The organism is Ruegeria sp. BK1, from assembly GCF_056535645.1.
On record NZ_JBQFIS010000001.1, the window covers coordinates 2155383 to 2267825 of the forward strand.

115 protein-coding genes and 1 pseudogene (2 of these 116 running past the window's edge) are annotated in these 112443 nt (G+C 59.4%); 65 read left to right on the forward strand and 51 right to left on the reverse strand.

Features of this window, described 5'->3' with window-relative positions:
• The 5 genes from ettA to ACR3E7_RS10830 all read left to right on the forward strand — a co-directional run.
• Positions 1–998, forward strand: the 3' portion of a protein-coding gene (ettA, locus tag ACR3E7_RS10810) for an energy-dependent translational throttle protein EttA (protein ID WP_170789775.1). The gene continues 658 nt to the left of window position 1, outside the view; only the last 998 of its 1656 coding nucleotides appear in the window; its start codon lies off the left edge, out of view; its stop codon occupies positions 996–998.
• A gap of 128 nt (positions 999–1126) precedes the next feature.
• Complete coding sequence (locus tag ACR3E7_RS10815; RefSeq protein ID WP_480505785.1) at positions 1127–1723, forward strand: hypothetical protein; 597 nt, start codon at positions 1127–1129, stop codon at positions 1721–1723.
• A gap of 129 nt (positions 1724–1852) precedes the next feature.
• Positions 1853–2482, forward strand: a complete 630-nt coding sequence (locus ACR3E7_RS10820; protein ID WP_480505783.1) for a hypothetical protein — start codon at positions 1853–1855, stop codon at positions 2480–2482.
• 404 nt (positions 2483–2886) lie between these two features.
• Complete coding sequence (locus ACR3E7_RS10825) at positions 2887–3093, forward strand: cold-shock protein (RefSeq protein WP_170378838.1); 207 nt, start codon at positions 2887–2889, stop codon at positions 3091–3093.
• Positions 3094–3253: 160 nt separating this feature from the next.
• Positions 3254–3814 (forward strand): L,D-transpeptidase, encoded by a 561-nt coding sequence (locus ACR3E7_RS10830; protein WP_480505781.1) that lies wholly within the window; start codon positions 3254–3256, stop codon positions 3812–3814.
• Here ACR3E7_RS10830 and ACR3E7_RS10835 read toward each other — a convergent pair whose 3' ends face one another.
• Positions 3815–4450 carry an arylesterase gene (locus ACR3E7_RS10835; RefSeq protein WP_408015517.1) on the reverse strand — a complete coding sequence of 212 codons (636 nt, stop codon included), beginning with the start codon at positions 4448–4450 and terminating at the stop codon, positions 3815–3817.
• A gap of 50 nt (positions 4451–4500) precedes the next feature.
• Here ACR3E7_RS10835 and ACR3E7_RS10840 point away from each other — a divergent pair, with 50 nt between their 5' ends.
• Both ACR3E7_RS10840 and ACR3E7_RS10845 read left to right on the forward strand, forming a co-directional pair.
• On the forward strand, positions 4501–5196 hold the full coding sequence (locus tag ACR3E7_RS10840; RefSeq protein ID WP_170789771.1) for an ABC transporter ATP-binding protein: 696 nt from the start codon (positions 4501–4503) through the stop codon (positions 5194–5196).
• On the forward strand, positions 5193–7721 hold the full coding sequence (locus tag ACR3E7_RS10845; RefSeq protein ID WP_480505779.1) for an ABC transporter permease: 2529 nt from the start codon (positions 5193–5195) through the stop codon (positions 7719–7721). Before ACR3E7_RS10840 ends, ACR3E7_RS10845 begins: the two co-directional genes overlap by 4 nt.
• A gap of 2 nt (positions 7722–7723) precedes the next feature.
• Here the strand turns inward: ACR3E7_RS10845 and ACR3E7_RS10850 are convergent, their stop codons facing one another.
• The gene (locus ACR3E7_RS10850; RefSeq protein ID WP_170772425.1) at positions 7724–8170 is read right to left on the reverse strand and encodes an RrF2 family transcriptional regulator; all 447 of its coding nucleotides are present in this window, start codon (positions 8168–8170) and stop codon (positions 7724–7726) included.
• 94 nt (positions 8171–8264) lie between these two features.
• Between ACR3E7_RS10850 and ACR3E7_RS10855 the strand changes: the two genes are divergently transcribed.
• Positions 8265–8834, forward strand: coding sequence for a gamma-glutamylcyclotransferase family protein (locus ACR3E7_RS10855; RefSeq protein WP_480505777.1), 570 nt, complete (start codon positions 8265–8267; stop codon positions 8832–8834).
• 143 nt (positions 8835–8977) lie between these two features.
• Here ACR3E7_RS10855 and gltX read toward each other — a convergent pair whose 3' ends face one another.
• Complete coding sequence (gene gltX, locus ACR3E7_RS10860) at positions 8978–10303, reverse strand: glutamate--tRNA ligase (protein WP_170789767.1); 1326 nt, start codon at positions 10301–10303, stop codon at positions 8978–8980.
• A 218-nt stretch (positions 10304–10521) separates the two neighbouring features.
• Between gltX and ACR3E7_RS10865 the strand changes: the two genes are divergently transcribed.
• Positions 10522–11454 carry an MBL fold metallo-hydrolase gene (locus tag ACR3E7_RS10865; RefSeq protein ID WP_170784802.1) on the forward strand — a complete coding sequence of 311 codons (933 nt, stop codon included), beginning with the start codon at positions 10522–10524 and terminating at the stop codon, positions 11452–11454.
• A 3-nt stretch (positions 11455–11457) separates the two neighbouring features.
• Here ACR3E7_RS10865 and ACR3E7_RS10870 read toward each other — a convergent pair whose 3' ends face one another.
• The 3 genes from ACR3E7_RS10870 to ACR3E7_RS10880 form a co-directional block, all read right to left on the reverse strand.
• On the reverse strand, positions 11458–12786 hold the full coding sequence (locus ACR3E7_RS10870) for an NAD(P)/FAD-dependent oxidoreductase (RefSeq protein ID WP_170784804.1): 1329 nt from the start codon (positions 12784–12786) through the stop codon (positions 11458–11460).
• Positions 12787–12916: 130 nt separating this feature from the next.
• A complete protein-coding gene (locus tag ACR3E7_RS10875) occupies positions 12917–13150 on the reverse strand; it encodes a hypothetical protein (RefSeq protein WP_480505775.1) in 234 nt (77 codons plus the stop codon).
• A 282-nt stretch (positions 13151–13432) separates the two neighbouring features.
• Positions 13433–15091 (reverse strand): NAD+ synthase, encoded by a 1659-nt coding sequence (locus tag ACR3E7_RS10880; RefSeq protein WP_480505773.1) that lies wholly within the window; start codon positions 15089–15091, stop codon positions 13433–13435.
• Between the two features lie 146 nt (positions 15092–15237).
• Here ACR3E7_RS10880 and ACR3E7_RS10885 point away from each other — a divergent pair, with 146 nt between their 5' ends.
• Positions 15238–16695, forward strand: coding sequence for an MORN repeat-containing protein (locus ACR3E7_RS10885; RefSeq protein WP_480505771.1), 1458 nt, complete (start codon positions 15238–15240; stop codon positions 16693–16695).
• A 2-nt stretch (positions 16696–16697) separates the two neighbouring features.
• Here the strand turns inward: ACR3E7_RS10885 and ACR3E7_RS10890 are convergent, their stop codons facing one another.
• On the reverse strand, positions 16698–17363 hold the full coding sequence (locus tag ACR3E7_RS10890) for an SDR family NAD(P)-dependent oxidoreductase (protein WP_170772440.1): 666 nt from the start codon (positions 17361–17363) through the stop codon (positions 16698–16700).
• A 286-nt stretch (positions 17364–17649) separates the two neighbouring features.
• Here ACR3E7_RS10890 and ACR3E7_RS10895 point away from each other — a divergent pair, with 286 nt between their 5' ends.
• The gene (locus ACR3E7_RS10895; RefSeq protein ID WP_170772442.1) at positions 17650–19218 is read left to right on the forward strand and encodes a 2-isopropylmalate synthase; all 1569 of its coding nucleotides are present in this window, start codon (positions 17650–17652) and stop codon (positions 19216–19218) included.
• Between the two features lie 153 nt (positions 19219–19371).
• On the opposite strand, the gene rlmJ is transcribed toward ACR3E7_RS10895, so the two are convergent.
• Complete coding sequence (gene rlmJ, locus ACR3E7_RS10900; RefSeq protein WP_480504544.1) at positions 19372–20157, reverse strand: 23S rRNA (adenine(2030)-N(6))-methyltransferase RlmJ; 786 nt, start codon at positions 20155–20157, stop codon at positions 19372–19374.
• A 155-nt stretch (positions 20158–20312) separates the two neighbouring features.
• Here rlmJ and ACR3E7_RS10905 point away from each other — a divergent pair, with 155 nt between their 5' ends.
• Genes ACR3E7_RS10905 through ACR3E7_RS10930 form a run of 6 tightly spaced genes read left to right on the forward strand, consistent with a single transcriptional unit; the run spans position 20313 to position 26877 of the window.
• Positions 20313–21359, forward strand: a complete 1047-nt coding sequence (locus tag ACR3E7_RS10905) for a rod shape-determining protein (RefSeq protein ID WP_039523195.1) — start codon at positions 20313–20315, stop codon at positions 21357–21359.
• Between the two features lie 56 nt (positions 21360–21415).
• Positions 21416–22318, forward strand: coding sequence for a rod shape-determining protein MreC (mreC, locus tag ACR3E7_RS10910; RefSeq protein ID WP_170784818.1), 903 nt, complete (start codon positions 21416–21418; stop codon positions 22316–22318).
• Complete coding sequence (locus ACR3E7_RS10915; protein ID WP_170784820.1) at positions 22311–22847, forward strand: rod shape-determining protein MreD; 537 nt, start codon at positions 22311–22313, stop codon at positions 22845–22847. Before mreC ends, ACR3E7_RS10915 begins: the two co-directional genes overlap by 8 nt.
• Positions 22844–24793, forward strand: coding sequence for a penicillin-binding protein 2 (gene mrdA / locus ACR3E7_RS10920; RefSeq protein ID WP_480504541.1), 1950 nt, complete (start codon positions 22844–22846; stop codon positions 24791–24793). Before ACR3E7_RS10915 ends, mrdA begins: the two co-directional genes overlap by 4 nt.
• Complete coding sequence (rodA, locus tag ACR3E7_RS10925) at positions 24790–25929, forward strand: rod shape-determining protein RodA (protein WP_170784822.1); 1140 nt, start codon at positions 24790–24792, stop codon at positions 25927–25929. The genes mrdA and rodA overlap by 4 nt, the downstream gene beginning before the upstream one ends.
• A 15-nt stretch (positions 25930–25944) precedes the next feature.
• Complete coding sequence (locus ACR3E7_RS10930; RefSeq protein WP_170772452.1) at positions 25945–26877, forward strand: 2-hydroxyacid dehydrogenase; 933 nt, start codon at positions 25945–25947, stop codon at positions 26875–26877.
• Here ACR3E7_RS10930 and ACR3E7_RS10935 read toward each other — a convergent pair.
• From ACR3E7_RS10935 to ACR3E7_RS10960, 6 genes are all read right to left on the reverse strand, one after another.
• Positions 26866–28878, reverse strand: a complete 2013-nt coding sequence (locus ACR3E7_RS10935; RefSeq protein ID WP_480504539.1) for a M3 family metallopeptidase — start codon at positions 28876–28878, stop codon at positions 26866–26868. The genes ACR3E7_RS10930 and ACR3E7_RS10935 overlap by 12 nt on opposite strands.
• A 58-nt stretch (positions 28879–28936) precedes the next feature.
• Positions 28937–29974, reverse strand: coding sequence for a HesA/MoeB/ThiF family protein (locus tag ACR3E7_RS10940; RefSeq protein ID WP_480504537.1), 1038 nt, complete (start codon positions 29972–29974; stop codon positions 28937–28939).
• A complete protein-coding gene (gene dut / locus ACR3E7_RS10945; RefSeq protein ID WP_480504535.1) occupies positions 29974–30429 on the reverse strand; it encodes a dUTP diphosphatase in 456 nt (151 codons plus the stop codon). Before dut ends, ACR3E7_RS10940 begins: the two co-directional genes overlap by 1 nt.
• 15 nt (positions 30430–30444) lie before the next feature.
• Complete coding sequence (coaBC, locus tag ACR3E7_RS10950) at positions 30445–31641, reverse strand: bifunctional phosphopantothenoylcysteine decarboxylase/phosphopantothenate--cysteine ligase CoaBC (protein WP_480504533.1); 1197 nt, start codon at positions 31639–31641, stop codon at positions 30445–30447.
• A gap of 63 nt (positions 31642–31704) precedes the next feature.
• The gene (locus ACR3E7_RS10955; RefSeq protein ID WP_480504531.1) at positions 31705–32520 is read right to left on the reverse strand and encodes a ChaN family lipoprotein; all 816 of its coding nucleotides are present in this window, start codon (positions 32518–32520) and stop codon (positions 31705–31707) included.
• Positions 32517–33395 (reverse strand): RNA polymerase factor sigma-32, encoded by an 879-nt coding sequence (locus ACR3E7_RS10960; protein WP_170772462.1) that lies wholly within the window; start codon positions 33393–33395, stop codon positions 32517–32519. Before ACR3E7_RS10960 ends, ACR3E7_RS10955 begins: the two co-directional genes overlap by 4 nt.
• Positions 33396–33495: 100 nt before the next feature.
• Between ACR3E7_RS10960 and cobU the strand changes: the two genes are divergently transcribed.
• From cobU to ACR3E7_RS10980, 4 genes are read left to right on the forward strand one after another with little or no spacing between them, the layout of a single operon-like run.
• Positions 33496–34017 carry a bifunctional adenosylcobinamide kinase/adenosylcobinamide-phosphate guanylyltransferase gene (gene cobU, locus ACR3E7_RS10965; RefSeq protein WP_170789755.1) on the forward strand — a complete coding sequence of 174 codons (522 nt, stop codon included), beginning with the start codon at positions 33496–33498 and terminating at the stop codon, positions 34015–34017.
• The gene (locus ACR3E7_RS10970; protein WP_480504528.1) at positions 34014–34592 is read left to right on the forward strand and encodes a histidine phosphatase family protein; all 579 of its coding nucleotides are present in this window, start codon (positions 34014–34016) and stop codon (positions 34590–34592) included. The genes cobU and ACR3E7_RS10970 overlap by 4 nt, the downstream gene beginning before the upstream one ends.
• A gap of 58 nt (positions 34593–34650) precedes the next feature.
• Positions 34651–35532 carry a glutathione S-transferase gene (locus tag ACR3E7_RS10975; protein ID WP_480504550.1) on the forward strand — a complete coding sequence of 294 codons (882 nt, stop codon included), beginning with the start codon at positions 34651–34653 and terminating at the stop codon, positions 35530–35532.
• Between the two features lie 45 nt (positions 35533–35577).
• Positions 35578–37089: a YifB family Mg chelatase-like AAA ATPase gene (locus ACR3E7_RS10980; RefSeq protein ID WP_480504527.1), complete on the forward strand. Its 1512-nt coding sequence runs from the start codon at positions 35578–35580 to the stop codon at positions 37087–37089.
• On the opposite strand, the gene gshB is transcribed toward ACR3E7_RS10980, so the two are convergent.
• From gshB to rsmI, 3 genes are all read right to left on the reverse strand, one after another.
• Entirely contained in the window at positions 37086–38018 is a 933-nt protein-coding gene (gshB, locus tag ACR3E7_RS10985; RefSeq protein ID WP_480504525.1) for a glutathione synthase, read from the reverse strand. The genes ACR3E7_RS10980 and gshB overlap by 4 nt on opposite strands.
• Positions 38019–38079: 61 nt before the next feature.
• Entirely contained in the window at positions 38080–38451 is a 372-nt protein-coding gene (locus ACR3E7_RS10990) for a YraN family protein (RefSeq protein ID WP_480504524.1), read from the reverse strand.
• A 1-nt stretch (position 38452) separates the two neighbouring features.
• The gene (gene rsmI / locus ACR3E7_RS10995; RefSeq protein WP_480504522.1) at positions 38453–39310 is read right to left on the reverse strand and encodes a 16S rRNA (cytidine(1402)-2'-O)-methyltransferase; all 858 of its coding nucleotides are present in this window, start codon (positions 39308–39310) and stop codon (positions 38453–38455) included.
• Between the two features lie 88 nt (positions 39311–39398).
• Between rsmI and ACR3E7_RS11000 the strand changes: the two genes are divergently transcribed.
• The 3 genes from ACR3E7_RS11000 to murJ are packed head-to-tail and all read left to right on the forward strand — an operon-like array spanning position 39399 to position 44888.
• On the forward strand, positions 39399–40571 hold the full coding sequence (locus tag ACR3E7_RS11000) for a penicillin-binding protein activator (RefSeq protein ID WP_480504520.1): 1173 nt from the start codon (positions 39399–39401) through the stop codon (positions 40569–40571).
• The gene (locus ACR3E7_RS11005) at positions 40531–43350 is read left to right on the forward strand and encodes a [protein-PII] uridylyltransferase (protein WP_480504519.1); all 2820 of its coding nucleotides are present in this window, start codon (positions 40531–40533) and stop codon (positions 43348–43350) included. The genes ACR3E7_RS11000 and ACR3E7_RS11005 overlap by 41 nt, the downstream gene beginning before the upstream one ends.
• Positions 43347–44888 (forward strand): murein biosynthesis integral membrane protein MurJ, encoded by a 1542-nt coding sequence (gene murJ, locus ACR3E7_RS11010; protein ID WP_480504517.1) that lies wholly within the window; start codon positions 43347–43349, stop codon positions 44886–44888. Before ACR3E7_RS11005 ends, murJ begins: the two co-directional genes overlap by 4 nt.
• Here the strand turns inward: murJ and ACR3E7_RS11015 are convergent, their stop codons facing one another.
• Positions 44889–45575, reverse strand: coding sequence for a rhomboid family intramembrane serine protease (locus ACR3E7_RS11015; RefSeq protein WP_480504515.1), 687 nt, complete (start codon positions 45573–45575; stop codon positions 44889–44891). It lies immediately after the preceding gene.
• A gap of 86 nt (positions 45576–45661) precedes the next feature.
• On the opposite strand from ACR3E7_RS11015, the gene trpS reads away from it, so the two are divergent.
• The 13 genes from trpS (at position 45662) to ACR3E7_RS11080 (ending at position 57132) form a co-directional block, all read left to right on the forward strand.
• Positions 45662–46690, forward strand: coding sequence for a tryptophan--tRNA ligase (gene trpS / locus ACR3E7_RS11020; protein ID WP_480504513.1), 1029 nt, complete (start codon positions 45662–45664; stop codon positions 46688–46690).
• Between the two features lie 59 nt (positions 46691–46749).
• Positions 46750–47613 carry a branched-chain amino acid aminotransferase gene (locus ACR3E7_RS11025; protein WP_480504511.1) on the forward strand — a complete coding sequence of 288 codons (864 nt, stop codon included), beginning with the start codon at positions 46750–46752 and terminating at the stop codon, positions 47611–47613.
• 60 nt (positions 47614–47673) lie between these two features.
• Positions 47674–48129 (forward strand): universal stress protein, encoded by a 456-nt coding sequence (locus tag ACR3E7_RS11030; protein ID WP_170772489.1) that lies wholly within the window; start codon positions 47674–47676, stop codon positions 48127–48129.
• 9 nt (positions 48130–48138) lie between these two features.
• Positions 48139–48732: a DsbA family protein gene (locus ACR3E7_RS11035; RefSeq protein WP_480504509.1), complete on the forward strand. Its 594-nt coding sequence runs from the start codon at positions 48139–48141 to the stop codon at positions 48730–48732.
• A 69-nt stretch (positions 48733–48801) separates the two neighbouring features.
• Positions 48802–49365: a NifU family protein gene (locus ACR3E7_RS11040; RefSeq protein ID WP_170772492.1), complete on the forward strand. Its 564-nt coding sequence runs from the start codon at positions 48802–48804 to the stop codon at positions 49363–49365.
• Positions 49355–49942: a tRNA (adenosine(37)-N6)-threonylcarbamoyltransferase complex dimerization subunit type 1 TsaB gene (tsaB, locus tag ACR3E7_RS11045; protein ID WP_480504507.1), complete on the forward strand. Its 588-nt coding sequence runs from the start codon at positions 49355–49357 to the stop codon at positions 49940–49942. Before ACR3E7_RS11040 ends, tsaB begins: the two co-directional genes overlap by 11 nt.
• Positions 49939–50352: a GNAT family N-acetyltransferase gene (locus tag ACR3E7_RS11050; protein WP_170789745.1), complete on the forward strand. Its 414-nt coding sequence runs from the start codon at positions 49939–49941 to the stop codon at positions 50350–50352. Before tsaB ends, ACR3E7_RS11050 begins: the two co-directional genes overlap by 4 nt.
• Positions 50353–50510: 158 nt before the next feature.
• Positions 50511–51509, forward strand: a complete 999-nt coding sequence (locus ACR3E7_RS11055) for a BMP family lipoprotein (protein WP_170772498.1) — start codon at positions 50511–50513, stop codon at positions 51507–51509.
• Between the two features lie 87 nt (positions 51510–51596).
• The gene (locus tag ACR3E7_RS11060; protein WP_170784865.1) at positions 51597–53126 is read left to right on the forward strand and encodes an ABC transporter ATP-binding protein; all 1530 of its coding nucleotides are present in this window, start codon (positions 51597–51599) and stop codon (positions 53124–53126) included.
• A gap of 3 nt (positions 53127–53129) precedes the next feature.
• Positions 53130–54224, forward strand: a complete 1095-nt coding sequence (locus ACR3E7_RS11065) for an ABC transporter permease (RefSeq protein WP_170751759.1) — start codon at positions 53130–53132, stop codon at positions 54222–54224.
• Positions 54224–55192: an ABC transporter permease gene (locus ACR3E7_RS11070; RefSeq protein ID WP_170789742.1), complete on the forward strand. Its 969-nt coding sequence runs from the start codon at positions 54224–54226 to the stop codon at positions 55190–55192. The genes ACR3E7_RS11065 and ACR3E7_RS11070 overlap by 1 nt, the downstream gene beginning before the upstream one ends.
• 249 nt (positions 55193–55441) lie before the next feature.
• The gene (locus ACR3E7_RS11075; protein WP_170772506.1) at positions 55442–56362 is read left to right on the forward strand and encodes a sulfite exporter TauE/SafE family protein; all 921 of its coding nucleotides are present in this window, start codon (positions 55442–55444) and stop codon (positions 56360–56362) included.
• Between the two features lie 2 nt (positions 56363–56364).
• A complete protein-coding gene (locus ACR3E7_RS11080; RefSeq protein ID WP_170772508.1) occupies positions 56365–57132 on the forward strand; it encodes a TIGR02186 family protein in 768 nt (255 codons plus the stop codon).
• 1 nt (position 57133) lies between these two features.
• On the opposite strand, the gene ACR3E7_RS11085 is transcribed toward ACR3E7_RS11080, so the two are convergent.
• From ACR3E7_RS11085 to ACR3E7_RS11115, 7 genes are all read right to left on the reverse strand, one after another.
• Entirely contained in the window at positions 57134–57862 is a 729-nt protein-coding gene (locus ACR3E7_RS11085; protein WP_480504503.1) for an SDR family oxidoreductase, read from the reverse strand.
• Positions 57859–59391: an ATP-dependent DNA helicase gene (locus ACR3E7_RS11090; protein ID WP_170789739.1), complete on the reverse strand. Its 1533-nt coding sequence runs from the start codon at positions 59389–59391 to the stop codon at positions 57859–57861. Before ACR3E7_RS11090 ends, ACR3E7_RS11085 begins: the two co-directional genes overlap by 4 nt.
• A 60-nt stretch (positions 59392–59451) precedes the next feature.
• Complete coding sequence (locus tag ACR3E7_RS11095) at positions 59452–60090, reverse strand: acyl-homoserine-lactone synthase (protein ID WP_480504500.1); 639 nt, start codon at positions 60088–60090, stop codon at positions 59452–59454.
• An 83-nt stretch (positions 60091–60173) separates the two neighbouring features.
• On the reverse strand, positions 60174–60893 hold the full coding sequence (locus ACR3E7_RS11100; RefSeq protein WP_170789737.1) for a helix-turn-helix transcriptional regulator: 720 nt from the start codon (positions 60891–60893) through the stop codon (positions 60174–60176).
• Positions 60832–61050, reverse strand: coding sequence for a hypothetical protein (locus tag ACR3E7_RS11105; protein WP_170784701.1), 219 nt, complete (start codon positions 61048–61050; stop codon positions 60832–60834). The genes ACR3E7_RS11100 and ACR3E7_RS11105 overlap by 62 nt, the downstream gene beginning before the upstream one ends.
• A gap of 207 nt (positions 61051–61257) precedes the next feature.
• Positions 61258–62544: a crotonyl-CoA carboxylase/reductase gene (ccrA, locus tag ACR3E7_RS11110; RefSeq protein WP_170772516.1), complete on the reverse strand. Its 1287-nt coding sequence runs from the start codon at positions 62542–62544 to the stop codon at positions 61258–61260.
• A 112-nt stretch (positions 62545–62656) separates the two neighbouring features.
• Entirely contained in the window at positions 62657–64045 is a 1389-nt protein-coding gene (locus ACR3E7_RS11115) for a 1-acyl-sn-glycerol-3-phosphate acyltransferase (RefSeq protein ID WP_170789736.1), read from the reverse strand.
• A gap of 141 nt (positions 64046–64186) precedes the next feature.
• Here ACR3E7_RS11115 and ACR3E7_RS11120 point away from each other — a divergent pair.
• The 3 genes and pseudogenes from ACR3E7_RS11120 to deoD form a co-directional block, all read left to right on the forward strand.
• Positions 64187–66154: pseudogene (locus ACR3E7_RS11120) on the forward strand (methylmalonyl-CoA mutase family protein); the annotation flags it as partial.
• A gap of 127 nt (positions 66155–66281) precedes the next feature.
• Positions 66282–66599: an H-NS histone family protein gene (locus tag ACR3E7_RS11125; RefSeq protein WP_170784883.1), complete on the forward strand. Its 318-nt coding sequence runs from the start codon at positions 66282–66284 to the stop codon at positions 66597–66599.
• 16 nt (positions 66600–66615) lie between these two features.
• On the forward strand, positions 66616–67326 hold the full coding sequence (deoD, locus tag ACR3E7_RS11130) for a purine-nucleoside phosphorylase (protein WP_480504498.1): 711 nt from the start codon (positions 66616–66618) through the stop codon (positions 67324–67326).
• Between the two features lie 240 nt (positions 67327–67566).
• Here deoD and ACR3E7_RS11135 read toward each other — a convergent pair whose 3' ends face one another.
• Together ACR3E7_RS11135 and ACR3E7_RS11140 are read right to left on the reverse strand one after the other, a co-directional pair.
• Positions 67567–67713 (reverse strand): hypothetical protein, encoded by a 147-nt coding sequence (locus ACR3E7_RS11135; RefSeq protein ID WP_170784887.1) that lies wholly within the window; start codon positions 67711–67713, stop codon positions 67567–67569.
• A 132-nt stretch (positions 67714–67845) separates the two neighbouring features.
• Positions 67846–68625 (reverse strand): succinate dehydrogenase iron-sulfur subunit, encoded by a 780-nt coding sequence (locus ACR3E7_RS11140; protein ID WP_170772528.1) that lies wholly within the window; start codon positions 68623–68625, stop codon positions 67846–67848.
• A 412-nt stretch (positions 68626–69037) separates the two neighbouring features.
• Between ACR3E7_RS11140 and ACR3E7_RS11145 the strand changes: the two genes are divergently transcribed.
• A complete protein-coding gene (locus ACR3E7_RS11145) occupies positions 69038–69853 on the forward strand; it encodes a glycosyltransferase (protein WP_480504497.1) in 816 nt (271 codons plus the stop codon).
• 62 nt (positions 69854–69915) lie between these two features.
• Here the strand turns inward: ACR3E7_RS11145 and sdhA are convergent, their stop codons facing one another.
• The 8 genes from sdhA to ACR3E7_RS11185 form a co-directional block, all read right to left on the reverse strand.
• Positions 69916–71721, reverse strand: coding sequence for a succinate dehydrogenase flavoprotein subunit (sdhA, locus tag ACR3E7_RS11150; RefSeq protein ID WP_170772531.1), 1806 nt, complete (start codon positions 71719–71721; stop codon positions 69916–69918).
• Between the two features lie 18 nt (positions 71722–71739).
• Positions 71740–72111, reverse strand: coding sequence for a succinate dehydrogenase, hydrophobic membrane anchor protein (sdhD, locus tag ACR3E7_RS11155; protein WP_170772533.1), 372 nt, complete (start codon positions 72109–72111; stop codon positions 71740–71742).
• Positions 72112–72123: 12 nt separating this feature from the next.
• A complete protein-coding gene (sdhC, locus tag ACR3E7_RS11160) occupies positions 72124–72510 on the reverse strand; it encodes a succinate dehydrogenase, cytochrome b556 subunit (protein ID WP_170772535.1) in 387 nt (128 codons plus the stop codon).
• A gap of 187 nt (positions 72511–72697) precedes the next feature.
• Entirely contained in the window at positions 72698–73357 is a 660-nt protein-coding gene (locus tag ACR3E7_RS11165) for a DUF1194 domain-containing protein (protein WP_170789731.1), read from the reverse strand.
• 55 nt (positions 73358–73412) lie between these two features.
• On the reverse strand, positions 73413–74441 hold the full coding sequence (locus ACR3E7_RS11170) for a MaoC family dehydratase (RefSeq protein ID WP_480504496.1): 1029 nt from the start codon (positions 74439–74441) through the stop codon (positions 73413–73415).
• The gene (locus ACR3E7_RS11175; protein WP_170751789.1) at positions 74441–74647 is read right to left on the reverse strand and encodes a DUF1737 domain-containing protein; all 207 of its coding nucleotides are present in this window, start codon (positions 74645–74647) and stop codon (positions 74441–74443) included. The genes ACR3E7_RS11170 and ACR3E7_RS11175 overlap by 1 nt, the downstream gene beginning before the upstream one ends.
• A gap of 10 nt (positions 74648–74657) precedes the next feature.
• Positions 74658–75212: an NnrU family protein gene (locus ACR3E7_RS11180; protein ID WP_480504495.1), complete on the reverse strand. Its 555-nt coding sequence runs from the start codon at positions 75210–75212 to the stop codon at positions 74658–74660.
• A gap of 6 nt (positions 75213–75218) precedes the next feature.
• On the reverse strand, positions 75219–76076 hold the full coding sequence (locus ACR3E7_RS11185; RefSeq protein ID WP_480504494.1) for an HpcH/HpaI aldolase/citrate lyase family protein: 858 nt from the start codon (positions 76074–76076) through the stop codon (positions 75219–75221).
• Positions 76077–76247: 171 nt separating this feature from the next.
• Here ACR3E7_RS11185 and ACR3E7_RS11190 point away from each other — a divergent pair, with 171 nt between their 5' ends.
• Entirely contained in the window at positions 76248–76547 is a 300-nt protein-coding gene (locus ACR3E7_RS11190; protein WP_480504493.1) for a hypothetical protein, read from the forward strand.
• Here ACR3E7_RS11190 and ACR3E7_RS11195 read toward each other — a convergent pair.
• Positions 76544–77299 (reverse strand): sulfite exporter TauE/SafE family protein, encoded by a 756-nt coding sequence (locus ACR3E7_RS11195; protein ID WP_480504492.1) that lies wholly within the window; start codon positions 77297–77299, stop codon positions 76544–76546. The genes ACR3E7_RS11190 and ACR3E7_RS11195 overlap by 4 nt on opposite strands.
• A gap of 158 nt (positions 77300–77457) precedes the next feature.
• Here ACR3E7_RS11195 and mdh point away from each other — a divergent pair, with 158 nt between their 5' ends.
• The 12 genes from mdh (at position 77458) to lpdA (ending at position 89677) form a co-directional block, all read left to right on the forward strand.
• Complete coding sequence (gene mdh / locus ACR3E7_RS11200) at positions 77458–78420, forward strand: malate dehydrogenase (RefSeq protein ID WP_170772546.1); 963 nt, start codon at positions 77458–77460, stop codon at positions 78418–78420.
• Positions 78421–78735: 315 nt separating this feature from the next.
• Positions 78736–79929, forward strand: a complete 1194-nt coding sequence (gene sucC / locus ACR3E7_RS11205; RefSeq protein WP_480504491.1) for an ADP-forming succinate--CoA ligase subunit beta — start codon at positions 78736–78738, stop codon at positions 79927–79929.
• Between the two features lie 81 nt (positions 79930–80010).
• Positions 80011–80412: a hypothetical protein gene (locus tag ACR3E7_RS11210; protein ID WP_170784906.1), complete on the forward strand. Its 402-nt coding sequence runs from the start codon at positions 80011–80013 to the stop codon at positions 80410–80412.
• A gap of 12 nt (positions 80413–80424) precedes the next feature.
• Positions 80425–81306 (forward strand): succinate--CoA ligase subunit alpha, encoded by an 882-nt coding sequence (sucD, locus tag ACR3E7_RS11215; RefSeq protein WP_170353524.1) that lies wholly within the window; start codon positions 80425–80427, stop codon positions 81304–81306.
• A 121-nt stretch (positions 81307–81427) separates the two neighbouring features.
• Positions 81428–81958 (forward strand): DUF805 domain-containing protein, encoded by a 531-nt coding sequence (locus ACR3E7_RS11220; RefSeq protein ID WP_480504490.1) that lies wholly within the window; start codon positions 81428–81430, stop codon positions 81956–81958.
• The gene (locus tag ACR3E7_RS11225) at positions 81955–82497 is read left to right on the forward strand and encodes a DUF805 domain-containing protein (protein ID WP_480504489.1); all 543 of its coding nucleotides are present in this window, start codon (positions 81955–81957) and stop codon (positions 82495–82497) included. Before ACR3E7_RS11220 ends, ACR3E7_RS11225 begins: the two co-directional genes overlap by 4 nt.
• Positions 82494–85451 (forward strand): 2-oxoglutarate dehydrogenase E1 component, encoded by a 2958-nt coding sequence (locus ACR3E7_RS11230; RefSeq protein ID WP_480504488.1) that lies wholly within the window; start codon positions 82494–82496, stop codon positions 85449–85451. The genes ACR3E7_RS11225 and ACR3E7_RS11230 overlap by 4 nt, the downstream gene beginning before the upstream one ends.
• 2 nt (positions 85452–85453) lie before the next feature.
• A complete protein-coding gene (gene odhB / locus ACR3E7_RS11235; RefSeq protein WP_480504487.1) occupies positions 85454–86962 on the forward strand; it encodes a 2-oxoglutarate dehydrogenase complex dihydrolipoyllysine-residue succinyltransferase in 1509 nt (502 codons plus the stop codon).
• Positions 86963–86964: 2 nt separating this feature from the next.
• Positions 86965–87234: a hypothetical protein gene (locus tag ACR3E7_RS11240; RefSeq protein ID WP_170784916.1), complete on the forward strand. Its 270-nt coding sequence runs from the start codon at positions 86965–86967 to the stop codon at positions 87232–87234.
• A gap of 128 nt (positions 87235–87362) precedes the next feature.
• Positions 87363–87755 carry an MAPEG family protein gene (locus ACR3E7_RS11245; protein ID WP_480504486.1) on the forward strand — a complete coding sequence of 131 codons (393 nt, stop codon included), beginning with the start codon at positions 87363–87365 and terminating at the stop codon, positions 87753–87755.
• A 64-nt stretch (positions 87756–87819) separates the two neighbouring features.
• Positions 87820–88209: an MAPEG family protein gene (locus tag ACR3E7_RS11250; RefSeq protein WP_480504485.1), complete on the forward strand. Its 390-nt coding sequence runs from the start codon at positions 87820–87822 to the stop codon at positions 88207–88209.
• Between the two features lie 79 nt (positions 88210–88288).
• Complete coding sequence (gene lpdA / locus ACR3E7_RS11255) at positions 88289–89677, forward strand: dihydrolipoyl dehydrogenase (RefSeq protein ID WP_480504484.1); 1389 nt, start codon at positions 88289–88291, stop codon at positions 89675–89677.
• Positions 89678–89733: 56 nt separating this feature from the next.
• On the opposite strand, the gene ACR3E7_RS11260 is transcribed toward lpdA, so the two are convergent.
• From ACR3E7_RS11260 to ACR3E7_RS11280, 5 genes are all read right to left on the reverse strand, one after another.
• Entirely contained in the window at positions 89734–90777 is a 1044-nt protein-coding gene (locus ACR3E7_RS11260) for a sterol desaturase family protein (RefSeq protein WP_170772565.1), read from the reverse strand.
• 83 nt (positions 90778–90860) lie between these two features.
• Positions 90861–91466 carry a pyridoxamine 5'-phosphate oxidase family protein gene (locus ACR3E7_RS11265; protein ID WP_480504548.1) on the reverse strand — a complete coding sequence of 202 codons (606 nt, stop codon included), beginning with the start codon at positions 91464–91466 and terminating at the stop codon, positions 90861–90863.
• On the reverse strand, positions 91453–92193 hold the full coding sequence (locus ACR3E7_RS11270; RefSeq protein WP_170772567.1) for a lysophospholipid acyltransferase family protein: 741 nt from the start codon (positions 92191–92193) through the stop codon (positions 91453–91455). The genes ACR3E7_RS11265 and ACR3E7_RS11270 overlap by 14 nt, the downstream gene beginning before the upstream one ends.
• The gene (locus ACR3E7_RS11275) at positions 92190–93065 is read right to left on the reverse strand and encodes a cell division protein FtsX (protein ID WP_174819436.1); all 876 of its coding nucleotides are present in this window, start codon (positions 93063–93065) and stop codon (positions 92190–92192) included. The genes ACR3E7_RS11270 and ACR3E7_RS11275 overlap by 4 nt, the downstream gene beginning before the upstream one ends.
• A gap of 20 nt (positions 93066–93085) precedes the next feature.
• Positions 93086–93763, reverse strand: coding sequence for a cell division ATP-binding protein FtsE (locus ACR3E7_RS11280; RefSeq protein WP_170773058.1), 678 nt, complete (start codon positions 93761–93763; stop codon positions 93086–93088).
• Positions 93764–93946: 183 nt separating this feature from the next.
• Here ACR3E7_RS11280 and ACR3E7_RS11285 point away from each other — a divergent pair, with 183 nt between their 5' ends.
• Positions 93947–94888 carry a zinc-ribbon domain-containing protein gene (locus tag ACR3E7_RS11285; RefSeq protein WP_480504483.1) on the forward strand — a complete coding sequence of 314 codons (942 nt, stop codon included), beginning with the start codon at positions 93947–93949 and terminating at the stop codon, positions 94886–94888.
• 16 nt (positions 94889–94904) lie between these two features.
• Here ACR3E7_RS11285 and ACR3E7_RS11290 read toward each other — a convergent pair whose 3' ends face one another.
• The 5 genes from ACR3E7_RS11290 to argH form a co-directional block, all read right to left on the reverse strand.
• Positions 94905–97442 (reverse strand): TIGR02302 family protein, encoded by a 2538-nt coding sequence (locus ACR3E7_RS11290; RefSeq protein WP_480504482.1) that lies wholly within the window; start codon positions 97440–97442, stop codon positions 94905–94907.
• A gap of 40 nt (positions 97443–97482) precedes the next feature.
• Complete coding sequence (gene lysA, locus ACR3E7_RS11295) at positions 97483–98748, reverse strand: diaminopimelate decarboxylase (protein ID WP_480504481.1); 1266 nt, start codon at positions 98746–98748, stop codon at positions 97483–97485.
• A gap of 65 nt (positions 98749–98813) precedes the next feature.
• The gene (locus ACR3E7_RS11300; protein WP_480504480.1) at positions 98814–98963 is read right to left on the reverse strand and encodes a hypothetical protein; all 150 of its coding nucleotides are present in this window, start codon (positions 98961–98963) and stop codon (positions 98814–98816) included.
• Between the two features lie 76 nt (positions 98964–99039).
• Positions 99040–99222, reverse strand: coding sequence for an argininosuccinate lyase (locus ACR3E7_RS11305; RefSeq protein ID WP_170772579.1), 183 nt, complete (start codon positions 99220–99222; stop codon positions 99040–99042).
• Positions 99222–100610, reverse strand: a complete 1389-nt coding sequence (gene argH / locus ACR3E7_RS11310; protein ID WP_480504479.1) for an argininosuccinate lyase — start codon at positions 100608–100610, stop codon at positions 99222–99224. Before argH ends, ACR3E7_RS11305 begins: the two co-directional genes overlap by 1 nt.
• Before the next feature lie 21 nt (positions 100611–100631).
• On the opposite strand from argH, the gene ACR3E7_RS11315 reads away from it, so the two are divergent.
• The 9 genes from ACR3E7_RS11315 (at position 100632) to yddG (ending at position 108262) form a co-directional block, all read left to right on the forward strand.
• Positions 100632–101198 carry a TlpA disulfide reductase family protein gene (locus tag ACR3E7_RS11315; RefSeq protein ID WP_170789713.1) on the forward strand — a complete coding sequence of 189 codons (567 nt, stop codon included), beginning with the start codon at positions 100632–100634 and terminating at the stop codon, positions 101196–101198.
• A 132-nt stretch (positions 101199–101330) separates the two neighbouring features.
• On the forward strand, positions 101331–101717 hold the full coding sequence (locus ACR3E7_RS11320; protein WP_480504478.1) for a hypothetical protein: 387 nt from the start codon (positions 101331–101333) through the stop codon (positions 101715–101717).
• Positions 101714–102685 (forward strand): sterol desaturase family protein, encoded by a 972-nt coding sequence (locus ACR3E7_RS11325; RefSeq protein ID WP_480504477.1) that lies wholly within the window; start codon positions 101714–101716, stop codon positions 102683–102685. Before ACR3E7_RS11320 ends, ACR3E7_RS11325 begins: the two co-directional genes overlap by 4 nt.
• Before the next feature lie 91 nt (positions 102686–102776).
• Entirely contained in the window at positions 102777–102965 is a 189-nt protein-coding gene (locus ACR3E7_RS11330) for a hypothetical protein (protein ID WP_170784944.1), read from the forward strand.
• Between the two features lie 87 nt (positions 102966–103052).
• Positions 103053–103886, forward strand: a complete 834-nt coding sequence (locus ACR3E7_RS11335; protein ID WP_480504476.1) for an EAL domain-containing protein — start codon at positions 103053–103055, stop codon at positions 103884–103886.
• Between the two features lie 183 nt (positions 103887–104069).
• A complete protein-coding gene (locus ACR3E7_RS11340) occupies positions 104070–105245 on the forward strand; it encodes an acetyl-CoA C-acetyltransferase (RefSeq protein WP_170772589.1) in 1176 nt (391 codons plus the stop codon).
• A 185-nt stretch (positions 105246–105430) separates the two neighbouring features.
• Positions 105431–106153 carry an acetoacetyl-CoA reductase gene (phbB, locus tag ACR3E7_RS11345; protein WP_480504475.1) on the forward strand — a complete coding sequence of 241 codons (723 nt, stop codon included), beginning with the start codon at positions 105431–105433 and terminating at the stop codon, positions 106151–106153.
• 298 nt (positions 106154–106451) lie between these two features.
• Complete coding sequence (locus tag ACR3E7_RS11350) at positions 106452–107399, forward strand: transcriptional regulator GcvA (RefSeq protein WP_480504474.1); 948 nt, start codon at positions 106452–106454, stop codon at positions 107397–107399.
• Positions 107396–108262, forward strand: coding sequence for an aromatic amino acid exporter YddG (gene yddG, locus ACR3E7_RS11355; protein WP_480504473.1), 867 nt, complete (start codon positions 107396–107398; stop codon positions 108260–108262). Before ACR3E7_RS11350 ends, yddG begins: the two co-directional genes overlap by 4 nt.
• Here yddG and ACR3E7_RS11360 read toward each other — a convergent pair.
• From ACR3E7_RS11360 to ACR3E7_RS11370, 3 genes are all read right to left on the reverse strand, one after another.
• Positions 108259–108423, reverse strand: a complete 165-nt coding sequence (locus ACR3E7_RS11360; protein ID WP_170353553.1) for a YdcH family protein — start codon at positions 108421–108423, stop codon at positions 108259–108261. The two genes, yddG and ACR3E7_RS11360, sit on opposite strands and share 4 nt — an antisense overlap.
• 124 nt (positions 108424–108547) lie before the next feature.
• Positions 108548–109318, reverse strand: coding sequence for a tRNA1(Val) (adenine(37)-N6)-methyltransferase (locus tag ACR3E7_RS11365; RefSeq protein ID WP_480504472.1), 771 nt, complete (start codon positions 109316–109318; stop codon positions 108548–108550).
• The gene (locus tag ACR3E7_RS11370) at positions 109315–109530 is read right to left on the reverse strand and encodes a putative signal transducing protein (protein ID WP_170353555.1); all 216 of its coding nucleotides are present in this window, start codon (positions 109528–109530) and stop codon (positions 109315–109317) included. Before ACR3E7_RS11370 ends, ACR3E7_RS11365 begins: the two co-directional genes overlap by 4 nt.
• 56 nt (positions 109531–109586) lie before the next feature.
• On the opposite strand from ACR3E7_RS11370, the gene ACR3E7_RS11375 reads away from it, so the two are divergent.
• A complete protein-coding gene (locus tag ACR3E7_RS11375) occupies positions 109587–110585 on the forward strand; it encodes a polyprenyl synthetase family protein (RefSeq protein WP_170784952.1) in 999 nt (332 codons plus the stop codon).
• On the opposite strand, the gene ACR3E7_RS11380 is transcribed toward ACR3E7_RS11375, so the two are convergent.
• A complete protein-coding gene (locus tag ACR3E7_RS11380) occupies positions 110578–111399 on the reverse strand; it encodes a 4-(cytidine 5'-diphospho)-2-C-methyl-D-erythritol kinase (protein WP_480504471.1) in 822 nt (273 codons plus the stop codon). The two genes, ACR3E7_RS11375 and ACR3E7_RS11380, sit on opposite strands and share 8 nt — an antisense overlap.
• On the reverse strand, positions 111389–112443 hold the 3' portion of the coding sequence (locus tag ACR3E7_RS11385; RefSeq protein WP_480504470.1) for a tetratricopeptide repeat protein. Its footprint extends 658 nt past the window's final position; only the last 1055 of its 1713 coding nucleotides appear in the window; the start codon falls outside the window, past its right edge; its stop codon occupies positions 111389–111391. Before ACR3E7_RS11385 ends, ACR3E7_RS11380 begins: the two co-directional genes overlap by 11 nt.

Consider the following 112443-nt stretch of genomic DNA (forward strand, 5'->3'; position numbering starts at 1 on the left):
ACATTACGGGATGGATCCTCGAACTCGACCGTGGTCGTGGCATTCCCTACGAGGGCAACTACTCCGCATGGCTGGAACAAAAAGCCAAACGGCTGGAGCAGGAGGCCCGCGAGGACAAATCCAAGCAGAAGACCCTGCAACGCGAGCTGGAATGGATGCGTCAGGGCCAAAAGGCCCGCCAGGCCAAATCCAAAGCCCGGATCAACGCCTATAACGAACTGGCCGAACAGTCCGAGCGCGAAAAACTGACCCGCGCCCAAATCGTCATCCCCAACGGTCAGCGCCTTGGCGGCAAGGTGATCGAGGTCGAGGGTCTGTCGAAACACATGGGCGACAAGCAACTGATCGAAGGGCTGGACTTCGCCCTGCCCCCCGGCGGTATCGTCGGCGTCATCGGCCCCAACGGTGCAGGTAAATCGACGCTCTTCAAGATGCTCACCGGTCAGGAACAGCCCGACAGCGGCACCATCACGCTGGGTGATACGGTCGAGCTGTCCTATGTCGACCAGTCCCGCGACGACCTTGCCGACAACGACACTGTGTGGGAGGCGATCACCGGCGGGGCCGAGATCATCCAGCTGGGCGATGCTCAGGTCAATTCCCGCGCCTATTGCTCGTCCTTCAACTTCAAGGGCGGTGACCAGCAGAAGAAGGTCTCGCTGCTATCCGGTGGTGAGCGCAACCGCGTCCACATGGCGCGTCTGCTGAAAGAGGGCGGCAACGTCCTGCTGCTCGACGAACCGACCAACGATCTGGACGTCGAAACCCTGCGCGCTCTGGAGGATGCTCTGGTCGATTTCGCCGGCTGCGCCGTTGTGATTTCGCACGACCGCTTTTTCCTCGACCGCATCTGCACGCATATTCTGGCCTTCGAAGGCGACGCCCATGTGGAGTGGTTTGAGGGCAACTTCGAGGATTACGAAGAGGACAAAAAGCGCCGTCTGGGACCGGACGCGCTGGAGCCTAAGCGCTTGAAGCATAAGAAGTTTGCCCGGTGAGAACCCGAACTTTCAAACGTGTGTTCCAATCGCTGTTTCAGGCGATTGGACGCATTGCACCGTTTGGAAAGACATCGGACCGCGACCATTGCGTCATAGTCGCAAGCAACGGTCGATCCGGAAGTACCGTGACTTATCTTGCTCTTAGCAAGGCACTTAGAAAAAGAAACCCTTCAGCGGCAGAACGCTCGGCCTTCGTTGCTCGTCTCAGGGACGCCGAATTCAAAGCGCCGTTCGTCTACAAAACCCATGATTTCCCGCAGGCGTTGTTGAAGTGGCCAGCCGATACCAGAGTGATCTTTTGCTTCGGTTCCACCAAAGATTCGGCCTTTTCTGTCTATTCGGCAAAAGAACGGTATGGGGAAGAATGGATCCGGCAGCATTTTTATCACCTTCATGCGACTGGCGAATACTGCGATCTGTTTCAGCGGGATATTCTGCAACAAGCCAAGCAGATAAAAGAATGGGCCGTATTTGAGGACGTCCCCGTTTTATGTGTTCACTATGATGCGATATGGGATCATCAAAGCGACATATCGGAATTTACCGGCCTGAAAATGAAGCTTCCGAAACGTGAACAGCGCGCGCCCAAAGAGATTCCTGCTGAACTCAGGTCAGCGGCAAGCCATGTTTACGATTCGATTGATGAAATTGTCGAAGAACTGCCAAGGTGTTTTATAGCATCACCCAAATACGCTGATATTGTCGCCAAGCTTCCGGTTTAGATGCAAAGCGGAAGGCCAGCGCAAACCCGCTAGCTCGGGCGATCGATGACGCCCCTATTCGCTTGCTTTTGAAAGTTCTGAGTAAGAACCTGCTGAGGTTTAAAGGTATTTGTTGGGAAGGGTAGGCAAGTGACGCGTGAAACAGGAGTCTGGCATAGCCAGGTTATGCTCGACTCAACGTTGATTAAACCGTTCACATCAGATCAGGTATTGAACGAATTGTCGGCAGCTGGAGTAATCGGCAAGAAGAACTTAGAGGGTTTTGTTCAATCTCCCGACGTGTTCCCAGATGCGATTTTTGGGAAGTACCCGAACCAAAAGCTGAAAGCGCAACCCGATATTTTCTTCGGGCCATATGGCTTGGTTGTGTCCCGCGCGGTTGCTGATGTTCTTCGGGAAGCGGACCTTGGGAAGACGCAGCTTTACCCATTGAAACTATGCCAGCACGATCGTGTGACTCCAGTTGAGGGGGAGTATTTCACTCTGGCATTGGGAGAGCAGAAAACAGCACTTGTTCCGAAGCAGTCGAAAGGAATCGAACTCTTAGGGAACACACCTGAAATCTGGATGAACTTGGGAGGTAAACCGGCTGATTTCGATTTCGTTGTGTCGGGTGACGCTTTGGACTGGCCGGATTTGTGGATTGATCCCCTCTTGCACCGAAGCCTTTTCCTCAGCGACCGTCTTGTCAAAGCGCTGAGGGCCGCAAAGCTCACACGCCGCTTCGGCCTGAGCAAATGCAAGGTTCTTTCGGGCTAGGCCATTTTAGCGACAAGACTACCGTCGCGGGCCGAGAATAAGACAACAGCGCCTGCAATGCAGACGCTTTCCGGTGTGCTTCGGGATTTGAAAGTCAAGATTTCCACGCAAACGTCTTATGCTTCAACCGCTTGGGCCCGAACGCACCCGGTCCCAGACGGTGCTTTTTGACCTTTTCGCAATCCTGAAGTTGCCCTCGAACCATTCCCGTCGCGGTTTGTACCGATTGCGGTACACAAGGACGATCACCCTTGCCACATCCCCACACCAATGCCATATCCAAAGGGCTAACGTTTTTCTATTTCGACCTACTGTCTCCTTTTTCGGCGCTCAGTCATTCGATCCAGACTACGACGCCAGGCTGCCGCAAATCCGTGGGCAGCACCAAACAGGAGAATACGGATATGCCCGCAGGCACCGTTAAATGGTTCAACACCACCAAAGGCTACGGCTTCATCGCACCCGAAGATGGCGGCAAAGACATCTTCGTTCATATCTCGGCTGTCGAACGCTCGGGCCTGACCGGTCTGGCAGACAACCAGAAAGTCACCTACGAGCTGCGCTCGGGTCGTGACGGTCGCGAAAGCGCCGACAATATCGAGCTGGCGTAAGCCGGTCCAAGGGCAGGGGTATCCCCTGCCCTTTTGCCAAGCTGCGCTGCGTTTTCAGCGCAACATCACATTTCAGTTACTCTTCGCAGCCGCTTGACCGGATCAGCTATCATCCCGACACTATGGTGATGATTTTCCTGTTGTATTGAAGAGACCCGATATGTTCACACGCCGCACATTCCTGACGGCCGCCGCCGCGACAAGCCTTGTTCCGCAGGTGGCGTCTGCCAAGACGAAAACAGCCGAATACGACGCCACGCCGCAGTTTGTGCGGATCAAGAAAGACTTCCTGCCGGGGCAGTTGCTGGTCGTTCCACGCTCATTCTACCTGTATTTCGTGACCGAGCCGCGCAAGGCCATCCGCTATGGCTGCGGCGTTGGTCGGGCCGGGCTGGAATTCACCGGCACCGCCACGATCGACGTCAAGAAAGAGTGGCCCACCTGGCGTCCCACGAATGAGATGATCGAGCGCGAGCCCGTCACCTATGCACGCTTCAAGGATAACGACTATGTCCAACCGGGCGGAGGCGACAATCCATTGGGCGCCCGCGCGCTGTATTTGTTCCAAAACGGCGTAGACACTTATTTCCGCATTCACGGCACGACGCAGCCCAGCACCATCGGAACCGCCGCCTCGAATGGCTGCATTCGAATGTTGAACGCCCATGTCATCGACCTGTACGCGCGGGTGCCGATAGGAACCGTCGTGACTGTGATCTGATTAGTCCGACGCTGCTTGGACCAGTTCCACCACATAGGGGCCGATTTCGGCGACGATCAAAGCCACGCCCTGGGCGTTGGGGTGGATGCCATCGGGTTGCATATATGTGCGAGCTGCATCGGGATCGCCGTCTCGGGTCAGGCCGGCGAAAAAACTGGGTGCATAGCCGGATTGGTACCCAGCGGCCAGTTCGGGATAGATCGCATCGAAGGCCGCTTTGTAGTCGGGCCCGTAATTTCCCGGTGCCTGCATCCCAACCAACAACACATCCACCTCTGACGCACGCGCGGCTTGCATGATTTGCTCAAGATTGGCCCGCGACACAGCCGGATCGATCCCACGTAACAAGTCGTTCCCGCCCAAAGCCACGATCATGCCATCCACATCCGGCGTCAGCGTCCAGTGAACCCGCGCCGCGCCGCCGGCGGTGGTATCCCCTGAAACTCCGGCATTGATCAGGCGCACATCCACGCCCTGATCCTGTAACCAACGTTCCAGCTGAGGCACAAACCCGTCCTGGGCGGGCAGCCCGTAACCCTGTGTCAGCGAATCCCCCAATGCAGCAATCACGACCTGTTCGGCTGTGGCTGCAAAGCCGCAAACCATAAACAGGCCAGACACCAAAGCCTTGCGCAATATCCGAACCGCTCCATATCCCAAAAGAACGCCTCCGTGTGGATTGACCTATGACGACACCTGTTCTTTCTCTCCAAGATGCGGCTTTGTCGCTGAATGGCAATGCCGGACGGGTGGAAATCCTGCACGGCATAACTCTATCGGTTCAAAAGGGCGAGACTCTGGGCCTTGTTGGCCCGTCTGGGTCCGGCAAATCTTCATTGTTGATGCTGATGGGCGGGTTAGAGCGTGCGACTGGCGGCAAGATCGAAGCGTTGGGGCGGGAACTGACTGATTTGGACGAAGACAACCTCGCCCGGTTTCGACGCGATGCGATGGGCGTCGTGTTCCAGAACTTCCACCTGATCCCCACGATGACAGCGCTTGAGAATGTCGCCACGCCGCTGGAATTGGCTGGGCATCGGGACGCGTTTGACCGGGCTGAAAGTGAACTGGATGCGGTCGGCCTATCGCATCGGCGCGATCACTATCCTGCGCAGCTTTCGGGGGGTGAGCAGCAGCGCGTGGCACTTGCGCGTGCATCGGCCCCGCGCCCGCAGATCCTGCTGGCGGACGAGCCAACGGGGAATTTGGATGAAACCAACGGGGCCGCGATTGTTGATCTGCTGTTCGACCTGCGTGACCGTCACGGCGCAACTTTGGTTCTGGTCACGCACAGTCACAGCCTTGCGCGCAGATGCGACCGGGTTGTCCGCTTGCGCGATGGGCGCATTGCAGAAGATATCCAGCAAGAGGCCGCGGAATGAACCTGCGCCTTGCCGGACGTCTGGCGCGGCGCGAATTGCGCGGAGGGCTGCGTGGCTTCCGCGTATTTCTGGCCTGCCTTGCCCTTGGTGTCGCCGCCATCGCCGCCGTCGGGTCCGTGCGCCAGGCCATCCAGACCGGACTAGCCCAAGAGGGTGCCGCATTGCTGGGTGGCGACGCCCAATTGGAATTTACCTATCGCTTTGCCACGGAAACCGAGCGTAACTGGATGGGCCAAGTGGCCTCTGCCGTCTCAGAAGTCGTCGATTTCCGATCAATGGCCGTCGCGCGGCAAGGCGAAACCCCTGAGCGTGCGTTGACGCAGGTCAAGGCCGTGGACGTGGCCTATCCTCTGGTGGGAACGCCGGTGCTGGACCCCGATATACCCCTGCCCTCCGCACTTGACGGGGCTGACGATCTGCCCGGGGCTGTCATGGACCCTTCACTGATCGACCGGTTGGATCTGTCTGTAGGCGATCGGTTTTCTCTGGGCACGCAAGAGTTTCTGCTGACCGCCGCGCTGATCCATGAACCGGATGGGGCTGCGGATGGATTCGGTCTGGGTCCGCGTACTCTGGTACGCACGCAGGATTTGCAGGCGTCTGGCCTGCTGGCACCGGGCACCCTGTATTCAACTAAATACCGGCTGGATCTACCGCTATCGGCAGACCTTGCAGAACTTGCATTGCAGGCAAACACAACGTTCGACGGAACTGGAATGCGCTGGACGGACGCCCGAAACGGCGCGCCGGGGATCGCCGAATTCGTCTCCCGTCTCAGTGCCTTTCTGGTACTGGTCGGGCTTTCGGGTCTGGCCGTGGGCGGCATCGGCGTATCGGCCGCGGTATCTGCATTCCTCGCCCAAAAGACCGAGACAATCGCAACACTGCGCACACTGGGCGCAGACCGCGCAACGATCTTTCAGACCTATCTGATCCAGATCGGCATTCTCTCGGGTATAGGCGTCCTGCTTGGCATTGCTCTGGGCGGGCTGCTACCGCTGGCGCTCGCCCCGCTGATCGAGGCCCAGCTTCCCATCCCAGCCGTCTTTTCGCTGTATCCAGAACCGCTGGCCGAGGCTGCGCTCTATGGTGTTCTGACCGCCTTTCTGTTTACCCTCTGGCCCTTGGCCCGCACCGAAGAGGTCCGCGCTGCCACCCTATTTCGGGACGCGCTGTCATCGGCCCGCGCCCTGCCTCGCCTGCGCTACATCGTTGCCACCGGGGTGGGGCTGGCGCTGCTGATCGCGTCGGCGGCGTGGTTCAGCGGGTCTGCCCGCCTGACGCTCTGGACGGGCGGTGGGCTGGTTGGCGCGCTGATTCTTCTCTCGGTCGCGGCGATGGCAATTCGTAGACTGGCCCGCTTCGGCGCGCGCCCCGCGCGTGGACACCCGGCGCTACGCTGGGCCTTTTCCGCCATTTCCGACCCGCGCGAGGGTGCGTCTTCGGTTGTGTTGTCGCTGGGTCTGGGCCTGTCCGTTCTGGCCGCCGTTGGGCAAATCGACGGTACCTTGCGCAACGCAATATCCGGCAATCTGCCCGACGTCGCGCCCTCGTATTTCTTCGTCGACATTCAGAAAGACCAGATGCCCGGCTTTTCCGAACGTCTTGAAACCGACCCTGCCGTCACCCGCGTCGAAAGCGCGCCGATGCTGCGTGGCATCCTCACGCAGATCAACGGCCAACCGGCTCGTGACGTCGCCGGGGACCACTGGGTTCTGGACGGCGACCGTGGCGTAACCTATTCCACAGCACCCCCGCAAAACACCCGCGTCACCGCCGGAGAATGGTGGGCAGATGACTATTCCGGCACCCCGCAAGTCAGCTTTGCCGCTGAAGAAGCGCAAGAGATGGGCCTGAAACTGGGCGACACCCTGACGGTCAATATTCTGGGGCGCGACATCACCGCTGAACTGACCTCACTGCGCGAGGTTGATTTCTCGACGGCGGGGATTGGGTTCATCATGTCCATGAACCCATCGGCCCTTGCCGGAGCCCCGCACAGCTTTATTGCCACTGTCTATGCCGAAGAGCCCGCCGAAGCCGCAATCCAACGCGATCTGGCTGAGCAATTTCCCAACATTACTGCTATTCGCGTCCGCGACGCCATCGACCGAATCTCGGGGCTGTTGGCAGGGTTGGCTGCAGCCACATCTTATGGCGCAGGTGTATCGCTGCTGACCGGCTTCCTTGTCCTAATCGGCGCAGCCGCGGCAGGAGAGCCCGCCCGCAGGCATGAAGCAGCGATTCTGAAAACACTGGGCGCAGACCGCGGTCGCATCCTGCTGAGTTTTGCCCTGCGCGCTGCCCTACTCGGCGCCGCTGCGGGCGCGGTGGCCCTGCTCACCGGCATATTGGGCGGATGGGCAGTGGCGACCTATATCTTCGACACCAATTTCAGCATCATCTGGGGTTCGGCGCTGGGAATTATTGTCGCCGGCCTCCTCGTGACCCTCGGTGCAGGCCTGTTCTTTGCACTGCGCCCGCTGGCGGTTCGACCGGCCCGCATCCTGCGGGCCAGCGACTGAACTTACCGAACGCAAGCAACCGGCTGCAAGATTTGCAGCAACTGGTCGTTGTCACAAACCAAAGCATCCAACGTGATGTCATCCAGCGACGCATAGAAAACCTCGGCCGCGTCCTGCAGCGCAAGGCGCAACCGGCAGGCATCGGTCAAGGGGCAGGTATTGTCCGCATCCGCAAAGCACTCGGCCAACGGCAGGTTGCCCTCGACATGACGAAACACCGACCCGATGCGAATCTGCTCGGCAGGGCGCGCCAGGGTCATGCCGCCATTTCGGCCTCGCTGTGTGCTGAGATAGTCCAGCTGACTCAGTTGATTGATCACCTGCGCCAGATGGTTCTCCGAGATATTGCACACTTCGGCAATCTCGGATTTGGTCACAAGCCGGTCCTGATGTGCAGCGCAATACATCAGCAAGCGCACCGCGATATTCGTCCGTTTGGTAATGCGCATGATCGCCTCCCAAATTTCAAGATGCGACCTTATTGCATGTCCGGCTAAAAAGCGGTTTGACATACATCAATCGGCGGAAAAGGACGCGGCACAGATGGCAGACCCCTATTTCTTTGGCTACGGTAGCTTGGTGAACCTTGCTACCCACGATTTCCCCGATCCCCGCCCTGCGAAACTAAAAGGCTGGCGCCGCTCTTGGAGACATACAGACCTGCGCCCGGTGGCCTTTCTGACAGCCATCCCCGACCCCGATTGCGAGATTGAGGGGATGATCGCCCATGTCCCGAAAAACGACTGGGCGGCGCTGGATGAACGCGAATGGGCCTATGATCGCATCCCGGCAACTCAGGCTGTGTCACATACGCTGACCCACGACGTCGACATCGCCGTCTATGCTGTCCCACATGGCCGCCACACCGAGCCCACGAACCACCACCCCTTGGTACTCAGCTATATCGACGTTGTCGTGCAGGGCTATCTGCGCGCCTATGGCGAGGCCGGGGCAGATCGCTTCTTTGCCACCACCGACGGCTGGGAGGCTCCGATCCTGAATGACCGCGCCGAGCCCCGCTATCCGCGACACCAGCAGTTGAAACCGCACGAGGCTGAATTCGTGGACTCCCGCCTGCAACAGTTGGCTGCGAACATCGTCCATACCTCATAGCAAAAGGCCGAGGTCAAACCCCGGCCCTTCTTCTGTTCAAAAATTCCTCCGCTGCAGGGTGAGTGGCGTCCGGGAAACTGTCCGATAGGCAGTTTCAGCTCCAAACGGGTGGAACCCCGGTCTGCGTCAAGAGGCGCGTTCCTTCACCCTCGCGCGCGGATCACCTGAAGCAATGGCAAAAGCGCGGCCATCTCGGGCCCACGCTCCATCCCTGTCAGCGCCTTGCGCAGCGGCATGAACAATCCCTTGCCCTTCCGGCCTGTGGCCTCTTTGACAGCCTTGGTCCAAACACCCCAGGTCTCGCCATCAAACGGCCCTTCGGGCAGCAATGCCACGGCTTCGGTGATGAAGTCACGATCGTCTTCGTCGATCAGCGGCTCTGCCCCATCGCGGCACAATTCCCACCAACCCTGCAGATCAGCCAGAGTGGTGATGTTCTCACGCGCCATGGCCCAGAAGGGCTCGGCCATATCTGCTGGGACACCCGCATCCGTAACCGCATCTGCAACATCCGCCAGAGGCAGAGACTGCAGATGTTTCGCGGTCAGCGGGAATAGGTCCTGCACGTCGAATTTGGTCGGTGCTGCGCCGAAACGCCCGATGTCGAATCCGTCTATCAATTCAGCCATGTCCGAACGTAATTCCACCGGATCGGACGAGCCCAGACGCGCCATCAGGCTTAGCAGAGCCATCGGCTGAACCCCCTGCTCGCGCAGATCGCGCAGCGCCAGCGTGCCCAAACGTTTCGACAGCGCCTCACCTTGCGGGCCGGTCAGAAGCGAGTGGTGCGCAAAGCGCGGGCAAGCGCCGCCCAGCGCTTCAATAATCTGGATCTGGGTCGCCGTGTTGGTCACATGGTCCGAGCCACGCACCACGTCCGTGACACCCATCTCGGTATCATCCACCACGGATGCGATCGTATAGAGAACCTGCCCATCGCCCCGGATCAATACCGGATCAGACACGGAAGAAGCATCAATCGAGATGTCGCCCAGAATGCCGTCATTCCACTCGATCCGCTCGTGATCCAGCTTGAAACGCCACACACCGTTTCCGCGTTCCGCCCGCAGCGCCTCTTTCTCGGCCTCCGACAAGTTCAGCGCAGCGCGGTCATAGACCGGGGGCTTGCCCATGTTCAGCTGCTTCTTGCGCTTCAGGTCCAGTTCGGTCGGCGTCTCGAACGCCTCATAGAAACGACCCATCTCGCGCAGCTTGTCGGCCGCTTCGGCATAGCGATCCAGACGGTCGGACTGACGCTCGACGCGGTCCCATTGCAGCCCAAGCCACTCCAGATCCTGTTTGATCGCATCGACATATTCTTCTTTCGACCGCTCAGGATCAGTGTCGTCGATGCGCAGGATGAACGTACCGCCAGCCTTGCGGGCGATCAAATAGTTCATCAAGGCGGTACGCAGGTTGCCCACATGGATGTAACCGGTGGGCGACGGGGCGAAACGGGTGGTTGTCATAGGTGTCTCCTGTTGGCGCGGCTCTTGTCACAGGATGGGCGTTTTGTCCAGCCGTGGGCAAAGGCCCACCAAGGAACTCAAACATGGCCAACACACAACCTAAACAAAAATTCACACGTATTGTTCAACAACGCACCCCATATCTTGGGTCTATAACCTACCAAGAGACGCGCACCGGCCTAGCTTTGAAGCTGGCGTTCTGACAGGGAGACTTAGATATGACCATCAATTTGACGCGAAGAGCGGCCTTGGGCGCCGCGGCCACACTACCTTTTGCTGCAGCTGCGACCCCGCTTTTGGCCGCGGGAACCGAGACCAAAGCCAACTCGACCATCGCCAAATCGTACCACCTCGGTGATTTCACGGTCACGACCCTGTTGGATGGCAGCCTGCCCCGCGATGGTGCCAAGGAGATCTTCGGCGGTGGCGCATCGGATGAAGAATTTGCCAAAGTATCCGCCGACAACTTCATCCCTGCAGACAAGGCGCAGTTCTTCTTTACCCCGACGCTGGTCAATACCGGGTCCGAACTGGTTCTGTTCGACACCGGGCTGGGTCAGGGCGGTATTCAGGCGGCGCTGGCAGATGCAGGCGTCACCCCCGATCAGATCGACGTTGTTGTGATCACCCACATGCACCCCGACCATATCGGCGGCATGACCACCGACGATGCACCAACCTTTGCCAATGCGCGCTTCGTGACCGCCGCACCGGAATATGACTTCTGGGCGGCACAGGATGCAGGCAACCGCGTCGGTGATCTGGTTGCCGCCAAAGTGACCCCACAGGCCGAAAAGATGACCTTCCTCACCGATGGTGGAGAAGTCACCTCGGGCATCACCGCCGTCGCCGCCTATGGGCACACACCTGGCCACACGGTCTATCACCTGGAAAGCAACGGCCAGCGTCTGGTACTGACCGCCGACCTTGCCAACCACTATGTCTGGTCCTTCGCACACCCCGAGTGGGAGGTCCGCTTTGATATGGATAAAGCGGCCGCGACAGCAGCGCGTCGCAATGTTCTGGGTATGCTCGCCGCCGACAAGGTTCCGATGATCGGCTACCACATGCCCTTCCCCGCCGCTGGCTATGTCGAGACCCGCGGCGACGGGTTCCGCTTTGTCCCCGTCAGCTATCAGATGGCAGGCTAAGCTCTAGTATCCTGGGTCCGGCCGCACTTTTGAGCCATCCGTAAAACGGGACAGGCGGAAGGCGGCCGGATCGACACAGGGCGATCGCCCTGTGACCAGATCGGCCATCAACCGTCCCGCTCCGGGACCGATGCCGAATCCGTGGCCGGAAAAACCGGTTGCGATGAATATGCCCGGAATTTCTTCGACGCCCGAGATTACCGGGATTGCATCCGGCGTAACATCAATCATCCCTGCCCAGCTTTGCACCAACTCGGCGTTCCGCAACGCGGGTATGCCCTTTCGCGCGTTCGCCCACGCCCGCCGCAGCACCTTGCCAGACGGCTCAGGGTCCAGAACGCGACACTGTTCGAACGGAGTGACATCCGTAGGCAACCATTTCCGGTCCTGCTTGGCTTCAATGGCCCACCTTTTCGACCACCGAAATCGCAGCGACCGCCACTCCTGCCGGAATGCGGGCAGGAACCACCATGCCAACCGAAAGCTGTCGGGCACGATATCAACCGTGTTTTCATGGCCGGACGCGATCGTATAGCCACCGTCAGCACGCTTGCGCACGGCGAAGTCATCCGACCACAACGCCGCCTCGGGCCCTTCGACCGGAGAGGTGCGCAGCACCGTGTTCAGCACCTTGAGCTGCGGCAAGTCAATGCCCGCATTCCCAGCAAACAAACGCGACCATGCGCCACCGGCCAACACCACGCGATCACAGGCGACACGACCGCGTTCAGTGAAAACACCCGCAATGCGCCCGCCCTGCACATCAACACTGCGAACAGCGCAATTGGTCATCAACACTGCGCCGTTGTCGCGCGCGGCCTCGGCGATGGCGGGGGCCGCCCATTGCGGCTCGGCACGGCCGTCGCGGGGCATGTGCAGGGCACACTCCAGATCGGTCCGATGACTGGGCAGTAAGTCGTCCAGTTCTGCCCCCGATACCATCCGAGCGCCAATCTGCAACCCATCGACATGTCGCGCCCAACGTTCAAGATTTTGCGCATCCCGCGCGCCGGAGGCGCCAAACAGGATACCTGATCGCGTAAACCCGGTTTTACGCCCGGTCCTCTCGTCCAGCCCGTCCCAAATCTTTTGCGCCACGCACATCAACGGAATTTCGCGCGGGTCACGCAGCCCCAATCGCACCCATCCCCAGTTGCGCGAACTCTGTTCGCCTGCAATCTGGCCTTTTTCGCACAACAGAACCGAGACGCCCCGTTCGGACAGCTCCAATGCAGTTGCCGCGCCGATGATTCCGCCCCCGATCACGACAACGTCTACCACTTTGGGGAGTTTCAGATCAGGTTCAACGGGGGTTGGTTTGGGGCCGGGCATCAACCGCTCATACTGCATTCTATGAAATGCAATGAAGGCGCGGGATTGGGCCCAAGGCAATACGACATTCGGCGCAGATCACAGATTTAAACAACCTGTGTCAATCACGCCATTTTCGGGGATATTCAGACTAAGCCACACCGCATAGTTCGGCCCATTTCTGACGCAGAACCTGGGTGAAGCCGACAACCGGAGTCTCGGCTTCATCCTCCGCAGCTTTGAGCAAGGGCAGGTCAACATCGACCAGTTCTTCGCGCAACTCGGTAGGCGTAACTTTAGGCAGAGGCGGCTCAGCCGCGCTCAAAATACCGGCGATGGCGGCATCCACCTCGGCTTCGTTCAGATCCTGCCCCTTGTCTGCCATTGTATTCCACGGCGGCGGAGCATGAAGAGGTTTGTCATATTCCTCATACATAGCGATACCAAATCGTTAACACAGACACCCAATCTCGGATGTGTCACACCTGCCCCAGCTAGGGCGATAATCAAGCAAAAATGTGTCGAAAAAATGGCGCGCGCTCAAGCAAGCCCTTGAGAAAAGATCAACTTGCAACCCATCGCACGACGAATTGCAGACAATGCCACCCTAGCCGCGGCATTGATTACAGATACGATACGACCTGCAGGCGCCGCAGCGGCAGGCGACTCAGGACGGGTCGCGCCAGCGATTCACGATCGGATACCTGCGATCCAGCCAGAAAGCCCGGCTAGTCAGTCGCGTTCCGGGGGCTGACTGGAACCGCTTGTATTCGCTGATATAGATCAGATGCTCAACCCGGCGCGCGGTAGCAGCATCAAACCCGGCCTCAACGCAATCCGCGACCGAGCCTTCGCCGTCGACCAGAATTTCAAGGATTGCATCCAGCTCGGGATAGTCCGGCAGGCTGTCGCTGTCTTTCTGATCCGCCCGCAATTCCGCGCTGGGGGGCTTGTCGATGACCGAGGACCGAATGACCTCGCCCTCCGGCCCCATCATCCAGTCGTGGTGGTTTTCATTGCGCCAGCGGCAGGTCTGAAAGACACGGGTTTTGTAAAGGTCCTTGATGGGGTTGTACCCGCCATTCATGTCGCCATAGATCGTGGCATATCCCACCGCGACCTCGGATTTGTTCCCGGTGGTCAGCAACATCTCGCTAAACTTGTTCGAAATCGCCATCAACAGCAGCCCACGCAAACGCGACTGGACGTTTTCCTCGGTCAAGTCTGCGTCACGCCCGGCAAACAACGGGGCCAAAGTGTCCGTCACGGCGGCGCGACTGTCCGAGATGGGCACGTAGTCATAGTGCACGCCCAGTGCCTTGGCGACGGCCTCTGCATCGTCCAATGAACCCTGACTGGTATATTCCGACGGCAACATCACACAGCGGACATTCTCGGACCCAATCGCATCCACCGCAATTGCCGCGACCAAAGCGGAATCAACCCCACCTGACAGACCAAGCAGCGCCTTTTTGAACCCGGTCTTCCCCATATAGTCGCGCAAGGACTGCACCATCGCGCGATAGTCCTGCTCCCATTCATCTGGGAGAGGCGCGACCTCGGCCGGAACGATCCGCCACCCCTCATCGCCCCGCTCAAGATCGATATGGGTAACGGCCTCGTCAAACACAGGCATCCGAAAGGCCAGCGCGCCGCCGGGGTTCAGGCCAAACGTGCCGCCGTCAAAGACCTGATCGTCCTGACCGCCAACCATGTTGAGGTAAATCAGCGGCAGGCCGGTCTCGACCACGCGGGCCACCATATGATTAAGCCGCACGTCGTATTTGTTGCGGAAATAAGGTGAGCCATTCGGAATCAGCAGAAACTCGGCCCCGGTCTCTTCCAGAGTTTCCGCGACATCCGGATGCCAACCATCCTCGCAAATCGGGCTGCCGATCCGCGTATTGCCCACCGAATACGGTCCGCCCAACGGGCCGGAATCATACAGGCGAACCTCGTCAAAGACCGTTTCGTTCGGCAAATGATGCTTCAGCACCTTGCTGCCGACTTTGCCGCCCTTGAGGATCAGGTAGGCGTTATACAGGTTGTCATCCTCGACCCATGGCCCGCCGATCGCCAGCGCAGGACCGTCGGCGCATTGGGCGGCCAATGCCTCGACCGCAGCCATGGCGGCGCGGTGAAAGCTGGGCTTCATCACCAGATCCTGCGTATTGTAGCCGGTGATGAACATCTCGGGGAAGGCAATCATGTCCGCGCCTGCGTCGCGCGCCTGTTCCCATGCCGCGACGGCCTTGGCCGCGTTGCCCTCGATATCCCCTACAACAGGGTTGAGTTGCGCCAGAGTGATGCGGAAACGGTCGGCCATGGTGCCCTCTTGCCCTCGTCAGTTCCTATGCCATTTACCAGATCGCACCGCGAGGAAAAGGCAAATGCGGCAAAACCCGTTGCCCTGCCCCCGGCGGTATCTTAGTTTTGCGCTGTAGAACAACCACCCGCAGGCAGGAAAACCCTATGAACGTCATCCGCACCTCAATCGCCGCTACCGCGATGGCCCTGTTGGTCTTGCCCGCCAGTGCGCAGGACGGGCAGGTCATCATTGCGGATGATGAGGTTGGCGGCGTCTATGAAGGCACTTTCCTGAACGGGCTACGGCACGGCACCGGCACTTATCGCCTGCCCGACGGCTTCGAATATGAGGGCGAGTGGTCCGAAGGTGAAATTCAAGGCCGGGGTATTGCCCGCTATGCGAACGGGTCAATCTATGACGGCGCGTTTGCAAAGGGTCAGCCGGAAGGGCGCGGCCGGATCATCTATCCCGATGGTGGCAGCTATGAGGGCGAATGGTCTGATGGCACGATCAACGGGCAAGGCATTGCCACCTATGCCAATGGCGCGCGTTATGAAGGCGGGTTCAAGCAGGCGCAGTACCACGGCAAAGGAACTCTGACCGACCCCAGCGGATATATCTATGAGGGCGACTGGGTTGAGGGCGCGAAACAGGGCAAGGCCAAGATCACCTCGACCCAAGGCAGCGTTTATGAGGGCGACATCGACAATGGTGTGCGCCATGGACAGGGTACGCTGACTGTGCCCGACGGCATGACCTATACCGGGAACTGGGTGCAGGATCGCATGACCGGCAAGGGGCGCATGGTACAGGCCAACGGTGACGTCTACGAAGGCGATCTGGTCGACGGGCGGCGTCAGGGCAAGGGCAAGGCCACATACGCCAATGGCGCGACCTATGAGGGCGACTACACCGACGACCGCCGCCACGGCAAAGGCCGGTTCGTGGGCACAGACGGTTTTGAATATACCGGCGAATGGCAGGACGGGCAGATCGAAGGCTTTGGCGAGATGACCTATCCCGACGGTTCCACCTATGTGGGTGACTTCAGCGCCGACCTGCCCCATGGCAAAGGGCTGCACACCTACCCGGACGGCATCATCTACGAGGGCGACTGGATCGCAGGCATCTTCGAAGGCACCGGCAAGGCAACCTACCCCAACGGCGTAGTGTATTCGGGTCAGTTCAAAAACGGCCTCAGCCATGGCACCGGCGTTCTGACCTTTGCCAACGGCTATACGTACGAGGGCGATTGGATCGAGGGCGCCCGCCACGGCAAAGGGCGCGCCAGCTTCCCGGATGGAACCGTGTACGAAGGCGAATTCGTAGATGGCGTCCGCGAAGGGCTCGGAACGATCACCACTCCCCGTGGGTTTACCTATACCGGCGATTGGGCGGGTGGCAAAATCAGCGGCACTGGGATCGCCACCTATGCCACGGGCGACGTCTATGAGGGTGGCTTTCTGGACAACAAACGCCACGGCGACGGAACCATGCGCTATGCCAACGGCCAAGAAGAATCAGGCGTGTGGGAAAACGGTGTCCTACCGGGCAAAACCGCCGCCGAGCCCGAGGCTGCACCGGCCGAAAACACCACATCCGACGCGCCTTCGGACGGCTAGGTTCACCAAGGCACCGGCTGCCCGGCCCAATCGAAAAAACCACCTGTATCGTCCGGGGCCAGCGCCTCGATCACTGACAGCAAATTCTGCGCGGCTTCGTCTGGTTCAACGGTCGCGTGGCGTCCTGCGTATTTTCGAGTGAACTCAGTGCGCACCGTGCCGGGATGCAGGGAAACGCATACCGCCTGCTTGTGTGTCCGCGCCAGTTCGATCGCCGAGGTGTGAACGATCTGATTCACAGCAGCTTTGGCCGCGCGGTAGCTGATCCACCCGCCCAGACGGTTGTCGCCAATCGACCCGACCCGCGCCGACAGCACCGCCACGACGGCCCGCCGGTCCCGCGGCAACAACCGCGCAGCTTGTGCCAAAACCAAAGCTGGCCCCACCGCGTTCAAAGCAAACTGATCCATCATCGCCTTGGCTGACAAAGCGCGGATCGTCTTTTCCGGCTCAGCCCCGTTGATTTCAAGCGCACCAGACGCAACGAAGATCAGGTCATAGGGTCCTCCAAGCGCTGCCAGAGCAGTACTGACGGTGTCTGGCTTGGTCAGGTCAAACCCAACCGAAGACCGGGACAAACCTGTTACCGCGACCGATTGTTTCTCCAACCGCCTACAAAGCGCCGATCCGATCCCGCCCGACGCGCCAATGATGAGTGCTTTTTTCATAGCCGATCACCTAGCAGCCCAAGCGCTTACTTCAACGCATCGCAAAAAACGTCCCTGCGCGTGTAAGACCTGTAAATTCCGTCTTTTCATTCGCGTTCCGCTCTGTATAACCTCAATCCCATGATCAACCACGCAGATATCCTTGTTGCCGACACCGCCCTTCGCGGTACGTGGCTGCGTGGCCTACTGATCCTAATCCGCCTCTGAGCGTGCCATCCGGCGCGCCCGCTCAGAGGAGGACGCCCGCGCGCCATAGGCTTTAGGACAGAAGAAGAAAGAGATTCCCATGACCAACGTGACCGACCAAGACCGCGTCTTGATCTTTGACACCACTTTGCGCGACGGCGAACAAAGCCCCGGCGCAACCATGACCCATAACGAAAAGCTCGAAATTGCCGAGCTGCTGGACGAAATGGGCGTCGACATCATCGAAGCAGGCTTCCCCATCGCCTCCGAAGGTGATTTCAAGGCCGTCAGCGAGATTGCCGAGCGGTCGAAAAACAGCCGCATCTGCGGTCTGGCCCGCGCCAATTTCGCAGACATTGACCGCTGCTGGGACGCCGTGAAACACGCACGGCAAAACCGCATTCACACCTTCATCGGCACCTCTCCGCTGCACCGCGCCATTCCGAACCTGACGATGGACGAGATGGCCGATAAAATCCACGAAACGGTTAGCCACGCGCGCAATCTGTGCGACAACGTGCAGTGGTCACCGATGGACGCCACGCGGACCGAGTGGGATTACCTGTGCCGCGTGATCGAGATTGCGATCAAGGCGGGCGCGACCACGATCAACATCCCCGACACGGTGGGTTATACCGCGCCAGTGGAAAGCGCCGACCTGATCAAGCGCCTGATCGAGACCGTACCGGGCGCGGATGAGGTGATCTTCGCCACCCACTGCCACAACGACCTCGGCATGGCGACTGCAAACTCGCTGGCCGCCGTCGCGGGCGGAGCGCGACAGATCGAATGTACCATCAACGGTCTGGGGGAACGCGCGGGCAACACCGCGCTGGAAGAGGTCGTCATGGCACTGCGCACCCGCAATGACATCATGCCGTGGCACACGGGTATCGACACCACCAAGATCATGCATATCTCGCGCCGTGTGGCGACGGTGTCGGGCTTCAACGTGCAGTTCAACAAGGCGATTGTCGGCAAGAACGCCTTTGCGCATGAAAGCGGCATCCATCAGGACGGGATGCTGAAGAACCGCGAAAACTTCGAGATCATGCGCCCTGAAGATATCGGTTTGTCCGGCACGTCTTTGCCCCTGGGCAAACACTCAGGCCGCGCGGCCTTGCGCGACAAGCTGGAAACCTTAGGCTTTGATGTTGGCGACAATCAGCTGAAGGACATCTTTGTTCGGTTCAAGGATCTGGCCGACCGCAAGAAAGAAGTCTTTGACGACGATCTCATCGCGCTGATGACCATGGATGAGCATGACGACTATCTGCAACTGGTGTCGATGAAAGTGACTTGCGGCACAGGCGGTCAGGCGGAATCGACGGTCGAACTTGAGATGGACGGCAAGGACATCATCGCCACAGAACACGGCGATGGGCCGGTTGATGCGACCTTCAAGGCAATCCGTGCGATCTATCCCAACAAGGCGCATCTGCAATTGTACCAAGTGCACGCGGTGACCGAAGGCACAGACGCCCAGGCCACAGTCTCGGTGCGGCTGGAAGAGGATGGCATGATTGCAACCGGTCAATCGGCCAACACCGATACCGTCGTTGCCTCGGCTAAAGCCTATATCCACGCGCTGAACCGCCTGATCATGCGACGCGAAAAGGCCGGTCCGGGCGCGGATGCACGTGAGATCAGCTATAAGGACCTGACCTGATCGTCTGAGAGCGCAGAGGCTCCCGCACCCGCGGCGGCCCGGCTTCGCCGACCCTTCTTGGGTTTTGGGCCCGGCAGCGCGCCTGCGGCGCGCTGCCGGGCCCAACTCAATTGACGGCATCTTTGATGCTGGCAATCGGGGCGGGAGGGCTTTCTACAACCGCTCAAACAAGGTGGATAGGCGCATAAACTCGTCCCGAATGCCAAACGGTGCGTTCAGAATGAACATTCCCGACCCGATCATACGGTGCCCCTCGCGCGCGGCTGGAAAGCGCACCTCGTGGCATGCTGCTTTGGGCAGGGTTTGCGCCCGCAGCGCCGCAATCATCGGCTTGTGTCGCCCATCGGTCAAGATAGGATACCACAACGCGATGACCCCAACATTCCACTTTCGGTGCACCTTGGAAATGAACCCCGGCAGGCGGTCATATTCCGATTTCACCTCATAGCTTGGATCGATCAGCAGCAAACCCCGCCGAGGGGTAGGCGGCAGCAATGAATGCGCCAGCGCATAGCCATCCTGCTTGTAGACCTTCGCTCCGAACCGCGAAACGGCCAGTGAGAGCGCCTCATATTCCTGCGGATGCATTTCAGCCAGATGCAAACTGTCGTGATCACGCAGCAAATTGCCCGCAATCAGGGGCGATCCCGCATATGCCTGCGCCCCGTGCGTTGCCTGAACGCTGGACAACGCCTTCGACAAAGGATGATCAGCACCAAACCACCCGTCACGCCGCGCGCGCTCAATTCCTGCCGCGGCCTCGCCGGTGCGGACCGCTTCAGCAGCGTCCAGCTTGTACAAACCCCGCCCCGAATGAGTCTCGACATAGGTCAGGGGTTTGTCCTTGCGCGCCAGATAATCCAGCATCCACGCCAGCAAAGCGTGCTTTTGCACGTCAGCCAGATTTCCAGCATGGTAAATATGTTGATATGAGAGCATGTTGCCTTCTAAAGTCCCTATCAATAAGGCGGAAAGGTGCTGATTGACGCGGAATCAGCCCTTTTACCGGGCGAGATGGCACCCTATAAGACATCCGTCCCGGAACCGTCGAGTCGCGGGCAGTGGTAATTTTGACGAACGGGATCATTAAAAGCATGGGAATCTTTGGCAATCTGGGCGGCTTGTTCACAGCGGACATGGCCATCGACCTTGGGACAGCGAACACGCTGGTTTATGTCAAAGGGCGCGGTGTGATCCTGTCGGAGCCTTCGGTTGTCGCCTATCACGTCAAGGACGGTGTCAAAAAGGTACTGGCCGTCGGTGAAGACGCCAAGCTGATGCTGGGCCGAACCCCCGGCTCGATCGAGGCGATCCGTCCGATGCGTGAAGGCGTGATTGCTGATTTCGACACTGCCGAGGAAATGATCAAGCACTTCATCCGCAAGGTGCATAAACGGTCTACCTTCTCGAAGCCCAAGATCATCGTCTGCGTCCCACACGGTGCGACCCCCGTAGAAAAGCGTGCGATCCGTCAGTCGGTTCTGTCGGCAGGTGCGCGCCGCGCGGGCCTGATTGCCGAACCGATTGCAGCCGCCATTGGTGCAGGCATGCCGATCACCGACCCGACCGGCAACATGGTCGTTGATATCGGCGGCGGCACCACCGAGGTTGCGGTTCTGTCGCTGGGCGACATCGTCTATGCGCGCTCGGTCCGCGTGGGCGGAGACCGAATGGATGAGGCGATCATCTCGTATCTGCGCCGTCAGCAGAACCTTCTCGTGGGCGAATCCACCGCTGAACGCATTAAGACCACCATCGGCACTGCCCGGATGCCTGACGACGGTCGTGGCCAGTCGATGCATATCCGGGGCCGTGACCTGCTTAACGGCGTACCCAAAGAGATTGAGATCAGCCAGGCTCAGGTCGCCGAGGCTCTGTCGGAACCCGTCCAACAGATTTGCGAGGCGGTAATGACAGCATTGGAAACCACACCGCCCGATCTGGCCGCCGACATCGTGGACCGGGGCGTGATGCTGACCGGCGGCGGCGCGCTGCTGGGCGATCTGGACCTTGCCCTGCGCGAACAGACTGGTCTGGCTGTGTCGATTGCCGATGAAAGCCTGAATTGTGTGGCTTTGGGCACCGGCAAAGCGCTGGAATATGAAAAACAACTGCGCCACGCGATTGACTACGAAAGCTAAGGCGCGCACCCTTTCGGGGTGAAAACTCGGGCAAGAGCAGCACGGGAAGGTAACCTGTGGCAAACGACCGATCACAGCGCGATGAATACACGGCCCCTCTGCGCCGCTTGCTGTTGGGGATCGTGGTGCTGTGCTTGCTGGGCATCTTTCTGGTCTGGCGCATAGACAGCCCTCGGGTCGAGCGGTTTCGGGCGCAGGTGGTGGACCGCGTGGTGCCGTCGATGGAATGGGCGATGGTGCCAGTGACGGCAGTCGTAAACCTTGTCCGCGATTTCCAAAGCTATCAGCGGCTAAGCGCACAAAACCAGGAGCTGCGCAGCGAGTTGCGCCTGATGCGGGCCTGGAAAGAGGCCGCGCTACAGCTTGAACAGGAAAACGCGCGCCTGCTGGACCTCAACAACGTGCGGCTGGATCCGCGCCTGACCTATATCACCGGGGTTGTGATGGCCGATAGCGGCTCGCCCTTCCGGCAATCGGTGTTGCTGAATGTGGGCGAACGGGACGGCATCATGGATGGCTGGGCCACGATGGACGGGATCGGCGTCGTCGGGCGCATTTCCGGCGTCGGCCCCGATACAGCACGGGTCATTCTGCTGACCGATGCGTCCAGCGCCATTCCGGCAACGATCCAGCCTTCGGGTCAAACCGCGCTGATCACCGGCGACAATACGCCTTCGCCCGCTGTGGAATTCCTGGAAAACCGCGAGCTTGTACGACCGGGTGATCGGGTCGTGACCTCGGGCGATGGCGGGGTGTTTCCTGGCGGCCTGCTGATCGGACAGATCGCCGCCGACCCCGGTGGGCGCCTACGTGTGCGCCTGTCCGCCGATTTCGAACGACTGGAATTTTTACGCGTGCTGCGCTTCCATTCGGCTCCACGTATCGAAGATTCCGGCGATGTCGTCGGCCCCAGACGCCCCGAAGCCGCCCTGACCCCATCGGAGGTCGGCGATGGATAGTCAGACTTCGCAGCTTTGGGCCAAACGCGGCTTGTATCTGTTTCTAGCCCTTCTGATCCTGTTTTTTCATCTGCTGCCACTGAACGCGCGGCCAGATCGCTGGCCCTTTCCTGATCTGATCATTGCGCTGACATTTGCCTGGGTGTTGCGGCGTCCCGAGTTTGTGCCCATCCCTCTAATCGCGGTGGTGATGTTGCTGGCCGATCTGCTGCTGCAACGTCCTCCGGGTCTGCTGGCCGCGCTGGTTGTGATGGGCGCGTCCTACTTGCGCAACGCAGCACCCGGCTTACGTGACGCCGGGTTCATGGGCGAATGGACCAGCGCCGCCGTCGTCATCACGGCTGTTTTTGCCCTCAACCGCGTCATTCTTGCTATTCTGTCCGTACAACAGGCAGCATTGGGTCCGGTCGTGATACAAGTGGTTCTGACGATTGCGGTTTATCCGCTGATTGTTTTGCTCAGCCAGAGCGGATTCGGCGTGCGGCGGGTTTCGACCTCGGAGTCCGGCGCAGTAGGAGCCCGCCCATGAAGCCACGCAAACAGAAATCGCAGGGTTTGGCCTATAAAAGACTGCCCCGTCGCGCATTTGTTCTTGGCGGGTTGCAGGCCGTGTTTATTGGCGGTCTTGCCGCACGGATGCGGTATATGCAGGTGGATCAAGCGGATGAATACCGCCTGCTGGCCGAAGAAAACCGCATCAACATCCGCCTGATCCCACCGACACGCGGTCGGATTTACGACCGCAACGGGCAGATCATCGGACAGAACTCGCCCTCTTACCGGATCGTGATGGTGCGCGAGGATGCGGGCGACGTAGACGCCGTTATCGCCAGACTGTCTGACCTAATCCCGCTGACCGATGATGAGATCGAGCGCGCCAAGACCGAGATGCGCCGCTCGGCCCCGTTCCTGCCGGTCACGCTGGCCGATCAGGTCACGTGGGAAGATATCTCGAAAGTCGCCGTCAACGCCCCCGCCCTGCCCGGTGTCACGCCCGAGGTCGGCATGACACGACAATATCCCAGATACGAGGACTTCGCCCATGTCGTTGGCTATGTCGGCCCGGTCAGCGACTATGACCTCAGCCAGATCGAAGACCCCGAACCCGTGCTGCGCATACCTCGGTTCCAGATCGGCAAGGTCGGGCTAGAAGCCAAACAGGAAATCAGCCTGCGGGGTAAGGCCGGGGCCAAACGAGTCGAGGTCAACGCCACTGGCCGCGTCATGCGCGAGCTTGACCGGCAGGAAGGTACCGCCGGGGCCGATCTGCAACTGTCTGTCGATGCCGATCTGCAGCAATACGCGCAGGCACGTCTGGCGGGCGAAAGCGCCGCTGCGGTCGTGATCGACTGCGAAACCGGCGATATCCGGGCGATAAGTTCAGCCCCCAGTTTTGATCCCAACCTGTTCGTGCGCGGCATCTCGGTCGCGGATTACCGGACCCTGACGCAGGACAATTACCGCCCGCTGGCCAACAAGACCGTGCAGGGCACCTACCCGCCGGGATCGACCTTCAAGATGATCACCGCCATGGCCGCGTTGGAGGCCGGAGTGATCGGACCATCGAACACCGTCTATTGCCCTGGCCACCTGAAGGTTGGCAGCCGCCGGTTCCATTGCTGGAAACGCGGCGGGCATGGCACAGTCGATCTGGAAACCTCGCTCAAACGCAGTTGCGATGTCTATTACTATGACGTGGCCCTGCGCACGGGGATCGACAAAATCTCGGACATGGCACGGACTTTTGGGCTGGGCATCAAGCATGACATACCGATGTCCGCCGTGGCCGCCGGGCTGGCGCCCAATCAAGACTGGAAGCGGCGTGTGCATGGGCAGGAATGGCTGGTGGGTGACACGGCCAATGCCTCGATCGGTCAAGGGTTCATGCTGGCCTCGCCGCTGCAACTGGCCGTGATGACCGCACGGATTGCGACCGGGCGATCTGTCTCGCCGCGTCTAGTTCGGTCGATGAACGGGGTCGAGCAACCCTCGGGCGCAGGTGAGCCGCTGAACGTCAACCCGCGTAATCTGGAACAAGTTCGGCAGGCGATGTGGACGGTATCGAATGACCGGCGCGGTACAGCTTATCGCAGCCGCATCATAGCCGATGATTTCCGAATGGCGGGCAAAACCGGCACCAGCCAGGTGCGCAACATCACTAAGGCCGAACGTGCCGCCGGCGTCATCCGAAACGAAGACCTGCCGTGGGAGCGTCGAGACCATGCTCTGTTTGTCAGCTTCGCGCCCTATGACAAGCCGAAATACGCGATTGCCGTGGTGGTGGAACATGGCGGCGGCGGGTCGAAAGCCGCAGCCCCTGTGGCGAGGGATATCATGTTACAGGCGCTCTATAATGGAACGCCGCCGTTGGACGCCTATCCGGTGGCAGACCGCGACCGGATCAAGGAACTGCAAAAGAAGCTTGAAGGCGATCGCCGTCCCAAAGCGCGCCCGTCCGAAAAGGACCGCGCATGAGCTATCTTGAATATACGGTCAAATCCACGCCCTCGGGGTTCCGCAAGTTCTTGTATATGAACTGGCCCCTGACCCTGCTGCTGATCAGCGTGGCCAGTGCTGGGTTCTTGATGCTATTCTCGGTCGCAGGCGGGTCATGGACCCCATGGGCCGAACCGCAGATGGAACGGTTCGGGCTGGGCCTGACGGTGATGTTCATCATCGCGCTTGTCCCCATCTGGTTCTGGCGCAACATGTCGGTTCTGGCCTATCTGGGCTCAATTGGCCTGCTGATCGTGGTCGAGCTGTTCGGGACGATTGGCATGGGCGCACAGCGCTGGATCGACCTTGGTTTCATGCGCCTGCAACCGTCCGAGGTGATGAAGGTCGCCCTTGTGATGGTGCTGGCCGCCTATTACGACTGGCTGCCCTCGCACAAAACCTCGCGCCCGCTGTGGGTGATCCTTCCGGTGATCCTGATCCTGATCCCCGTGTTCTTCGTGCTGAAACAACCCGACCTTGGCACCTCGATCCTGTTGCTGGCGGCTGGAGGCGGGATGATGTTTCTGGCAGGGGTCCACTGGGCCTATTTCGCCGCTGTCATCGCCGCCGTGGTCGGGCTGATCGCAACCGTTTTCAACAGCCGCGGAACCGAGTGGCAGTTGCTTAAGGACTACCAATTCCGCCGGATTGATACCTTTCTAGACCCCTCCACCGACCCGCTGGGCGCGGGCTATCACATTACTCAGTCCAAAATCGCGCTTGGATCAGGTGGTTGGAACGGGCGCGGCTTCATGCAGGGCACGCAATCGCGGCTGAACTTCCTGCCGGAAAAACATACCGATTTCATCTTCACCACATTGGCCGAGGAGTTCGGCTTTGTCGGTGGCATTACCCTGTTGATCCTTTATGGCCTGATCATCGTGTTCTGTCTGGTGACGGCGTTGTCGACCAAGGACCGGTTTTCGTCGCTGGTGACGCTGGGCATCGCGCTGAACTTCTTCCTGTTCTTCGCGGTGAACATGTCGATGGTGATGGGACTGGCCCCGGTCGTGGGTGTGCCCCTGCCAATGGTCAGCTATGGCGGCTCGGCCATGCTTGTCCTGATGGCGGCCTTCGGTATTGTGCAAAGCGCGCATATCCATCGTCCTCGCTGATTTGAAAGGCCTCCGATGCCCGTGAACGTCCTGTTTTCCGCGCGCCCTGAATTGTGGCCCGTGTATGAACCCCTCTTGTCAGACGGCTTGACCAATGCGGGGGTGGATGCGGCAATCGGAACGCAGATGGACCCGGATCAGGTCGATTACGTGGTCTATGCGCCAAACGGTGGGCTATTGGACTTCACGCCGTATTCGCGGCTGAAGGCCGTGCTCAGCCTGTGGGCCGGGGTCGAAAGCATCGCAGATAACGCGACCCTAACCGTTCCCCTCGCTAGAATGGTGGATTTCGGCCTGACGCAAGGCATGACCGAATGGGTGGTCGGCCACGTGCTGCGATACCATCTTGGAATGGACCGCCATATCACTGTTCAGGACGGCACATGGACACCCGAGGCCCCACCGCTGGCCCCTGAACGCACCGTCTGCATACTGGGCCTTGGCATGTTGGGCGAGGCATCCGCGCGGGCACTTGCTGTATTGGGTTTCAACGTCACGGGCTGGAGTCGGTCGCCCAAGGACATCCCCGGTGTCACCTGCCTGCACGGCGAAGACGGGCTACGCGCGGCTCTGACCACAGCTGAAATCGTCGTTCTGCTGCTGCCCGACACACCGGCGACCGAGAACCTGTTGAACGCGGAAACTCTCGCCCTGCTGCCTAAGGGCGCATGTCTGATCAATCCGGGCCGAGGCCCTCTCATCGACGACAGCGCCCTGCTGGATGCGCTGAACGCCGGACAAATCGGCCACGCCACGTTGGACGTGTTCCGGGTTGAACCCTTGCCAATCGACCACCCTTATTGGGCGCATCCGAACGTGACGGTCACGCCGCATATCGCCTCGGAAACGCGGCCAGTGACAGCCGCGCAGGTGATCGTTGAAAACATTCGACGCGGTGAGGCGGGTGAACCCTACCTGCACCTCGTCGACCGCGCTTTAGGCTACTAGCCCGCGCCCTTTCAGCAACGCCTCGACCCCCGGCAACCGGCCCCGGAAGGCCAGATACAGGTCTTCGGCCTCGCGGGAGCCTCCGGTGGACAGGATGTTCTCCTCCAGCGCCTTGGCGCGGTCGGGATCGAATGCGCCACCGGCCTCTTCAAAGGCGGCGAAGGCGTCGGCGTCCATGACCTCGGACCACATATAGCTGTAATAGCCCGCGCTATAGCCGTCACCCGCAAAGACATGCGCGAAATGCGGGGTGGCGTGGCGCATCCCGATGGCCGGAGGCATCCCAAGACCGTCCAGCACCTGCGCTTGTTTTGCCATCGGGTCCACCGGGGCCGCGCCGTCATGGAACTCCAGATCGACCAGCGCCGAGGCGACATATTCGACCGTCTGAAACCCCTGATCGAAATTGGCGGCCTTCAGCACCTTGTCCAGCATGTCTTGCGGCATCGGCGCGCCGGTTTCGGCATGGGTGGCGAACTCGGCCAGAACTTCGGGCACTTCCAACCAGTGTTCGTAAAGCTGGCTGGGCAGTTCTACGAAATCGCGCGCGACAGACGTACCCGATATGCTTTCATAAGTCACATCCGACAGCATCTGATGCAGCGCATGGCCGAATTCATGAAATAGCGTCCGGGCGTCATCATAAGACAGCAGCGCCGGATCGCCCTTTGCAAAATTGCAGACATTGATCACGACCGGAGCCTGCACTTTTGGAAAATTGGCCTGCGACCGCATCGCGCTGCACCACGCGCCGGATCGCTTGGAGCCCCGCGCGAAGTAATCCCCGATGAACACCGCGATATGCTGACCATTGCGCGTGACCTCCCAAGCGCGGCAATCGGGGTGGTAGAGCGGCACGTCCAGCGGCCCGAACTCCAACCCGAACAAGCGGTTGGCACAGGCAAAGGCGGCCTCGATCATCCGGTCCAGCTGCAGGTAGGGTTTCAGCGCCGCCTCATCCAGATCATGCTCGGCCTTGCGGCGTTTCTCGGCGTAGTAGCGCCAATCCCACGCGGCCAGTGGGCCATTGACCCCATCCGCCTGCATCATCTGCGTCAGAATCTCGGCGTCCGCATCGGCGCGGGCCTTGGCGGGTTCCCAGACCTGCATCAGCAGGTCACGCACCTTGTCCGGCGTGCGGGCCATCTCGGTTTCCAGCTTGTAGGCCGCGAAATTGTCATAGCCCAGAAGCTTGGCGCGCTCTTGGCGAAGGCTGAGGATTTCGGCGGCATTTTCGCGGTTATCCGTCTTGCCCCCATTCGCGCCACGCGCAGTCCAGGCCTTATAGGCCACCTCGCGCAGATCGCGGCGGGGCGAGAATTGCAGGAATGGGACGATGATCGAGCGGGACAGGGTGACAACGGGACCATCTACACCCTTTTCCTGCCCGGCAGCGCGGGCCGCATCCACGACGAAATCTGGTAGACCTTCCAGATCATCCTCGGACAGGTCCATGAACCACTCACGCTCATCCGCCAGCAGGTTCTGGGTAAAGGATGTACCCAGCGAGGCCAGCCGCGCCTTGATTTCCTGCATCCGCGCGTCTGCATCCCCGGTCAGCGCCGCGCCTGCGCGAACGAAGCCACGATGGGTCAACATCAACACCCGCGCCTGTTCGTCCGTCAGGCCCAGATCATCCTTGCGCGCCCACAGATCGGCCACCCGCTGAAACAACGCCTTGTTCGACGAAATGCCTGAGAAATGCGCCGCTAGTTTGGGCGAGAAGTCACGCTGCAGCTCTTCTCGCGCCGGGTTGCTGTCAGCCCCGGCCACAGTGAAGAAGACGGACAGGACCTTGTCCAATTGCTCACCCGCAGCCTCAAGCGCCTCAACCGTATTGGCAAAGCTGGGCGCGTCGGGGTTGTCCGCGATGGCGGCGATCTGCGCGTTATGCGCCTGCAAGGCCGCATCCAGCGCGGGCGCGAAATCGGTGTCGGCAATCGTGTCGAAGGGCGCGATTTCAAACGGTGTGGTCCAGTCGGACAGGATCGGGTTGGTCATGAAACTCTCCTTTGAGCACAACCTAGGAACGCAGGGCGGGATGATCCAGTGCGCGCGCTCAATTACCGCAAATCGGACAATCGGCGCGGCGCGACAGGGTGATCTTGCGGCTTTCCCCATAAAGCGCGTCATAGATCAGCATCTCACCGCGCAGAGCCTGCCCAGCCCCGGTGATCACCTTTATCGCCTCCACCGCCATCATCGAGCCCACAACGCCGGGCAGAGGGCCAATCACGCCAGCCTCGGCGCAGGAAGGCGCCAGCCCTGGGGCCGGAGCCTCTGGGAATATACACTGATAGCAAGGGGCATCATGGGCGGGATCAAAGACGCTCAGCTGCCCTTCCCATTGCGACAGAGCACCCGAGATCAGCGGCTTGCCCAGCGCAACCGCCGTGCGGTTGGCCAGATAGCGAGTGTCGAAATTGTCAGTGCCATCGAGGATCAGATCGAAATCGGCAAACAAATCCTGCGCGATCTCATCAGTCAGACGGCGGTGGTAAGGCAGCACGATCACATTAGGGTTTTGCGCCTGCATGGCCTGCTGCGCCGAGAAAACCTTGGGCATCCCGATATCCGCGTCGCGGTGTATGACCTGACGTTGCAGATTGGCATTTTCGACCTCGTCATCGTCGATAACACCGATGGTCCCAACCCCGGCGGCAGCCAGATATTGCAGCGCTGGCGCGCCCAGCCCCCCGGCACCGATAACCAGCACACGGGCCTGTTTCATCTTTTTCTGACCCGGCCCACCCAGTTCCCGCAACACGATATGGCGGGCATAACGTTCCAGCTCGGTTTCAGAGAATTGGTCGGATGGCATGGCGGACTCCTTCGTGGCAGGCGTCGCGCGGTTGCGTAACGCTTTCAGCACCCTTCCATAAACCAGAACCAGAACCGCGAAACCAGCCAGGATCAGCCACATCGCCGCAGAGCCGCCAGTCGCCTGACGCAAGGGGTGCCCGTCCGGTAGAACCAGCTGCGCCGTGATCACGCCCAACAGCAACACCCCGACGGATGTCATCCGCGCGGTGCGCGACACGCCAGCCAGATAGCCAACGCCCCACAGCCCGGCAGCCAGAATGAAAACCAACAGCATCAGCCGCGCCCGGTCGAGCCGAACCCACCCGCGCCGCGTTCGGTGTCGCTGAGCGTATCGGTAGACTCAAACGTGGCCTGAACGACCGGGGCCACGACAAGCTGCGCAATGCGTTCGCCGTGGGTGATCTCGAACACCTCCTGCCCGGCATTCAGCACGATCACACCCAGCGGGCCGCGATAATCGCTGTCGATCGTACCCGGCGTGTTGGGTAGCGTGATCCCATGTTTCAACGCCAGCCCGGACCTTGGACGCACCTGCACCTCATAGCCATTCGGGATTTCGATCCGCAGGCCGGTGGGAACCAAGGCGCGCTGTCCGGGTTTCAGCGTTATCGACGCTCCATCCGGTAGGTTGGCTCGAACATCCGCGCCCGCCGCACCAGTGGTTTCGTAGGACGGCAACGGTACTGAGGGGTCAGAGCCGTCCTCGCGGATCACGCGAATTGCAACCATCTTGTTTCCTTTCCCTCACGCGGTCAGCGCGTCGGCGATCTTGCGCGCCAACTGCTCGGCCACAGCGTCCTTGCTCATACGTGGCCATTCTTCGGCCCCTGCGTCCGAAATCAACGTGACCGCATTCTCGGACCCGCCCATGATGCCGGTGGCGGGACTGACATCATTGGCCACAATCCAGTCGCACCCCTTACGCGCGCGCTTCGCGGTGGCGTGTTCGATCACACTATCGGTCTCGGCGGCGAAGCCCACGACCAGCGCGGGGCGACCCGTTTCCAGATGCGAGATGCGTTTCAGAATGTCGGGGTTTTCCGCAAATTCCAGCGCGGGCAGGCCGTCGCGGGTTTTCTTTAGCTTCCGGTCCGAGGCGCTGGCCACCCGCCAATCCGCCACAGCCGCCGCAAACACGCCCGCATCCACGGGCAAGGCGGCGTCCACCGCATCCGACATCTGTTGCGCGGTCTCGACCGCAACCACCTGTACGCCTTGGGGCGGAGCCACATCCGCCGGGCCGGTGACAAACACCACCTCGGCCCCCAGCGCGGCGAGCGCCCTCGCCACCGCCGTTCCTTGCGCGCCCGAGGACCTGTTGGCGATATAGCGCACTGGATCGATGGGTTCATGGGTGGGGCCCGAAGTGACCAGAATACGCTTGCCCTGCAAGGGGCCGCCACCCAGCTGCGCCTCGACCGCCGCGACGATCTCCAGCGGTTCGGACATGCGGCCGGGGCCGTATTCGCCACAGGCCATGTCGCCCTCGTTCGGGCCAACAAAGCGGACACCATCCGCCTGCAGTTGCGTCAGATTGCGCTGCGTCGCGGGGTGATCCCACATCCGTACATTCATCGCAGGCGCGCAAAGAACCGGCGTGTCCGTCGCCATCAACAGGGTCGAAGCCATGTCGTTGGCCAGCCCGCTGGACATTTTGCCCATCAGATCGGCAGTGCCCGGGGCAACCACTACAAGATCGGCAGAGCGGGAGAGTTGGATATGGCCCATCTCGGCCTCATCGGTCAGATCGAAAAGATCGCGATAGACCTTCTCTCCGGCCAAGGCAGACACGGACAAAGGGGTCACGAATTCCTCAGCCGCGCGGGTCAGAACCGGGGTTACGGCCGCGCCGCGTTCGCGCAGGCGGCGGATGAGATCCAGCGATTTATAGGCTGCGATGCCTCCGCCGATGATCAGCAGAATTCGTTTCGATGCCAGCATGTTCAGCCCTTCCCGTCCCGGTCGGCCCTGACATTAGGCAAGCAGACCAGACAGTTCCAGCGGTTAATTCTGCGTCTGGAATGCCAGACAGGGGTCTTCGCGTTCGACCGAAGGGCTGTCGATCACCGCGTCAAACTCGCCTGAGATCGCGCCATCCTCGGACTGCCCCAACACAAAGACTTTCAGGCCGGGGCGCAGCCGGGACGTGAATGTCGGAATCCCGCGATCCTTGCGGGCATGCCCATTACCAGTGATCACAGCAATCGGCCCGCCTGTTTCGTCATCGGCACGCAAGATCGAACGCGTCAGAACCGCGTCGCGCAAACGTTGGATGGCCACCAACTGAGGCAGCGCCTCTTGCGGGAGCGCATCGCAATGCGCCGCCAGTTGATCTGCCTCGCGTTCAGCCTGATCCGCAGCCGAAAGAGGCACGGTCAGCCCATAGCGCGCCGCATCCGCGCCCAGCGCCGTGGCAGCACCCCGTTCCATTGCAGCGCGCGCCGCCGCACGGGGAACCATCGCCCCATAGACCGGCGCATCGGTAGCCTGAAAGACCGGGTAATACATGCTGAGAGACGGCCACCCCATCTCGGCCCATTTCAGGATACGGTCCAATTCCTCGGGGTTGGTCGCAGCTTTCTGAGCCAGCCGTTGCGCGCCCTCTTCGGTGACCATTTCCCAGACCACGGCCGAGGGGTTGATGATCTCCAACGCCTCTTTTTGGACGATGTGATGCTGTGGGTTGTCGTGGATTTCACCCAAAATCACTACATCCGCCGCGCGCATTGCGTCGGCAACATCATCAGGAATCAGTCCGTCGGCCCGGCCTACACCGGCTGTAACTACAAGCGCGCACAGCAGAATCGCAAACTGTCTCATGCGATGAAGTGTTGCACCTCGCGCGATTGCGCTTCAAGGTTCTTGCGCATTTTGACGAAAGCGGCGGCTTCTAGCTGACGCACACGCTCTTTCGACAGACCCAATTCCTGACCCAGACTTTCCAATGTCCGCGCCGGTTCGCGCAATTTGCGTTCGCGCACGATGAACTGCTCACGATCGTTCAGGGATCGCATGGCAGTTACCAGCCATTCACGCAACTGCGCGGTGTCATGGCTGTTCTCGACGGTTTCGGCGGCCTGCTCGCGCTCATCCTCCAGCGCGTCAATCCACTCGCGCCCATCCTCATCCGCAGATTGCACCGCATTCAGCGAAAAATCTGATCCAGACAAACGACCTTCCATCATTTCGACATCACGAAGAGGAACACCGATTTCGGTAGCGATCATCTGATGAAGCTGGTGCCTGTCCAATTCCATTCCTTCAGTCGCGGCTTCACGTTCCAGACGAGCCTGAACTCGGCGCATATTGAAAAACAGCGACTTCTGCGACGATGTCGACCCGGTGCGCACCATCGACCAGTTGCGCATCACATAGTCCTGAATGCTGGCTTTGATCCACCAGACCGCATAGGTCGAGAACCGCACCCCCCGGTCCGGGTCGAACTTGTCGGCGGCTTTCATCAGGCCCAAACCGGCCTCTTGAATCAAGTCATTCATCGGCGCGCCATAGCGTTTGAACTTGGCCGCCATAGAGATCGCCAGCCGCATATATGCGGTGATCAACCGATGCAGCGCCTTTTCATCGCGGTGGTCACGCCACGCATAGGCCAATTTCAATTCGGTCTCCGCGTCCAGCAATTCGGCCTTCATTGCCTGCCGTGACATCGAAAAATCGTTTGCGTTATCCAGTGCCATGGAAACCTCCCCTTTTCGCAGGCGCACCCCGGCCTTGCCTTGCCGACCTATGGTCGATACGCAGAACGAAACCGGGTGGATCACATGGAAGGTAAGAATAGTGTATCCGGATTTAACCTTTGTGATAGGCGGAGCTGCCTCGGGCAAGTCTGCATTTGCAGAACAACTTACTGTTTCAACAGAAAAAAGCCGAATTTATCTGGCGACATCACAAGTGTTTGATGACGAGATGCACAAAAAGGTGAAGCGGCATGTCGCCCAGCGCGGCGATGGCTGGACCACCATTGAGGCCCCGCTGGACCTGCGCCCGTCGCTGGCCACGCTGGACAAAAGCCAAGTTTGCCTGATCGACTGCGCCAGCATGTGGCTGACCAATCACCTACTGGCTGACAACGATCTGGATCAGGCGCAGGCGGACCTTTTGGATGCTCTGGCCGGATGTCGGGCCCCGGTCATCGTCGTCTCGAACGAGGTGGGCCAGGGCATTGTCCCCGACAACGCCCTTTCCCGCAGGTTCCGCGAGGCGCAGGGAAGGCTGAACATCGCGCTGGCGGCGCAGGCCGATCTGGTGGTGCAGGTCACGGTGGGCCTGCCCTTGGTTTTGAAAGGGCAGCTTCCATGACCCGGCTGCACCTTGTCCGCCATGGGCCGACCCATGCGAAAACCATGGTCGGCTGGTCCGACCTGCCCGCTGACCTCAGCGACACAGCGGCGCTCCAGCGCTTGCATGACCATCTGCCGTCTGATGCGGTTGTGATCTCGTCCGACCTGTCCCGCGCCGCCGATACGGCTTCGGCCATTCAGGGGATACGCACCCGCCTGCCCCACCACCCCGACCTGCGCGAGATCAATTTCGGCACTTGGGAGCTGCGTGGGTTCCGAGAGATTGAGGCCGAAGACCCTGACCTCGCCTTTGCTTATTGGGACAATCCCGGCGACGTGCGCCCCCCGGATGGCGAAAGCTGGAACGAGGTGCGCGCACGAGTGGATGCCGTGATCGACCGGCTGATGGCCGATCATACAGGGCACGATCTGGTCGTGGTGGTGCATTTCGGCGTGATCTTGACGCAGGTGCAGCGAGCGCTGGACGTGACCGCGCAAGAGGCGTTCAGCCACAAGATCGACAACCTCTCGGTCACGGAACTGACTCATCACGGGGATCGCTGGTCGGTCGGGCGGATCAATCACCTGGCGTGATGCACCTGCGCACAAATCACTGATTTACCGCCGCGTCATGCCGCGCCATTCTGTCCACATGACTTATGATCTGTTTATCGGGGACCGCCTGTTTTCCAGCTGGTCCATGCGCGGCTGGCTGATGCTTGAACGGTTCGGCCTGCCTTACAAAGCCCATATGATCGGCCTCTATTCCGGCACCATGGCCGAGGATATGAAGCCACTCGCCCCCGCCCGTTTGGTGCCCGCCTTACGCCTGCCCGACGGAACGGTGGTGGGCGAAAGCCTCGCCATGGCCGAAACGCTGGCCGAACGCCACCCCGAGGCCCGATTGTGGCCTGCAGATCCAGCCGCCCGCGCCACCGCCCGCTGGTTATGCGCCGAGATGGTGGCCGGGTTCACCGCCTTGCGCGGCGAATGCCCGATGCAGTTGCACCATTGCTGGACCGGGTTTGAACCCTCGGCAGATACCCTGCGCGACCTTGACCGGATCGAGACCCTATGGGCCCATTCTCGCAGCGTATCCGGGGCCACCACCGGTCCGCTGTTTGGCGCCTATTCCCTGGCGGATGTCTTCTATACGCCGGTGGCCGCGCGGATTATCGGCTATGGATTGCCGGTCTCGGACGCAACCCGAGCCTATTGCCTAGCTCTGCTGTCGGACCTGTCCGCACGCCAATGGCGCGCGATGGGATTGACTGTGACCTATGACCCTTTCCCCTACGCACTGGGATTGGCAACACAACCCTGGCCAGTCGGGTCGCTCCCAGCCCGCGCCGTTGATGCAGGCCCCTCGGTCAACGCCACCTGCCCCTATTCCGGCGACCCTGTGACGGATTTCCTTGAACTGGACGGGCGCATCTGGGGCTTCTGCAACCCGTTCTGCCGTGACAAAACCGCCGCAGACCCTGGCGCTTGGCCGAAATTCTCTGACATGGTCGCAGGCGTTAACGATTCCTAAACCGCCTGCGTGCCAGCAACGACCTGTTAACCCAAAAGGTCGTTCATGGTCGCCCGCTCTCATACCGTCGCTTTCCAAGGGGTCGAGGCCCGCCCGGTCGAGGTGCAATGCGCCGTCTCGCCGGGCCTGCCCGCCTTTTCCATCGTCGGCCTGCCCGACAAGGCCGTGTCCGAGGCCCGCGACCGGGTGCGCAGCGCGCTCAGTTCCATGGCCATCGCGCTGCCGTCCAAACGCATCACCATCAACCTTTCGCCCGCCGACCTGCCGAAAGAGGGCAGCCATTTCGACCTGCCCATCGCCGTCGCGCTGCTGTCTGCATTGGAAATAATCCCTCCCGATGCTGCCGAAGGCGCGGTTTCGCTGGGTGAGCTGTCATTGGTCGGATCGCTCGTACCCGTCGTCGGCGCCCTGCCCGCCGCCATGACCGCCGCCGCCGAAGATCGCGCGCTGCTGTGCCCCAAAGCCTCCAGCGCCGAGGCGGCTTGGGTCGATGCTACACAGGTTATTGGGGCCACATCAATGGGCGATGTGGTGCGGCATTTCTCAGGTCAGGCCCCTTTATCCGCCGCCCAACCCGGCGAGGTCTGCCTTGCGCCCAGCGTCCGCGACCTGCGCGACGTGAAAGGGCAAGAGCGAGCCAAACGCGCGTTAGAGATCGCCGCTGCCGGGCGGCATCACCTGATCATGATCGGCACACCGGGGTCGGGCAAATCGATGCTGGCCGCGCGTCTGCCGGGAATTCTGCCGCCTCTGACCCCATCCGAGGCACTGGAAACCTCTATGATCCAGTCGCTCTGCGGATTGCTTGACGAAGGCGGGATCAGCCACACCCGCCCATTCCGAGAACCGCATCACACCGCCTCGATGGCTGCGATTGTCGGCGGTGGTCGAGGCGCGAAACCCGGTGAGATTTCCTTGGCTCATAACGGGGTTCTGTTCATGGACGAATTCCCTGAATTTCCACGCACCGTTCTAGAAACCCTGCGCCAACCGATTGAAACGGGCGAGGTCATGGTGGCCCGCGCAAATGCCCATGTGAAATACCCCTGCCGCTTCATGCTGGTGGCCGCCGCCAACCCCTGCAAATGCGGCTACCTGACCGACCCTGCCCGCGCCTGTTCCCGCGCGCCGGTCTGTGGCGAGGATTATCTGGGCCGCATCTCTGGCCCGCTGATGGATCGGTTCGACTTGCGGATCGAGGTGCCTCCGGTCGGGTTCACCGATTTGGACCTGCCGCCTTCTGGTGACAGCTCCGCCACCGTTGCCGCACGGGTCGAAGCCGCACGCGCCGTGCAGGCTGAGCGGTTCGAGGGCATGGAGCCCCGCCAGAATGCGGATATGGAGGGCAAGCTGCTGGAAGAGATCGCCGCACCCGACGCCGAAGGCAAAGAGCTGTTGCTGAAAGCCGCCGAACGGTTCGGCCTGTCGGCGCGCGCCTATCATCGCATCCTGCGGGTCGCGCGCACCATTGCCGATCTTGAGGGCGCGCGGGATATCCGCCGCCCCCATGTGGCCGAGGCGCTGAGCTTTCGTATCAGCGCCCGGGCGGCGTCTTAAACCTTGGCTTCAATCGCCTGCCAGATTTTTTTAGCGATGTTGACACCGTCGAACCGTTCCAGCTCCTGAATGCCGGTGGGCGAGGTCACGTTGATCTCGGTCAGGTAATCTCCGATCACGTCGATGCCGACGAAAATCTGGCCTTTTTCCTTCAGCAAAGGACCAATGGCGGCGCAAATCTCCAAATCCCGGTCGGACAGGCCAATCTTTTCAGGGCGACCGCCCACATGCATGTTCGACCGCGTCTCGCCCTTGGCTGGCACGCGATTGATTGCGCCAACCGGCTCACCATCCACAAGGATCACACGTTTGTCGCCGTTGCTTACATCGGGCAGGAACTTCTGAACAATCAGCGGCTCGCGCGAGAAACCGGTGAACAACTCATGCAACGAAGTCAGGTTGCGGTCGTTGGCATCCAGCCGGAACACGCCCGCACCACCATTGCCATAAAGCGGCTTGAGGATGATATCGCCATGCTTTTCCTTGAAAGCTTTGATTGTCTGCAGATCGCGCGCAATCGTTGTCGGTGGCGTCAGATCGGGGAAATCCAGCACCAGCAGCTTTTCGGGGTAATTGCGCACCCAAAACGGATCATTGACCACCAGCGCCTTGCCCTTCAAACGGTCTAACAAATGCGTCGAGGTGATGTAGTGCATATCGAACGGTGGATCCTGCCGCAGCCAGACCACATCGAAATCGGCCAGATCAACCTCACGCTCAGGCCCCAGTTCAGCCGGGTTTCCTGCCACACGCTGCACCGTCATGTCATGGCCGCGTGCTTTTATGCGCCCTTCCTGATACGCCAACTGATCCGGTCCGTAGAAAAACAGCGAATGCCCACGTGCCTGCGCCTCTTCGGCCAGTCGGAATGAGCTGTCTGCATTGATATCCACGGCCCCGATTGGGTCCATCTGAAAGGCGATTTTCATGGCGTGTCCCTCAGTTTCACGCCAGATACATGGCCCAGCGAGCCCGAGGGTTCAATGGGGGTCAGGCTTGCCCAAAGGCGTTTTCAACGATTTTGACTGCGCCAGTTGCATCCACCAGCGCTGCGTCAAAGCGCACATTCGTCAGTTGTCCTGCGGGTTCATTTTCCAAAAACTGTGAAGCAGAGGCGCAGATCCGTTTCATCTGACGCTGGTTGATCCGTGCCGCAGCTCGGTCAAAACTGCTGCTTTTCTTAACTTCAATGAACACAAGGCAGTCACCATCCCGCGCGATCAGGTCAATCTCCCCTCCGGCCCCGCGCCAGCGGCGATGTGCGATGGAATAGCCGCGACGTTCATAGTCCGTAGCCACCTGCATTTCAGCGGATTGGCCTGCCTGATAAGAAACTGAACTTCGAACAGCGCGTGCGGACATGTCATCTCTTTCCCAGCTTCAGAGCCTTTTGATAGATCGGGCGACGGGGCAGTTTGAACATATCCGACACCAGATCTGCCGCATCCCGAACCGAATGGGTTTCCAAGGCTTCCTTCAAAGCCTGTTCTACGTCCAATTCGTTAACAGTTTCCGAATGCCCGCGATCCACAAGCAGGACAATTTCGCCTTTGACAGTCTGTCCGCTTAAATCAGCGGCCAACTCGGCCAGAGTTCCGCGTTTCACTTCCTCGAATTTCTTGGTCAGTTCCCGGCACATTGCCGCTTGTCTTGTGTCACCCAACATTGCGGCCAAGTCCGACAGGCAGGCCGCAACGCGCTTGGGTGATTCGTAGAAGATCAGTGTGCCCGGCACATCGCGCAGCGCCTCGATCCTTGACTTTCGCGCGTTCGATGAGTTGGGCAGGAATCCAGCGAAAAAGAAGGCATCCGTGGGCAGGCCAGCAAGCGTCAGCGCCATCAAAGCCGCCGAGGGACCTGGGGCGCAGGTGACGGTGTGCCCCGCTTCGGCCGCCTGGCGGCCAAGGTCATAGCCCGGATCGGCAATCAAAGGCATCCCGGCTTCGGACGCGTAGGCCACCGAGCTGCCATCCGCCAGAGCTTGCAGAATTTTCTGTCGCGCGCCAGCGCCGCTGTGATCGTGATAGGCCAGAATACGACGGCCTTCCAGCGGAACACCGTGTATCTCCATCAACCGGCGCAGGCTGCGGGTGTCTTCCGCCGCGATCACATCTGCCGAGGCCAACACGTCCAGTGCCCTGAGCGTAATGTCGCGCGCCGTGCCGATCGGAGTGGCAACAAAATACAGGCCCGAGCCCAATCTGACTTTTTGGTGATTCAAAGCTGGACCCTCACAGCGTGACGTTTATTATCGCGGCCTAACAGAATGGCGGAGCATCAAGCCGCTGGGACAGGGAGTTTTCTTTTAGATGTTTAGCGTTTGCAAGCCCGTTCGCAAACTGGCGAAATCCGCCATCGCATTGGCAACCGCGGCGCTTTTGACCGCCTGCGTCCCCGGCGGAACCGGTGGTGGCCCCTCGATCAACACGTCCAAACCCGTTCCCGTGGCCCTGCTGGTTCCAGCAGGTTCAGCGAATTCGGGTGACGCAGCGCTGGCCCGTAGCCTGGAAAACGCGGCCCGCCTGGCCATGGCGGACTTGCAGAATGTGCAAATTGATCTGAGGGTCTATGACACGCAAGGCAACTCGGGCACAGCCTCGGCTGCGGCGCAACGTGCGGTTGCCGAGGGGGCCAAAATCATCCTGGGGCCGGTTTATGCGCAGGCCGCAAACTCGGCCGGTCTGGCGGTTTTGAACAACAACGTCAATGTCCTCTCCTTCTCAAACAACACAAGCATTGCAGGTGGCAATGTTTTTGTTCTGGGTCCGACTTTTGACAACACGGCCAACAGGCTGGTCAATTTCGCTGGATCGCAAGGCAAGAACGGAATGGTCATCGTACATTCCAACGATGCCGCGGGCCAGTTGGGCCAATCCGCAATTGCCCGCGCGCTGAGCACCAGCCGGGTGAATAATGCGGGCACGGTCGGCTATGACCGGTCACAACAGGGCGTGATCAACTCGGTGCCGACGATCAAAGCAACCGTCGATGCCGCAGGCGCGGATTCGATCATCCTGACAGCGACTACGGCGGGGGCTCTGCCGCTGCTGTCGCAGCTTTTGCCCGAAGCAGGCGTGTCACCGACCACAACGCAATATATTGGCCTGACCCGCTGGGACATCCCGGCACAAACACTAGAGCTGCCGGGTGTGCAGGGGGGCTGGTTCGCATTGCCCGACCCTGCCAAGGCGCAAGCCTACCGCCAGCGTTATAACAACACCTATGGCGAAGCGCCTCATCCGATCAGCGGGTTGGCCTATGACGGTATTGCCGCGATCGGCGCTCTGGTCAGTCAGGGGAAAGCAGACGCGCTGACGGCTTCTGCCCTGACCCAGAATGCCGGTTTCCAAGGTGTCGGCGGCATCTTCCGCCTGCGCCCCGATGGCACCAATGAACGCGGTCTGGCAGTCGCCACGATCCAGAATAAACAGGTAGTAGTGATTGACCCTGCCCCACAAAGCTTCTCTGGCGCCGGTTTCTGATCGACCGGCCCTGACGCTGACCCCCAAGGGTGAGCTGATTTGCTCGGCCGAAGATATTTTCGACAGTGCCGCCGTCATGGCCGATCTTTCGGAGGCCTTTGAAAACACCGCAGACAACAGCGCACGGCGATCCGAGACTGTGCGCGTCCTGCGTGCTGCGCAAAAGGCTGGGCGTCAGGCCATTGCCGACGCCTTTGCCCAGCGTCCGTTCGACGCGCGCCCTTTAACCCATTCCTACACCTATCTGACCGATGGGCTGGTCTGTACGGCGATGCAGGTGGCCAGCCAAGATCTGCACCCTCTGGCGACGCCAACGCAGGGCGAAAGGATCGCGGTTCTGGCAGTGGGCGGCTATGGCCGGGGTGAAATGGCCCCGTCATCGGATGTCGATCTGCTGTTTCTGACCCCCTACAAGATCACCGCCTGGGCCGAGAGTGTTATCGAATCCATGCTGTATATCCTGTGGGATCTGCGGCTGAAGGTCGGGCATTCCTCGCGCACGATCAAGGATTGCCTGCGGCTGGGGGCCGAGGATTTCACCATCCGAACGGCGATGCTGGAACAGCGCTATCTGGCTGGTGAAACAACATTGTCAGATGAACTGAACACCCGCTTGCGGGATGAGCTGTTCAAAGGCAGCGAACGGGCCTTTATCGAAGCCAAACTGCAAGAGCGTGACGAACGCCACCAGAAGCAAGGCCAGCGCTATATGGTCGAGCCCAATGTCAAAGAGGGCAAAGGCGGGCTGCGTGATCTGCAATCGCTCTATTGGATCGCCAAGTACATTTATGGCGTGCAGGACGTGGCCGAACTGGTGCCACTTGGCCTGTTCACACCTGATGAGTTCAACACATTCGTTCAGGCCGAAGATTTCCTGTGGGCCGTGCGCTCGCACCTGCATCTGGTCACTGGGCGCGCAACCGAACAACTGACCTTTGACATGCAGGTCGAGGTGGCCGAGCGCATGGGATACGAGGATCGCGCGGGACGACGCGCGGTCGAGGTGTTCATGCAGCGCTATTTCCGCGAAGCGACGAAGGTGGGTGAGCTGACCCGCATCTTCCTGACTAAGTTGGAAGCCACCCATATGAAGGGTGCGCCTCTGCTTGAGCGGATATTCCGTCGCCGTCCAAAGGCCAAACCGGGTTACAAGGTGGTGCATGGACGTCTGGATGTGGCCGACGCCGAGAAGTTTCTGGCCGATAAGCTGAACCTGCTGCGCCTGTTCGAAGAAGGGTTGCGCACGGGGATGCTGATTCACCCGGATGCTATGCGCTTGGTAACAGCCAATCTGAACCTGATCGACGACGACATGCGCGAGGACAAGGAAGCCCAGCGCATCTTCCTTGATCTGATGCTGAAACATGGCAATCCAGAACGCGCCCTGCGCCGGATGAACGAGTTGGGGGTCCTGTCGGCCTTTATCCCGGAATTCGAGCACATCGTCGCGATGATGCAGTTCAACATGTATCACAGCTACACGGTGGACGAGCACACCATCCAGTGCATCGTGAACCTCGCCCAGATCGAACGGGGCGAGTTGATCGAGTCACTACCGCTGGCCTCTTCGATTCTGAAAAAGGGGGTGAACCGCAAGGTTCTGTATGTCGCCCTGCTGATCCACGATATTGCCAAGGGGCGGCCTGAAGATCACTCGATCCTCGGCGCACAGTTGGCCCGCAAAATTGCACCTCGGCTTGGGTTGAACAAGGCTGACGCGGAAACGGTCGAATGGCTGGTGCGCTATCATTTGCTGATGTCCGACATGGCGCAGAAGCGCGATATTTCCGACCCGCGCACAGTGCGCGACTTTGCTAAGGCGGTGAAAACGGTCAAGCGGCTGGACCTGCTGACTGTCCTGACGGTCTGTGACATTCGCGGCGTCGGTCCGGATACCTGGAACAACTGGAAGGCCACCCTGTTGCGCGCACTGCACGCGGAAACCAAACGCGCGCTTGAGACCGGGATGGAAGACCTCAACCGTGCCAATCGCGGGGCTGAGGCGAAAAAGACCCTACGCGCCGAATTGGCCGATTGGTCCAAGGCCGACCTCAAGACCGAGACCGGGCGGCATTACGACCCGTATTGGCAGGGGCTCAACCTCTCGACCCATGTGGAATTCGCCGAGATGCTGCAGGCACTTGACCGCAGTGGCGACGCGGGCGCGATGGAGATTCGCCTGCAACCGGACGAGGACCGCGACGCCACCCGCGCCTGTTTCGCCATGGGCGACCATCCGGGCATCTTTGCACGGATTGCGGGGGCCTTGGCGCTGGTTGGGGCAAACGTGGTCGATGCGCGTAGCTATACGACCAAGGATGGTTATGTCACGGATGCGTTCTGGATACAGGACGCAGATGGCCGCCCATTCGAAGCCAGCCGCCTGCCACGCCTGACGCAGATGATACACAAAACGCTAAAGGGCGAAGTTGTGGCGCGCGACGCGCTGAAATCGCGCGACAAGATCAAGAAACGCGAACGCGCCTTTAACGTGCCGACACATATCATCTTCGACAATGACGGGTCTGAAATCTATACGATTATCGAGGTCGATACCCGCGACCGCCCCGGTCTGCTCTATGATCTGGCTCGCACGCTGGCCGCAGCGAATGTCTATGTCGCCAACGCGGTGATCGCGACCTATGGCGAGCAGGTGGTGGACACGTTCTATGTCAAGGATATGTTCGGGCTGAAATACCACTCCGAAAGCAAGCAGCGTGGGCTTGAGGCCAAGCTGCGCAAAGCCATCACCGAGGGCGCCGAGCGCGCGGAATCATGAAGCAGATCCGGCTGTTCTCGGGCCTGTTCACGGTCGGGTTCTGGACCCTGGCCAGTCGGATATTGGGGTTCCTGCGGGAAATCCTGCTGACGGCTTTTATCGGGCCGGGCCCGGTGATGGACGCCTTTGTGGCCGCCTTCCGCCTGCCCAACATGTTCCGCCGCTTCTTTGCCGAAGGTGCGTTCAACGCGGCCTTCGTCCCGATGTTTTCCAAACGGCTGGAAGGGGACGAGAACGCCGTAGGTTTCGCACAGGACGCCTTCAACCTGCTGGCTGTGGCCGTTTTGGCGCTGGTTGGGCTGGCGATGGTGTTCATGCCCGCACTGGTCTGGATCACCGCCGAAGGGTTTTACGGCGACGACCGGTTCGATCTGGCCGTGGATTATGGTTACGTGGTTTTCCCTTACATCTTGTTCATGTCACTGGCAGCACTGTTTTCGGGCGTTCTGAACGCCACGGGCCGCTTTGCGGCCGCTGCCGCAGCGCCCGTTCTGCTGAACATTTTCGCCTGCACCGCCATGATCGCCGGAGCACTGTCGGGTGGCGAAGTCATCCGCTGGCTGATCGCCATCATCCCCTTGGCCGGTGTGGCGCAGCTTGCACTGGTCTGGGTCGCGACCGAGCGCGCGGGTATCCGTATCCGCCCCGGCCTGCCGAAACTCAGCCCCGAGATGAAGCGTATGGTCCGTATAGCCGTTCCCGCCGCGCTGGCGATGGGGGTGACACAGGTCAATCTGGTGGTGGGGCAGCTTGTGGCCTCAAAAACCGAAAACGCGGTCAGTTGGTTGTTTGCCGCGGACCGGCTGTATCAACTGCCTTTGGGTGTGGTGGGCATCGCCGTGGGAATCGTGTTGCTGCCTGACCTGTCTCGCCGCCTGCGTGCGGGTGACAAAAACGGCGCCCGCAACGCCTTTTCCCGCGCCGGAGAGTTCACGCTGCTGCTGACCCTTCCATCAACCGTGGCCTTTGTGATCATGCCGATCCCTCTGGTCTCGGTCCTGTTCGAGCGTGGCCAATTTACCGCCGAGGATACCGCCGCCACCGCGCTGGCCGTGGCGATCTATGGTATCGGCCTGCCTGCTTTCATGCTGCAAAAGCTGCTGCAACCGCTGTTCTTCGCGCGCGAGGACACAAAATCTCCGTTCCGCTATGCGGTGGTGGCGATGGTGGTGAACGCGGGGCTGGCCTTTGGGCTTTATCCGCTGGTGGGCTGGATTGCGCCTGCGATTGCGGCCTCGGTCGCCGGGTGGGCCATGGTCGGACTGCTGGCGCTGGGCGCTCGTCGCATGGGCGAGGAGGCGCGCTTTGATGACCGGTTCAAACGCCGGGCATGGCGGATCGTGGCCGCATCGCTTGGGATGGGCGTTGGCCTTTTTGCCGCGCTTTCCCTGTTCGGGTGGGCATTTCACCTGCCAGGCTGGCGTTATGTGGCACTGTTGGCCCTCATCATCGGTGCGGCAGCGTTGTATTTTGTGCTGGGCCACCTTCTGCGCGCCTTTGAAATCACCGAGTTCAAAAAGGCACTGCGGCGGTCCTGATCAATCGCGGCGGATACCCCCAGTGATCCTTGTCCAACCGCCGGGACCAACCACAAATGACAGAGCAAAGCCTGTAGCGAACCCGCCCAGGTCCGCCACCCAATCCAGCGTTCCGCCAAAAAGCAGGCCAAACACAAGTTGGATGCCCATCAGAACCGCGATCAGACTGAACGCGCGCGACTGGTTCTCACCGACGAGCGACAGCTTGCGCCACAAGATCCACGTGAACGCGCCGATCAGGCCGTAGACCGGAGGGAACCCTCCCACCAAGGGATAGCGCGGGTCCAAGAGCAGTGCATAGACCAGCGCACCGCCAATGCCCGAGACAACAAAGATCACAAGCATCGCAACACTGCCAAAAACCTCGGCCACCATCTTGCCCATGGCCAGAACAAAAACACAGACTAAGACCGCCTGCGTGAAATTGGCCGAGACAAACGGGTAAGTCACAAAGCGGATCAGGTGTTCAAACGGCCAGCGCCCGTTTTTCATCATCCAATCGAAAATGTCCGGCGAAAACGCGTAGTGCTGCAAGGCATCCAGCCGCCAACCAATCGCTCCTGGCCCGCCGACCAGACCACGCGCGCCCAGCATGAAGATCACCTCGATCCCGAAAATGAACAAGACCAGCGCCACCACCACGGGCGGCAAAGGGTTCACGGCGGGTGTATAATGCTCACTGCTCATTGGGCTGGCCTTTCGCGGCTGTTGACGTCCCTTTGCCTCATGGGTAAGCGACGGGGGCTGATTTTTCCAGACGGGAGTTCCCTTCGATGACCGACACCCAGTTCACACCGCGCGTGTTTTCCGGCATCCAGCCGTCGGGGAACCTGCACCTTGGCAACTACCTGGGTGCGCTCAAGCGGTTCGTGGATATGCAGGGCGACGATTTTGAGACCATCTATTGCATGGTCGATCTGCACGCGATCACCGTCTGGCAGGACCCCGCCCGCCTGCGCGAAAAGACCCGCGAGGTCTGCGCCGGTTTCATCGCCGCTGGTCTGGACCCGGAAAAATCCATCCTGTTCAATCAAAGCCAAGTGCCCGAGCACACGCAACTGGCCTGGATTTTCAACTGTATCGCCCGGATGGGCTGGATGCAGCGGATGACGCAGTTCAAGGATAAGGCCGGCAAGAATGCTCAGAATGCCTCACTGGGTCTGTTTGCTTATCCGGCGCTGATGGCCGCGGACATCCTGACCTACCACGCGACGCATGTGCCGGTGGGTGAGGATCAGAAACAGCATCTGGAACTGACCCGCGACATCGCCATCAAGTTCAACCATGACTATGGCGTCGAGTTCTTCCCGGTGACCGAACCCGTCATCGGCGGCCCCGCCCCGCGCGTGATGAACCTGCGGGACGGGTCGCGCAAGATGTCGTCCTCGGACCCGTCGGATATGACGCGGATCAACATGAGCGATGACGCCGACACGATTGCCAAGAAAATCCGCAAGGCCAAGACCGACCCCGATGCTCTGCCTTCGGATGTGGATGGCCTGTCCGAACGCCCTGAGGCGCGTAATCTGGTCAATATCTACGCGGCGCTCAGCGATCAGACCGCCGAGCAGGTTCTGACCGAGGTTGGCGGCAAGCAGTTTGGCGAGTTCAAACCGATGCTGGCCGAACTGGCCGTGTCGAAACTGGCTCCGATTTCGGGCGAGATGGCCCGCCTGATGGGCGAAGAGGACGAGATTGACCGGATTCTGGCTAATGGGGCAGAAAAGGCGCGCGCTGTTGCCGCCCCGATCCTGCAACAAACTTACGAAATCGTGGGCATGGTTGGCGCAAAACAGGGCTGATTGCTCTGGACGTTACCGCGGCGTCTTCCTAGGTTTGCCGCAAAGCTTGGGAGGGCGTGATGGCAGTCGGCAAGAATATTCGCACGTATTTCGAAGGTCAATGGCATGACGGGGATGCGCCCATCATGCGGGCAGCCGATCACGGCGCTTGGCTGGGGTCGTCCGTCTTCGATGGAGCCCGCTATTTCGACGGTCTAGTCCCCGATCTTGAGGCGCACTGTGCCCGCGTGAATCGCTCGGCCGAGGCTTTGATGCTGACGCCGTTTGTGACCACCGAGCAGATGGTCGAGATCATCCGCGAAGGGCTGGAAAGTTATGCGCCGGACGCGGCGGTGTATATTCGCCCGATGTATTGGGGCATCGACGGCGACCGCACGGCAATCGTACCGCTGGAGAACAGTACGGGCTTCGCGATTTGCCTCGAAGAAATCCCAATGGCGCCCGAATCTGCGTCGGTGACACTGGGCTACACGCGCTTCCGTCGCCCGGTTCTGGAATCGGCGGTTGTAAACGCCAAGGCGGGCTGCCTTTACCCCAACAATGCGCGAATGTTGCAAGAGGTTCGGTCCAACGGTTTCTCAAACGCCCTGGTCGCGGATGCGCTGGGACATGTGGCCGAAACCGCGACTGCGAACATTTTTATGGTCCGGGATGGCGAGGTGTTCACTCCCACCCCCAATGGTACGTTTCTGGCCGGAATCACCCGCGCACGCCACATCGAAAACCTGCGTGTAGACGGTGTGACCGTGCACGAAGCGATCCTGAGTTTCGAGGATTTCCACAAAGCTGATGAGGTCTTCATGACCGGCAACATGAGCAAGATCACCCCGGTCACGGCGTTGCAGGATACGCAATATCAGGTCGGCCCCGTCGCCCGTCGCGCGCGCGAGTTGTATTGGGACTGGGCTGCCAGCACGCGATAGGCTTCGGTTGCCAGCGCGCATTTGGTCGGGCATGATCGCCCGAAATGAATGAGGACACCCATGCGTAAGTTCCTGGTGGTATTGGATGACAGCCGCGAATGCCTGAACGCAATGCGTTTTGCAGCTATGCGCGCGGCGCATACCGGCGGTGGCGTGACGATCCTGTCGGTCATTCCCCCCGATGAGTTCAACCACTGGATCGGCGTGGCAGAAGTGATGCGCGAAGAAGCCCGTGAACGTATCCACGCCCATTATGAGGTTTTCGCAAAGTGGATGCGTGACAAGCAGGGCGTCGACCCCGAATTGGCCATTCGCGAAGGCGACCCCGTGCCGCAGATCATCGAACACGTGCAATCCGACCCCGAGATTGGCGTACTCGTTCTGGGTGCAGGTGTCGAAAAGAAAGGGCCCGGCCCGCTGGTCACGCAACTGACCAAGAACTCGGGCAGCCTGCCAATTCCGATCACTATCGTTCCGGGTGACCTGAGCAAGGAAAAGCTGGAAGCGATTACCTAAGGGTCAACCATGACGCTCAGCATTCAGTTCTGGTTCGAGTTCGCCTCAACCTATTCCTACCTCAGCGCGATGCGGATCGAAGACGCCGCAGGTCGCCATGGCGTTAAGGTCGATTGGCAACCCTTTCTGCTGGGGCCGATCTTTGCTGCGCAAGGTTGGAACGACTCGCCTTTCAACCTCTATCCCGCCAAAGGTGACTACATGTGGCGTGATATGGAACGGCTGACAACGCAACGCGGGCTGCCGTTCCAGCGTCCCGGCATGTTTCCTCAGAACGGTTTGAAAGCAGCGCGGTTGACACTGGCGATCAAGGATGCGGCCCCAAAGGCCAAGTTTGTGCGGGCGGTCTATTCCGCAGAGTTTGCGGACGGTCAGAATATCGCCGACGATGACGTACTTGCCGGTTGCTTGAGCGCGGTTGGGTTGTCTGCGGGTTTCATAGACCAAGCACAGGACCCGGCGATCAAGGCGGCCCTGATCGAACAGTCCAAAACCGCGCAGGCCAAGGGGCTATTTGGCGCGCCCAGCTTTCTGGTTGGGGATGAGTTGTTCTGGGGCGATGACCGTCTGGACGATGCGATAAAGTTGGCTGCTGAAATTTAGAACCGTTCCAAATCTTGACTTCCCGCGCATGGACCCGCATATCAGGAACAACTGAAACGGAGCCGCGCCATGTTCATCCAGACCGAATCCACGCCGAACCCCGCCACCCTGAAATTCCTGCCCGGCCAGACCGTGCTGGAGGCAGGAACTGCAGACTTTCCATCGGCAGACGCGGCAGAGAAATCACCTCTGGCCAACCGGATTTTCACCGTCAGCGGTGTAACTGGCGTGTTCTTTGGCAATGATTTCGTAACCGTCACCAAATCGGAAGACGTGCAGTGGGACCATATCAAACCCGCTATCCTTGGCGCGGTGATGGAGCACTACCAATCCGGCCAGCCGGTCATGGCGGCAGATGCCACGACAGAGTCGGGCCACGCAGAACATACCGGCGAAGACGCCGAGGTGGTCAACCAGATCAAGGACCTGCTGGACAGTCGTGTGCGCCCTGCGGTCGCTCAGGATGGTGGTGACATCACCTTCCACGGATTTGACCGCGGCGTTGTCTATCTGCACATGCAGGGGGCTTGCGCGAACTGCCCGTCCTCGACCCTGACACTGAAAATGGGGATCGAGAACCTGCTGCGTCACTACATCCCCGAAGTGACCGAGGTACGCCCTGTTGCCGTCTGATCCGATCATTCTGGCGTTTGACACATCGGCCGCGCATTGCGCGGCCGCTTTGTTAGACGGGGACCAGATCGTCGCAACCCGCGTTGAACAGATGACACGTGGCCAGGCCGAACGTCTGATGCCCCTGCTTGAGGAATTGCTAGCTGAGGCAGACTGCACATGGCAGGATCTGTCGGCCATCGGCGTCGGCATCGGCCCGGGCAATTTCACTGGCATCCGCATATCGGTGTCCGCCGCACGTGGCCTTGTATTGGGTTTGGGCATCCCTGCGGTCGGAGTCTCGGGGTTCGATGCGCTTGCCGATGGCGCAGAAGACGCCTTTCCCGCCATCCGCGCGCCCCGCGATCAAGTCTATGTTGCGCCTGCTGGTCACTCGCCCGCTCTGATCCCGCTTGATCAGGCAGAATCACTCGGCCCGTTGATCTTCAATGACGACGCTGAATTGCAGGTCCGCGGCATCGCGCATGTGACCCGACAGAGATGGCAGAGCAATGACGGCCCTCCGGCCCCGCTTTATGCGCGGGCTGCGGACGCCGCTCCGTCCAAGGACCTGCCTCCGGTCCTGCTGGACGAATGACCCCCCGCGCGTTGGCCGGCACCCACGCGGCGGCCTTCACGCAGTCGCGACCGTGGACCGAGGCCGAATTCAACGACCTTCTACAGAATCACTTTACCCATGTGGTTGGAAACGAACACTCTTTCGCACTGATTCAGGTCATCGCAGACGAGGCCGAACTGCTGACAATAGCGACCTGCCCCCAGATGCAGCGTCAGGGGTTGGCGCGGGCGCGGATGGAAGAATGGCACGCTTTGGCTAAAACTTTGGGCGCGAGGCGAGCTTTTCTGGAAGTGGCGCAAGACAATGCTGCGGCAATTTCCCTGTATGAAACCTGCGGCTATCGCCCCTGCGGATTGCGACGGGGCTACTATGTGCGCGAAAACAATCAGAAAATTGACGCCGTTGTGATGGAATGTGACTTGACCTGAACGACGTATCAAATTTTTTTCGACCAGTTGGTCAAAAATCAGTTGACCCCGGCTGTTGCAAACGGCCTTAATTCCCGCCATCACAACAGATATGCTCGCTCTTAGTGGGTGAACGGGGCTATCTTGGCCCCGACCGACAATAACAACGGGAGTAACAAATGACCCTGATGAAATCCTTGATGGGCGCCGCCGCGGCCGTCGCACTGACCGCAGGTGCGGCCCTCGCTGAACCGGCCCTGATCTTCGACCTGGGTGGTAAGTTTGACAAATCGTTCAACGAGGCCGCCCATAATGGCGCGCAGCGTTGGGCCGATGAAACCGGTGGCAGCTATCGCGAGATCGAACTGCAATCCGAAGCCCAGCGCGAACAAGCTCTGCGCCGCTTTGCCGAGGCCGGTCTGAACCCGATCATCACCATGGGCTTTGCCATGGCCGATCCGCTGTCGGCTGTTGCGGGCGACTATCCCGACACCAAATTCGTCGCAGTTGACGTGAACTGGCTGGACGCGCCCAACGTGCGTCAGATCGGCTTTGCCGAGCATGAGGGCTCGTATTTGGTTGGCATGATGGCAGCGATGGCGTCTGAATCTGGCACCGTTGGTTTCATTGGTGGCATGGACATCCCGCTGATCCGTCACTTTGGCTGTGGCTATGCCCAGGGTGCCAAAGCTGTGAACCCTGACATCGAAGTTGTTGCCAACATGACCGGCACCACTCCTGCCGCATGGAACGACCCGGTGAAGGGATCGGAGCTGACCAAGGCGCAGATCAGCCAGGGTGCTGACGTGATCTATGCAGCCGCAGGCGGCACCGGCGTGGGTGTTCTGCAAACCGCTGCCGACGAAGGCATTCTGTCGATCGGCGTGGACAGCAACCAGAACCACCTGCATCCGGGTAAGGTACTGACTTCGATGCTGAAACGCGTGGACGTCGCCGTTTATGACGCGATGAAAGCGGGTGAGAACCTTGAAACCGGCGTCTTCGCCATGGGTCTGGCCGAAGAAGGCGTAGGCGTTGCCATGGACGACAACAACGCGTCGCTGGTCTCGGACGAGATGAAAGGCGCGGTCGACAAGGCGCGTCAGGACATCATTGACGGCAATGTCACGGTGACCAGCTATTACGAGAACGACAGCTGCCCCGCACTGCAGTTCTGATATCGCGCGGGCGGGGGTTTTAGCCTCCGCCCGGCCTCCTACCCTGCCGCGCGCCATGCGGCCTTTTCGGCAATCTGAGGACAAGACATGAGCGTCCCCGCCATTGAGCTTAAGGGCATTTCCAAAGCCTTTGGGCCGGTTCAGGCCAACAAAGACATCTCGATCAGCGTCACTCCCGGTACGATCCATGGGATCATCGGTGAAAACGGCGCGGGCAAGTCCACGCTGATGAGCATCCTCTACGGCTTTTACAAGGCCGATAAGGGCGAGATCTGGATTAACGGTACCAAGACCGACATCCCGGACAGCCAAGCCGCGATTGCAGCGGGCATCGGGATGGTGTTCCAGCATTTCAAGCTAGTGGAAAACTTCACCGTTCTGGAAAACATCGTTCTGGGCGCCGAGGACGGAGGGCTGCTGGCCCCCTCGCTGTCCAAAGCGCGTAAAGAACTGAAAGCGCTGGAAGAAGAATACGAGCTGTTTGTCGACCCCGACAAGCGTATCGACGAGATCGGCGTGGGCATGCAGCAGCGTGTCGAAATTCTCAAAGCACTGTATCGCAAGGCCGAAATTCTGATTCTGGACGAACCCACCGGGGTTCTGACCCCGGCCGAGGCCGATCAGCTGTTCCGCATCCTCGACCGGCTGCGGTCCGAGGGCAAGACGATCATCGTGATCACCCACAAGCTGCGCGAGATCATGGAAAACACCGACACCGTCTCGGTCATGCGGCGTGGTGAGATGACGGCCACAGTCAAAACCGCCGATACCAACCCGCAGGAACTAGCCGAGCTTATGGTTGGGCGCAAAGTGCTGTTGCAGGTTGATAAACTGCCCGCAAAACCCGGCCAGCCCGTGCTTGAGATTGAAAATCTGAGTGTCACCGATGGTGCGGGTGTCGAGCGGGTCAAAGGCATCGACCTGACCGTCCGCGCGGGTGAAATCGTGGGGATAGCTGGGGTTGCCGGAAATGGTCAGTCTGAACTGCTTGAGGTTCTGGGCGGGATGCGTCCGGGTCAAGGCACGATCCGCCTGAACGGCGCGCCCTTGGTGCTAAGCGGGGCGGGCTCGGATGGTCAAACCCGCCGTGCGCAAGGCATTGCGCATGTACCCGAGGACCGCCAGCGCGAAGGTCTGATCATGGACTTTCACGCGTGGGAGAACGTGGCCTTCGGCTATCACCGCGACCCGGCCTACAAGCGGGGGCTGTTCATGGACAACTCCGCCCTGCGCGCTGATACAGAGGCCAAGATGGAAAAGTTCGACGTCCGCCCGCCCGATGGCTGGCTTGCGGCCAAGAACTTCTCGGGCGGGAACCAGCAAAAGATCGTCGTCGCGCGCGAGATCGAGCGGAACCCCGATCTGTTGCTCGTCGGTCAACCCACCCGCGGCGTGGATATTGGCGCGATCGAGTTCATTCACAAACAGATCGTCGCTCTGCGCGATCAGGGCAAGGCGATCTTGCTGGTCTCGGTCGAGCTGGAAGAGATCTTCTCGCTGTCCGACCGGATTGCGGTGATGTTTGACGGACATATCATGGGCGAACGCCTGCCCCATGAGACGGATGAAAAAGAGCTGGGCCTGCTGATGGCCGGTGTTGCGGGAAAGGCCGCGTGAAGCATGGATAAAATGCCCAAATGGGCCGATGTCGTTCTGATCCCGCTGATCAGTCTGGTACTGGCCGCAATCCTCTCGGCGCTGGTGATCCTCGCCATAGGTGAAAACCCTATCGAGGCCGTGAACCTGATGGTCACCGGCGCGCTGGGGTCGACCTATGGCTGGGGCTATACGCTGTATTACGCGACCAACTTCATGTTCACCGGTTTGGCCGTAGCCGTGGCATTTCACGCGCGTCTGTTCAACATCGGCGGTGAAGGTCAGGCCATGCTGGGCGGTCTGGGCGTCGCCATGGTGTGCCTCTATATTGACTGGCCACACTGGAGTATTGCCCTGCTGGCCGCCTGTGTCGGATCGGCCCTGTTCGGTGCCATGTGGGCGGCAATTCCCGCCTACCTGCAAGCCAAGCGCGGCAGCCACATCGTAATCACCACGATCATGTTCAACTTCATCGCGGCAGCTTTCCTGAACTATATGCTGGTCAACGTGATGCGCCCGCAGGGCTCGCAAGACCCGGCAACCGCGCGTTTCCCCGAAACGGTGCATTTGCCAACCTTCCAATCCATGTTCTCGACCGCCGAGAATGCTCTGTTCCGCGGCGCGCCCGCGAATATCTCGTTCTTTGTGGCCTTGCTGGCCTGTGTCGCGGTCTGGGCGCTGATCTGGCGCACGCGGCTGGGCTATGAAATCCGCGCCTACGGCCATTCGGAAACCGGGGCCGTCTATGCCGGGATTTCCCCGGTGCGCATAACCATTATCGCCATGCTGATCTCGGGCGGATTGGCCGGAATGATGGCCATCAACAACGTCATGGGCGAGGCGGAACGTCTGGTCCTGAACTCGACCGAGGGCGCAGGGTTCATCGGAATCGCCGTGGCGCTGATGGGGCGGTCGCACCCGTTCGGGGTGTTCCTTGCCGCGATCTTGTTCGGGTTCCTTTATCAGGGTGGCGCAGAACTTGCGCTGTGGACCTCGATCCCGCGTGAGCTGATCGTGGTGATTCAGGCGCTTGTTATCCTGTTCACCGGAGCATTGGACAACATGGTACGGATGCCGCTTGAAAAGCTGTTCCTGAGCCTGCGGAAAGGAGCGCAGTGATGGAGGCCTTCGTAACTCTTATCCAAGTCCTCGATTCGACAATTCGACTGGCAACGCCGCTGCTGCTGGCCTGTCTGGCGGGGCTCTATTCGGAACGCGCGGGCATCTTTGACATCGGGCTTGAGGGCAAGATGCTCATGTCCGCCTTCTTCTCGGCCGCCGTGGCCGCTGTGACCGGCTCGGTCTGGCTGGGCCTTCTGGCTGGGATCGGGGCTTCACTGATCCTGTCGGCCCTGCATGGCGTTGCTTCGATCACGTTCCGGGGCAATCAGCTGATCTCGGGCGTGGCGATCAACTTCCTAGCCTCGGGGATGACAGTTCTGGTTGCACAAAGTTGGTTCCAGCAGGGCGGGCGAACCCCGTCCCTTTTCGGCGGGGGCCGGTTCGAGCCGATCAACTTCCCCTTTGCCGACGCGTTGAGCAGTGTGCCTATCATTGGGCCAATATATTCCGAGTTACTTTCAGGGCACTCGATCCTCGTCTACGTCGCTTTCCTGATGGTGCCGCTGACGTGGTGGATTCTGTACCGCACCCGTTTTGGCCTGCGTTTGCGGGCCGTGGGCGAAAACCCGGCCGCCGTTGATACGGCCGGGGTCTCGGTCGTGGGACTGCGCTTTGCTGCCGTGGCAATTTGCGGTGTTCTGTGCGGGATCGCGGGCGCCTATCTGGCGACCGCCCTGCAAGCCGGCTTCGTCAAAGAAATGACCGCCGGTCGCGGGTTCATCGCACTAGCCGCGCTGATCTTTGCCAAGTGGCGGCCCTGGCACGCGATGGGTGCCTGTCTGCTATTCGGCCTGCTTCAGGCAATTGCGCTGCGGTTCCAGAATATCGACCTTGGCGGTGTCATCATCCCTGTACAGGTCATGGACGCGCTGCCTTATATCCTGACCGTGGTCATTCTGGCCGGGTTCGTCGGCAAGGCTGTACCGCCCCGCGCGGGTGGCGAACCCTACGTGAAAGAGCGCTGATAGGTCCAGTTTCAGGATTCCTTTCAGTCCTTTTTGCTGCAGAGCGGCATGTAGAGTTGATTTTACATGCCGCACCCGCTCTAAAGAGGTATGCGAGTGTTTCCTGTGATAGCTGTCCTTGGAAAAAAGCCCACTGTGGCCGGGTTTCTGCGGATTGCCTTAGCGGGTCACAACCGGCTTCCGTCATTTTCTGTTGAAACGAGCTTTGCGGCGTTGAACGGCGCATCTGGCCTCAAGTACTAGTTTATCATGCAGATTTACCTTCCCATTGCCGAAGTTTCCGTCAACGCCTTTCTGCTGCTGGGACTCGGGGGCATGGTCGGGATTCTATCCGGCATGTTCGGTGTCGGTGGCGGGTTTCTGATGACGCCGCTGCTGTTCTTCATAGGCATCCCCCCAGCTGTCGCAGTGGCGACCGAAGCAAACCAGATCGTCGCCTCGTCCTTTTCCGGGGTGTTGGCTCATTTCAGGCGAAAGACCGTCGACCTCAAAATGGGGACTGTTTTGCTGACGGGGGGCTTAATGGGCGCGGCCCTTGGGGTGGTGGTATTCAACTACCTCAAAAGCCTCGGGCAGGTCGATCTGCTGGTCACACTGTGCTACGTCGTATTTCTGGGCGTAGTCGGCAGCCTGATGTTTATCGAAAGCCTGAATGCGCTGCGCAAGTCTAAAAAAGGCGGGGCCGCGCCCGCAGCGCGCCGTCAGCGCGGCTGGGTCCACGCGATGCCGTTCAAGATGCGCTTTCGCACGTCCGGCCTTTATATCTCGGTTATTCCGCCGGTTCTGGTCGGCCTGTGCGTGGGCGTTTTGTCCGCCATCATGGGCGTGGGCGGCGGGTTCATCATGGTGCCCGCGATGATCTATCTGCTGGGAATGCCGACAAAGGTGGTTGTTGGGACCTCGCTGTTTCAAATCATCTTCGTCACGGCCTTCACCACGATGTTGCACGCAACCACGAACTACACGGTCGATATCGTGCTGGCTGTCCTACTGCTAGTGGGCGGTGTTGTCGGGGCGCAGATCGGGACCGTGATTGGCGCGCGTATGCCGGCTGAGCAGCTTCGGGTTCTGCTGGCCGCGCTGGTTTTGGTGGTGTGCGGTAAACTGGCGCTGGACCTGCTACTGGAACCGTCCGAGCTGTATTCGCTTGGCGCGGAAGGGGGGCATTGATCATGCTGAAACGGCTGATCCTGTTACTTGCCCTCTGCACCACTCCAGCTTTGGCCGAAGAAGAATCCGTAGTGCTTGGCCTCAGCCAGGACCGCGTTGCAATCACTGCAACCTTCGACGGGTCCGAGATACTGATTTTTGGTGCCGTCAAACGCGAAACACCGATCCCGGACGGCCCTCCGCTTGAGGTGATCGTCGCCGTGGCCGGGCCGTCCAGCCCCGTAACTGTCCGGCGGAAAGAGCGTAAGCTGGGCATCTGGGTCAACACCGACAGCGTTCTGGTCGACCTCGCCCCCAGCTTTTACGCCGTGGCCACAAGCGGGCCACTGAAGGAAATCCTATCGGATACCGAGGATCTGAGATACCGCGTCTCGATCGAACGAGCCATCCGCTCGGTCGGAGCCGCTATGCACATCAAGGGCGCGCAGGATTTTGCGGATGCCGTAGTGCGTATTCGCGAGGATGAAGGCCTCTATTCGATCCGCGAAAACACCGTGGCGGTGGATGAGCAAACCTTGTTCAGAACCTCGATCGCCATGCCCGCTGACCTGACTGAGGGCGACTATGCCGCGCGAATCTTCCTGACCCGAGGTCGCGAAGTGATCTCTGAGTTCGAAACAACGATTGACGTGCGCAAGGTTGGGTTAGAGCGGTTCCTCTACAACATGTCCCGCCAACAACCGGTGTGGTACGGGCTTATGTCGCTGGTCATCGCTATTGCCGCTGGTTGGGGCGCCTCCACGGCCTTCCGCCTGCTGCGCGAAAACTGATCTAGCCGCGCCCGATATAGGGCATCGTCGTGGCCATTACCGTCATGAACTGCACATTCGCTTCGGGCGGCAAAGACGCCATGTGCAGCACGGACCGGGCTGCATCCTCAACATCCATCGTGGGATCCGGCTGCTGCCCCGCAGCAACGGCGCTGTCGACCAGTCCCTGCACCATCTGCGTTCGCGCGTTGCCGATGTCGATTTGACCGCAGGCAATGCCAAAGTCGCGCCCATCCAGCGACAGGCTGCGTGTCAGCCCCGTGATCGCGTGTTTGGTCGCCGAATAATGCACCGAATTCGCCCTGGGGACATAAGCGGCAATCGACCCGTTGTTGATGATCCGGCCGCCTTGCGGCGACTGGTGTCGCATGATCCGAAAGGCTTCGCGCGCGCACAGGAACATGCCGTTCAAGTTCACGTTGACGCTTTGGTACCAGTCGTCCAACGCGATCTCATCAATTGTACCACCGGGGGCAAAGATGCCCGCGTTGTTGAACAAGACATCCAGCCTGTCTGCCCGGTTCGAAAACGTCCGAAAAGCCCGCGCGACCGCGACCGGATCCGTCACATCTGCCGCCAGCGCGATCGCCTTGGAATGTTGTTGCGCTATTTCATTCAGCTTTTCGGCGCTACGGGCCAACAGGCCGACGGTCCAGCCGTTGTTCAGAAACAGCTCGGCTGTGGCGCGCCCTATGCCCGAGCTTGCGCCGGTTACGATGATCGTCTTCATGTCTCTTCCGCCTCCAATGTCAGCGAGGCCGCCGGAACCGCCCGCAAGTCATCAATGCGTAACGGATAGGTCGGCTTTGCCAGACGATTGCGCACGACCCAGATCAACCGCTCCTGCGCGCGCGTGATCGCCACATAAGCCAGACGTTTCCACAAAGGCTGCCCGGCCTCGGTCCGGCCCATCCGAGCGGCGGCATAGATATCCGGTGCAAAGACCTGCACTGTGTCCCATTGCGACCCCTGCGCCTTGTGGATAGTCACGGCCGCCCCATGCAGAAAAGTCGCGCCCATGCGGGCGGCATAGGGGATGAACGGCTCTTCCTCATCCGGCATTTCGATTTTGACGATCGAGGCCGCGCTGACCTGCGGGTCTTCGGCCCCCATGACATGCAGGCGCGAAAAACCCGGCTTGCGACCCGGCCCCAGATAAACAACCTGCGCCCCTTTGATCAGCCCGCGCGCCTCAAGGTCCAGACGCTTCTTGCGATGCTTCAAGGGCAGTTCGATCCCATCACAGATCAGCGGCTCGCCTTCCAGCAATTCAGTATCCGGGGCACCATGCACCTGCCGAAACGCCTGAATCAAACGAATGCGGGTCGCATTGCGCCACACCAGAACCGGGCTGCGGGCCATCAGATCAACCTCGACCCGCTGCCCCCACAGAACGCGGTCATCCTGCCGGGCCGTTTGTTCAACCAGACGCTCGAAATCTTCAAACCCCATGGCAGGGTCCGCCAGCGCATGGGCCAGATCCAGAATGGGGTTGTCTGCCGTCTGACGATGCACGCGATGCAGGATTTGTTTTCGCGGCTCGGGCAGACCGTCAAACACCATGCTGCCCGATTGATTGACCGGAGCCAACTGCGCCGGATCGCCAAACAGCAACAGTGTCGGGAAAATCTCCTGCAGGTCCTCGAACTGCCGGTCGTCCAACATCGAGGCTTCGTCTACGAACCCGATATCCAAAGGTTCTTCCCGACGTTTCCAGCCAGTAATGAAATCCGACCCGCGCAGCCCAGCAGCAGCCAAAGCACCCGGAATGGATTTGTTGTTTTCATAAAACGCGGCGGCACGGTCCAATGCCTCGTCCGTCAACCCTTCGATTTCGGGGCGTTCGTCGTTTCCGGCCAGCCACTCGGCAATCCGCTCATATTCGGGGTCATAGACCGGCGTGTAGAGAATACGGTGGATCGTGGTCGCAGGAACGCCGCGCAACCGCAACACACTGGCCGCCTTGTTGGTGGGCGCTAGAATAGCAAGGCTGCGTTTGTCCCGCGCCTTGCGGCTTTCAAAATCGCCCGAGACGATCTGAACGCCAGTTTCAGCCAGCGCCTTGTAAAGCTCGGCCAACAGCAGCGTCTTGCCCGACCCAGCCTTTCCGATCACCGCCATCACACCGGATTTGCCATTGCCCGGCAGTTTCAGAAGGGCATCGTCATCCAGATCAACGCCTGCCGACCTCAACATCTCGGCGATGTTGTCATAAGCAGCGGCTTGGTCGTCCGAGAAGGTCACTAAGGGCGTAGACATGGCGCGACCCTACAAGGCCGCGCCCGCCATCACCAGATGCGGTTTCCGGTTTTCAACAGCTTATGCCGACAGAGCAAACCGTTGCTGCCGACCGGTGCCAAACGCGGTCTTGAACCAAAGGCGCGACAGTTCACGCGGGATACCGGCACGCTCGGCCACACGGTTGCAATCGTCGGAAGAATAAGGCCACAACCCGACGGAAATCTGATCACGCCCATTCCCTTCCGAGCCAAGAACGACCGGAGACGACCCTATCAGCCGGTAAATCCGAATCATGCGCGCATCAAACACACCCGCGATATGAGTCAGGCCGAACCCTTCCATGATTTCACCCCCGCTTAGCATAATGGCACCGGCGGTATGTGGGCTGGCCGTTCGGGACAGGCAAAAGCGTGTCACCTCCCAGATCAGGGGGCTGTTGATCGGTTCACCCCCGGTCAGATGCCCGAATACTTCGTTCACCATAACGCGCCCAGTGGTAGGCAACACACGCATGGACCCGCCGTGACTACCATCCTCTTCTTCCCAGATAACGTAGAGCGGGTTCAGATCGTCATACTGATCCCTCTCTTCCCCCTTTTCGTTTATACGCACGTCCCAACCCAGCCGGGTTTTGAATTGATCGGCCCGGTCGCGGAACATTCCGTCGGCGAGATCCGGAAACTTGTGAAGTTCGTCGGCAAACAAATAGCGCAGCATGACTTTTTCCCCTTGTCGTCCTGTGCAAGAACGAAGGGGGTACAAAGTCGTGGTTAATTTCCGGTTCGAGGGGCGCGCGGTCGTTAAACGACTATTAATCCCCGACTGAGCGCCGTTGCGATCGCGTGGGTGGTATTCTGTGCCCCAAGCTTGGCGCGGGCGCTTTCGATATAAACACGCAGCGTGTGTTCAGAGATTGACAAGGAATGCGCCACTTGCGCTCGGCTATAGCCCAGCGCCAGAAGGGTCATGGCATCCACCTCGCGTGGGGACAGCCCGCGCGGCGCATCCGGTTGACGGTCGCGTTCAAACTCCAGCGCCTTTCGATTGAAATAATGCGCAATCAGGATCAGCTCACGCCCATGGGTATCGATGAAAGCTTTCCAACTGGCATCGTCGCAGGTGTGGTTTACGGTGAACAGCGCAAACTGGCCGTTCGGGCCCCGGATCGGGATCGAATAGCCCTGGTTGCCTACCCCGTGCTCCAACGCGTCCTGTAGGAAATTCTTCGCCACCTTGCCGGACCAGTCCAGAGATTTCCAATCCACAGGATGAAAGCGCTGAAAGCATCCCAGGATGACGGGGTCAATACGGTGGTAATTCCGCTCGAGATATCTTTCGGCCCAGGCGTCGGGATAGGTCGTATACCCGTACTGGTCCCCGGCCCCGTCGACCCAATGATAGATCAGATGCTCGATGTGCAATCGGTCGCGTAATCCAAGGGCGACCGCACCCAATTCATCAAGCGTGCTGGTGTTTTCCAAGTCCTCCAGGACCTGAGCCATATCCAGATCTGTTCCCATTCGCGGGCGTCCGAGCCTCATCCTTCAAGGACGCAATCTCGGCCGCTGCGATCAGCTTGGTGTCATCCAACTGCTCGGCAAGGGCGGTCAAACCGTTCTCAACCGCAAAGGCGTTGAGATCCGACAAAACGTCCAGTATCCACTCATTTTTCGCCATCTAGAGTCGCTCCGAAACGGTTAACGAAGGGTTAACACAACCATAACATGTGCAGTGTTTTTTAGGCTATTCACTGGTTTCTACTCCCCAAAAATAGCGGGGCCGGGTTCTGCAAGTCGTTGAAAAGGATCACCTGCGCATAAAACGCAGCGCGCCCGCGAACCTGACTAACGATTCGCGGGCGCGATTTCTGATAGAGCAGGTCGGTTATCCGCGTGCGTCCAGAACCTCTTCCAGAGTCCGCATGCCAGTGCGCGGTGCCTGAACCAGAACCGACATGTTGCCCGGTTTATGTTCGTTGCGCATCATTTTCATGTGGGCTTCGGGCAGCTCGTTCCACGCAAAGACTTCAGACATGCAAGGGTCCAGACGACGTTCGACCATCAACTGGTTCGCAGCGGACGCCTGTTTCAGGTGCGCGAAGTGCGAACCTTGCAGGCGCTTCTGGTGCATCCACATGTAACGCACGTCGAAGGTCAGGTTATAGCCGGTTGTTCCGGCGCAGATCACGACCATACCGCCCTTTTTCACAACGAAGGTCGAGACAGGGAAGGTGCTTTCGCCGGGGTGTTCGAACACCATGTCGACATTCACACCCTTACCGGTGATGTCCCAAATGGCCTTGCCGAATTTGCGGGCCTCTTTGAACCACTCGGCATATTCCGGCGTGTTGACGGTAGGCAGCTGACCCCAGCAGTTGAAATCTTTGCGATTCAGAACGCCCTTTGCGCCCAGACCCATCACGAAATCACGCTTGCTTTCATCCGAGATCACACCGATCGCATTTGCGCCCGCCGTATTGATCAACTGGATCGCATAAGATCCCAGACCACCCGAAGCGCCCCAAACCAGAACGTTCTGACCGGGTTTCAGATCATGCGGCTCGTGACCGAAAAGCATCCGGTAGGCGGTGGCCAGTGTCAGCGTATAGCAGGCGCTTTCTTCCCAGGTCAAGTGCTTCGGGCGCGGCATCAACTGCTGCGCTTGGACATTGGTGAACTGGGCAAAAGACCCGTCCGGTGTCTCATAGCCCCAGATACGCTGGCTGTCGGAGTACATCGGATCGCCGCCATTGCAGGCTTCGTCGTCGCCGTCGTCCTGATTGCAATGGATCACGACCTCATCACCCACTTTCCAGCGGCGCACTTTGTCTCCCACGGCCCAGACGATGCCCGAAGCATCCGAACCCGCGATATGGAACGGTTGACCGTGACCGTCAAACGGGCTGATCGGTTTGCCCAAAGATGCCCAGACGCCGTTATAATTCACACCTGCCGCCATCACCAGAACCAGCACCTCGTGGCTGTCCAGCTTGGGCACATCGACCACTTCCAGCTGCATGGCCGTGTCCGGCTCGCCATGGCGCTCCTTGCGGATTGCCCACGCGTACATCTTCTTGGGTACAAACCCCATCGGAGGGATCTCACCCATTTCATAGAGGTCTTTTTCCGGCGCGTCGTAGGTCGCGATACCGCTTTCGGTGTCCAAAGCCATGTTGGCCTCCTTCCATCTCAATGTTTGCCGCGATGCAGAATCGCAGTCCTTACCAGATGAAATATTGGGCCTTGAGAAATATTGCAACCAATTTTGTATCTATTTTGTAATTTTATGACCCAGCGGATGCAGAAACTCTCTTTGCGAGCGCAGCATCTCCGAACTCCACATCACCCGGAGCCGAGGCCGCATAATACTCCAGCAGGTCAACCCTTTGACCAGATTGAGATATTTTCCCGTCCACTTGTTTCAGAATCCGCCTTTGGACAAGTTGATCCAAAGCTTGGGTGATTGCAGCCTCACTCGGGTCGGTCAAAGTTCCGTCACGTCGCATGGCCTGCGCGACAAGGCTGCGCACATCATCCTCCAGCAACTCAGTTCGGTCTTGGATCAGCTTGCAGATCGCAGGCAGCGGCACCAACGGGATTGCATCCTTGATACGTCCCATCAAAGCACGAGCGAGGTCAGTCATGACGTCTTGTTCATGTTCGGCCCGGAAGTCCTGCAACGAAATGGGCCGGCCATAGCGCACCGACGCCAGACCAAAGCGCGTATAGCGCCCGATCAGTCGGCGGCCGATCTGCTTCAGAATCCACCCGGTGATCACTCCGATCCGAGCCCGAAACCGCCTCTCACTCCCAAGTGCAGCCTTGGTCAAGATTGTGTCCTCAAGCACCCGGTCATAATTCAGCGCAACAGGAACAAACACCACGTCCTTGCCGCCCGGCTTGGTTCCGTCCAGTATGTATTTCAACAGACCAAGCTTGGGGCGCCCTAAGGCACCGGTCAGACTAAGCCCCCCTTCAGGGAACATGGCCTGCGTCACCCCCGCTTCGGTCGCGTGTCGCACGTAACAAGCCAGTACCTGCCGGTACAGCTCACTGCCCGATCTGCGCCGGATAAAGTAGGCCCCCATGGCCCGGATCAAGCGGCTGAGTGGCCAAACTCGTGCCCATTCCCCCACCGCGTAAGACAGCGCTGAATGTTGCGCGGCCAGATATGTGACCAGCACGTAATCCATGTTGCTGCGGTGGTTCATCACGAACACAACGGTCGCATCCGGGTCGATAGTCTTGATTGCCTCTTCATCCTGATAGCTGAGCCGCACGTCATAAAACGCATTACTCAGCATCCGCGCCAACCTTATGGCGATGCTGAAATAGGCGACGGCTGAAAAGGAGGGCACGATTTCACGCGCATAGCGGCGGGCCATTTCGAAGGCCACCGCCTCGGGCACCCCGGTTTCGCGGGCATGGTCTTGCACAGCCTGCCCCACCTGCGGGTCATAGATCAGACGTTGGATCATGTCGTGCCGCTCGGCCAACTTGAACGGTTGGATCGGGCGTTGCAGGCGGGTGTTCAGGCGTTTGACTGCGCGTTCAAGACGACGGCGAAAGAACCACCGCACCGAAGGGAACAGGAAATGCGAAGCAAATGTGACCGCGGCAAATACCAGGATCAGCAAAAACAGCCAAAGCGGAAGCTCCACGGTCTCAGTCATGCGCGCACCCTGACAGCAAACGTTGCGTCCTACAATCACAAGAACCACATATGCCGCAACGCAGCGAATTGACATATCCCAAAAATTGCGCTTTAGAGGCTTCGTGAGTAATTTTATTGCCCAGGAAAGACACGAGGCCCAGCTATGACGCAGATGCAGAAAGATCGCCCCTGGCTCATCCGAACCTATGCCGGTCATTCCACCGCCAAGGCGTCAAACGCGCTGTATCGCGGCAACCTGGCCAAAGGTCAGACTGGCCTTTCGGTCGCTTTCGATCTGCCGACTCAGACGGGGTATGACAGCGACCACACTTTGGCGCGCGGCGAAGTCGGCAAGGTCGGCGTACCGATCAGTCACTTGGGCGACATGCGGGTACTGTTCGAACAGATTCCGTTGGAACAGATGAACACCTCGATGACCATCAACGCGACCGCGCCGTGGTTGCTGGCGCTGTATATCGCCGTGGCCGAGGAACAGGGCGCGGATGTGTCCAAGTTGCAGGGCACGGTTCAGAACGATCTGATCAAGGAATACCTGAGCCGCGGCACCTATGTGTGCCCGCCGAAACCGTCGCTAAAGATGATCGCGGATGTGGCCGAGTACTGCTATACCAACGTGCCGAAATGGAACCCCATGAACGTGTGTTCCTACCACCTGCAAGAGGCTGGCGCGACACCCGAACAGGAACTGGCCTATGCGTTGGCAACAGCAATCGCTGTTCTGGACGAGCTGCGCCCGCGCGTACCGGCCGAAGACTTCCCCGCGCTCTGCGGTCGGATATCGTTCTTTGTGAACGCGGGCATCCGTTTTGTCACCGAGATGTGCAAGATGCGGGCCTTTGTGGATCTTTGGGATGAGATTCTGAAAGACCGTTACGGTGTAGAAGACCCCAAATTCCGCCGCTTCCGCTATGGCGTGCAGGTGAACTCGCTTGGCCTGACCGAACAACAGCCGGAAAACAACGTCTATCGCATCCTGATCGAGATGCTGGCCGTGACCCTGTCGAAGAAAGCCCGCGCACGCGCAGTTCAGCTGCCTGCGTGGAACGAGGCGTTGGGCCTGCCGCGCCCCTGGGATCAGCAATGGTCCATGCGGATGCAACAGATTCTGGCCTATGAGACCGACCTGCTGGAATATGGCGACTTGTTCGACGGCAACCCTGCTGTCGATGCCAAGGTTGAAGACCTAAAGGAAGGTGCACGCGCAGAACTGGCCAACCTGGATTCGATGGGCGGTGCGGTCGCCTCGATCGAATACATGAAATCCCGCTTGGTGGATTCAAATGCCGAACGCTTGAACCGGATCGAACGAAATGAGACCGTCGTGGTCGGCGTGAACAAATGGACCGAGGGCGAGCCCTCGCCGCTGCAAACCGAAGATGGCGGCATCATGGTAGTTGATCCGGCTGTCGAGCAGGAACAGATCAACCGCCTGAACGAGTGGCGGTCCGAGCGTGACGACGCCGCAGTCTCCGCAGCGCTCGCGGCTTTGCGCGAAGCGGCGCAGACCGGTGCCAATGTCATGGAGCCTTCGATCGCAGCCGCCAAGGCGGGCGTCACCACTGGTGAATGGGCCGAAGAGATGCGCAAGGTCTACGGCACCTACCGCGGACCCACTGGTGTGTCAGGGTCGGTCTCGAACAAAACCGAAGGGCTGGACGAATTGCGCGCCGCTGTGGATGCGGTCAGCGACAAGCTGGGGCGTCGTCTGAAATTCCTGGTCGGCAAGCCGGGGCTGGACGGCCATTCCAACGGCGCAGAACAGATCGCCTTCCGCGCGCGCGATTGCGGCATGGACATCAGCTATGAAGGCATCCGCCTGACGCCCGAGGAAATCGTCAACGCCGCTATCGAAGACAAGGCACATGTGATCGGTCTATCAATCCTGTCGGGCAGCCATATTCCGCTGGTCGAGGACGTCATGACGCGCCTGAACGCGGCCGGATTGGACGTGCCTGTGATCGTAGGCGGCATCATCCCGGATGACGACGCCGAGAAATTAAAAGCGATGGGTGTTTCCGAAATCTACACACCCAAAAATTTCGAACTGAATGCGATTATGGGTGACATCGTGACTCTGGTCGATCCGCAAAATCTGGCGGCGCAATAACAGTTCTGTTTCTTTCTGGATTCTCAATTTCTATTCCTTGAGAAAAGGGATAGATAATGCCTGTCATTGGAATTCCGGTTTGGCTTTGACACCATCCGGAATTCGATTCGAATACAAGGGAAATCAGATGGGAACCAATCTGGAAAACATGTCGCGCAAAGAGCTGATCGCTCTGCGTGAAAATGTTGATAAGGCGTTGAAAAAGGCAGAGAAAAGAGAGCGGCAAGAAGCTCTGAAAGCTGCTGAAAAAGCAGCGGCGGAATACGGGTTTTCGCTGGCTGAATTGTCAGATGGCGGTTCTGTGACTGGAAAACAAGCCAAATCCAAAGCGAAATATCGCAATCCTTCTTCGCCCGATCAAACCTGGTCCGGGCGCGGCCGAAAACCGCAATGGGTGCATGATGCGCTGAATTCCGGCGCCAATATGGCTGATTTGGAAATCTGATTGGAATTGACCTGACATGACAATTCATATTGGCGCTGAAAAAGGCGAAATTGCAGAAACGGTATTGTTGCCCGGCGATCCCTATCGGGCAAAATGGGCCGCCGAGACCTTTTTAGACGACGCAAAACAGGTCAACAACGTGCGCGGCATGTTGGGTTTCACCGGCACGTGGAAAGGTAACCCGGTTACGATTCAGGGCAGCGGCATGGGCATGCCATCACTGTCGATCTACGTGAACGAATTGATCCATGACTACGACGCAAAAACTCTGATCCGCATCGGTTCGTGCGGCGGAATGCAGGACAGCGTCAATATCCGCGACGTGATTTTGGCGATGACGTCGACCACACTCAGCACGCCTTCGCGGGGCATCATGAAAGAGCTGAATTTTGCCCCCTGTGCCGATTGGGGCCTGTTGCAAGCAGCGGCGCAGGCTGCGGCTGCCAAAGGCACGCCGACCCATGTGGGCGGCATCTATTCGTCGGACGTGTTCTATGACGAACGGCCCGATCTGAACGAACAGATGGTGCGCCACGGCATTCTGGGCGTCGAGATGGAAGCCGCCGAGCTTTATATTCTGGCCGCGCGCCATAAATGCCGCGCGCTGGCGGTGCTGACGGTTTCTGATCACTTGTTGACCGGTGAGGCGCTCCCCTCGTCCGAGCGGGAAAGCAGCTTTGGCGACATGGTCGAAATTGCCTTGCAGGCCGCGTTTCCTGAGACCTGAATCCAGACGGACCTACCGTCACTCTCGTCCTTTGAAGCATGCGGTAGGAGAGGTCTCGCCCTCCTGCCGCGCGCCGCAAAAAGCGCAAGTCCAAATCCCTTCTTTGCGGTGCTGACGCCAACGGCAATCACGCGTCAGAGTCGTTGTGCGGGATCGCCAGAACAGATAGGCGAAGACTCCGGCAGCAAGCAAAAGCAACAGAATGGGCATGGCCTTCCATCGCCCATTCCGATCGGCGGATCAAGCCGCGTTTGCGTATTCAAATAACTCTGGTTCATGCTGCTCTTGGGTCGAGTTCGGCTCGGGCATGTAGTAGGCCCACGCCTGATCCAGCAACTCCAGTGCTTTTGCCGCAGCGGCTTGTTTTTCTGAGGGTTTTTTTTCCATCGGAGCGATCCCTAATTGGTTCAATCACTCCTCCCTGACCAGACTATAAGCCCGATCAGCACCCTTCGCAGTGCATGATTTTGCAATCTTGCCATGCGCTTACCGCAAGGCGGCAAAGCATGGCAGCGCGGGTCAAACCGCGCGTTCGACCATCATCTTTTTGATTTCGGCAATCGCTTTGGCCGGGTTCAGACCCTTGGGGCAGGTCTTGGCACAGTTCATGATCGTGTGGCAACGATACAGCTTGAACGGATCTTCCAACTCATCCAAGCGCTCACCCGTTGCCTCATCGCGGCTGTCGATGATCCAGCGATATGCGTGCAGCAACGCGGCGGGTCCAAGATAACGGTCACCATTCCACCAGTAGCTGGGGCACGAGGTCGAGCAGCTTGCGCACATCACGCATTCATACAGGCCATCCAGTTTTTTGCGATCTTCGATGGACTGCTTCCATTCCTTCGCCGGGCGGTTGGTCTTGGTTTCCAGCCACGGCATAATGCTGGCATGCTGAGCATAGAAATGCGTCAGATCAGGGATCAGGTCCTTGACCACGGGCATATGGGGCAGCGGGTAAATCTTCACGTCGCCCTTGATCTCATCCATGCCATAGATACAGGCCAGCGTGTTGATCCCGTCGATATTCATCGCGCAGGATCCGCAAATACCTTCGCGGCAGGACCGGCGGAAGGTCAGCGTCGGATCAATCTCATTCTTGATCTTGATCAGCGCGTCCAAAACCATCGGGCCGCAGCTGTCCATATCGACGAAATAGGTATCCACCCGAGGGTTCTGACCATCATCCGGGTTCCAGCGATAGATCTGAAACTTGCGCACATTGGTCGCGCCATCCGGCTTGGGCCAGGTTTTACCGGTGGTGATCCGGGAATTCTTTGGCAGGGTGAGTTGTACCATTTCCGACCTCGCTAAATTCCTGCCTGTTGATACACTTTGAGAGGCGGAAAGCCAACCTTTTCGCCTTGAAAACAGTCAATAAAATTAGGCATTTTCGCCTTTACAAACTGATTTTGCGCGGGAAACGTGCAAGAAGTGAAAAGGCTTGGAATTCCAGCAGGTGCAAACCCGAAAAATGCCGACAAACGTCGCAAATATTCCTTTCGGGACAAAGAACCCGTATCAGAAAATGATGTATTCCGCCTGCGGGCCGGAATTCAATCTGACCACATCTAAGAACGTGGAGTTTTCAGAATTTGCACACCCTGATTTTCAGGAAGAAAACAGGATTCTCCACCTACATTGGGATGACAGGCTGTTTCGAGAATCAGGCGAGGATGATGCGCTAAAATTCCAGCAGGCGCGCGCGCACTTGGACCGGTTCAAGCAAAACGGTGGCCGCTTGATCTGGACCATCCACAACCAACAGGCCCACAGCCATGGTGACGCCAACGACCTATTTTCCGAAAACCGCCGTGCCCTGACGAAAATGGCGGATTTGATCCACGTTCACACGCCTCATGCATGGGCCTATATGATATCCGAATACGGGGCCGAGTCTGAAAAACTGCGCCTGATCCCGCATCCCAGCTATCTGGGAGTTTATGAAGATGCCGAAGTCTCAATGGCCCGTCCCCTCGCACCCCGCCAGATCACGCGATTTCTGACCTTCGGCGCCATGCGCGGCAATCGTGAGTTGGACCGGCTTCACCTCGCGGCCCGTAAACTCACCAATCGAGGGCACGCGTTTCACGTCTCGATCGCCGGGCGTGTATTTCGAAAGGGCCGCCGATTGGCGCGTCGGCTGGATGGCATCGCCAATGTTTCGGTCATTGCCGATCGCATACCCGACAGCGAAATACCTCAGCTATTTTCGCAGGCCCATGTCTATGTGCTGCCATCGACGACCACCTTCACCTCGGGCACGGCGATGTTGGCGCAAACCTTCGGCTTGCCGATAATCGGACCAGATATAGAAGCGCATAAACAAACCACACCCGAAGCCTGCCACGATCTGCTTTACCCTGCGCAAAACCCCCGCGGGTTGATCCGTATGATAATGCGTATGATGGAGATGTCTGACGCGGAACTGAATGAGAAACGGATTGCCTGTTTCGAATTCGCCGTCCAACGCGATCCGATGCGTGTCTCGGGATTGTTAAAGAATGCGTTGTCAGAACTTGTTTGATCCGCACACGCGCCAACCAAAAAAGCCACCCCAATCCGGGATGGCTTTGACAGATCAACCGATCAGAAGGTCCGCGCCTTCGGAGCGATTTTCTTAAGGCTGATGCCGCCTTCGGCTTCGGTCGTCAGCGGGTCCGCAATCACAGGGCGATAGCTGAGCTCGACCTTGTTGCCCTCGACCCGGCTAACGGTGTGAACGCGCCAGTTCTCATCATCGCGCTCGGCAAAGTCCTCATGGGCGTGGGCACCACGAGATTCCTTACGCGCTTCGGCTCCGACGATCGTCGCCAATGCGCTCGGCATCAGGTTGCCCAGTTCCAGCGTCTCCATCAGGTCGCTGTTCCAGACCAGCGAGCGGTCGGTGACTTTCAGATCGTCCATCTTGGCTGCAATGGCCGTCATCTTTTCGACGCCTTCAGCCATGGTCTTGGCGGTACGGAATACTGCCGCGTCAGCCTGCATGGTTTTCTGCATCTCAAGTCGCAAGTCAGCGGTCGGGATCGAACCATTGGCGTTGCGTGCCGCATCGAACCGGTCAAACGCCTTATCGACCGACGCCTGATTCAGTACCGGATTCGCAGCCTCGGCATCTACAACCTTACCGGCCCGGATCGCGGCCGCGCGGCCAAAGACCACAAGGTCGATCAAAGAGTTCGAGCCCAAGCGGTTTGCCCCATGAACCGAGGCACATCCGGCCTCGCCGACAGCCATCAGACCGGGAACCACGGCGGTTGGGTTATCGGCAGTGGGGTTCAGAACCTCACCCCAGTAGTTCGTTGGAATGCCACCCATGTTGTAGTGAACCGTTGGCAGAACCGGAATCGGTTCCTTGGTCACGTCGACACCGGCGAAAATCTTGGCCGACTCTGAGATGCCCGGCAGGCGTTCTGCCAGTGCCTCGGCAGGCAGGTGCGACAGGTTCAGGTGGATGTGATCCCCTTCTCCACCCACTCCGCGCCCTTCGCGGATTTCCATGGTCATCGACCGGCTGACATAGTCACGGGGCGCAAGGTCTTTATACTGGGGCGCGTAACGCTCCATGAACCGCTCACCTTCCGAGTTGGTCAGGTATCCGCCCTCGCCCCGAGCACCTTCGGTGATCAGGCAGCCCGAGCCGTAGATACCGGTCGGGTGGAACTGCACGAATTCCATATCCTGCAGGGCCAGGCCCGCGCGGGCGACCATGCCACCGCCGTCACCGGTGCAGGTATGGGCCGATGTGGCGCTGAAATAGGCGCGCCCATAGCCGCCGGTCGCCAGTACAACCATCTTGGCGTTGAAGACATGCATCGTACCGTCGTCCAGCTTCCAGCAGACGACGCCCTGACACTGCCCGTCCTCGGACATGATCAAGTCGATGGCGAAATATTCGATGTAGAACTCGGCGTTGTTCTTCAGCGATTGCCCGTACAGTGTATGCAGGATCGCGTGGCCGGTCCGGTCAGCAGCCGCACAGGTACGCTGTACTGCGGGTCCTTCGCCGAATTCAGTGGTGTGGCCGCCGAAGGGACGCTGATAGATCTTGCCTTCTTCGGTCCGGCTGAACGGCACACCATAATGTTCCAGCTCGTATACTGCCTTGGGGGCCTCACGCGCCAAGTATTCCATCGCGTCGGTATCGCCCAACCAGTCAGAGCCTTTGACGGTGTCATACATGTGCCACTGCCAATGGTCCGGCCCCATGTTCGACAGTGATGCTGCGATGCCACCCTGCGCCGCAACCGTGTGCGAGCGGGTCGGGAAAACCTTGGTCACGCAGGCGGTGCGCAGCCCTTGTTCGGCCATGCCCAGGGTGGCCCGCAGACCCGCCCCACCGGCGCCGACAACGACCACGTCATATTCATGCGTTTCGTATTCGTATGCAGCCATTTCTTTCAGCTCCGGGAATTAGAGGGCAATGCGGGCGATGGCGAACAGGCCCGCCGCAGCCGCGCCATAGGACAGGCAGGTTGTCAGGATGATCAGGACCTTCTCGGTCGTGCCGTGGGCATAATCCTCAAGCATCACCTGTGCGCCTTCGGCGAAGTGTTTCATACCGATCACCAATGTCAGCGCCGCAACAATCGCCGGGAACGGGCGCGAATAATAGTCTAGGACCACATCGTAGGGCTGCCCCAACACGGGACCAAAGGTGAAGATGAACAGCGGAACAAGGATCAGCAAAGCCACCGAGCTGACCTTCATCCGCCAGAAATGGGCTGTGCCCGCTTTGGCCGATCCCAGACCAGTTGCGCGTTTGCGGTCTGTCAAATAACGCATGGTTGGCCTCCTTTAAGCAACGATAATCAGGGTCAGAAGGGTCAGGACAACCGATCCGCCAACTACAGCCCAACCCAATTTAGTAGCAGTGGGAATATCCAGGCCCATCGCGTTGTCCCAAATCAGATGCCGAATACCGGCCAGCGTGTGATACCACAGCCCCCACAAAGACAGCGCCATGACCAGATCGCCCAAAACCGACGTCAGCCACCAGTTCGCGCGCTCGAATGCCTCGGGCGAGGTCGCAGCGGCCAGAAACCACCAGACGATCAGCAAAGCAGCCACGATCATGGCGTTCCCGGTGATGCGTGTCAGGATGGATGTGACCGAGGTCAATTGCGGACGATAGATCGACAGATGCGGAGAAAGCGGGCGATTGCCCCGATTAACATCGGCCATGGCGGCTCCTTTTCGGTTGGCTACCGAACGTTTTACTGGTTTTTGCGACACTGTCACGTGCTGCACATGCAAAAAAGCCGCAAATTGACGCAATATGGCAGATATCGGCAAGTTGTGATCACGCAAAATAATGACGTGATCACAAAATTAATCACGCGCTCGGAATGTTAGCGCCCGAGCCTCGAATCTATTCCAATCCAGCGGTTTGCTGCGTCACCTCGCGCAGCAGTTTTTTGCGGATGCGCTCGGGGTAATCTTCGAACCCGGCGGCCGACACCACAAAGGCACCTTCACCCACGATGACGTTTTCGAAGAAATATGCCGTAAGGTCGGGTTCGCTTTCTTCGATGGCAATGGCATTCACAGTGACGCCGCGGCGGCGCAGGGTCTCGTGAATTTCGGTCGGCTCAACCCCTTCATTGGAAATTCCATCACCCGAGATGTCGATCAAATGCCGCTTGCAGGTGGCAACCTCGTCAAAATTCACCAGAGTCATCTCAAGTGCTTCTCCGATAGCTGTCGAGAAGTTGCGCCAGACCCGAGGATCAGCACCCACCTGATCAGCAAACCGGTCGAGGGTTTCGAAACTGTCGATTTTGGTCCAGGGGATGGTTATTCTTTGCCGCGACGCGCCGGTCCACTGAACCAGCATCAGGCGCGCGTTTCCGCGCACCAAAGCTTCTGAGACGATGGGATCCCGCAATCCTTCCGCCAGCCCGTCCATCTGGATACGGTATTCCGACGAATCGACCGAACCCGAGACATCCACCGCAAGCGCCAATGCCAAATCACACGCCCAGGCGGGCGGCGAAAGCAGAATGCAGGCAGCTAAGGATCGAAGCAACATGCGCGCAGCCTAGCACGATTGTGCCGAGCTGCGATCACATGAATGTGCGCACAGATCAGATTGGCATCAGCGCCCAATAATCGAGGTCTAAAAGCACGCCCGGCATGTATCGGCCGTCCTCATTTTTCAATTCAAATGGTTCGCCGCCTTTCGTAGCAACCAAACGCAGGCGGATGGCACCTACACCCGGCACACCGGTTTCGGCCTTGTCCAGAACCTCGGACCAGGCCTTGATCGTGTCACCCGCGAAACACGGGTTGGCGTGCGCACCGCCGTTCAGACCCACGATCATCTGCGCGTTGGCCAGGCCATTGAACGACAACGCCCGCGCCATCGAGATCACGTGCCCGCCATAGATCAGTCGCCCCTCGGGGCGGAAGGTCAGGTCGAAATGCACTTTGGCGGTGTTCTGCCAAAGGCGGGTGGCGAGCATATGCTCGGCCTCTTCTATGGTGACACCGTCCACGTGGTTGATCTTTTCGCCGATCTCATAATCGCCCCAGCGATGCGCCTCACCGGCTTGGGCAAAATCGTAGTTCGAGAAATTCAAACCCTGCGGAATGACCAGATCACTTGGCTCCAACGCCTTTTTCAACTGCGGCACAACCGCTTGGGGCGCGGGGGCGGACAGGTCTGATTTGCGCACCATCACCCAGCGGACATACTCCATGACTGCCTCGTCGCGCTGGTTCAGGCCACGGGTGCGTACGTAAACCACCCCGGTCTTCCCGTTCGAATTCTGCTTGATCCCAATCACTTCGGATTCCGACCGCAACGTGTCACCGGCATAGACCGGCTTCAGCCAGCGCCCCTCGGCATAGCCCAGATTGGCCACCGCATTCAGCGATACATCCGGCACTGTCTTGCCGAACACCACGTGGAAGGCCGCCAGATCATCCAGCGGGCTTTGCGGCAAGCCAGAGGCTCGGGCAAACTCATCCGAAGAATACAGCGCATGACGCGCTGGATAGAGCGCGTGATACATCGCGCGCTCACCATCGGTTACGGTGCGCGGCACCGCATGCTGCAGCACCTGCCCGACGGAATAGTCCTCGAAAAAGCGGCCCGAGTTGGTTTTTGCCATTATTGTTGTCCCAGTTTCATATCGGGTGAATAGTCGGCCGCGACCTCTTTGGTTACAGCCTGCGCACAGCGCATCACGTTATTGGCGGCGTCAAAGGCATAAGACGGGTCGCCATACAGCTCCCACCCTTTGGCCAGCGCGTCGGACACTTTGTGGCAAAAGGCCGAGGTGTCCTCTTCGGTCAGCAGACGATAGAGTTTTGCCATCTTATTCCCCTCACGATCCGAACGGCGATGGGCCGACCAGCCCATGGATATAACCGATGAAACCCAGCAGAACGATCGAGGCCACAAAGAACATCGCGTCTTTGCCGTAAGTCCCGGGTTCGCCGGAGGTCCAGTCAGGTTCGGACTTGTTGATCACGATCACTTCGACCACGGCCCAGGCCAGCAATCCGCCGAACAGGATGATCGAGGCCAGATCGCCATTCACCAGCAGATGCGCAAAGGCCCACAGCTTGAACCCGCCTAGCATCGGATGGCGCAGCTTGTTCAGCAGGCGGCCTTTCCTTGGCGCGGGGCTCATCAGGAAGATGGCGATCAGCACCAGCAGGTTGTTGACGTGGATCAGGAACGTGGGCGGCGCCCAGACATAGATGAAATCGGTCATGCGATAGCCGAAGATCATCAGCAAAATCGCCGCCACCAGCGCCAGTGCTACCGCACCTTTACCACCATTGCCCATGACCGCGCGCCGCGCGGGCGCGACGCGTTTGAACAGATGTGCGGCCCACCAAAGCGCCACACCAAGGATCAGAAGAACAAAGCCCATGCTGGCTTACCCCGCTTGCAAAGCTGAAATCGCCTCTACTTTTGCCAGAATTTCGCGGGCGGTTGCAACGTGCAGGTTTTCAACAATTTTGCCATCCACTACAGCAACTCCCTGACCTTGCGCTTCAACCTCTTCAAAAGCCGAAATCTGGCGTTGGGCAAGGTCGATTTCCGCCTCCGAGGGCGCATAGGCCGCGTTGGTGATCTCGACCTGAGCGGGGTGGATCAGGGTTTTACCGTCAAAGCCCATATCGCGGCCCTGCGTGCATTCTGCGGCCAGACCTTCATCATCCTTGAAGGCGTTATAGACACCGTCCACAATGATCAGGCCCTCAGCCTTGGCAGCCAGCAGGCACAGACCCAGCGAGGTCATCAGCGGCAGGCGATCGGGGCGGAACCGGGTCTGCAACTCCTTGGCCAAGTCGTTGGTGCCCATCACGAAACCCGCCATCAGTGGATGTGCGGCGATCTCGGCGGCGTTCAGCATACCGCGCGGTGTCTCCATCATCGCCCAGATCGGGATATCTCCGGTGATCGCCGCCAGAGCGTCTACATCAGCGGCCGAGTTCACCTTAGGCAGCAAAACCACGTCGGCATCCATGTCCCGCACGGCCTCGGCATCGGCGCGACCCCATTCGGTGTCCAGCCCGTTTATGCGCACGATCTTGACCCGCGCGCCGTACCCGCCTGCGGCCAGAGCAGCCTTGAGCGTTTCACGCGCGTTCTCTTTTTCATCCGCTGCAACTGCATCCTCCAGATCAAAGATGATCGCGTCGACCGGCAAGGTGCGTGCCTTGTCCAGCGCCCGATCACGCGAGCCGGGGATATACAGTACAGAGCGATAGGGGCGCTGACGGGGGTCCATTGGCCTCTCCAAAAAGAAATAAAGTTGCGCAGAATGGGGCATTTTTTTTCGGAAAGTTCAAGAGCAAAATCGCCGCATCGCAGCATTCGCGACGCAACGTGCGTTGGTTTAACCGGATTTCGGTGCCTGGCCCGCACCCTTTAAGACAGATGGAATCGAAAGGGTGCAAGGATGAAGAAGACGCTGTTCACGATGACAATTGGGCTGGGAATCATGGTTCTGGCCGCCCAGCAGGTACAGGCTCGAACCTGCGCCCCGCGCGAAGACGTGGTCAAACGGCTAACCGAAACCTATGGCGAGACCCGGCAGGTTATCGGCATCGCGCGTCAGGGTGCGGTGATGGAGGTCTACGCCTCTGCCGCAAGCGGCAGTTGGACGATCACTGTCACACTGCCAGACGGGGTAACCTGCCTGATCGCGTCCGGTCAGTCCTATGAGGATATGGCCGAGGCGCTGCCGCCCAACATCTAGGTCAGCGCATCCCAAATTAGCTTACTGCCTGTCAGGGTCAGAAGCACATAGGCAATGCCAAAGAACAGGCGCTCGGACATCATGAAATGTGCCCGGACGCCCAACCACGCGCCAAGAATGGCGAAAGGGGTCAGTAGTAAATCCGCCAGCGCGGTGTGCCAGGTGAACAGGCCCAGATAGGCGAAGGGCACAAATTTCGCTGCGTTGATCACCCAGAAGACCAGCACGGTGCTGGCCTGAAACTCGGTCTTCGACAGGCGCTGCGACAGCAGGTAGACGGCGGCGGGTGGGCCGCCAGCATGGCTGACAAAGCTGGTGAACCCGGCCACCAGCCCCGCAAACAGCCCGGCCGAGGGCGGCAACCGGTTGGCAAATCCGCGAATCCAGCCCTTGCTTTGCGCCATATGCCAGATCACGAACCCAACCGAGATCCCTCCGATCAGCAGGCGCAACAAATCGTCATCTGTCACGCGGTACAGCCACGCGCCCAGCGCGATGCCGGGCACAGCGCCAAGGATTAACAGGCGCGAATCCGGCCAGCTCCAGCGCTTCCAATAAGGCTTCAACGTGGCAACATCGATCACCATCAGGATGGGCAACATCAGCGCCAGCGCCTGTCCCGGCGTCAAGATCAGCGCCAGAATCGACGAGGAAGCAAAGGCGACGCCCGACCCAAAACCGCCCTTGGAAATGCCCGCAAAGATCACCGCAGGGATCGCCACCGCAAAAAACAAAAAATTTAACTCAAACATGCGGCGGTTCCGAAAAAGCGTATCTCAAAGGCCGTTTAGCGCAACCAAAGCGACCCAGCAACGGTATGCGGTTGTATGCCACGTCGTGAAACCCTTGCGTATTGCCGCTTTAGCGACTAGCACAACCGCGATTTCAAAATCCATCGGAGATATTCCACATGGCCAGACCCAAGATCGCGCTAATCGGCGCAGGTCAGATCGGCGGCACGCTCGCCCACCTCGCTGCAATGAAAGAACTGGGTGACGTCGTCCTGTTCGACATCGCCGAAGGCACCCCCGAAGGCAAGGCGCTGGACATCGCAGAATCCGGCCCCTCCGAAGGGTTCGACGCCAAGCTGAAGGGCACCCAGTCCTACGAAGACATCGCAGGCGCGGACGTCTGCATCGTCACCGCCGGTGTGCCCCGCAAACCGGGCATGAGCCGCGACGACCTGCTGGGCATCAACCTGAAGGTCATGAAATCCGTGGGTGAAGGCATCGCCGCCAACGCGCCCGATGCCTTCGTCATCTGCATCACCAACCCGCTGGACGCAATGGTCTGGGCGCTGCGCGAATTCTCGGGCCTGCCGCACAACAAAGTCTGCGGTATGGCAGGCGTTCTGGACTCGGGCCGTTTTGCTCACTTCCTGTCGGAAGAGTTCAACGTCTCCATGCGCGATGTGACCGCATTTGTGCTGGGCGGCCACGGCGACACGATGGTGCCGTCGGTGCGCTATTCAACCGTCGCCGGTATTCCTTTGCCGGATCTGGTCGAGATGGGCTGGACCACGCAGGAGAAACTGGACGCCATCGTTCAGCGTACCCGTGACGGAGGCGCCGAAATCGTTGGCCTGCTGAAAACCGGTTCGGCCTTCTACGCTCCGGCCACCTCGGCTATCGAAATGGCCGAAGCTTATCTGAAAGACCAGAAGCGCGTTCTGCCTTGCGCCGCCTTTTGCAATGGCGAGCTGGGTGTTGACGGCATGTATGTGGGCGTTCCCACCGTGATCGGTGCCGGCGGCATTGAACGGATCGTCAACATCAAGCTCAACGAAGAAGAGCAAGCTGGCTTTGACAACTCGGTCAACGCCGTGAAAGGCCTGATCGAAGCATGTAAGGGCATCGACAACTCTCTGGCGTAAGCTGCGGACCCAATCCAAATTGAAACCGGTCCAATTCTGGGCCGGTTTTCTTTTGGTCGCGTGTCGTCGCATATCGGTCGCACATGTTGGCGCAAACAGAGTAAATACCGGTTTCTGAATGCGTTACCTATCGCGAAGATGGCGTGCTCGAATCACTTTCCACATCAGTTTATTTTTGTGATCACACCTGAAAATACTGTGATCACAAATAGTGAAAATCTTCGTGAAATACCGCTTTGCTATCAAAAAAGCCTTTAAACTTGTCCCCTACACACCCCTATAAAAGGTCAATCGTAGTCAGACGGGACAATTTCGATGAACATTCACGAATACCAAGCCAAGGCGCTTCTTCGCAGCTATGGCGCCCCGGTCTCCGACGGTCGCGCGGTTCTGCGCGCCGAGGAAGCCAAAACCGCAGCCGGTGAACTGGATGGCCCCCTTTGGGTCGTAAAGGCACAAATCCACGCGGGCGGCCGCGGCAAGGGCAGCTTCAAAGAGGCTGATGCCGGTGAAAAGGGCGGTGTCCGTCTGACCAAATCGGTCGAAGAAGCCGCCGAAGAGGCCAAAAAAATGTTGGGCCGCACGCTGGTCACGCATCAGACCGGCCCTGCGGGCAAACAAGTCAACCGCATCTATATCGAAGCCGGTTCCAGCATCGAGACCGAGATGTATCTTGCCCTACTGGTGGATCGCCAAACCAGCCGTATTTCCTTCGTCTGCTCGACCGAAGGCGGCATGGATATCGAAGAAGTGGCTGCAGCCACGCCCGAGAAAATCCTGTCCTTCTCGGTTGATCCGGCCACCGGCTATCAACCTTATCACGGCCGCCGCATCGCATTTTCGCTGGGTCTGCAAGGCGCACAGGTCAAACAATGCGTCAAACTGATGAGCCAGCTTTACTCCGCCTTCGTCGAGAAGGACATGGAGATGCTGGAGATCAACCCGCTGATTGTCTCGGACAAGGGTGATCTGAAAGTGTTGGACGCCAAGGTTGGTTTCGACGGCAACGCGGTCTACCGCCACCCCGATATCGCTGAACTGCGCGACGAGACCGAAGAAGACCCCAAGGAACTCGAAGCCTCGAAATACGACCTGAACTACATCGCGCTGGATGGTGAGATCGGGTGCATGGTGAACGGTGCCGGTCTGGCGATGGCCACGATGGACATCATCAAACTGTACGGGGCCGAGCCTGCCAACTTCCTCGACGTGGGTGGCGGTGCCACTAAAGAGAAAGTGACCGAGGCGTTCAAGATCATCACCTCGGACCCGAACGTCAAAGGCATTCTGGTCAACATCTTCGGCGGCATCATGCGCTGTGATGTGATCGCCGAGGGCGTTGTGGCGGCCGTGAAAGAGGTCGGCCTGCAGGTTCCGCTGGTCGTGCGTCTGGAAGGCACCAATGTCGAGAAAGGCAAAGAGATCATCAATACCTCTGGCTTGGACGTGATCGCGGCAGACAACCTGAAAGACGGGGCCGAGAAGATCGTGAAGGCGGTTAAGGGGTAAGGGCCGCTCCGGGGCCTTTGCTCCGGCAAACGCTCCGGCGGAGCGTTTGAGGCACGAACGGGCGGAGCCCCGGAGAATGCGATGCAATATGTAGAAGCCTTCAATTCCCTCGGTTACGACGTGCCCAATCCTCGTCAAGATTGGAGTGCCGAGAAAAATGACGGTATTTGCATCACGCTCTGGAAATCCGAAGTTCAATGGACGCCTGTACCTCCGCGCCTTGATCTTTGGAAACGGGCAACACCAGGCACGACCGATTGGGAATTCCTACCCGGTCACAAAAAACGCACCGCCCACTTGGAGCGAGCTGTGTCGGAGTTTGATGGTTGGGTCGACGTAGTCGTCGTGAATGGCACCCCTGGACAAGGATATGGCGCCGCCGACCCTTGGCTGCCGAAACAACGCGCTGAATATGGTTGGCGCGTTCAAGAATTCGATAAGGCGACGGGCTTCTTTTCTGTCGCCGCAGAGAAACTGAAATAGGAGACTCCTAAAATGGCAGTCCTCATCGACGAAAATACCAAAGTGATCTGTCAGGGCTTTACCGGCTCCCAGGGCACATTCCACTCTGAACAGGCCATCGCTTATGGCACTAAGATGGTCGGCGGTGTGACGCCGGGCAAAGGCGGGATGACCCATCTTGACCTGCCCGTGTTCAACTCGGTCCACGAGGCAAAGCATGTGACCGAGGCGAACGCCTCGGTGATCTATGTTCCGCCGCCCTTCGCAGCTGACTCGATCCTCGAAGCGATTGATGCCGAGATGGAAGTGATCGTCTGCATCACCGAAGGCATCCCGGTTCTGGACATGATGAAGGTGAAACGCGCGTTGGAAGGCTCGAAATCGCGCCTGATCGGCCCGAACTGCCCCGGTGTCATCACGCCCGATGCCTGCAAAATCGGCATCATGCCCGGCCACATTCACAAGCGCGGCTCGGTCGGTGTTGTGTCGCGTTCGGGCACTCTGACCTATGAGGCCGTCAAACAGACCACCGATGTGGGTCTGGGCCAGTCCACCTGCGTCGGCATCGGCGGCGACCCGATCAAAGGAACCGAGCATATCGACGTGCTGGAATGGTTCCTGGCGGATGACGAGACCCACTCGATCATCATGATCGGTGAGATCGGTGGCTCGGCCGAGGAAGAAGCCGCACAGTTCCTGGCGGATGAGGCCAAGAAGGGCCGCAAAAAGCCCGTCGCAGGCTTCATCGCAGGCCGCACCGCCCCTCCGGGCCGCCGCATGGGCCACGCGGGCGCGATCGTCGCCGGCGGCAAAGGCGGTGCCGAGGACAAGATCGAAGCCATGCGCTCGGCCGGTATCGTTGTGGCAGAAAGCCCCGCGACGCTGGGTGAGGCCGTGCTGGAAGCGATTGGCTGATGACAAACCGACTCTCCACAGGCGCTGAGGGTAGCGCCCGACCCTGGGTGGGTGCTGCAAGCGCCCTCCCGGGGGGAGGGTCGGGCACTGCCCGGCGTTGCCGCCGGGCGGGTGGGTGCTGATGGGACCAAAATGCGCTATATCGTTGGGTTTTCGAAAGGTCTTTGATTTTTCGGGACGCGCCTCTCGATCCGAATTCTGGTGGATGTTTCTCGCGAGTTTGGTCGTCACTCTGTTCTTCCAGATTTTCTCGGCAAGCCTCATAGTCGCGTCACTGGGGTCAAGCGCTTTGGCATCCGGTCCGCTAACGGCGGAAAACCTTCCGCTTGGCTTGATGGTCTCAGCTTTCGTTTTTCTCTTTTGTTTTCTAATGCTCCCGACGGTATCCCGAAGGTTCAAAGACCATGGCTGGCGAGGTGGCTGGTTCTACATTGCTGCATGGATAAACGGCGTTTCAGGTGCTGCCCTCACGATTTGCGCGATGCTTTTCCTGGCTGGGCGTGCAGAAACTGCCGTGCAAATCCTTGTTCCCGCCATGCTATTGGGCTTCATCCCCTACGGAAGCGTATTGTGGTGTTTCTGGATTGGGTTTGTAAAACCTGAGAACAGCTCGAATCTATATGGTTTGAACCCTGTTGGAGCGATCCCATGACCTTCTCTGACGCCATCCGCACCTGTTTCTCCAAGTTCTTCACCTTCTCGGGTCGCGCCTCGCGGCCTGAATACTGGTTCTTTTTCATGTTCATCGTGATCTGGAGCCTCATCGCAGGTTTCATTGACCTTCAGTTTTTCACGCAAGTCGCCACGACCGAGACCGAAACGACGAAATCCGTCGCTGCCACTTCGAGTCAACCGGTGCAGAGCATTGTCAGCCTAATCGTCTTCTTCCCGCATCTCGCGGTCGCATGGCGGCGGATGCATGATACCGGACGCAGCGGGCTTTATGCCCTGTTTCCGCTGCTGCTGATGGCCGGGGCCGTTGCGGTGCTGGTGTTCGGCATTGGAATGGCGTCCAGCTTCCAGCATGGCGGCAATCTGGATATCTTGTTCACCCGCGCGACTTTACTGATTGTTATACCCACACTTCTAGTCCTGATGATCTCGCCCCTCCTGGTGCTGTGGTGGCTGACCCGCCCCAGCCAGCCAGGCACCAACCAATACGGTCCCAACCCATATGAGGTAACCCAATGACCGAGCACTCGCCCAACTCCGCCTTTCATGCCTCAAGCTTCATGCAGGGGCACAATGCCGAATATCTGGAACAGCTATACGCTCAATACACGCGGGACCCGAATGCAGTAGATGCGGCCTGGGTCGAGTTCTTTCGCGCCATGGGCGATGCTTCGCCGGATGTGCAGCGCGAGGCCGAGGGCCCGTCCTGGGCGCGCACTGACTGGCCGCCGATGCCTGCGGATGACCTGACGGGCGCGCTTACCGGTGAGTGGGCCGAGATCGACGCCAAGGCGGCGGGCAAAAAGATCAAGGACAAAGCAGCGGACAAGGGCGTTGCGGTCAGCGAAGATCAGATCAAGCGCGCGGTTCTGGACAGCCTGCGCGCACTGATGCTGATCCGGGCCTATCGTATCCGGGGTCATCTGGCCGCCAATCTGGACCCGTTGGGGATGCGTGCTGCGACCAACCACCCCGAATTGGACCCCAAGACCTATGGCTTTACCGAGGCCGACATGGACCGGCCGATCTTTATCGACAACGTGCTGGGCCTGCAGATGGCCTCGATGCGGCAGATCGTCGATATCGTGAAGCGGACCTATTGCGGCACCTTCGCGCTGCAATACATGCATATTTCCGATCCCGAACAGGCCGCGTGGCTGAAAGAGCGGATCGAAGGCTATGGCAAGGAAATCGCGTTCACCAAGGAAGGCCGCAAGGCGATCCTGAACAAGATGGTCGAGGCCGAGGGTTTCGAGAAATTCCTGCACGTCAAATACATGGGCACCAAGCGGTTCGGTCTGGACGGCGGTGAGGCTCTGATCCCCGCGATGGAACAGATCATCAAGCGCGGCGGCGCGCTGGGTGTGCGTGACATTGTTATCGGGATGCCGCACCGAGGCCGTCTTAACATTCTGGCCAACGTGATGCGCAAACCCTATCGCGCGATCTTCAACGAATTCCAGGGCGGCAGCTTCAAGCCCGAGGATGTGGATGGCTCAGGCGATGTAAAATACCACCTGGGTGCGTCCAGCGACCGGGAATTTGACGGCAACAATGTCCACCTGTCGCTGACCGCCAACCCCAGCCACCTTGAGGCCGTGAACCCGGTAGTTCTGGGCAAGGTCCGCGCCAAGCAGGACCAGCTGAAGGATGACGAGCGTACGGCGGTGATGGGCATTCTGCTGCACGGCGACGCGGCCTTTGCAGGTCAGGGCGTTGTGGCCGAAGGGTTCGGTCTGTCCGGCCTGCGGGGGCATAAGACCGGTGGCACCATGCATATCGTGGTGAACAACCAGATCGGTTTCACCACGGCGCCTCATTTCAGCCGCTCCAGCCCCTATCCCACCGATATCGCGCTGATGGTTGAAGCGCCGATTTTCCACGTGAACGGTGACGATCCCGAGGCGGTGGTTCACGCCGCAAAAGTGGCGACCGAATTCCGCCAGAAGTTCCACAAGGACGTGGTTATCGACATCTTCTGCTATCGCCGGTTTGGTCACAACGAGGGCGATGAGCCCATGTTCACCAACCCGATCATGTACAAGAAGATCAAGACGCATAAGACCACGCTGTCGCTTTATACGGAACGCTTGGTCAAGGATGGCCTGATCCCCGAAGGCGAAATCGAGGATATGAAAGCCGCTTTCCAGGCCCACCTGAATGACGAGTTCGAGGCCGGGAAAGATTACAAACCCAACAAGGCCGACTGGCTGGACGGGCGCTGGTCACATCTGGACAAAAACAAAGAAGAGTATGTCCGGGGCGACACGGCGATCTCGCCGGAAACCATGGCCGAGGTCGGCAACGCTCTGACCCATGTGCCCGAAGATATCGCGCTGCACAAAACCGTCGGCCGACTTTTGGACCACAAGAAAAAGATGTTCGAAAGCGGCAAGGGGTTCGACTGGGCAACCGGCGAAGCGCTGGCGTTTGGCTCGCTTCTAACCGAGGGCTATCCGGTCCGCTTGTCCGGTCAGGATGCAACGCGAGGGACATTCAGCCAACGCCACTCGGGCTTTGTGCATCAGGAGACCGAGGCACGATACTATCCGCTCAACAACATCCGGGCCGGACAGTCGCACTATGAAGTGATCGACTCGATGCTGTCGGAATATGCGGTGCTGGGTTTTGAATACGGCTATTCGCTGGCCGAACCCAATGCCCTGACCTTATGGGAGGCGCAGTTCGGCGACTTTGCCAACGGCGCGCAGATCATGTTTGACCAGTTCATCAGCTCGGGTGAAAGCAAATGGCTGCGTATGTCCGGTTTGGTCTGTCTGTTGCCGCACGGGTTTGAAGGTCAGGGGCCTGAACACTCGTCCGCGCGTCTGGAACGCTTCCTGCAGATGTGCGGGCAGGACAACTGGATCGTGGCGAACTGCACGACGCCGGCGAACTATTTCCACATCCTGCGCCGCCAGCTGCACAGGACTTTCCGAAAACCGCTGATCATGGTGACGCCAAAATCACTGCTGCGTCACAAATTGGCCGTCAGCACCGCGGATCAATTCACCACCGGATCCAGCTTCCACCGGGTGCTGTGGGATGACGCGCAGCATGGCAACTCGGACACCAAGCTGGTCGCAGATGACAAGGTCAAGCGGGTCGTTCTGTGTTCAGGCAAGGTCTACTATGACTTGCTCGAAGAACGCGACGCGCGCGGGATCGACGACGTCTACCTGATGCGGATCGAGCAATATTATCCGTTCCCGGCGCATTCGCTGATCAATGAGCTTGAGCGCTTCAAAGGGGCCGAGATCGTCTGGTGTCAGGAAGAGCCCAAGAACCAGGGTGCCTGGTCCTTTATCGAACCCAACATCGAATGGGTTCTGACCCGGATTAAAGCAAAACATACACGGCCCCGCTATGTCGGCCGCGCTACTTCGGCCTCGCCCGCGACGGGTCTGGCCAGCCAACACAAAGCCCAACAAGAAGCGCTGGTTAACGAAGCGCTGAGCATTGAAGGAAAATAATGATGTCCATTGAAATTCGTGTTCCCACGCTGGGCGAGTCGGTCACCGAGGCCACAGTTGCAACCTGGTTCAAGAAGCCGGGTGACGCAGTGGCCGTGGATGAAATGCTGTGCGAGTTGGAGACTGACAAAGTTACAGTCGAAGTGCCCGCCCCCGCAGCCGGCGTGATGGGCGAGATCGTCGCCGCCGAGGGTGAAACCGTTGGCGTTGATGCCTTGTTGGCCACTATCACCGCAGGAGAGGGCGCAGCCGCTGCTCCGGCACCGGCGGCGGCGGCCCCGGCAGCTGAGGCTCCGGCCGCATCGGGTGGCAGCGTTGACGTAATGGTTCCCACGCTGGGTGAATCCGTGACCGAGGCGACCGTGTCCACATGGTTCAAACAGGTCGGCGACGCCGTCGCGCAGGATGAAATGCTGTGTGAGCTGGAAACCGACAAGGTTTCAGTCGAAGTTCCAGCCCCCGCCGCAGGTGTTCTTGCGGAAATCACCGCGCCGGAGGGCACGACCGTTGACGCATCGGCGAAACTGGCCGTGATCTCGGGCGCAGGTGCTGTTGCGGTTCCGGCGGCTGCTCCGGCAGCGGCGGCCCCTGCAGCTGCGGCCACGGGCAAGGACGTGTCCAACGCACCTTCGGCTGAGAAAGCGATGGCACAAGCCGGTCTGTCGGCTGATCAGGTCACCGGCACCGGCCGCGACGGCCGCATCATGAAAGAAGACGTGGCCCGCGCCGTGGCAACGGCTGCCGCACCCGCGCCTGCTGCCTCTCCGGCACCTGCCCCTGCGCCGCGCGCGCCTGTGGCCGCCGATGACGCTGCGCGCGAGGAACGGGTCAAAATGACTCGCCTGCGCCAGACCATCGCCAAGCGTCTGAAAGACAGCCAGAACACCGCCGCCATGCTGACCACCTACAACGAGGTGGACATGACTGAAGTGATGGCACTGCGCAGCCAGTATAAGGACCAGTTCGAGAAGAAGCACGGCGTGCGTCTGGGCTTTATGTCCTTCTTCACCAAGGCCTGCTGCCACGCGCTGAAAGAAGTGCCCGAGGTGAACGCCGAGATCGACGGCACCGACATTGTCTACAAGAACTTCGTTCATATGGGCGTGGCCGCCGGCACGCCGACCGGTCTGGTGGTTCCGGTCATCCGCGATGCTGACAGCATGTCTTTTGCTGCGATCGAGAAAGCCATTGCCGAAAAAGGTAAGCGCGCCCGTGACGGCAAGCTGTCCATGGCTGAGATGCAGGGCGGCACCTTCACCATCTCGAACGGTGGTGTTTACGGCTCGCTGATGTCCTCGCCGATCCTCAACCCCCCGCAGTCGGGTATTCTGGGCATGCACAAGATTCAGGACCGCCCGATGGCGATCAATGGTCAGGTGGTGATCCGCCCGATGATGTATCTGGCGCTGTCCTATGACCACCGGATCGTTGACGGCAAAGGTGCGGTGACCTTCCTGGTTCGCGTCAAAGAGGCGTTGGAAGATCCGCGCCGCCTGCTGATGGATCTGTAATCATGGCAACCCATGTTCTCTGGCAGGCCGATGTGGCTGATTTCAACGCCTGGCTGACCGTGTTCCGCGAAGATCAGCCAATGCGCAAGGCGGCAGGTATCCATGACCTGCACGTCTGGCGCGATCCTGATCAGCGCGATCACGCCATCGCCATGTTTGAGGTGCGCGATCTGGACAAGGCCCGTGCTTTTCTGGATTCGCAGGAACTGGCGATGCACCACGAACGCGGCGGCGTGGCCCATATTCAAGTGAAACTGCTGAAACCAGTCTGATCTGAAAAAAACCGTGTGCGGGGTCAACTCGCACACGGGCACGCAAATACCCGTGAACCCAGCCTGCCTTCGCGCCCGGTGAATGGTAGTCGCAAGACCGGACTGAGATTGACAAAAGGATACCTATCATGTCTTCCGAGCTTTCGATTCTTGCCCTCTATGGCCTGGTGGTCATTATTGTGGTTTTGCTGAATATCCTGACTGCAATGTCTCAGGTCGGGTTGATGACGCTGGGCGGCGCACGCGATGACATGCCGTCGCTGACCGGCGTCGCAGGTCGGGTGGAGCGCGCTTTGGCCAATTCAGTCGTCGCTATGGCACTGTTTGCACCTGCCATTCTGATCCTGTCCGCCAAGGACGCTTTTACCGGCGGTACGTTGTTTGCCGCGCAGATATTCCTGATCGCGCGGATCGTTTTTGTTCCGATCTACGCGTTTGCCATTCCCGTACCGTTCCTGCGCACAACCGTCTGGCTGGCCGGATTTTTCGCAACGGCCTATCTATACCTCCAGGCGCTTTGAGGCGTTTGCGGCCGCGGCTTTGGCGACGCGGCCACTCTCAGGCCCTGCAAAATCGGATAACCAAATGACCCCCGAAATCACAGTTCTGACCCTGGCCGCCTTGCTTTGGGCCGTTCAGTTCATTGCCTATCTGGCCGTCAGCCACGGCAAAATGGATGTGAACAAGGCGATCGGGCCCCGCGACACGGAAATTGACCGGCCCGGAGCCTCGGGGCGGATGCATCGTGCGCTCAGCAACCTGACCGAAGGGCTGACCCTGTTTGCCATCGCCGCCCTCGTGATTACCGTGACAGGACAATCGACCTCATTCACCGCCACTGCTGCCTGGATTTTTCTGGTTGCACGCGTCATCTATGTCCCCGCTTATGCGCTGGGTTGGACACCATGGCGTACAATCGTCTGGCTTGTCAGCTTTTTCGCAACTGTCGCAATGCTGCTTGCGGCGCTGTTTTAATCTTGCATCTCACGCTGGTATAAGAAGCCTACGGACCCGGGCGCATGCCCTCCCCCGAGAACAACAAAGGACCATTTGAATGGCAAACTATGACGTCATCGTAATCGGAGCCGGCCCCGGCGGCTATGTCTGCGCCATCCGTTGCGCCCAGCTGGGCCTGAAAACCGCCGTTGTCGAAGGGCGTGAAACGCTGGGCGGCACTTGCCTGAATGTGGGCTGCATCCCGTCCAAGGCGCTGCTGCATGCCAGTCACCAGCTACACGAGGCAGAACATAACTTTGCCAAGATGGGCCTCAAGGGTAAAAGCCCCTCGGTCGACTGGAAACAGATGCAGGCCTACAAGGACGAGGTGATCGACGGCAACACCAAGGGCATCGAGTTCCTGTTCAAGAAGAACAAAATCGACTGGCTGAAAGGCTGGGGCTCGATCCCAGCTGCCGGCCAGGTGAAGGTGGGTGACGAGGTTCACACCGCCAAAAACATCATAATCGCATCAGGGTCCGAGCCGTCCTCGCTGCCCGGTGTCGAGGTGGACGAAAAGGTCGTCGTGACATCGACCGGCGCGCTGTCGCTGGGCAAGATTCCAAAAAAGATGGTTGTAATCGGCGCGGGCGTGATCGGGCTGGAACTGGGCTCGGTCTACAGCCGTTTAGGGGCCCAGGTGACAGTGATCGAATTCCTCAAGGAGATCACGCCGGGCATGGACCCCGAGGTTCAGAAAACCTTCCAGCGTATCCTTAAGAAACAGGGCCTGAATTTTGTCATGGGGGCTGCGGTTCAAAAGACCGAAGCCACCAAGACCAAGGCCAAAGTCACCTATAAGCTGTTGAAAGATGACAGCGAGCATATGATCGAGGCCGACACCGTGCTGGTCGCCACCGGGCGCAAACCCTTCTCGGACGGGCTGGGGCTGGACGCGTTGGGGGTTGAGATGACACCGCGCGGTCAGATCAAGGTCGGCAGTGACTGGCAAACCAACGTGCCTGGCGTCTACGCCATCGGTGACGTGACCGAAGGCCCGATGCTGGCCCATAAGGCCGAGGATGAAGGCATGGCCGCAGCCGAGCAGGTCGCAGGCAAGCACGGCCATGTGAACTATGGTGTCATTCCGGGCGTGATTTATACTTGGCCCGAAGTCGCGAATGTGGGCGAAACCGAAGCCACGCTGAAGGAAGCAGGGCGTGCCTACAAAGTTGGCAAGTTTATGTTCATGGGCAATGGCCGCGCCAAGGCAAACTTTGCCGCCGACGGGTTTGTAAAAATCCTCGCCGACAAGGACACTGACCGCATTCTGGGCGCCCACATCATCGGCCCAGCAGCTGGTGACCTGATCCACGAGGTCTGCGTTGCAATGGAATTCGGCGCCTCGGCCGAAGATCTGGCCCTGACCTGCCACGCGCACCCGACCTATTCCGAAGCAGTGCGCGAAGCGGCTCTGGCCTGCGGCGACGGGCCAATCCACAGCTGATACGGAAAAGCGGCGCGATGCTCCGGGTACATCGCGCCGCACCTTAACTTGGCGAATTACTCGGCAGGTTCACTGCTGTGAGGTTGCTGCGCATTAGGTTTGGCGCGAAGTTTGCGCCGCATAAGGGTCCATGCGTCCTTGAAGGGCACGAAATACAGTCTCATACAAGTATTCAGTTCCTGGCCTTTGTCTTTCTCGGTCACACCAAATTTCACATCTCGATTGTCGTCCGGCATAACATATGTGCCAAACAACACGTCCCAGACCGGAAACATGAAGGCAAAGTTCTTGTCCAGATGATCCGGGTGACAACTGTGATGCACATGATGATGAGCCGGAGATGGGAAGACCTTGGACCAAACACCAGGCCAACGCAGCCAAATATGGGAATGCCGCAGATTGTAGCCCACGGCATTGAACAAGAACATCAACAGCGGCACACCTAGAATAACGGGAATATTTGGATGATATCCCAGTATGCGAAAGGTAAAACCCGTTACCGCGCCGCTGCCTAGGCCAATCGCCAGGTGATAGAACAGGTTGTCAACGGGATGTTCGCGGAAGTTCGAGATCGGATGCATGACCTCAGCACTGTGATGAACTTTATGAAACTGCCACAACAGTGGAATTTTGTGCTGTAGATAGTGGCAGTAAAAGCCAATGAAATCCAACACCAGAAAGAGCACAAACATATAGACTATGGTGATAGTGGCCCCCACCCAACCTGTGAGGTGTTTGCCATCCTCAACGGTGGAAGGGTCAAACCCACCACTGGCCCAATAATAGGATACCGCCGCAGAGCCAGCCAGAAGACCTAGCAACAGGAAATGCCCAATCAGCATGTGGAAGAAGAAATATCTTACGTCCAGCCACGCTGACGGATGTCGCCAGACTTTCTTTGGAAACAGAAACCCGAAGAACGTCGTTTCTCCGTCAACCTCTGAAGACACACGCCTTTTCCGGGCATAGATCCAGAACGCGATGAGGAAAGAAGTTGCCAGATACAGGACATAAACTCGGTTATCTGGGTTAAGCGGATACAACAACACGCTTTTTGCGTGGATCAGGAACTCTTGCCAATATGTTTGCAACTGCTGCATCTAAGCCTCCGGTTTCGCTCATCCTATTTTTGCGTCCGTATTTGTCCACCCGTGTGGCGATACCGTGAAATATTGTGGGCTGATCACCACATCGTTTTCTCGGCGCGCGCGCGCCATTCGGCGTCATAGCGCGCGCCGCCTTCGTCTCCGTTCGAAGCTTCGGCCAGGATCTCCCCCATCGTCGGAAGGGTGGCGCTTTCGTCACCACTGCGCCAAGTACGGGCCCGCATCAACGCACGGGCGCATTGGGTGTAGACCTCAGCGATGTCGATAACGATCACCGTGGCGGGGTGCTTGCCCTTTTTGTCAAACCGGGCGGTCAAGCAGGGATCCGCAGTCACGCGGGCCGTTCCGTTCACGCGCACCACGTTGTTGGAACCGGGCACTATGAACATCAGCGCCACGCGCGGGTCACGGACGATGTTACGCAGGCTGTCCAACCGGTTGTTTCCACGCCAATCCGGCAGGGCAAGTGTCCTGTCGTCCAGCTCCAGAACCACCGGACCATCGTCGCCACGCGGGCTGCCATCCACACCTTCCGGCCCAACCGTGCTAAGGATGCACAGCCGCGAAGCCATGATCCATTGCCGGTAAAGCGGAGTCAGACGAGGCGCAACTTTACGCAAAGACGGTGCCGCTGGCGTGCCATAGAGTGCCTCGAGCGTTTCGATATCGTCAATGTACTGCATCCAGGTCAAACCCCACTTCCTGCATCAACGCGTTCGAGCGCGTTTCGATCACCTCTTCTAGGCGGGCCAGAAACGGATCGCGGTCAACGCCGGGCTCGATCTGGTCAAGGAAATCGACGATCGCAAGGCCCGGCTTGCGCATAATGCCCGTGCGGGGCCAGAAAACACCCGCATTGGTCGCCACAGGAATGCACGGAAAGTTAAGCCCCTCATACAGCACGGCGGTTCCAACCTTATAGGGTTTGCGCGCGCCGGGCGCGACGCGCGTTCCTTGCGGGTAGATCACCAACTGGCCGGGTTCGGAAAACTCTTTGGCCACATCCTTGACCATCTTGGCCACCGCCGCGCCACGCTTGCCGCGATCCACCGGGATACAGCCCAGCCGACGCGCATATATCCCGATGATCGGTGTCCACATAAGCTCGCGTTTCATGATGAACTTGGCCTGCGGCATGGCATTGAAGATCATCATAATATCAAGAAACGACTGGTGTTTTGCCCCAACAACCACTTCATCAACCGGTGGCGTGCCACGCACTTCACAGCGGATACCGACCATCCAGCTAGCCAGCCACATGGTGCTGCGCGCATAGGTCTTGCACGCCCGTCGCGCACCTTGTTTGGCAAAGATTGCATAGGGGGCGAACACGATCCCAAGAATCAGCATCCACACATAGATCACGATCATGAAGATCAGTGACCGAACCCATTGAACTGCCGCCATCACGAAAGCTCCTTCAATTTGCGCGTTGCCGCCGTCCAGGTCGCCAGAAAAGCCACGGCTGCACCGAGGATCGGGATCAGCGCCGGCAACAACCAGCCCAAACCGCGAAATCCCAGACCGGTCAGAAACCCTCCCTCATCCGAGGCTTCGGGCAATAGCAACACCCCGATCATACCGAACAGAACACCGACCACAGCCCCAAAGAAAGCGCGATAGGTGAAACGGCGCACAAAAGCATGAGCGATGAACCGGTCGCGGGCACCGACAAGCCGCAGAACCTCGATAATCTGGGCATTGGCCGCAAGCGACGCATTAGCCGCCAGAGTAATCATTGCCGCCGTTGCACCTCCGATCAGCAGGATCGAGATCCAACCCAAACGCCGCAGTGACATGGCCGCATCGACCAGCGGTGCGCGCCAGCGGGTGTGGTCGTCCAGAACGGCGCCCGGTGCCTCGGCCCCCAGACGCAGGCGCAGACCGGCCACATCCATGCCGGGCTCGCCCTCGATAATCTCGATCAATTGCGGTACGGGCAGCGTGTCCAGTGGCAGGTCGGACCCGAACCAGGGGGACAACAACGCGATCTGTTCCTCGGCAGTCAACGCGCGCGCCGAAGCCACACCCGGTGTTTGTGACAACACATCCAACGCGGCCTTAGTCTGGGCCGCCATCTGATCAGCCGGGGCATTGATACGCAGGGTGGCCGCACCAGCCAGTTCCGTGGCCCATCGTTCGGCCAATCGGTCAGAGGCAAGCGACAGTGCCAGTGCAAACACCGCCAGAAAGGCCATCGCGCCGGACACGAACAGGGTCAGATGCGCCGTATACCCGGTCGGGGGCACCACCCGGTCGGCCCTGCTATCGGGCAACAGCATGTTGCGAAGACTGTCTTGCGTCACAGATCAGCCCCCGCCAGTTGCACGTTGCGTTGCGAAATCCGCAGAACCCGTGCCTGCACCTGGCTTTTGGCCGCCCGGATCAGGCTAAGATCATGGGTCGCGATCAACACAGTTTTGCCCATCTTGTTCAACTCGACCAGCAGCCGCAAAAGGCGCTGCGACATGTCCCAATCGACATTTCCGGTGGGTTCGTCGGCCAGAACCACATCTGGCGACAGGATAACCGCCCGTGCCAGGGCGGCGCGTTGCCGTTCGCCGCCGGACAGCTCGGGGGGCAAAGCATCCTGCCGTGCGCCCAGCCCGACCCAGTTCAGCAACTCGTCCATATCCTCTTTCTGCGCGTTTTCACCTTTGCCGGACACCATCAGTGGCAGAGCAATGTTTTCCGCCAATGTCAGGTGATCCAGAAACCGGCAATCTTGGTGGACGACCCCAATCCGCCTCCGTAACAGAGCCATCTGATCCCGATCCAATTCCGCAACATTCTGATCGCAGGCAGTCAACCGTCCCGAAGTTGGCAACAATGCGCCATAGCAGAGCTTCAGTAACGTGGTTTTGCCCGCGCCAGACGGGCCGGTCAGAAAGTGGAAGGACCCCGGTTGCAGATGCAGGGACACATCGCTCAGCAATGCGTCACCACCATAGGTATAGCTGACATTTTCCAGCTCGATCACAGGGGCCCCCAGGTTGTTCACCGCCCTTCTTGCCCGAGCGCGGTTTATGTTTCAATCTCTGCACCGGGTCGAATTGGCGACACTTGTCGTGTGAAACCGAAAACACCCTTTGCGGTCAGGTCTTAACGGAATATCATTCCTGAAAAAACTATTATCGGGCCAATATTGTGGCCAGGAGGCAGTATGCGTCTTAAATGTCCGAATTGCAGTGCCCAGTATGAGGTTCCGGACGAGGTGATCCCGGCAGAAGGCCGCGATGTGCAATGTTCGAACTGCGAAAAGACCTGGTTTCAGGCCAAGACCACCGTACCCGAACCTGACCCGGTTGTACCCGAGGTAGAGGCAAGCGAACAAGCGCCCGAGCCTCAACCGGCTTCGCGACCCGCGCCGCAGCCAGAACCCGAGCCGCAGTCTGCACAACAACCTGCGCCGCAACCAGAACCCGAGCCGCAGCCTGCACAACAACCTGCGCCGCAGCCGGAGCCCGAGGCAGCGCCACCACAGCCAGAACCAAAGCCCGCGCCGCCGCCTCAGCCGGAACAGGAACCCCAACCCACACCTCAGGCGGCGCCCGTACCTGCGGATACCCCCACAGGCAGCCATGTCGACCCATCGGTCTCCAGCATCCTCAAGGAAGAGGCCGCGCGCGAGGCCGATCTGCGGGCGCAAGAGGCAGAAAGCCTTGAAACGCAGACCGATTTGGCCCTGACCCCGCCAGAACCCAAACCTACGCCGGAGCCTGAACCTGAACCCGATCCGGAGCAGGCGATCCGCGAACTGACCGCCACCGAGGCCGCCAAAGACTCTGCGAAAAAAGAAGATTTGCCGGACGTGGAGGCCATAAATTCGAGTCTGCGCAGCGACGAACCTGTTGAGAAAAAGAAGCCCAAGAAAAAGAAGAAAGAACAGGTTCAGCCATTGCCCCGCAAGGCCCCCAGCGGCGGGTTCCGCCGCGGATTCCTGCTGATGGTCGTCATTGGCGTGATCCTGTTTCTGATCTACGGCAACGCGCAACAGATTTCCGAAGCTGTCCCTCAAGCCGATCCGGTGCTGGACAGCTATGTCTCGTTAGTTGATCAGGCGCGGCTGTGGCTACAAGCGCAGACCAGTTCAGGCGCGCAGTAAATCAGACCTTGAGAAATCAGAACCGTTCGAGCAGACGTTTGAGGTATTCAAGCTCAAGCTGCGGCCGGTCTGATTCACCGGTCCGGCGGCGGATTTCATCCAGAAGCTCGCGCGCGCGGCGATAGACGTCCTCGCCTTGAAGCATGCCTTCATCGGTCGAGATTGACCCAGACGACCCCGGACTGCGCCCCAGCGGATCGCGGTTATTGGCCTGCATATCACCGTCCTGCGTGCCTTGACCCGGTTGGTTCTGCTGGTTTTGCGCCAATGCCTCGCCCAATGAGCGCATCCCTTCGCGCAGCGCCTCCATCGCCTCGGATTGACGGTCAATCGCCTCGGCCAGATCATCGCCGCGCAGGGCCTTTTCTGCATCATCCATGGCACGACCCGCGCGGTCCAATGCGTCACGTGCGGCATCCCCTTCGGGCGTTCCGCCACCCGGCAGGTTCTGCTGTTGGCGGCCTAATTCATCGCGCAGAGCCTGTTGACGGTCCGCCAGCGATCCCTGACCCTGCTGGCCCTCGCCCGCCTGATCCGAGCCCTGACCCTGGCCGCCTTGCCCTTCATGGCTTTCGCCGCGCCCCTGACCACCGTTGCGGCCTTCATTGCCTTGGTTTTCACCAGCCTGCGCGCCCGGATTGAACTGTTCCTGCAAATCCCGGAACGCCTGATCGCTTAGTCCCTGCTGTTCGCGCAGCGTCTCGGCCAGCCCTTCCATGGCCTGTTGGCCTTCGGATTGTTGGCCCTGACCCTGTCCTTGGGTGACGCGCATGTTTTCCATCATCTGCTGGAATTCCTCCAGCGCCTGTTGGGCTTCGGCCATCCGGCCCTGTTCCATCAGCTCCTGAATACGGTCCATCATGCGTTGCAGGTCGTCCTGCGTCATTTGCATGCTTTCGCCATTCTGGCCGGACTGACGCTCTTCGCTGTCCCCTTCCTGTGCAAGGCGCTGAAGCTGACGCATGTACTCGTCCGTGGCCTCGCGCAGCTCTTGCATCAACTCCGCGATTTCCTCATCTGTCGCACCATTCTGCATCGCTTCGGTCAGGCGTTCTTGCGCGCGCCGCATCCGTTCCAGCGCATCGGCCAGCGTTCCATCTTCGATCTGCACTGCCAGATCCCAAAGGGCCTGCGCAATCTCGGCCTGCTGCTGAGGTTTCAGACCGTATTCATTGAAGGTCTCAAGCCGCCGCAATGTCACGCGCAGCCGCAAGTATGCGGTATCCGAGCGGAAGAAGCCTTCAGGAAGGTGCGAAACCGCGCGCAACAGCTGGGAGACTCGCGTTGCGTTGTCCCGCGTCCAAAGCAGATCGCGACGTTGTTCGATGATTGCCGCCGCCAGCGGGTCAAAGAACCTGCGCGCCGGCAAAGCGGTCATGTAGGGCTCAGACTGCGTTTCCTGATCAGCCGCATCGCGCGCGGTCAGGGTAATCTTGACCGGCAGATGCGCCCAAGGGTGCTCCGAGAAGTCCTCGATCAGGTCTTCGATGAAATCAGACCGGTCGCCGGTGATCGGCATCGGTAGCTCCACCGCAATCGCCTCGCGCGGTTCGGGTTCAAGCGTCAGGCCATAGCGGCGATCGACCGAGGCCAGATCAAGTTCAATCAGGGCCGAGCCGGATTCGACCCCATAATCATCCCCCGCTGCGAAAGGCAGCTTCATCCGCCCACCCGCCTCGGACTCGGCGATATCTGCCACCGCGATATGGGGCGGTGCGTCTGCGATGATATCCAGCGCCCAATCCCGGCCCGAGGGGCCGTCGATTTTCAGAACACCCGATTTATCGACAACGATTTCTTGTTCCGGATCGGTCGCGCCTTCGGTGCCCAGAGGCGTGGTGGTTTCAGTCAGGCTATGCGCGCCGACTTCTCCATAAAACCGCAAAGTAATTCGGCTTCCCTGAGGAATCGACAAGGTCGGGTCGGACTGATCGGCAAGATACAATGTCGGCAGACCGGTATAACGCGGAGGCTCGACCCAGCCTTCCCAACTCGGCCCCTGTCCTGCGACAGCGGCGCCGGGGGTCATCTCGGCCACCGTACCAATACGCCAAAACGACCCGAAGAGCGTTGCGATCACCAGCGCCAACAGGGCCGAATAGCGCAGGGCATAGGGATCACGATCCGCAAGCCGCAGGTTGGGCTTCACCGGCTCAGCCTGCGCGGCACGTGCGGCCATGCGGGATTGGTGCGCCTGCCACAACGCCACAGAATCTGCATCCATCGCACCAATGGCCTGATCGTCCATCAGAGCCTGAATCGGTCGCCCTGGCAGCGTCTCATCCAACCGCATCAGCGCCTCGGCCCGGCTGGGGATATGGAATCGCCTTGCGCCAATGACCAGCGCGCCCAACAGACTCAGTAAAGCCAGTGCGCCGACGATCCAGACGGTTTCAACCCGTACGAAATCCTGCAATCCCAGCATCAAAGCCGCCAGAATCGCCATCAGGATCGAGAAAAACGGCCAGAAAGCCCGCCAGACCTGCTCGGCCAACATCCCTGCGTGGGTCAGCCACAGGGACAGTCTAGGGATCGGCAGGGTCTGTTTAGCCATTAAGGCGGGCCTCCGTCAGCAGGCCCGCGCGCCTATCGCGTCAGAGCCATTCGGGTATGGTATCGCGGTTTATGATTTCGTCAAAGCTCGGGCGTTCACGAATTACGGCGAATTGATCTTCGTGCACCAGAACCTCGGGGATCAATGGGCGCGTGTTGTACTCACTGGCCATCACCGCACCATAGGCCCCGGCGCTGCGGAAAGCGACCAGATCACCGGCTGCAAGCGGCGGCATGTTGCGCTGTTTGGCAAAGGTGTCGCCGGTTTCGCACACGGGGCCCACAATGTCATAGGGCTGCTGTTCCACGCCCGGCGCGGGCACGGTCACGGCGACGATATCATGATGCGCCTCGTACATCGCAGGGCGGATCAGGTCGTTCATGGCCCCATCCAGGATCAGGAAATCGCGTCCCTCGCCCGATTTCACATAGATCACCTTACTGACCATCAAACCCGCATTGCCCGCGATCAGACGGCCCGGTTCGATTTCAATCTCGCAGCCCAGATGGCCCAGCGTTTTCTGGATCAAAGCTCCATATTCCACAGGTAGCGGCGGCGCGTCATTGGCACGTGTATAGGGAATGCCGAGACCGCCCCCCAGATCAAGGCGGCGGATATTATGGCCTTCGCTGCGAAGCTGCTCGGTCAGCTCGGCAACCTTGGTATAGGCCAGCTCGAACGGCTCAAGATTGGTCAGTTGTGAGCCGATATGAACGTCGATGCCAATCACATCCAGTCCCGGCAGGGTGGCGGCATGGGCATACACCTCGGACGCGCGCGCGATTGGGATGCCGAATTTGTTTTCCGACTTGCCGGTAGCGATCTTGGCGTGGGTTTTCGCGTCTACATCCGGGTTCACCCGCACGGTGATCGGCGCAATCACGCCCAAGTCCAGTGCGACCGCGTTGATCACTTCCATCTCAGGCTCGGATTCCACGTTGAACTGGCGGATGCCACCGGTCAGCGCGGTGCGAATCTCATCCGCTGTCTTGCCAACGCCCGAGAATACGATCTTGTCGCCAGGCACGCCTGCGGCCTTGGCCCGCAGATATTCCCCCCCCGACACCACATCCATCCCCGCGCCCACCTGCGCCAACGTCTTCAGAATCGCCTGATTGCTGGCCGCCTTCATCGCGTAGCAGACAAGGTGATCCATCCCGTTCAGCGCGTCATCGAACAGCTTGAAATGTCGCAGCAAGGTCGCCGTCGAATAGACATAGAACGGGGTTCCGACCGCGGCTGCGATTTCGGAGATTGGGACATCCTCGGCGAAAAGCGCGCCGTCGCGGTAGAGAAAGTGATCCATACAAGCGCGCTTAGACCAAAAGAGGTCTGCGGATCAATGGATTCCGTACACGGCTGCGCGGGCCGTTACTTGCGAACGCCGACGCCGACCCTACCATAGCCCGAAAGCGAGATACCGGACCCGCTGGATTGCGCTTCAGGCTCGGGGCGCGGTGTGTAGGACGGATCACAGGCGGCCAGGAAAAGAACGGGCAGTAACAGTGCGATGAATTTCATATTTGTCTCATGTATCTCGATCCGATCCTGCTGATCGGGTCAGGTTTGAAAGTGCCGAATAGAGATTGACGATTAATTACAGCCCCAGGAACACGCCCAGACCGCCTTTACGCAACCCGACACCAACGCCGCCATAGGTGCCGCTGCTGCCGACGCCGATATTGGCGCTCATGGTGGGTTGGATCGGCTCGCCATCCGCACCGCACCCGGCCAGCACCGCACCAGCCGAGACCAAAAGCACCACACGTAAAATCCGCATCACACCAGCGCCTTCCACCGCTTGATCTGGGCCCGCACCTGATCGGGTGCCGTGCCGCCAAAGGATTGACGCGAGTTTACCGAATTTTCGACCGTAAGGACAGAATAGACATCGTCGGTGATATCAGCGTGAACCGATTGCATGTCCTCAAGGGTCAGATCAGGCAGGTCGCAGCCCTGGGCTTCGGCCATGGCAACAAGCGATCCGGTGACGTGATGCGCATCGCGGAACGGCAGGCCCAGCACCCTTACCAGCCAGTCAGCCAGATCGGTCGCCGTCGAGAAACCTGACCCTGCCGCAGCCGCCAAACTGTCACGGTTGGCAGACATATCCTTGACCATGCCCTCCATCGCCGCCAGCGCCAGCATCCAGTTGTCGGCAGCGTCAAAGACCTGTTCCTTGTCTTCCTGCATGTCCTTGGAATAGGCCAGCGGCAAGCCCTTCATCACCATCATCAGCGCGGTGTTCGCGCCGTAGATACGGCCAACTTTGGCGCGGATCAGCTCGGCCGCATCGGGGTTTTTCTTTTGCGGCATGATCGACGAACCGGTCGAGAAGCGATCCGACAGCGTCACAAACCGGAACTGGGCCGAGGACCAGATCACCAGTTCCTCGGCAAAACGCGACAGGTGAACTGCGCAGATCGAGGCGGTGGACAGGAATTCCAAAGCAAAATCTCGGTCGCTGACCGCATCAAGAGAGTTCGCGGCTGGGCGGTCAAAGCCCAGCGCCTGGGCGGTCATGTCCCGATCGATAGGGAAAGACGTGCCCGCAAGCGCAGCAGCGCCCAAGGGAGATTCGTTCATCCGCGCGCGGGCGTCACGGACACGGGAGAGGTCGCGGCCAAACATCTCGACATAAGCCATCATGTGATGACCCCATGTGACGGGCTGCGCCGTTTGCAAGTGGGTAAATCCGGGCATGACCCAATCGGCCCCAGCCTCGGCCTGTGTCAACAACGCCCGGATCAGCGCCAGCAGGCCGGTTTCGGCCGCATCGAACTGATCACGCACCCACAGTTTAAAATCAGTCGCGACCTGATCGTTTCGCGAACGCCCTGTGTGCAAACGACCCGCGGGCTCTCCGATCACCGCTTTCAGGCGCGCCTCGACATTCATATGGATGTCTTCCAGCGCCGTCGAAAACTGAAACGAACCGGACTGGATTTCTGACAAGACTGTGAGCAGCCCTTCCCGAATAGCCTGCGCATCACTATCACTTATGACGCCTGTGGCCGCTAACATGGCGGCATGGGCGCGCGAGCCTGCGATGTCCTGGGCTGCCATCCGCTGATCGAACCCGATCGAGGCATTGATTGCCTCCATGATCGCGTCTGGACCGGCGGCAAAGCGGCCGCCCCACATCTGGTTCGAGGATTGATCGGTCATGTAAGAAAACCCGGAGTTGATATGCGCCTATTTCGTCTGATCCCCCTTTATATGGCCCTTGCGCTGGGTGCAAATGCGGCTTTGGCCGCAGATATAGAAACTCTTAAGCCATTGCGCGAAGGCACGTTGAAACGGCTGATCCTGCACAAAGAGCCCAAGCCCAAGGCCACTGTTGAGTTTCAGTTGGAAGATGACGGCGGTACAGCGACACTGGCCGATTACAAAGGCAAATATGTTCTGGTGAACTTTTGGGCCACGTGGTGTGCGCCTTGCCGAAAGGAAATGCCCCAGATCGCTGAGCTTCAGGAAGAGTTCGGCGGCGACAAGTTCGAGGTTGTGACACTTGCCACTGGCCGTAACTCACCTGCCGGTATCAAGAAGTTCTTCGACGAAACCGGTATCGACAACTTGCCCCGCCATCAGGATCCCGGTTCGGCTGTGGCGCGGGAATTCGGCGTGATTGCCCTGCCGATTACTGTGATCCTTGATCCCAACGGAGACGAGATTGCCCGTCTGATCGGCGATGCCGAATGGAACTCGGACAGTGCCAAGGCGATTGTCGGCGCATTGGTGGGCGGCGAAAGCTGATCGCAGTCGACTTTAAAAATGCAGTAACCGGTCCGTGCCTCGCGGGCCGGTCGTTTTCTGCGAAAGGCTTACGCAACGCCACCTTTGACACTGCCGCAGCCGACTTGCACTCTGTCCTGCGGGAGGATGGTCATGCCGCTTGGAATATTGCTGGTTCTGGTGATCGGGGGGATCGCGGGGATCACCTTGATGATGCATCTTGCGGGCAAGTCTCGTGTCACGCAGCTAACCCCGGACGTCGCAAAAGCCGCTTGGTTGCGACATGTACCCGGCGACGAGGTTGTTGATGTAACAATCACCAATGACGGCCATACGGCTTTGATCCGCACACCTGCGGGCAACGGTCTTGTTTGGTCTTTCGGAGCCGACACGGTCGCGCGACACCTTCTGGATTTCGATTGGCTGGACCACCCCAAAGGGTTCGAGGTCCGCTTTCACGACTTCGGCACGCCCCGCGTCCTGATCCACCTCGATGACACCGAGCGCCAGCACTGGCACAACCTGATGGAGCCCGCATGACCGACCAAGTCACCTTTCCGGATGCCGTTCAGTGGGCCGTCCCCTTTTTCATCGCTGCGATTCTGGCCGAGTTTCTTTGGATAGCCGTCAAAGGCAAAGGTGGCCGGTACGAGACACGCGATGCTGTAACCTCGTTGATCATGGGCGCGGGGAATATCGCTTCGGGCCTGCTGCTGGGGTTCATCGCCTATGCGTTCTTCATGTGGCTGTGGCAGATCACTCCGTTGGATCTGGGCACCTCGATCCCCGTCATCGTCCTGTGTTTTGTGTTGGATGACCTGCGGTATTACTGGGTGCATCGGTTCGGCCATCGCATCCGCTGGGTCTGGGCCAGCCATGTGAACCACCACAGCTCGCAGCATTACAACCTGACGACCGCGCTGCGACAGACCTGGACCTATACCTTCACTTTCATGATGGTCGTGCGCGCACCCTTGATATTGTTGGGGTTCCACCCGGCCATGGTTCTGTTCGTGGGCGGTCTGAACCTGATCTATCAGTTCTGGATCCACACCGAAGCCATCGGCAAGATGCCCCGCTGGTTCGAGGCGGTGATGAACACCCCCAGCCACCACCGCGCCCATCATGGCCGCAATGCGCGCTACTTGGACTGCAACTATGCCGGTGTCTTCATCATCTGGGACAAGATGTTCGGGACCTTCGTCCCCGAGCAGGAGGATGACCGCGTAGATTTCGGACTGGTCCACAATATCGGCACATTCAATCCGTTGCGCGTGGCGTTTCACGAATGGGTCGGGATCTGGCGCGATGCCTCGCAACCGGGCCTGACCCTACGCCAGCGTCTGGCCTATTGCTTTGCCCCACCGGGGTATAGCCACGATGGAAGCCGGGACAACTCCCAACAGATCAAAGCCAAGCACATCGCCCTGCACCCCGAAGATCGCGGAACGCCCGGATTCGAGCATTTCCGGGCCGACCTGCCCAAATCGCAGGCAGAACAGGCTTAAATCCGCCGATCCACACGGTTTCGTTTCTTGAATACCGATCCGAGCGGTCCATATCACATTGATACGCAGCCGCTTAACCCGGAGATCTGATATGACCCGCATCACGACCCTTTCGACCTTTCTGGGATTGGCGGGTCTGGTCGTGGCCATGTTGTCCGCGCTCAGCGGCGGTGCAGCGCCTCTTATCGCGTTTGGTTTCATTATGATGGCTCTGGGATTTGCAGGCGCAGTCATCGGGGCGGCGATTACGGTCGGTCGTGCCTGGGAGGTTGCTCGTTAGTCGGCAATCGCACCCTCATTAACCTCAAATTCACAAGTTTCGTCTGAAATCCAACCTTGACCTAAAGCGACAAAAGGCAAGGCAATCATGGCGGACAAACACCTGGCAGATTTGCCCGAAGGGTCGGACAGCCCTTTGGACGCGGCTGTGACATCGCGCGATGCCTCAACGGTTCAAATGGCCTCGGACGCCGTGAAGCACAGACAATGCAAGCTGGCCTTTCAGCCGGTGATGCAGGCCGACGCGCCGCACGGCGTCGCCTTCTACGAAGGGTTCATCCGGGTACTGGACGAAACCGGCCGGGTAATTCCCGCGCGAGATTTCATGCCACAGTTGGAAAACACGCCTATCGGTCGGGAACTGGACTGTATTGCCTTAGAGATGGGGTTGCGCACACTGGCCCGACACCCCGATATCCGCCTGTCCATCAACATGTCCGCGCGCTCGATCGGCTTCGCGCGATGGTCCCGCGTGCTGGAGCGGTTCTTGAAGAAAGACACCAGCATCGGCGACCGCCTGATCCTTGAGATTTCGGAAAGCTCGGCGATGACCCTGCCCGATCTGGTGATGGATTTCATGGATCGGATGCAACCGCGCGGTATTGCCTTTGCGCTGGACGACTTCGGCGCCAGCAATTTCAGTTTCCGCCATTTCCGAGAGTTTCTGTTCGATGCCGCCAAGATCGACGGCCAGTTCGTACGCGGCATTGCCGCCAACCGGGACAATCAGGCCCTGGTCCGCGCCCTGATCGCCGTCGCCCGCGAGTTTGAGATTCTTGTCACTGCCGAATCGGTCGAAAGGAAAGAAGACGCAGAGTTTCTTGTCGCAAATGGCGTCGATTGCCTTCAGGGTTTCTTGTTCGGCGCACCCAGCGTATCGGCGCCATGGACAGCAAAGAACATTGAACAATCAGCGGGTTGACCCGCGCGGCATTACCCAACTTCGGCCTGAGACAAGCTGACCGTTGCTGCATGTGCAGCATTGCGCTATTCCATGGACAGTTGGAGCGGGGGATCATGAGGCGCTCTGAATCGATAAGGGCCTTTCCCTATCGCCTGCGCCGTCACGTTTCCCACAGAACCTTGACGGTAAAGGATTGTCTTAATGACCAACGTAGTAATCGCATCCGCAGCACGCACAGGCGTCGGCAGTTTTGGTGGCTCGTTCGCAAACACACCCGCGCATGATTTGGGTACCGCCGTTCTCGAAGCCGTCGTCGAACGCGCTGGGATCGAAAAGGGTGAGGTCAGCGAGACCATCATGGGCCAGGTTCTGACTGCGGCACAGGGTCAGAACCCAGCGCGTCAGGCGCATATCAATGCGGGTCTTCCACAGGAAAGCGCGGCCTGGGGGATCAACCAAGTCTGCGGTTCGGGCCTGCGCGCGGTTGCACTGGGTGCGCAGCATATCCAACTGGGCGATGCGGAAATCGTCGCTGCTGGTGGTCAGGAAAACATGACCATGTCTCCTCACGCTGCCGCGCTGCGCGCCGGTCACAAGATGGGTGACATGAAATATATCGACACCATGATCCGCGATGGTTTGTGGGATGCGTTCAACGGCTACCACATGGGTCAGACAGCCGAGAACGTAGCCGAGAAATGGCAGATCAGCCGCGATATGCAGGATGAATTTGCCGTCGCCAGCCAAAACAAGGCCGAAGCCGCACAAAAAGCTGGTAAGTTCGCAGATGAGATCACGCCCTTCACCATCAAAACCCGCAAGGGCGACATCGTGATGGACAGCGACGAATATATCCGGCACGGCGCAACGATGGAGGCGATGGCCAAGCTGCGCCCCGCTTTCACCAAGGATGGCTCGGTCACGGCGGCCAACGCATCCGGCCTCAATGATGGCGCAGCGGCGACCCTTTTGATGTCGGCAGAAAACGCCGAGAAGCGTGGGATTGAACCTCTGGCCCGGATCGCCTCCTATGCGACGGCGGGCCTGGACCCGTCGATCATGGGCGTTGGCCCGATCTATGCCTCGCGCAAAGCGCTGGAAAAAGCGGGCTGGTCAGTCGACGACCTGGATTTGATTGAGGCCAACGAAGCCTTCGCTGCGCAAGCTTGCGCCGTGAACAAGGACATGGGTTGGGACCCGTCGATCGTAAACGTGAACGGAGGCGCAATTGCCATCGGCCACCCGATCGGCGCCTCGGGCTGCCGCGTTCTGAACACGCTTCTGTTCGAAATGAAACGCCGCGACGCGAAGAAGGGTCTGGCGACCCTTTGCATCGGCGGCGGCATGGGCGTCGCCCTCTGCGTGGAGCGCGACTAAGCTATTAAGCACTGAACATAGAAAGGGCGCCCCGCAGGCGCCCTTTTTTGTTACATTGGGGCTGACCCAAAGATGCGACGATATTGCCCTATGGGTTTCGATGATTCTCGACGAAACAATATTGCGCAAGACCACCTATCAAAGTAACAGCATTACCAAGACGACTTAAATTGGAGGAAGCCTAAATGGCACGTACAGCACTCGTCACCGGCGGTTCCCGCGGCATCGGCGCAGCAATTTCCAAGGCGCTGAAAGCCGAAGGGTACAATGTTGCAGCCACCTATGCCGGAAACGACGAAGCGGCCGCAAAATTCACCGAGGAAACCGGCATCGCCACATATAAGTGGAACGTGGCTGATTATGACGAATCCAAAGCGGGTATCGAAAAGGTTGAGGCCGAGCTTGGCCCCATCGACATCGTGGTCGCCAACGCGGGCATCACCCGCGACGCTCCGTTCCACAAGATGACCCCGGAACAGTGGCATCAGGTGATCGACACCAACCTGACCGGCGTGTTCAACACCGTCCACCCCGTCTGGCCCGGCATGCGCGAGCGCAAGTTCGGCCGCATCATCGTCATCAGCTCGATCAATGGTCAGAAAGGTCAGTTCGCACAGGTGAACTATGCCGCGACCAAGGCCGGTGATCTGGGCATCGTGAAGTCGCTGGCACAGGAAGGCGCGCGGGCTGGTATCACCGCAAACGCCATCTGCCCCGGCTACATCGCAACCGAGATGGTCATGGCTGTGCCTGAAAAGGTACGCGAGTCGATCATCGGCCAAATCCCGGCGGGACGTCTGGGTGAGCCCGAAGAAATCGCACGCTGCGTGGCCTTCCTGGCATCGGACGATTCGCAATTCATCAATGGCTCGACCATTTCGGCCAACGGTGCGCAGTTCTTCGTCTGATCCCAAATTCAGAATCAAAAAAGGGCTGGTCACTATGACCGGCCCTTTTTTATCCCGTAAGAACGCGCGCGCTGCGCTCAGCGGGAACCAAATAGCCACTTCACCAAGTCACCGATCGCGCGGGACCGTTCGAAATGGGCACGCCGAAAGGCGCGGGCGACAGAGGGGCTGGAGGTAGCCTCGATCACGACAAGTATCCTTTCAGTTCAGCTTTGTTTGACTTGAGATCAATATGAGGCTTATTTTCTAGAGCGACAAACGAGCTTTTTTCTGATCTCAATTAAGAATTTCTTGCCCTATGAGCGACTACCTTCCGCCGCTGACCGCCTTGCGCGCCTTTAATGCCGCCGCCCGTCACATGTCCTTTGCCAAGGCTGCTGAGGAACTGCATGTCACGCCCGCAGCCCTGTCCTTTCAGATTAAGTCGTTGGAGGAACATCTGGGACGCCCCCTGTTTCGTCGCCTCAATCGGGCGGTGGAATTGACAGAGGCTGGGCGCGCCTTAGCCCCTGGCGCGGCAGACGGGTTCGCCACATTGCAAGCCGCGTGGCAGGCCGCCCGGCGGCAAGGGAATGATACCAGTCTGACCGTTACGGCGGGCCCGGCGTTGACGGCCAAATGGCTAGCTCCCCGACTATATGACTTTGCCCGGGCGCATCCTGAGATCGACCTGAAGTTCTCGGCCACATTACGTAACATGGACCTCGAACGGGACGATGTGGATGTGGCGATCCGCTTTGGCTATGGCGGGGATGAGGGCCTGTATTCCGTGCCCGTCCGCAAGGAATGGCTGACCCCGGTGATGACCCCGGATTTGGCCGAACAATTCCCAACGCCTGAAAGCCTGCGGGAGGCGCCATTGATCTTTGACGACTCGATTGCGTTTCTGCGGCCCCCGTCTGACTGGCCCACCTGGTTTCGGGCCGTCGGGGTAGACTTCAACCCACAGCACGGCGCGCATTTTTCCAACGCGGATCATGCGATTGACGCGGCAGTTGCCGGAGTGGGCGTCGTGCTCGGTCGAAGGGCTATGATTATCAAGGATCTGGCAGAGGGCCGGTTGGTCGCCCCCTTCAAGGTCGCAATCGAGACCATGGGACGATTCCGGTTCCTGTGTCTGAAAGGGGCCGAAAGCAGACCTCAGATTGCGGCATTCCGCGATTGGTTCATGTCCGAGATTGAAAAGACTGCGCACTTATCGGATGAGTTCGAAATCATTCCTGTGGAAGAGGTACCCGCACCGTGACAAGAACGCACGCAACAGGAATCGGTTTTGTCGCCGTCCTGCTTTGGGCCCTGCTGGCCCTCTTTACGGTTGGGTCCGCGCCCACGCCGCCTTTGCTGCTGAACGCCCTATGCTTTTCCATCGGGGGGACGCTGGGATTGGTTTGGACATGGGCCACAGGCGGGTTGAGTCAGCTTCGAGAAATCCCCTGGACCACCTATCTGTTCGGGACAATCGGTCTTTTTGGCTATCATGCGCTGTATTTCTCGGCTTTGCGAATGGCCCCTGCTGCAGAGGCCGGGCTGATCGCCTATCTGTGGCCTCTGCTGATTGTTCTGCTCTCGGGGCTCTTGCCCGGAGAACATCTGCGGATCGGCCATTTGATCGGAGCCTGTCTGGGTTTCGCCGGGGCCGCCGTGATCATCGCGGGTGGGGGTAGCAGCGGTTTCCAGGCCGAACATTTGCCTGGCTATGCACTGGCACTGCTGTGCGCGCTGACATGGTCGGGCTATTCCGTGCTGTCGCGTCGTCTGGGCGACACGCCAACCAGTTCGGTCGCTGTGTTCTGTGTGGCCACGGCCGTTGCCTCGGGCCTTTTGCACATCGCCATTGAAGAGACAGTCTGGCCAGAAACCATTCTGAGCTGGGGATCGGTCATAGCTCTTGGGCTGGGGCCCGTTGGCTTGGCGTTTTATGTCTGGGATATCGGGGTCAAGCAGGGAGACATTCAAATTCTGGGCACGTCATCTTACGCGGCCCCGCTTCTGTCTACACTTGTTCTGGTGGTCGCCGGGATCGCCGCCCCAAGCTGGGGTCTGGCGATCGCGGCCGTTTTAATCACTGGCGGCGCCTTAATTGCCGCCCGGGCCAGTATGCGCCGTTAACTCGACAATCGCTCAATCTCTTCCTTGAGCCTTAGCTTCTGTTTTTTGAGCTGAGCAATGTGAAGGTCGTCGATACCAGGCGAGCGTTGTGCTTGTTCAACTTCAAGACCGAGGTTTTCGTGCTTTTTCTTAAGTTCGGTCAGGTGTGCGCTCACGCTCATGGCGGTACTCCTCTGTTGATGTCTGAGTTTCACGTAAGAAGTTGAGCACATCGTTTCCACCCTGTCACGCTGCGGGTGCATAGAAAATATAACAAATCCGACAAAATCGGCTGGTTAATGCCTGTCAGCTGGAAAATCCGGGCAAGCCAGCCCCTTCGCGCAATACGGCCGAAACTGGCGGAGTGTAACTGTCACCGTCTACCTCATGGCGCTCACCTGAATGGAGAACCAGCGGGGCATGCAGTTGAAACGCGGCTTTTCCGCCCTTTCTAGCCCTCAGAATAACCAGTTCAGCACGTCGACCAACACGGGCGGATAATGGCAATACTTCGACAGACCCCAAGCACCCCTCGCAGGCGGCCAGCATATCTGGTAACCGGTCCGCTTTCTGAATCATGTGCAGATAACCCCGGGGGGCAAGGCGTTTGGCCGCAGTCTCGATCCAAAGGTTCAACGGCGTGTTTTCACCCAATGCGGCGCTACGGCCTTCATCCGCCGCAGGGCTGTGCGCTCCGGCCCGATAATAGGGCGGGTTCGCAATAACGTGATCGAACTGGCGCTGTTTGAGATCGGACGGCAAAGCGGTCAGATCAGCCTCAAAAACCTCAAGCGTGGTGCCGTTCTCAGCGGCATTCCGACGCGCCAGATCAGCATAAGCAGGCTGCAATTCGACCCCCACAGCCTGCAGGTCTGGCACCCGCGCCAGCAGGCATAAAACGGCGGCCCCAGCACCACACCCCAATTCCAGAACCGTCTGGCCGGGCATTGAGGGTACAGATGCGGCCAAAAAAACAGGGTCCACGCCTGCGCGATACCCCTTACGGGGTTGCCGCAGGCGCACACGTCCTCCCAAAAAGTCATTTCGGGTCAGGTCGGCGTCAGCAAACAGTGTCATCGACCCAAAGGGATATCATTGTCGTGCATGACACGTTCGGCGCGGGTCAGGTCATCCGCGCGCACCATCAAGCGGCGAGGGAAGATTCCGATACCACCTTCGAGGATGCTCATATTTACGTCCATCTGAAAGCAGTCTATATCCTCGCCCTCAAGAAGAGCGGATGCAAAGGCCAGAATCGTCGGATCAGTGCTGCGCAAAAGTTCTTTCATGGGGATGGATGTAAGGGCAAGCCGACTGGGATGTCGAGCCTTGTATCAAGGGTGTGATGAATATCGACACGGTCACAAAACCGCATGAGCGTTTGGCGGAAATCCTGACGGGCGAGATGGGCGCGGTCAATGAGTTGATCCGCACGCGCATGGCGTCAGAACACGCGCCGCGCATTCCCGAAGTCACCGCGCATCTGGTCGAAGCAGGCGGCAAACGCCTGCGCCCGATGCTGACCTTGGCGGCGGCGCGGCTGTTTGGTTATGCCGGAGATCACCACGTGCGTCTGGCCGCGACGGTCGAGTTTATTCACACCGCAACCCTGCTGCATGATGATGTGGTCGACGAAAGTGCCCAGCGGCGCGGGCGGCCTACTGCGAACCTTCTGTGGGACAACAAATCCAGCGTTCTGGTCGGTGATTACCTGTTCTCCCGCAGCTTTCAGTTGATGGTTGAGACAGGATCGCTGCGGGTCCTGGATATCCTGGCCAATGCCTCGGCCACGATTGCCGAAGGCGAAGTGCTGCAAATGACCGCCGCGACCGATCTGGGCACGACCGAGGCGATTTACCTGCAGGTTGTGCGCGGTAAGACGGCGGCGCTGTTCTCGGCCGCGACCGAGGTGGGTGGCGTAATTTCCGGCGCAACCGAGGAACAGGTCAAGGCGCTTTATGACTATGGCGACGCGCTGGGGATTGCGTTCCAGATTGCGGATGATCTGCTGGATTACCAAGGCGACAGCGCAGCCACAGGTAAGAATGTGGGCGATGATTTCCGCGAGCGTAAGCTGACCCTGCCAGTGATCAAAGCTGTGGCACAGGCCACGCCCGACGAACACGCCTTCTGGGAGCGCACCATTGGGCGCGGTCGTCAGGAAGAGGGCGATCTGGACCATGCCCTTGGCCTAATGGCCAAGTACAGTACGCTTGAAGCGACGCGAGCGGATGCCTTTGGCTGGGCGAACAAGGCCAAAGAATCGCTGGACGCCCTGCCCGACCACGAGATCCGCACGCTGTTGCGTGATTTGGCCGACTACGTGGTTTCGCGCCTCAATTAAGCTGAGTCGCGCGGCACCACCAATTTGGATGGGCTGCGCCAATCTCATAAGCGGCGAAATGCGCGTCTTTCATCGTGGGGTAAAGCGCAAAACAGGTCGAACCCGACCCTGACATGCGGGCCATAAGGGCCCCTTTGGTGCCATCAAGTTCATCCAAAACGCGGGCGACTTCGGGAGCCAAGCCCGTTGTTGGCGGTTCAAGGTCGTTGCGTTGATCCCGCAACCAATCGGCGCAGAGCTCGACAGTCTCAAATTCAGGGATCTCTGCGGGCATTGGCAGGTTGTCGCGGCTTTCCAATGCCGCGAACACGCGCCCGGTGGGGACTTCGACGCAAGGGTTAACCAACAGGGCTGGCAGAGAAGGCATCGAAGCGGGTGTCAGATCGCCCCCAATGCCCCGCATCCGCATGGCCTGAGCCGCGACGCAGACCGGGATATCGGCCCCCAGCGACAAGGCCACGTCGGGCGAGACTGTCCTGCCCTGCTTTGCCGCCATCCGAAGCGTCGCCGCCGCGTCCGAGGACCCGCCCCCAATGCCGCCTCCATGCGGCAGCACCTTGTTCAGGTCGATATGCCCGGTCCAGCCCGCTGCCTGTGCGGCCTTCCAGACCAGATTGCGGTTGTCCGTGGGAACGCCATCGGCGTGTTCACCCGTCACAGCAATCGACAAATCGTTGCCCGGGGTGAACTGCAGGCTGTCGCCCACATCGGCAAAGACCACCAGCGAATCCAGCAGGTGATAACCATCCGCTCGGCGGCCAGTCACATGCAGGGTCAGGTTGATCTTGGCAGGGGCAAATGCCTCAGCCTTCATTGGCGACCTTCAGCGGCTCGGCCCCTTCTTCGACAAGAACCGCGTCCAGCCCGATTTCCAGCTTGCGGCGTATGCGATCCGGGTCAGCCTCACCATCGGTGTCTTCGGGGTCGATGAAGGACAGGGCGCGTTTCCACTGGAACTCAGCCTCGCGCGCGCGGCCAACAGCCCAGTAAACATCGCCCAAATGGTCGTTGACCACCGGATCAACCGGCATCAGCTCGACCGCGCGTTCCATATGGCCCACGGCTTCGTCATAGCGGCCTAGACGGAACAGAACCCAGCCCAGGCTGTCAACGATATAGCCACTGTCCGGGCGGGCTGCCACGGCGCGTTCGATCATGTCCAGCGCCTCATCCAGCTTTTCCTGCCGCTCGACCAGCGAATAGCCCAGATAGTTCAGCACCTGCGGGTGATCCGGGTTCAGTTCCAACGCGCGGCGGAAGTCGGCCTCGGCCTGATCCCATTGCTTGAGACGCTCATGCGAGATGCCTCGGGCGTAGTGCAGGAACCAATTGCTGCCCGCACCTTCCTCGATCAGTTCGATGGCCTTGTCATATGTCTGAACGGCCTCAGCGTAATCCTCTTGCCGCCGCTGCAAATCAGCCAATGCCACATGCACGCTGGGCAAATCCGGGCTTTGCGCGGCGAGGGATTGCAACACTTCGGCCGCGGCATCGGTTTTGCCTGCCCGGCTTAGAACCTCGGCCCGACCCAGTTCGGCGGCATGGTAGTCGCTGCTGTCAGCGGGAACCCGGCTATAAGCTTGAACCGCCAGATCATATTGCTCCAACGCATCCAACAGTTCAGCCGTCAGCAAGATCGCGTCGACATGGTCTGTGCGCAGGAACGCGGCGACCTGCGCATATAGCAGTACATAGGTTTGGGCGGCTTCGCTGCTAAGCGCGGCACCGACGGAAAAGAACACCTCGGCCATGCCATCCTGCGGGGTACGGACATGGGTAAATGGCAAGGTCTCGCCCGCGGCCAATCGCGCCTCATACCCTTCGATGGACGGATCGCTTCCGGCGGCAAACACTGTGC

Excerpts from the sequence above, each read along its gene's own strand:
- dut (WP_480504535.1), bottom strand. The coding sequence starts at position 30,429 with ATGGTTGCAATTCGCGTGATCCGCGAGGACGGCTCTGACCCCTCAGTA.
- ACR3E7_RS10930 (WP_170772452.1), top strand. The coding sequence starts at position 25,945 with ATGCCCGTGAACGTCCTGTTTTCCGCGCGCCCTGAATTGTGGCCCGTG.
- gshB (WP_480504525.1), bottom strand. The coding sequence starts at position 38,018 with ATGAAAATCGCCTTTCAGATGGACCCAATCGGGGCCGTGGATATCAAT.
- ACR3E7_RS11065 (WP_170751759.1), top strand. The coding sequence starts at position 53,130 with ATGGATAAAATGCCCAAATGGGCCGATGTCGTTCTGATCCCGCTGATC.
- ACR3E7_RS10890 (WP_170772440.1), bottom strand. The coding sequence starts at position 17,363 with ATGAAAAAAGCACTCATCATTGGCGCGTCGGGCGGGATCGGATCGGCG.
- ACR3E7_RS10990 (WP_480504524.1), bottom strand. The coding sequence starts at position 38,451 with ATGTCCGCACGCGCTGTTCGAAGTTCAGTTTCTTATCAGGCAGGCCAA.
- ACR3E7_RS11090 (WP_170789739.1), bottom strand. The coding sequence starts at position 59,391 with ATGTCTACGCCCTTAGTGACCTTCTCGGACGACCAAGCCGCTGCTTAT.
- ACR3E7_RS11370 (WP_170353555.1), bottom strand. The coding sequence starts at position 109,530 with ATGAAAGAACTTTTGCGCAGCACTGATCCGACGATTCTGGCCTTTGCA.
- ACR3E7_RS11050 (WP_170789745.1), top strand. The coding sequence starts at position 49,939 with ATGACCCCCCGCGCGTTGGCCGGCACCCACGCGGCGGCCTTCACGCAG.
- ACR3E7_RS11055 (WP_170772498.1), top strand. The coding sequence starts at position 50,511 with ATGACCCTGATGAAATCCTTGATGGGCGCCGCCGCGGCCGTCGCACTG.
- trpS (WP_480504513.1), top strand. The coding sequence starts at position 45,662 with ATGACCGACACCCAGTTCACACCGCGCGTGTTTTCCGGCATCCAGCCG.
- rlmJ (WP_480504544.1), bottom strand. The coding sequence starts at position 20,157 with ATGCTCTCATATCAACATATTTACCATGCTGGAAATCTGGCTGACGTG.
- ACR3E7_RS11170 (WP_480504496.1), bottom strand. The coding sequence starts at position 74,441 with ATGGCAAAAACCAACTCGGGCCGCTTTTTCGAGGACTATTCCGTCGGG.
- ACR3E7_RS10970 (WP_480504528.1), top strand. The coding sequence starts at position 34,014 with ATGACCCGGCTGCACCTTGTCCGCCATGGGCCGACCCATGCGAAAACC.
- ACR3E7_RS10935 (WP_480504539.1), bottom strand. The coding sequence starts at position 28,878 with ATGACCAACCCGATCCTGTCCGACTGGACCACACCGTTTGAAATCGCG.
- ACR3E7_RS11325 (WP_480504477.1), top strand. The coding sequence starts at position 101,714 with ATGACCGACCAAGTCACCTTTCCGGATGCCGTTCAGTGGGCCGTCCCC.
- ACR3E7_RS11365 (WP_480504472.1), bottom strand. The coding sequence starts at position 109,318 with ATGACACTGTTTGCTGACGCCGACCTGACCCGAAATGACTTTTTGGGA.
- ACR3E7_RS11100 (WP_170789737.1), bottom strand. The coding sequence starts at position 60,893 with ATGGGAACAGATCTGGATATGGCTCAGGTCCTGGAGGACTTGGAAAAC.
- ACR3E7_RS11040 (WP_170772492.1), top strand. The coding sequence starts at position 48,802 with ATGTTCATCCAGACCGAATCCACGCCGAACCCCGCCACCCTGAAATTC.
- ACR3E7_RS11230 (WP_480504488.1), top strand. The coding sequence starts at position 82,494 with ATGACCGAGCACTCGCCCAACTCCGCCTTTCATGCCTCAAGCTTCATG.
- rodA (WP_170784822.1), top strand. The coding sequence starts at position 24,790 with ATGAGCTATCTTGAATATACGGTCAAATCCACGCCCTCGGGGTTCCGC.
- ACR3E7_RS10885 (WP_480505771.1), top strand. The coding sequence starts at position 15,238 with ATGAACGTCATCCGCACCTCAATCGCCGCTACCGCGATGGCCCTGTTG.
- ACR3E7_RS10850 (WP_170772425.1), bottom strand. The coding sequence starts at position 8,170 with ATGCGCATTACCAAACGGACGAATATCGCGGTGCGCTTGCTGATGTAT.
- ACR3E7_RS11285 (WP_480504483.1), top strand. The coding sequence starts at position 93,947 with ATGCGTCTTAAATGTCCGAATTGCAGTGCCCAGTATGAGGTTCCGGAC.
- mdh (WP_170772546.1), top strand. The coding sequence starts at position 77,458 with ATGGCCAGACCCAAGATCGCGCTAATCGGCGCAGGTCAGATCGGCGGC.
- ACR3E7_RS10940 (WP_480504537.1), bottom strand. The coding sequence starts at position 29,974 with ATGCTGTTGGTTTTCATTCTGGCTGCCGGGCTGTGGGGCGTTGGCTAT.
- ACR3E7_RS11330 (WP_170784944.1), top strand. The coding sequence starts at position 102,777 with ATGACCCGCATCACGACCCTTTCGACCTTTCTGGGATTGGCGGGTCTG.
- lpdA (WP_480504484.1), top strand. The coding sequence starts at position 88,289 with ATGGCAAACTATGACGTCATCGTAATCGGAGCCGGCCCCGGCGGCTAT.
- sdhA (WP_170772531.1), bottom strand. The coding sequence starts at position 71,721 with ATGGCTGCATACGAATACGAAACGCATGAATATGACGTGGTCGTTGTC.
- mrdA (WP_480504541.1), top strand. The coding sequence starts at position 22,844 with ATGAAGCCACGCAAACAGAAATCGCAGGGTTTGGCCTATAAAAGACTG.
- ACR3E7_RS11175 (WP_170751789.1), bottom strand. The coding sequence starts at position 74,647 with ATGGCAAAACTCTATCGTCTGCTGACCGAAGAGGACACCTCGGCCTTT.
- ACR3E7_RS11350 (WP_480504474.1), top strand. The coding sequence starts at position 106,452 with ATGAGCGACTACCTTCCGCCGCTGACCGCCTTGCGCGCCTTTAATGCC.
- ACR3E7_RS11245 (WP_480504486.1), top strand. The coding sequence starts at position 87,363 with ATGTCTTCCGAGCTTTCGATTCTTGCCCTCTATGGCCTGGTGGTCATT.
- ACR3E7_RS11140 (WP_170772528.1), bottom strand. The coding sequence starts at position 68,625 with ATGGTACAACTCACCCTGCCAAAGAATTCCCGGATCACCACCGGTAAA.
- ACR3E7_RS11300 (WP_480504480.1), bottom strand. The coding sequence starts at position 98,963 with ATGAAATTCATCGCACTGTTACTGCCCGTTCTTTTCCTGGCCGCCTGT.
- ACR3E7_RS11165 (WP_170789731.1), bottom strand. The coding sequence starts at position 73,357 with ATGTTGCTTCGATCCTTAGCTGCCTGCATTCTGCTTTCGCCGCCCGCC.
- sucC (WP_480504491.1), top strand. The coding sequence starts at position 78,736 with ATGAACATTCACGAATACCAAGCCAAGGCGCTTCTTCGCAGCTATGGC.
- ACR3E7_RS11075 (WP_170772506.1), top strand. The coding sequence starts at position 55,442 with ATGCAGATTTACCTTCCCATTGCCGAAGTTTCCGTCAACGCCTTTCTG.
- ACR3E7_RS11290 (WP_480504482.1), bottom strand. The coding sequence starts at position 97,442 with ATGGCTAAACAGACCCTGCCGATCCCTAGACTGTCCCTGTGGCTGACC.
- ACR3E7_RS11320 (WP_480504478.1), top strand. The coding sequence starts at position 101,331 with ATGCCGCTTGGAATATTGCTGGTTCTGGTGATCGGGGGGATCGCGGGG.
- ACR3E7_RS11070 (WP_170789742.1), top strand. The coding sequence starts at position 54,224 with ATGGAGGCCTTCGTAACTCTTATCCAAGTCCTCGATTCGACAATTCGA.
- ACR3E7_RS10975 (WP_480504550.1), top strand. The coding sequence starts at position 34,651 with ATGACTTATGATCTGTTTATCGGGGACCGCCTGTTTTCCAGCTGGTCC.
- ACR3E7_RS11035 (WP_480504509.1), top strand. The coding sequence starts at position 48,139 with ATGACGCTCAGCATTCAGTTCTGGTTCGAGTTCGCCTCAACCTATTCC.
- ACR3E7_RS11375 (WP_170784952.1), top strand. The coding sequence starts at position 109,587 with ATGAATATCGACACGGTCACAAAACCGCATGAGCGTTTGGCGGAAATC.
- ACR3E7_RS11080 (WP_170772508.1), top strand. The coding sequence starts at position 56,365 with ATGCTGAAACGGCTGATCCTGTTACTTGCCCTCTGCACCACTCCAGCT.
- ACR3E7_RS11260 (WP_170772565.1), bottom strand. The coding sequence starts at position 90,777 with ATGCAGCAGTTGCAAACATATTGGCAAGAGTTCCTGATCCACGCAAAA.
- ACR3E7_RS10855 (WP_480505777.1), top strand. The coding sequence starts at position 8,265 with ATGGCAGACCCCTATTTCTTTGGCTACGGTAGCTTGGTGAACCTTGCT.
- coaBC (WP_480504533.1), bottom strand. The coding sequence starts at position 31,641 with ATGCTGGCATCGAAACGAATTCTGCTGATCATCGGCGGAGGCATCGCA.
- ACR3E7_RS11340 (WP_170772589.1), top strand. The coding sequence starts at position 104,070 with ATGACCAACGTAGTAATCGCATCCGCAGCACGCACAGGCGTCGGCAGT.
- sdhC (WP_170772535.1), bottom strand. The coding sequence starts at position 72,510 with ATGGCCGATGTTAATCGGGGCAATCGCCCGCTTTCTCCGCATCTGTCG.
- ACR3E7_RS11105 (WP_170784701.1), bottom strand. The coding sequence starts at position 61,050 with ATGGCGAAAAATGAGTGGATACTGGACGTTTTGTCGGATCTCAACGCC.
- odhB (WP_480504487.1), top strand. The coding sequence starts at position 85,454 with ATGTCCATTGAAATTCGTGTTCCCACGCTGGGCGAGTCGGTCACCGAG.
- ACR3E7_RS10840 (WP_170789771.1), top strand. The coding sequence starts at position 4,501 with ATGACGACACCTGTTCTTTCTCTCCAAGATGCGGCTTTGTCGCTGAAT.
- ACR3E7_RS10895 (WP_170772442.1), top strand. The coding sequence starts at position 17,650 with ATGACCAACGTGACCGACCAAGACCGCGTCTTGATCTTTGACACCACT.
- ACR3E7_RS11380 (WP_480504471.1), bottom strand. The coding sequence starts at position 111,399 with ATGAAGGCTGAGGCATTTGCCCCTGCCAAGATCAACCTGACCCTGCAT.
- ACR3E7_RS10875 (WP_480505775.1), bottom strand. The coding sequence starts at position 13,150 with ATGGCAGACAAGGGGCAGGATCTGAACGAAGCCGAGGTGGATGCCGCC.
- ACR3E7_RS11315 (WP_170789713.1), top strand. The coding sequence starts at position 100,632 with ATGCGCCTATTTCGTCTGATCCCCCTTTATATGGCCCTTGCGCTGGGT.
- phbB (WP_480504475.1), top strand. The coding sequence starts at position 105,431 with ATGGCACGTACAGCACTCGTCACCGGCGGTTCCCGCGGCATCGGCGCA.
- ACR3E7_RS11220 (WP_480504490.1), top strand. The coding sequence starts at position 81,428 with ATGGGACCAAAATGCGCTATATCGTTGGGTTTTCGAAAGGTCTTTGAT.
- ACR3E7_RS11060 (WP_170784865.1), top strand. The coding sequence starts at position 51,597 with ATGAGCGTCCCCGCCATTGAGCTTAAGGGCATTTCCAAAGCCTTTGGG.
- ACR3E7_RS11335 (WP_480504476.1), top strand. The coding sequence starts at position 103,053 with ATGGCGGACAAACACCTGGCAGATTTGCCCGAAGGGTCGGACAGCCCT.
- ACR3E7_RS10830 (WP_480505781.1), top strand. The coding sequence starts at position 3,254 with ATGTTCACACGCCGCACATTCCTGACGGCCGCCGCCGCGACAAGCCTT.
- ACR3E7_RS11265 (WP_480504548.1), bottom strand. The coding sequence starts at position 91,466 with ATGCAGTACATTGACGATATCGAAACGCTCGAGGCACTCTATGGCACG.
- ACR3E7_RS11030 (WP_170772489.1), top strand. The coding sequence starts at position 47,674 with ATGCGTAAGTTCCTGGTGGTATTGGATGACAGCCGCGAATGCCTGAAC.
- ACR3E7_RS10865 (WP_170784802.1), top strand. The coding sequence starts at position 10,522 with ATGACCATCAATTTGACGCGAAGAGCGGCCTTGGGCGCCGCGGCCACA.
- sdhD (WP_170772533.1), bottom strand. The coding sequence starts at position 72,111 with ATGCGTTATTTGACAGACCGCAAACGCGCAACTGGTCTGGGATCGGCC.
- ACR3E7_RS11085 (WP_480504503.1), bottom strand. The coding sequence starts at position 57,862 with ATGAAGACGATCATCGTAACCGGCGCAAGCTCGGGCATAGGGCGCGCC.
- ACR3E7_RS11250 (WP_480504485.1), top strand. The coding sequence starts at position 87,820 with ATGACCCCCGAAATCACAGTTCTGACCCTGGCCGCCTTGCTTTGGGCC.
- ACR3E7_RS10845 (WP_480505779.1), top strand. The coding sequence starts at position 5,193 with ATGAACCTGCGCCTTGCCGGACGTCTGGCGCGGCGCGAATTGCGCGGA.
- ACR3E7_RS11190 (WP_480504493.1), top strand. The coding sequence starts at position 76,248 with ATGAAGAAGACGCTGTTCACGATGACAATTGGGCTGGGAATCATGGTT.
- ACR3E7_RS11095 (WP_480504500.1), bottom strand. The coding sequence starts at position 60,090 with ATGCTGCGCTATTTGTTTGCCGACGAACTTCACAAGTTTCCGGATCTC.
- ACR3E7_RS11135 (WP_170784887.1), bottom strand. The coding sequence starts at position 67,713 with ATGGAAAAAAAACCCTCAGAAAAACAAGCCGCTGCGGCAAAAGCACTG.
- ACR3E7_RS11305 (WP_170772579.1), bottom strand. The coding sequence starts at position 99,222 with ATGCGGATTTTACGTGTGGTGCTTTTGGTCTCGGCTGGTGCGGTGCTG.
- ACR3E7_RS10955 (WP_480504531.1), bottom strand. The coding sequence starts at position 32,520 with ATGAGACAGTTTGCGATTCTGCTGTGCGCGCTTGTAGTTACAGCCGGT.
- ACR3E7_RS11180 (WP_480504495.1), bottom strand. The coding sequence starts at position 75,212 with ATGGGCTTTGTTCTTCTGATCCTTGGTGTGGCGCTTTGGTGGGCCGCA.
- ccrA (WP_170772516.1), bottom strand. The coding sequence starts at position 62,544 with ATGGCTTTGGACACCGAAAGCGGTATCGCGACCTACGACGCGCCGGAA.
- ACR3E7_RS10980 (WP_480504527.1), top strand. The coding sequence starts at position 35,578 with ATGGTCGCCCGCTCTCATACCGTCGCTTTCCAAGGGGTCGAGGCCCGC.
- ACR3E7_RS11000 (WP_480504520.1), top strand. The coding sequence starts at position 39,399 with ATGTTTAGCGTTTGCAAGCCCGTTCGCAAACTGGCGAAATCCGCCATC.
- ACR3E7_RS11275 (WP_174819436.1), bottom strand. The coding sequence starts at position 93,065 with ATGCTGTTGCCCGATAGCAGGGCCGACCGGGTGGTGCCCCCGACCGGG.
- lysA (WP_480504481.1), bottom strand. The coding sequence starts at position 98,748 with ATGGATCACTTTCTCTACCGCGACGGCGCGCTTTTCGCCGAGGATGTC.
- ACR3E7_RS11225 (WP_480504489.1), top strand. The coding sequence starts at position 81,955 with ATGACCTTCTCTGACGCCATCCGCACCTGTTTCTCCAAGTTCTTCACC.
- murJ (WP_480504517.1), top strand. The coding sequence starts at position 43,347 with ATGAAGCAGATCCGGCTGTTCTCGGGCCTGTTCACGGTCGGGTTCTGG.
- ACR3E7_RS11360 (WP_170353553.1), bottom strand. The coding sequence starts at position 108,423 with ATGAGCGTGAGCGCACACCTGACCGAACTTAAGAAAAAGCACGAAAAC.
- ACR3E7_RS10870 (WP_170784804.1), bottom strand. The coding sequence starts at position 12,786 with ATGCCCGGCCCCAAACCAACCCCCGTTGAACCTGATCTGAAACTCCCC.
- ACR3E7_RS11015 (WP_480504515.1), bottom strand. The coding sequence starts at position 45,575 with ATGAGCAGTGAGCATTATACACCCGCCGTGAACCCTTTGCCGCCCGTG.
- argH (WP_480504479.1), bottom strand. The coding sequence starts at position 100,610 with ATGACCGATCAATCCTCGAACCAGATGTGGGGCGGCCGCTTTGCCGCC.
- ACR3E7_RS10905 (WP_039523195.1), top strand. The coding sequence starts at position 20,313 with ATGGGAATCTTTGGCAATCTGGGCGGCTTGTTCACAGCGGACATGGCC.
- deoD (WP_480504498.1), top strand. The coding sequence starts at position 66,616 with ATGACAATTCATATTGGCGCTGAAAAAGGCGAAATTGCAGAAACGGTA.
- ACR3E7_RS10915 (WP_170784820.1), top strand. The coding sequence starts at position 22,311 with ATGGATAGTCAGACTTCGCAGCTTTGGGCCAAACGCGGCTTGTATCTG.
- ACR3E7_RS10825 (WP_170378838.1), top strand. The coding sequence starts at position 2,887 with ATGCCCGCAGGCACCGTTAAATGGTTCAACACCACCAAAGGCTACGGC.
- ACR3E7_RS11185 (WP_480504494.1), bottom strand. The coding sequence starts at position 76,076 with ATGGACCCCCGTCAGCGCCCCTATCGCTCTGTACTGTATATCCCCGGC.
- ACR3E7_RS11195 (WP_480504492.1), bottom strand. The coding sequence starts at position 77,299 with ATGTTTGAGTTAAATTTTTTGTTTTTTGCGGTGGCGATCCCTGCGGTG.
- ACR3E7_RS11210 (WP_170784906.1), top strand. The coding sequence starts at position 80,011 with ATGCAATATGTAGAAGCCTTCAATTCCCTCGGTTACGACGTGCCCAAT.
- gltX (WP_170789767.1), bottom strand. The coding sequence starts at position 10,303 with ATGACAACCACCCGTTTCGCCCCGTCGCCCACCGGTTACATCCATGTG.
- ACR3E7_RS10880 (WP_480505773.1), bottom strand. The coding sequence starts at position 15,091 with ATGGCCGACCGTTTCCGCATCACTCTGGCGCAACTCAACCCTGTTGTA.
- ACR3E7_RS11115 (WP_170789736.1), bottom strand. The coding sequence starts at position 64,045 with ATGACTGAGACCGTGGAGCTTCCGCTTTGGCTGTTTTTGCTGATCCTG.
- ACR3E7_RS11125 (WP_170784883.1), top strand. The coding sequence starts at position 66,282 with ATGGGAACCAATCTGGAAAACATGTCGCGCAAAGAGCTGATCGCTCTG.
- sucD (WP_170353524.1), top strand. The coding sequence starts at position 80,425 with ATGGCAGTCCTCATCGACGAAAATACCAAAGTGATCTGTCAGGGCTTT.
- ACR3E7_RS11025 (WP_480504511.1), top strand. The coding sequence starts at position 46,750 with ATGGCAGTCGGCAAGAATATTCGCACGTATTTCGAAGGTCAATGGCAT.
- ACR3E7_RS10960 (WP_170772462.1), bottom strand. The coding sequence starts at position 33,395 with ATGGCACTGGATAACGCAAACGATTTTTCGATGTCACGGCAGGCAATG.
- ACR3E7_RS11240 (WP_170784916.1), top strand. The coding sequence starts at position 86,965 with ATGGCAACCCATGTTCTCTGGCAGGCCGATGTGGCTGATTTCAACGCC.